Source organism: Kineococcus sp. AC630 (genome assembly GCF_979255925.1).
Map to the genome: position 1 here is coordinate 113,802 of NZ_CEEDMJ010000001.1, position 114,936 is coordinate 228,737.

General features: G+C 72.5%; 110 protein-coding genes, 1 tRNA gene and 1 pseudogene (2 of these 112 running past the window's edge). 53 read left to right on the top strand and 59 right to left on the bottom strand.

All coding sequences use genetic code 11. The features are described 5' to 3' along the window. The 4 genes in view from AC0I8G_RS00530 to AC0I8G_RS00545 are tightly spaced (at most 51 nt apart) and all read left to right on the top strand, a layout consistent with a single transcriptional unit that may run on beyond the window. A protein-coding gene (locus tag AC0I8G_RS00530) for a YtxH domain-containing protein (RefSeq protein ID WP_471728221.1) crosses the window boundary here: on the top strand, positions 1-7 show its end. The gene continues 326 nt to the left of window position 1, outside the view; only the last 7 of its 333 coding nucleotides appear in the window; its start codon lies off the left edge, out of view; the stop codon is at positions 5-7. 51 nt (positions 8-58) lie between these two features. Continuing rightward, positions 59-1,882 carry a thiamine pyrophosphate-requiring protein gene (locus tag AC0I8G_RS00535; protein ID WP_471728222.1) on the top strand — a complete coding sequence of 608 codons (1,824 nt, stop codon included), beginning with the start codon at positions 59-61 and terminating at the stop codon, positions 1,880-1,882. Positions 1,883-1,898: 16 nt separating this feature from the next. Further along, positions 1,899-2,330, top strand: a complete 432-nt coding sequence (locus AC0I8G_RS00540) for a GNAT family N-acetyltransferase (RefSeq protein WP_471728223.1) — start codon at positions 1,899-1,901, stop codon at positions 2,328-2,330. A 20-nt stretch (positions 2,331-2,350) separates the two neighbouring features. Continuing rightward, positions 2,351-3,352 carry an ABC transporter substrate-binding protein gene (locus tag AC0I8G_RS00545; protein WP_471728224.1) on the top strand — a complete coding sequence of 334 codons (1,002 nt, stop codon included), beginning with the start codon at positions 2,351-2,353 and terminating at the stop codon, positions 3,350-3,352. Here the strand turns inward: AC0I8G_RS00545 and AC0I8G_RS00550 are convergent. Both AC0I8G_RS00550 and AC0I8G_RS00555 read right to left on the bottom strand, forming a co-directional pair. Continuing rightward, positions 3,349-3,855 carry a DUF6328 family protein gene (locus AC0I8G_RS00550; RefSeq protein WP_471728225.1) on the bottom strand — a complete coding sequence of 169 codons (507 nt, stop codon included), beginning with the start codon at positions 3,853-3,855 and terminating at the stop codon, positions 3,349-3,351. The two genes, AC0I8G_RS00545 and AC0I8G_RS00550, sit on opposite strands and share 4 nt — an antisense overlap. Next, a complete protein-coding gene (locus tag AC0I8G_RS00555) occupies positions 3,852-4,391 on the bottom strand; it encodes a DUF1697 domain-containing protein (RefSeq protein ID WP_471728226.1) in 540 nt (179 codons plus the stop codon). Before AC0I8G_RS00555 ends, AC0I8G_RS00550 begins: the two co-directional genes overlap by 4 nt. A gap of 122 nt (positions 4,392-4,513) precedes the next feature. Between AC0I8G_RS00555 and AC0I8G_RS00560 the strand changes: the two genes are divergently transcribed. Continuing rightward, positions 4,514-4,894, top strand: coding sequence for a VOC family protein (locus AC0I8G_RS00560; RefSeq protein WP_328292610.1), 381 nt, complete (start codon positions 4,514-4,516; stop codon positions 4,892-4,894). A 1-nt stretch (position 4,895) separates the two neighbouring features. On the opposite strand, the gene AC0I8G_RS00565 is transcribed toward AC0I8G_RS00560, so the two are convergent. Further along, positions 4,896-5,372, bottom strand: coding sequence for a GNAT family N-acetyltransferase (locus AC0I8G_RS00565; RefSeq protein WP_471728227.1), 477 nt, complete (start codon positions 5,370-5,372; stop codon positions 4,896-4,898). Positions 5,373-5,653: 281 nt separating this feature from the next. On the opposite strand from AC0I8G_RS00565, the gene AC0I8G_RS00570 reads away from it, so the two are divergent. The 3 genes from AC0I8G_RS00570 to AC0I8G_RS00580 are packed head-to-tail and all read left to right on the top strand — an operon-like array spanning position 5,654 to position 8,754. Next, the gene (locus tag AC0I8G_RS00570) at positions 5,654-6,955 is read left to right on the top strand and encodes an HNH endonuclease (protein WP_471728228.1); all 1,302 of its coding nucleotides are present in this window, start codon (positions 5,654-5,656) and stop codon (positions 6,953-6,955) included. Between the two features lie 31 nt (positions 6,956-6,986). Beyond that, complete coding sequence (locus tag AC0I8G_RS00575; RefSeq protein ID WP_471728229.1) at positions 6,987-7,892, top strand: aminoglycoside phosphotransferase family protein; 906 nt, start codon at positions 6,987-6,989, stop codon at positions 7,890-7,892. Between the two features lie 16 nt (positions 7,893-7,908). After that, positions 7,909-8,754 (top strand): alpha/beta fold hydrolase, encoded by an 846-nt coding sequence (locus AC0I8G_RS00580; protein WP_471728230.1) that lies wholly within the window; start codon positions 7,909-7,911, stop codon positions 8,752-8,754. On the opposite strand, the gene AC0I8G_RS00585 is transcribed toward AC0I8G_RS00580, so the two are convergent. The 5 genes from AC0I8G_RS00585 to AC0I8G_RS00605 are packed head-to-tail and all read right to left on the bottom strand — an operon-like array spanning position 8,744 to position 13,737. Then, positions 8,744-9,871: a Gfo/Idh/MocA family protein gene (locus AC0I8G_RS00585; RefSeq protein ID WP_471728231.1), complete on the bottom strand. Its 1,128-nt coding sequence runs from the start codon at positions 9,869-9,871 to the stop codon at positions 8,744-8,746. The genes AC0I8G_RS00580 and AC0I8G_RS00585 overlap by 11 nt on opposite strands. Continuing rightward, the gene (locus AC0I8G_RS00590) at positions 9,856-10,581 is read right to left on the bottom strand and encodes a ThuA domain-containing protein (protein WP_471728232.1); all 726 of its coding nucleotides are present in this window, start codon (positions 10,579-10,581) and stop codon (positions 9,856-9,858) included. The genes AC0I8G_RS00585 and AC0I8G_RS00590 overlap by 16 nt, the downstream gene beginning before the upstream one ends. Before the next feature lie 16 nt (positions 10,582-10,597). Then, positions 10,598-11,482, bottom strand: a complete 885-nt coding sequence (locus tag AC0I8G_RS00595; protein WP_471728233.1) for a carbohydrate ABC transporter permease — start codon at positions 11,480-11,482, stop codon at positions 10,598-10,600. 3 nt (positions 11,483-11,485) lie between these two features. Further along, positions 11,486-12,370: a carbohydrate ABC transporter permease gene (locus AC0I8G_RS00600; protein ID WP_380259236.1), complete on the bottom strand. Its 885-nt coding sequence runs from the start codon at positions 12,368-12,370 to the stop codon at positions 11,486-11,488. Between the two features lie 41 nt (positions 12,371-12,411). After that, complete coding sequence (locus AC0I8G_RS00605; protein ID WP_471728234.1) at positions 12,412-13,737, bottom strand: extracellular solute-binding protein; 1,326 nt, start codon at positions 13,735-13,737, stop codon at positions 12,412-12,414. A 295-nt stretch (positions 13,738-14,032) separates the two neighbouring features. Here AC0I8G_RS00605 and AC0I8G_RS00610 point away from each other — a divergent pair, with 295 nt between their 5' ends. Continuing rightward, a complete protein-coding gene (locus AC0I8G_RS00610; protein WP_471728235.1) occupies positions 14,033-15,085 on the top strand; it encodes a LacI family DNA-binding transcriptional regulator in 1,053 nt (350 codons plus the stop codon). Between the two features lie 7 nt (positions 15,086-15,092). On the opposite strand, the gene AC0I8G_RS00615 is transcribed toward AC0I8G_RS00610, so the two are convergent. Together AC0I8G_RS00615 and AC0I8G_RS00620 are read right to left on the bottom strand one after the other, a co-directional pair. Then, complete coding sequence (locus tag AC0I8G_RS00615; protein ID WP_471728236.1) at positions 15,093-15,446, bottom strand: hypothetical protein; 354 nt, start codon at positions 15,444-15,446, stop codon at positions 15,093-15,095. Positions 15,447-15,467: 21 nt separating this feature from the next. Beyond that, on the bottom strand, positions 15,468-16,535 hold the full coding sequence (locus tag AC0I8G_RS00620; protein WP_471728237.1) for a DUF4037 domain-containing protein: 1,068 nt from the start codon (positions 16,533-16,535) through the stop codon (positions 15,468-15,470). Between the two features lie 65 nt (positions 16,536-16,600). On the opposite strand from AC0I8G_RS00620, the gene AC0I8G_RS00625 reads away from it, so the two are divergent. After that, a complete protein-coding gene (locus tag AC0I8G_RS00625; RefSeq protein ID WP_471728238.1) occupies positions 16,601-17,338 on the top strand; it encodes a GAF and ANTAR domain-containing protein in 738 nt (245 codons plus the stop codon). Positions 17,339-17,351: 13 nt separating this feature from the next. Here AC0I8G_RS00625 and AC0I8G_RS00630 read toward each other — a convergent pair whose 3' ends face one another. The 5 genes from AC0I8G_RS00630 to AC0I8G_RS00650 all read right to left on the bottom strand — a co-directional run bounded on the left by AC0I8G_RS00630 (position 17,352) and on the right by AC0I8G_RS00650 (position 21,790). Further along, a complete protein-coding gene (locus AC0I8G_RS00630) occupies positions 17,352-17,678 on the bottom strand; it encodes an ANTAR domain-containing protein (protein ID WP_471728239.1) in 327 nt (108 codons plus the stop codon). Between the two features lie 151 nt (positions 17,679-17,829). Continuing rightward, on the bottom strand, positions 17,830-18,885 hold the full coding sequence (locus AC0I8G_RS00635; RefSeq protein ID WP_471728240.1) for an aldo/keto reductase: 1,056 nt from the start codon (positions 18,883-18,885) through the stop codon (positions 17,830-17,832). 64 nt (positions 18,886-18,949) lie between these two features. Beyond that, the gene (locus tag AC0I8G_RS00640; RefSeq protein ID WP_471728241.1) at positions 18,950-19,426 is read right to left on the bottom strand and encodes a hypothetical protein; all 477 of its coding nucleotides are present in this window, start codon (positions 19,424-19,426) and stop codon (positions 18,950-18,952) included. Positions 19,427-19,754: 328 nt separating this feature from the next. Beyond that, positions 19,755-20,477, bottom strand: a complete 723-nt coding sequence (locus AC0I8G_RS00645; protein ID WP_471728242.1) for an alpha/beta fold hydrolase — start codon at positions 20,475-20,477, stop codon at positions 19,755-19,757. A gap of 365 nt (positions 20,478-20,842) precedes the next feature. Beyond that, positions 20,843-21,790: a LysR family transcriptional regulator gene (locus tag AC0I8G_RS00650; RefSeq protein ID WP_471728243.1), complete on the bottom strand. Its 948-nt coding sequence runs from the start codon at positions 21,788-21,790 to the stop codon at positions 20,843-20,845. Between the two features lie 312 nt (positions 21,791-22,102). On the opposite strand from AC0I8G_RS00650, the gene AC0I8G_RS00655 reads away from it, so the two are divergent. From AC0I8G_RS00655 to AC0I8G_RS00670, 4 genes are all read left to right on the top strand, one after another. Then, the gene (locus AC0I8G_RS00655; RefSeq protein ID WP_471728244.1) at positions 22,103-22,990 is read left to right on the top strand and encodes an SDR family oxidoreductase; all 888 of its coding nucleotides are present in this window, start codon (positions 22,103-22,105) and stop codon (positions 22,988-22,990) included. Positions 22,991-23,297: 307 nt separating this feature from the next. Next, entirely contained in the window at positions 23,298-24,797 is a 1,500-nt protein-coding gene (locus tag AC0I8G_RS00660) for a class II fumarate hydratase (protein ID WP_471728245.1), read from the top strand. 57 nt (positions 24,798-24,854) lie between these two features. After that, entirely contained in the window at positions 24,855-25,550 is a 696-nt protein-coding gene (locus AC0I8G_RS00665) for an NAD(P)H-binding protein (protein WP_471728246.1), read from the top strand. 139 nt (positions 25,551-25,689) lie between these two features. Further along, the gene (locus AC0I8G_RS00670; RefSeq protein ID WP_471728247.1) at positions 25,690-26,679 is read left to right on the top strand and encodes a helix-turn-helix transcriptional regulator; all 990 of its coding nucleotides are present in this window, start codon (positions 25,690-25,692) and stop codon (positions 26,677-26,679) included. A gap of 196 nt (positions 26,680-26,875) precedes the next feature. On the opposite strand, the gene AC0I8G_RS00675 is transcribed toward AC0I8G_RS00670, so the two are convergent. From AC0I8G_RS00675 to AC0I8G_RS00700, 6 genes and pseudogenes are all read right to left on the bottom strand, one after another. Next, the gene (locus AC0I8G_RS00675; RefSeq protein WP_471728248.1) at positions 26,876-28,840 is read right to left on the bottom strand and encodes an FUSC family protein; all 1,965 of its coding nucleotides are present in this window, start codon (positions 28,838-28,840) and stop codon (positions 26,876-26,878) included. 56 nt (positions 28,841-28,896) lie between these two features. Beyond that, complete coding sequence (locus AC0I8G_RS00680) at positions 28,897-30,357, bottom strand: NAD-dependent succinate-semialdehyde dehydrogenase (RefSeq protein WP_471728438.1); 1,461 nt, start codon at positions 30,355-30,357, stop codon at positions 28,897-28,899. A gap of 92 nt (positions 30,358-30,449) precedes the next feature. Further along, on the bottom strand, positions 30,450-31,910 hold the full coding sequence (fumC, locus tag AC0I8G_RS00685) for a class II fumarate hydratase (RefSeq protein ID WP_471728249.1): 1,461 nt from the start codon (positions 31,908-31,910) through the stop codon (positions 30,450-30,452). Next, positions 31,907-33,616: pseudogene (locus tag AC0I8G_RS00690) on the bottom strand (NAD-dependent malic enzyme); the annotation flags it as partial. The gene fumC and the pseudogene AC0I8G_RS00690, both read right to left, overlap by 4 nt. After that, positions 33,609-33,809 (bottom strand): hypothetical protein, encoded by a 201-nt coding sequence (locus AC0I8G_RS00695; RefSeq protein ID WP_471728250.1) that lies wholly within the window; start codon positions 33,807-33,809, stop codon positions 33,609-33,611. The pseudogene AC0I8G_RS00690 and the gene AC0I8G_RS00695, both read right to left, overlap by 8 nt. An 82-nt stretch (positions 33,810-33,891) precedes the next feature. Beyond that, positions 33,892-34,317 carry an SDR family NAD(P)-dependent oxidoreductase gene (locus AC0I8G_RS00700; RefSeq protein ID WP_471728251.1) on the bottom strand — a complete coding sequence of 142 codons (426 nt, stop codon included), beginning with the start codon at positions 34,315-34,317 and terminating at the stop codon, positions 33,892-33,894. Positions 34,318-34,957: 640 nt separating this feature from the next. On the opposite strand from AC0I8G_RS00700, the gene AC0I8G_RS00705 reads away from it, so the two are divergent. Beyond that, a complete protein-coding gene (locus AC0I8G_RS00705; protein WP_471728252.1) occupies positions 34,958-35,410 on the top strand; it encodes a tautomerase family protein in 453 nt (150 codons plus the stop codon). A gap of 359 nt (positions 35,411-35,769) precedes the next feature. On the opposite strand, the gene AC0I8G_RS00710 is transcribed toward AC0I8G_RS00705, so the two are convergent. Then, positions 35,770-37,206 (bottom strand): CAP domain-containing protein, encoded by a 1,437-nt coding sequence (locus AC0I8G_RS00710; RefSeq protein ID WP_471728253.1) that lies wholly within the window; start codon positions 37,204-37,206, stop codon positions 35,770-35,772. A gap of 157 nt (positions 37,207-37,363) precedes the next feature. Continuing rightward, a complete protein-coding gene (locus AC0I8G_RS00715) occupies positions 37,364-39,250 on the bottom strand; it encodes a glycoside hydrolase family 2 protein (RefSeq protein ID WP_471728254.1) in 1,887 nt (628 codons plus the stop codon). A gap of 302 nt (positions 39,251-39,552) precedes the next feature. On the opposite strand from AC0I8G_RS00715, the gene AC0I8G_RS00720 reads away from it, so the two are divergent. Genes AC0I8G_RS00720 through AC0I8G_RS00735 form a run of 4 tightly spaced genes read left to right on the top strand, consistent with a single transcriptional unit; the run spans position 39,553 to position 44,356 of the window. Next, positions 39,553-40,920, top strand: coding sequence for an extracellular solute-binding protein (locus tag AC0I8G_RS00720; protein ID WP_471728255.1), 1,368 nt, complete (start codon positions 39,553-39,555; stop codon positions 40,918-40,920). Positions 40,921-40,957: 37 nt separating this feature from the next. After that, positions 40,958-41,896: a carbohydrate ABC transporter permease gene (locus tag AC0I8G_RS00725; protein ID WP_471728256.1), complete on the top strand. Its 939-nt coding sequence runs from the start codon at positions 40,958-40,960 to the stop codon at positions 41,894-41,896. Continuing rightward, the gene (locus AC0I8G_RS00730; protein ID WP_471728257.1) at positions 41,896-42,816 is read left to right on the top strand and encodes a carbohydrate ABC transporter permease; all 921 of its coding nucleotides are present in this window, start codon (positions 41,896-41,898) and stop codon (positions 42,814-42,816) included. Before AC0I8G_RS00725 ends, AC0I8G_RS00730 begins: the two co-directional genes overlap by 1 nt. Before the next feature lie 7 nt (positions 42,817-42,823). Further along, entirely contained in the window at positions 42,824-44,356 is a 1,533-nt protein-coding gene (locus AC0I8G_RS00735; RefSeq protein ID WP_471728258.1) for an alpha-N-arabinofuranosidase, read from the top strand. 63 nt (positions 44,357-44,419) lie between these two features. Here AC0I8G_RS00735 and AC0I8G_RS00740 read toward each other — a convergent pair whose 3' ends face one another. The 5 genes from AC0I8G_RS00740 to AC0I8G_RS00760 form a co-directional block, all read right to left on the bottom strand. Further along, entirely contained in the window at positions 44,420-45,268 is an 849-nt protein-coding gene (locus AC0I8G_RS00740) for an LLM class flavin-dependent oxidoreductase (protein ID WP_471728259.1), read from the bottom strand. 22 nt (positions 45,269-45,290) lie between these two features. Then, positions 45,291-45,647: a hypothetical protein gene (locus tag AC0I8G_RS00745; RefSeq protein WP_471728260.1), complete on the bottom strand. Its 357-nt coding sequence runs from the start codon at positions 45,645-45,647 to the stop codon at positions 45,291-45,293. Between the two features lie 141 nt (positions 45,648-45,788). After that, positions 45,789-46,265 (bottom strand): DnaJ family domain-containing protein, encoded by a 477-nt coding sequence (locus AC0I8G_RS00750; RefSeq protein ID WP_380259124.1) that lies wholly within the window; start codon positions 46,263-46,265, stop codon positions 45,789-45,791. Between the two features lie 144 nt (positions 46,266-46,409). Continuing rightward, positions 46,410-48,038, bottom strand: coding sequence for a diguanylate cyclase (locus AC0I8G_RS00755; protein WP_471728261.1), 1,629 nt, complete (start codon positions 48,036-48,038; stop codon positions 46,410-46,412). 93 nt (positions 48,039-48,131) lie between these two features. Beyond that, a complete protein-coding gene (locus tag AC0I8G_RS00760; protein ID WP_471728262.1) occupies positions 48,132-48,641 on the bottom strand; it encodes a VOC family protein in 510 nt (169 codons plus the stop codon). An 87-nt stretch (positions 48,642-48,728) separates the two neighbouring features. Here AC0I8G_RS00760 and AC0I8G_RS00765 point away from each other — a divergent pair, with 87 nt between their 5' ends. From AC0I8G_RS00765 to AC0I8G_RS00820, 12 genes are all read left to right on the top strand, one after another. Further along, positions 48,729-49,520: an AraC family transcriptional regulator gene (locus tag AC0I8G_RS00765; RefSeq protein ID WP_471728263.1), complete on the top strand. Its 792-nt coding sequence runs from the start codon at positions 48,729-48,731 to the stop codon at positions 49,518-49,520. Positions 49,521-49,557: 37 nt separating this feature from the next. Continuing rightward, on the top strand, positions 49,558-50,214 hold the full coding sequence (locus AC0I8G_RS00770; protein ID WP_471728264.1) for a 2'-5' RNA ligase family protein: 657 nt from the start codon (positions 49,558-49,560) through the stop codon (positions 50,212-50,214). 127 nt (positions 50,215-50,341) lie between these two features. Beyond that, positions 50,342-51,982 (top strand): alkaline phosphatase D family protein, encoded by a 1,641-nt coding sequence (locus AC0I8G_RS00775; RefSeq protein WP_471728265.1) that lies wholly within the window; start codon positions 50,342-50,344, stop codon positions 51,980-51,982. Positions 51,983-52,140: 158 nt separating this feature from the next. After that, positions 52,141-53,859 (top strand): CYTH and CHAD domain-containing protein, encoded by a 1,719-nt coding sequence (locus tag AC0I8G_RS00780; RefSeq protein WP_471728266.1) that lies wholly within the window; start codon positions 52,141-52,143, stop codon positions 53,857-53,859. A 194-nt stretch (positions 53,860-54,053) separates the two neighbouring features. Continuing rightward, complete coding sequence (locus AC0I8G_RS00785) at positions 54,054-57,281, top strand: GAF domain-containing protein (RefSeq protein WP_471728267.1); 3,228 nt, start codon at positions 54,054-54,056, stop codon at positions 57,279-57,281. 358 nt (positions 57,282-57,639) lie between these two features. Continuing rightward, a complete protein-coding gene (locus tag AC0I8G_RS00790; RefSeq protein WP_471728268.1) occupies positions 57,640-57,822 on the top strand; it encodes a hypothetical protein in 183 nt (60 codons plus the stop codon). A gap of 253 nt (positions 57,823-58,075) precedes the next feature. Then, positions 58,076-58,984: a DUF2382 domain-containing protein gene (locus AC0I8G_RS00795; protein ID WP_471728269.1), complete on the top strand. Its 909-nt coding sequence runs from the start codon at positions 58,076-58,078 to the stop codon at positions 58,982-58,984. Between the two features lie 40 nt (positions 58,985-59,024). Beyond that, a complete protein-coding gene (locus tag AC0I8G_RS00800) occupies positions 59,025-59,450 on the top strand; it encodes a YsnF/AvaK domain-containing protein (RefSeq protein WP_471728270.1) in 426 nt (141 codons plus the stop codon). Between the two features lie 111 nt (positions 59,451-59,561). Continuing rightward, positions 59,562-60,284 (top strand): hypothetical protein, encoded by a 723-nt coding sequence (locus AC0I8G_RS00805; RefSeq protein ID WP_471728271.1) that lies wholly within the window; start codon positions 59,562-59,564, stop codon positions 60,282-60,284. Between the two features lie 94 nt (positions 60,285-60,378). Next, on the top strand, positions 60,379-61,254 hold the full coding sequence (locus tag AC0I8G_RS00810) for a hypothetical protein (protein WP_471728272.1): 876 nt from the start codon (positions 60,379-60,381) through the stop codon (positions 61,252-61,254). Continuing rightward, on the top strand, positions 61,251-61,685 hold the full coding sequence (locus AC0I8G_RS00815) for a phage holin family protein (protein ID WP_380259141.1): 435 nt from the start codon (positions 61,251-61,253) through the stop codon (positions 61,683-61,685). The genes AC0I8G_RS00810 and AC0I8G_RS00815 overlap by 4 nt, the downstream gene beginning before the upstream one ends. Then, positions 61,661-62,314: a DUF3618 domain-containing protein gene (locus tag AC0I8G_RS00820; protein WP_471728273.1), complete on the top strand. Its 654-nt coding sequence runs from the start codon at positions 61,661-61,663 to the stop codon at positions 62,312-62,314. Before AC0I8G_RS00815 ends, AC0I8G_RS00820 begins: the two co-directional genes overlap by 25 nt. An 81-nt stretch (positions 62,315-62,395) precedes the next feature. Here AC0I8G_RS00820 and AC0I8G_RS00825 read toward each other — a convergent pair whose 3' ends face one another. Next, a complete protein-coding gene (locus tag AC0I8G_RS00825; protein ID WP_471728274.1) occupies positions 62,396-63,547 on the bottom strand; it encodes a hypothetical protein in 1,152 nt (383 codons plus the stop codon). Positions 63,548-63,626: 79 nt separating this feature from the next. Then, positions 63,627-64,388 carry a GNAT family N-acetyltransferase gene (locus AC0I8G_RS00830; RefSeq protein WP_471728275.1) on the bottom strand — a complete coding sequence of 254 codons (762 nt, stop codon included), beginning with the start codon at positions 64,386-64,388 and terminating at the stop codon, positions 63,627-63,629. Positions 64,389-64,415: 27 nt separating this feature from the next. Here AC0I8G_RS00830 and AC0I8G_RS00835 point away from each other — a divergent pair, with 27 nt between their 5' ends. Further along, positions 64,416-64,628, top strand: coding sequence for a hypothetical protein (locus tag AC0I8G_RS00835; protein ID WP_471728276.1), 213 nt, complete (start codon positions 64,416-64,418; stop codon positions 64,626-64,628). Positions 64,629-64,663: 35 nt separating this feature from the next. Here the strand turns inward: AC0I8G_RS00835 and AC0I8G_RS00840 are convergent, their stop codons facing one another. Beyond that, complete coding sequence (locus AC0I8G_RS00840) at positions 64,664-65,524, bottom strand: NAD-dependent epimerase/dehydratase family protein (protein ID WP_471728277.1); 861 nt, start codon at positions 65,522-65,524, stop codon at positions 64,664-64,666. A 49-nt stretch (positions 65,525-65,573) separates the two neighbouring features. Next, positions 65,574-65,909 (bottom strand): hypothetical protein, encoded by a 336-nt coding sequence (locus AC0I8G_RS00845; RefSeq protein ID WP_380259147.1) that lies wholly within the window; start codon positions 65,907-65,909, stop codon positions 65,574-65,576. 131 nt (positions 65,910-66,040) lie between these two features. Here AC0I8G_RS00845 and AC0I8G_RS00850 point away from each other — a divergent pair, with 131 nt between their 5' ends. Next, on the top strand, positions 66,041-68,212 hold the full coding sequence (locus tag AC0I8G_RS00850) for a putative bifunctional diguanylate cyclase/phosphodiesterase (protein ID WP_471728278.1): 2,172 nt from the start codon (positions 66,041-66,043) through the stop codon (positions 68,210-68,212). Between the two features lie 3 nt (positions 68,213-68,215). Here the strand turns inward: AC0I8G_RS00850 and AC0I8G_RS00855 are convergent, their stop codons facing one another. Genes AC0I8G_RS00855 through AC0I8G_RS00875 form a run of 5 tightly spaced genes read right to left on the bottom strand, consistent with a single transcriptional unit; the run spans position 68,216 to position 72,867 of the window. Then, positions 68,216-68,872, bottom strand: a complete 657-nt coding sequence (locus AC0I8G_RS00855; RefSeq protein WP_380161184.1) for a response regulator — start codon at positions 68,870-68,872, stop codon at positions 68,216-68,218. Beyond that, complete coding sequence (locus AC0I8G_RS00860) at positions 68,869-70,089, bottom strand: sensor histidine kinase (protein WP_471728279.1); 1,221 nt, start codon at positions 70,087-70,089, stop codon at positions 68,869-68,871. The genes AC0I8G_RS00855 and AC0I8G_RS00860 overlap by 4 nt, the downstream gene beginning before the upstream one ends. A gap of 26 nt (positions 70,090-70,115) precedes the next feature. Continuing rightward, on the bottom strand, positions 70,116-71,093 hold the full coding sequence (locus tag AC0I8G_RS00865; protein WP_471728280.1) for a D-alanine--D-alanine ligase family protein: 978 nt from the start codon (positions 71,091-71,093) through the stop codon (positions 70,116-70,118). 38 nt (positions 71,094-71,131) lie between these two features. Further along, positions 71,132-72,247: an alanine racemase gene (gene alr / locus AC0I8G_RS00870; RefSeq protein WP_471728281.1), complete on the bottom strand. Its 1,116-nt coding sequence runs from the start codon at positions 72,245-72,247 to the stop codon at positions 71,132-71,134. After that, on the bottom strand, positions 72,244-72,867 hold the full coding sequence (locus AC0I8G_RS00875) for a M15 family metallopeptidase (protein WP_471728439.1): 624 nt from the start codon (positions 72,865-72,867) through the stop codon (positions 72,244-72,246). Before AC0I8G_RS00875 ends, alr begins: the two co-directional genes overlap by 4 nt. A 119-nt stretch (positions 72,868-72,986) precedes the next feature. Between AC0I8G_RS00875 and AC0I8G_RS00880 the strand changes: the two genes are divergently transcribed. Further along, entirely contained in the window at positions 72,987-74,276 is a 1,290-nt protein-coding gene (locus AC0I8G_RS00880; protein WP_471728440.1) for a UDP-N-acetylmuramoyl-tripeptide--D-alanyl-D-alanine ligase, read from the top strand. Here the strand turns inward: AC0I8G_RS00880 and AC0I8G_RS00885 are convergent. The 3 genes from AC0I8G_RS00885 to AC0I8G_RS00895 all read right to left on the bottom strand — a co-directional run bounded on the left by AC0I8G_RS00885 (position 74,226) and on the right by AC0I8G_RS00895 (position 76,365). Then, positions 74,226-75,224, bottom strand: a complete 999-nt coding sequence (locus tag AC0I8G_RS00885; protein WP_471728282.1) for an N-acetylmuramic acid 6-phosphate etherase — start codon at positions 75,222-75,224, stop codon at positions 74,226-74,228. The genes AC0I8G_RS00880 and AC0I8G_RS00885 overlap by 51 nt on opposite strands. A 24-nt stretch (positions 75,225-75,248) precedes the next feature. Continuing rightward, positions 75,249-75,321 (bottom strand) — tRNA-Thr (locus AC0I8G_RS00890). Between the two features lie 51 nt (positions 75,322-75,372). Next, on the bottom strand, positions 75,373-76,365 hold the full coding sequence (locus tag AC0I8G_RS00895; RefSeq protein ID WP_471728283.1) for an ATP-binding protein: 993 nt from the start codon (positions 76,363-76,365) through the stop codon (positions 75,373-75,375). Positions 76,366-76,464: 99 nt separating this feature from the next. Between AC0I8G_RS00895 and AC0I8G_RS00900 the strand changes: the two genes are divergently transcribed. Together AC0I8G_RS00900 and AC0I8G_RS00905 are read left to right on the top strand one after the other, a co-directional pair. After that, the gene (locus AC0I8G_RS00900; protein WP_471728284.1) at positions 76,465-77,439 is read left to right on the top strand and encodes an oxygenase MpaB family protein; all 975 of its coding nucleotides are present in this window, start codon (positions 76,465-76,467) and stop codon (positions 77,437-77,439) included. A 55-nt stretch (positions 77,440-77,494) separates the two neighbouring features. After that, positions 77,495-78,517 carry an Atu2307/SP_0267 family LLM class monooxygenase gene (locus AC0I8G_RS00905; protein WP_471728285.1) on the top strand — a complete coding sequence of 341 codons (1,023 nt, stop codon included), beginning with the start codon at positions 77,495-77,497 and terminating at the stop codon, positions 78,515-78,517. Between the two features lie 3 nt (positions 78,518-78,520). Here AC0I8G_RS00905 and AC0I8G_RS00910 read toward each other — a convergent pair whose 3' ends face one another. The 5 genes from AC0I8G_RS00910 to AC0I8G_RS00930 all read right to left on the bottom strand — a co-directional run bounded on the left by AC0I8G_RS00910 (position 78,521) and on the right by AC0I8G_RS00930 (position 84,773). Next, a complete protein-coding gene (locus AC0I8G_RS00910) occupies positions 78,521-79,462 on the bottom strand; it encodes an EamA family transporter (RefSeq protein WP_471728286.1) in 942 nt (313 codons plus the stop codon). A gap of 28 nt (positions 79,463-79,490) precedes the next feature. Continuing rightward, on the bottom strand, positions 79,491-80,480 hold the full coding sequence (locus tag AC0I8G_RS00915) for an aldo/keto reductase (RefSeq protein ID WP_471728287.1): 990 nt from the start codon (positions 80,478-80,480) through the stop codon (positions 79,491-79,493). A gap of 49 nt (positions 80,481-80,529) precedes the next feature. Continuing rightward, on the bottom strand, positions 80,530-81,528 hold the full coding sequence (locus AC0I8G_RS00920) for a GNAT family N-acetyltransferase (protein ID WP_471728288.1): 999 nt from the start codon (positions 81,526-81,528) through the stop codon (positions 80,530-80,532). Beyond that, a complete protein-coding gene (locus tag AC0I8G_RS00925; protein ID WP_471728289.1) occupies positions 81,525-83,849 on the bottom strand; it encodes a putative bifunctional diguanylate cyclase/phosphodiesterase in 2,325 nt (774 codons plus the stop codon). Before AC0I8G_RS00925 ends, AC0I8G_RS00920 begins: the two co-directional genes overlap by 4 nt. An 81-nt stretch (positions 83,850-83,930) precedes the next feature. Then, positions 83,931-84,773, bottom strand: coding sequence for an EamA family transporter (locus AC0I8G_RS00930; RefSeq protein ID WP_471728290.1), 843 nt, complete (start codon positions 84,771-84,773; stop codon positions 83,931-83,933). A 182-nt stretch (positions 84,774-84,955) separates the two neighbouring features. On the opposite strand from AC0I8G_RS00930, the gene AC0I8G_RS00935 reads away from it, so the two are divergent. Both AC0I8G_RS00935 and AC0I8G_RS00940 read left to right on the top strand, forming a co-directional pair. Beyond that, positions 84,956-86,437 carry a DHA2 family efflux MFS transporter permease subunit gene (locus tag AC0I8G_RS00935; protein WP_471728291.1) on the top strand — a complete coding sequence of 494 codons (1,482 nt, stop codon included), beginning with the start codon at positions 84,956-84,958 and terminating at the stop codon, positions 86,435-86,437. Positions 86,438-86,483: 46 nt separating this feature from the next. Continuing rightward, positions 86,484-87,638 carry an MFS transporter gene (locus AC0I8G_RS00940; protein WP_471728292.1) on the top strand — a complete coding sequence of 385 codons (1,155 nt, stop codon included), beginning with the start codon at positions 86,484-86,486 and terminating at the stop codon, positions 87,636-87,638. Positions 87,639-87,655: 17 nt separating this feature from the next. Here the strand turns inward: AC0I8G_RS00940 and AC0I8G_RS00945 are convergent, their stop codons facing one another. After that, positions 87,656-87,964 (bottom strand): hypothetical protein, encoded by a 309-nt coding sequence (locus tag AC0I8G_RS00945; protein ID WP_471728293.1) that lies wholly within the window; start codon positions 87,962-87,964, stop codon positions 87,656-87,658. 43 nt (positions 87,965-88,007) lie between these two features. After that, positions 88,008-88,586: a TetR/AcrR family transcriptional regulator gene (locus tag AC0I8G_RS00950; protein WP_471728294.1), complete on the bottom strand. Its 579-nt coding sequence runs from the start codon at positions 88,584-88,586 to the stop codon at positions 88,008-88,010. 84 nt (positions 88,587-88,670) lie between these two features. Here AC0I8G_RS00950 and AC0I8G_RS00955 point away from each other — a divergent pair, with 84 nt between their 5' ends. After that, the gene (locus AC0I8G_RS00955; RefSeq protein WP_471728295.1) at positions 88,671-89,552 is read left to right on the top strand and encodes an SDR family oxidoreductase; all 882 of its coding nucleotides are present in this window, start codon (positions 88,671-88,673) and stop codon (positions 89,550-89,552) included. A 4-nt stretch (positions 89,553-89,556) separates the two neighbouring features. Here the strand turns inward: AC0I8G_RS00955 and AC0I8G_RS00960 are convergent, their stop codons facing one another. Beyond that, the gene (locus tag AC0I8G_RS00960) at positions 89,557-90,684 is read right to left on the bottom strand and encodes an SDR family oxidoreductase (protein WP_471728296.1); all 1,128 of its coding nucleotides are present in this window, start codon (positions 90,682-90,684) and stop codon (positions 89,557-89,559) included. A gap of 16 nt (positions 90,685-90,700) precedes the next feature. Here AC0I8G_RS00960 and AC0I8G_RS00965 point away from each other — a divergent pair, with 16 nt between their 5' ends. Beyond that, positions 90,701-91,294, top strand: a complete 594-nt coding sequence (locus tag AC0I8G_RS00965; protein ID WP_471728297.1) for a helix-turn-helix domain-containing protein — start codon at positions 90,701-90,703, stop codon at positions 91,292-91,294. A 61-nt stretch (positions 91,295-91,355) separates the two neighbouring features. On the opposite strand, the gene AC0I8G_RS00970 is transcribed toward AC0I8G_RS00965, so the two are convergent. Both AC0I8G_RS00970 and AC0I8G_RS00975 read right to left on the bottom strand, forming a co-directional pair. Then, positions 91,356-91,502 carry an antitoxin gene (locus AC0I8G_RS00970; protein ID WP_328292689.1) on the bottom strand — a complete coding sequence of 49 codons (147 nt, stop codon included), beginning with the start codon at positions 91,500-91,502 and terminating at the stop codon, positions 91,356-91,358. An 81-nt stretch (positions 91,503-91,583) separates the two neighbouring features. Further along, positions 91,584-91,937: a VOC family protein gene (locus tag AC0I8G_RS00975; RefSeq protein WP_380259170.1), complete on the bottom strand. Its 354-nt coding sequence runs from the start codon at positions 91,935-91,937 to the stop codon at positions 91,584-91,586. A gap of 179 nt (positions 91,938-92,116) precedes the next feature. On the opposite strand from AC0I8G_RS00975, the gene AC0I8G_RS00980 reads away from it, so the two are divergent. Beyond that, the gene (locus tag AC0I8G_RS00980; protein ID WP_471728298.1) at positions 92,117-92,998 is read left to right on the top strand and encodes an SDR family oxidoreductase; all 882 of its coding nucleotides are present in this window, start codon (positions 92,117-92,119) and stop codon (positions 92,996-92,998) included. 38 nt (positions 92,999-93,036) lie between these two features. Here AC0I8G_RS00980 and AC0I8G_RS00985 read toward each other — a convergent pair whose 3' ends face one another. Then, positions 93,037-93,786, bottom strand: a complete 750-nt coding sequence (locus AC0I8G_RS00985; protein WP_471728299.1) for a GAF domain-containing protein — start codon at positions 93,784-93,786, stop codon at positions 93,037-93,039. Between the two features lie 196 nt (positions 93,787-93,982). On the opposite strand from AC0I8G_RS00985, the gene AC0I8G_RS00990 reads away from it, so the two are divergent. Together AC0I8G_RS00990 and AC0I8G_RS00995 are read left to right on the top strand one after the other, a co-directional pair. Next, positions 93,983-94,267 carry a hypothetical protein gene (locus AC0I8G_RS00990; protein WP_471728300.1) on the top strand — a complete coding sequence of 95 codons (285 nt, stop codon included), beginning with the start codon at positions 93,983-93,985 and terminating at the stop codon, positions 94,265-94,267. A gap of 61 nt (positions 94,268-94,328) precedes the next feature. Then, positions 94,329-94,532: a hypothetical protein gene (locus AC0I8G_RS00995; protein ID WP_471728301.1), complete on the top strand. Its 204-nt coding sequence runs from the start codon at positions 94,329-94,331 to the stop codon at positions 94,530-94,532. A gap of 24 nt (positions 94,533-94,556) precedes the next feature. Here AC0I8G_RS00995 and AC0I8G_RS01000 read toward each other — a convergent pair whose 3' ends face one another. Both AC0I8G_RS01000 and AC0I8G_RS01005 read right to left on the bottom strand, forming a co-directional pair. Continuing rightward, a complete protein-coding gene (locus AC0I8G_RS01000) occupies positions 94,557-96,101 on the bottom strand; it encodes a glucose-6-phosphate dehydrogenase (RefSeq protein ID WP_471728302.1) in 1,545 nt (514 codons plus the stop codon). A 53-nt stretch (positions 96,102-96,154) separates the two neighbouring features. Next, on the bottom strand, positions 96,155-98,749 hold the full coding sequence (locus AC0I8G_RS01005) for a SpoIIE family protein phosphatase (protein ID WP_471728303.1): 2,595 nt from the start codon (positions 98,747-98,749) through the stop codon (positions 96,155-96,157). A 158-nt stretch (positions 98,750-98,907) separates the two neighbouring features. Between AC0I8G_RS01005 and AC0I8G_RS01010 the strand changes: the two genes are divergently transcribed. Continuing rightward, positions 98,908-99,171 carry a hypothetical protein gene (locus AC0I8G_RS01010; protein WP_471728304.1) on the top strand — a complete coding sequence of 88 codons (264 nt, stop codon included), beginning with the start codon at positions 98,908-98,910 and terminating at the stop codon, positions 99,169-99,171. A 29-nt stretch (positions 99,172-99,200) separates the two neighbouring features. Here the strand turns inward: AC0I8G_RS01010 and AC0I8G_RS01015 are convergent, their stop codons facing one another. Then, a complete protein-coding gene (locus AC0I8G_RS01015; protein ID WP_471728305.1) occupies positions 99,201-99,950 on the bottom strand; it encodes a GAF and ANTAR domain-containing protein in 750 nt (249 codons plus the stop codon). A gap of 274 nt (positions 99,951-100,224) precedes the next feature. On the opposite strand from AC0I8G_RS01015, the gene AC0I8G_RS01020 reads away from it, so the two are divergent. Continuing rightward, a complete protein-coding gene (locus AC0I8G_RS01020) occupies positions 100,225-100,599 on the top strand; it encodes an STAS domain-containing protein (RefSeq protein WP_471728306.1) in 375 nt (124 codons plus the stop codon). Continuing rightward, positions 100,596-102,467 (top strand): putative bifunctional diguanylate cyclase/phosphodiesterase, encoded by a 1,872-nt coding sequence (locus AC0I8G_RS01025; protein WP_471728307.1) that lies wholly within the window; start codon positions 100,596-100,598, stop codon positions 102,465-102,467. Before AC0I8G_RS01020 ends, AC0I8G_RS01025 begins: the two co-directional genes overlap by 4 nt. Here the strand turns inward: AC0I8G_RS01025 and AC0I8G_RS01030 are convergent. Then, positions 102,430-104,667 carry a putative bifunctional diguanylate cyclase/phosphodiesterase gene (locus AC0I8G_RS01030; protein ID WP_471728308.1) on the bottom strand — a complete coding sequence of 746 codons (2,238 nt, stop codon included), beginning with the start codon at positions 104,665-104,667 and terminating at the stop codon, positions 102,430-102,432. The two genes, AC0I8G_RS01025 and AC0I8G_RS01030, sit on opposite strands and share 38 nt — an antisense overlap. A 303-nt stretch (positions 104,668-104,970) precedes the next feature. Here AC0I8G_RS01030 and AC0I8G_RS01035 point away from each other — a divergent pair, with 303 nt between their 5' ends. Further along, on the top strand, positions 104,971-106,059 hold the full coding sequence (locus tag AC0I8G_RS01035) for a fatty acid desaturase family protein (protein WP_471728309.1): 1,089 nt from the start codon (positions 104,971-104,973) through the stop codon (positions 106,057-106,059). Between the two features lie 130 nt (positions 106,060-106,189). Next, on the top strand, positions 106,190-106,600 hold the full coding sequence (locus AC0I8G_RS01040) for an ATP-binding protein (protein WP_380259183.1): 411 nt from the start codon (positions 106,190-106,192) through the stop codon (positions 106,598-106,600). A 25-nt stretch (positions 106,601-106,625) separates the two neighbouring features. On the opposite strand, the gene AC0I8G_RS01045 is transcribed toward AC0I8G_RS01040, so the two are convergent. Continuing rightward, positions 106,626-108,791, bottom strand: a complete 2,166-nt coding sequence (locus tag AC0I8G_RS01045; RefSeq protein WP_471728310.1) for a PP2C family protein-serine/threonine phosphatase — start codon at positions 108,789-108,791, stop codon at positions 106,626-106,628. 222 nt (positions 108,792-109,013) lie between these two features. Between AC0I8G_RS01045 and AC0I8G_RS01050 the strand changes: the two genes are divergently transcribed. After that, positions 109,014-110,060 carry an NAD(P)-dependent alcohol dehydrogenase gene (locus AC0I8G_RS01050; RefSeq protein WP_471728311.1) on the top strand — a complete coding sequence of 349 codons (1,047 nt, stop codon included), beginning with the start codon at positions 109,014-109,016 and terminating at the stop codon, positions 110,058-110,060. 58 nt (positions 110,061-110,118) lie between these two features. Here the strand turns inward: AC0I8G_RS01050 and AC0I8G_RS01055 are convergent, their stop codons facing one another. Beyond that, positions 110,119-110,292, bottom strand: a complete 174-nt coding sequence (locus AC0I8G_RS01055) for a hypothetical protein (RefSeq protein ID WP_471728312.1) — start codon at positions 110,290-110,292, stop codon at positions 110,119-110,121. Between the two features lie 60 nt (positions 110,293-110,352). After that, on the bottom strand, positions 110,353-110,955 hold the full coding sequence (locus AC0I8G_RS01060; RefSeq protein WP_471728313.1) for a DUF308 domain-containing protein: 603 nt from the start codon (positions 110,953-110,955) through the stop codon (positions 110,353-110,355). A 138-nt stretch (positions 110,956-111,093) separates the two neighbouring features. Between AC0I8G_RS01060 and AC0I8G_RS01065 the strand changes: the two genes are divergently transcribed. From AC0I8G_RS01065 to AC0I8G_RS01080, 4 genes are read left to right on the top strand one after another with little or no spacing between them, the layout of a single operon-like run. Next, a complete protein-coding gene (locus AC0I8G_RS01065; protein WP_471728314.1) occupies positions 111,094-112,314 on the top strand; it encodes a sensor histidine kinase in 1,221 nt (406 codons plus the stop codon). After that, entirely contained in the window at positions 112,311-112,970 is a 660-nt protein-coding gene (locus AC0I8G_RS01070; protein WP_471728315.1) for a response regulator transcription factor, read from the top strand. The genes AC0I8G_RS01065 and AC0I8G_RS01070 overlap by 4 nt, the downstream gene beginning before the upstream one ends. Positions 112,971-113,014: 44 nt before the next feature. Further along, positions 113,015-113,413 (top strand): OsmC family protein, encoded by a 399-nt coding sequence (locus AC0I8G_RS01075; protein ID WP_471728316.1) that lies wholly within the window; start codon positions 113,015-113,017, stop codon positions 113,411-113,413. Between the two features lie 24 nt (positions 113,414-113,437). After that, positions 113,438-114,448, top strand: coding sequence for a polysaccharide deacetylase family protein (locus tag AC0I8G_RS01080; protein WP_471728317.1), 1,011 nt, complete (start codon positions 113,438-113,440; stop codon positions 114,446-114,448). Between the two features lie 29 nt (positions 114,449-114,477). On the opposite strand, the gene AC0I8G_RS01085 is transcribed toward AC0I8G_RS01080, so the two are convergent. Continuing rightward, a protein-coding gene (locus AC0I8G_RS01085; protein ID WP_471728318.1) for a carbohydrate ABC transporter permease crosses the window boundary here: on the bottom strand, positions 114,478-114,936 show its 3' portion. It continues 417 nt past the right edge of the window; the window shows 459 of its 876 coding nt (coding positions 418-876); its start codon lies beyond the right edge, outside the window; the stop codon is at positions 114,478-114,480.

Below are 114,936 nucleotides of genomic sequence, written 5' to 3' on the forward strand. Positions count from 1 at the left end.
GGACTAGTTCCGCGGAGTTCCGGGTGCGACGTGACGACGTGGCGCCGACAGTGGGGGCATGAGTTCTCCCACGGTCGGTGACCACGTCGTCTCGCGTCTGGGGCAGTGGGGCGCCCGACGGTTCTACGGCTACCCCGGCGACGGGATCGGCGGGGTGATCTCCGCCGTCGGCCGCGCCGTCGAGGCCGGCGAGGCGGAGTTCGTGCAGGTCCGGCACGAGGAGACGGCGGGGTTCGCGGCCACGGCGGACGTGAAGTTCGGCGGCTCGCCCCTCGGGGTCGCCGCCGTGACGTCCGGACCGGGTGCCGTGCACCTCCTGAACGGGCTCTACGACGCGAAACTCGACCACATCCCCGTGGTGGCTCTGGTGGGTCAGACCTCGACGGCCGCCCTGGGCACCTCCTACTACCAGGAACTCGACCTGGTGCGCCTCTACGGCGACGTCGCCGGGGAGTTCGTCTTCCAGGTGACGAAGCCCGAGCAGGTGCAGCACGCCATCGACCGCGCCGCCCGCACGGCGCTGGAACGGCGCACCGTCACCGCGGTGATCCTCCCGAGCGACGTCCAGGACCTCGACGCCGTCCTGGAGGTTCCCGACGCCCACGGTTTCACGCACACCTCCGCCGTACCGGGGTCGCTGCCCGGCATCCCCCGGCGGGAGGCGCTGGAACAGGCCGCGGAACTGCTGCGCTCGGGCAAGAAGGTCGCGATCCTCGCCGGGGCCGGAGCCCTGGGGGCGACCGCCGAACTCACCGCCGTGGCCGACGCCCTGGGGGCCGGGGTCGCGAAGGCGTTGCTGGGCAAGGCCGTCCTCGACGACACCCTCGACTGGGTCACCGGGTCCATCGGACTGCTCGGCACCCGCCCCAGCTACGACCTGATGCGGCAGTGCGACGTCCTGCTGATGGTCGGGACCACCATGCCGTACACGGAGTACTACCCCGCGCCCGGTCAGGCCCGCGCGGTCCAGATCGACGTCGACGGAACCCGGTGCGGGCTGCGCTACCCCACCGAGGTGAACCTCGTCGGGGACGCGAGGCTCACCCTGCAGGCCCTGCTGCCGATGCTGGCGGGGGCGGAACCCGACCCGGGGTGGCGCCGCGACATCGCCCGGTGGAACACGGCGTGGCGGGAGTGGGGCGAGGAACGCGCCGCGGCGAAGGCGGATCCGGTGAACCCGGAACTCGTCGTCCGCGGCCTCTCGTCCCGCCTCGAGGACGACCACCAGATCGCCGTGGACTGCGGGACGGCGACGAGCTGGTTCGCCCGCGACCTCGACCTGCGCCCGACGATGCAGGCCTCGTTGTCGGGGACGCTGCTGTCGATGGGTGGCGGCCTCCCCTACGCGATCGCCGCGAAGCAGGCCCACCCCGACCGGCCGGTGCTGGCCCTCGTCGGCGACGGCGCGATGCAGATGAACGGGGTCAACGAACTCATCACCGTGGCCCAGCGGTGGCGGACCTGGTCCGACCCGCGGTTCGTCGTGGTGGTCCTCAGCAACCGGCAGTTGTCGTTCGTCGCCTGGGAGGCGCGGGCCATGCAGGGCGAGGTCCCCTTCGACGCCGCGATGGACGTCCCCGACGTCCCCTACGCGGGCTGGTCGCAACTCCTGGGTCTCGGAGGCCGGCGGCTCGAGGACCCCGCCCAGGTCGACGACGTGCTCGACGAGGCGTTCGCGGCGCGCCGGCCCTACGTCCTCGACGCCGTGGTCGACCCGAACGTCCCGATGATCCCGCCGCACGTCAGCCTGGAGCAGATCCTCGGCACGGCGAAGTCGCAGTTGAAGAGCGACCCGGCGGCGAAGGGGATCGTCGTCGAAGGCGTCCGTGAGACGATCGGCGCCGCGGCCCGGGCACTGGGGAAGCACCTGCCCGGCGACTAGTTCCGGAGGTCACCACGTGCACTGGAGAGCGGCGCGGCTCGCCGACGGTCCCGCGATCGCGGACCTCCGGGTGGACGTGCTGCGCGAGTCCCTCGAGCGGGTCGGGCGTTTCGACCCGGCCCGCGCCCGGACCTACTTCCTGGGTTCCTTCGCTCCGGAGTTCACCCGGGTGCTCGACGGCCCGGAGGGGATCGTCGGCTCGATCGCGGTGCGGCCGAGCCCCGAGGGCACCTGGATCGAGCACTTCTACCTCGCGCGGGACCTGCAGGGAACGGGGCAGGGCGGGGCAGTGCTCGCGGACGTGACCGCCGCGGCGGACAGGACGGGAACCACGCTGCTCCTCGACGTCCTCGTGGGCAGCGACGCCCGTCGCCTCTACGAGCGGCACGGCTTCGTCGAGGACCACGTGGACGGCGTCGATGTGATCATGGTGCGACCACTTCGATGAGGGTAGGCTAAGCTCCGCCCGTGCCTCTTCTCCTGAACCGCCGACGCCTGCTCGCCGGCGCCGGCCTGAGCATCGCCGGTGCCACCCTCACCGCGTGCGGGTCGTCGGAGTCCACCGCGGACGGCGCCGAACCCGCCTCCACCGCAGCCGGTTTCCCGTTCCGCTACCGCCACGCCTTCGGCGAGACCGTCGTCGAGGCCCCCGCGACCCGGGTCGCGGTGCTGGGGGTCACCGACGCCGACCCGCTGCTGGCCCTCGGCGGGCAACCGCTCACCACCACGGGGTTCACCTTCTACCCCGCGACGGGTCTCGGCCCCTGGGCCGCGGACCTGCTCACGGGTGACCTCGTGAAGATCGACTCCGACACCGAGTTCAGCGTCGAGCAGATCGCGGCGCTGCGACCCGACCTGGTCCTCGCGCTCGTCTCCGGCATCGACCAGGCGCTGTACGACCAGCTCTCCCGGATCGCCCCCGTCCTGGCCCGGCCCGTCGGGAGCACCGACTACGGCACCGACCGCAGCGCGAACACGCTCACCATCGCCGCCGCCCTGGGCCGGACCGAGGCGGGACAGGCTCTCGTCGACACCGCGGACGCGGCCTTCACCGACGCCGCGGCCGCCCACCCGGAGTTCGCCGGCCGGACGGCCCTCGTCGCCCTGCCCTACCAGGGCAGGTACGGAGTGTTCACCCCCGGTGACGCCCGGGGCGCCTTCATGGCCGACCTCGGTTTCGTCCTGCCCCCGGCGGTCGCCGCCCTCGACACCGGGGACAGCTTCTTCATCGACCTCTCCGCCGAGCGTCTGGACCTGCTCGACGCCGACCTGCTCGTGGTGCTGACCGACGACGCCGACCGCGCGGAGGTGCAGGCCGACCCCGTCCTGCAGCAGTTGCCGGTCGTGCAGCGCGGTGGGCTCGTGCTGCCCAGCGTCGACGAACGCGGAGCCATGACCTACAACAGCGTCCTGTCCGTGCCCTACGGTGTGAACGCCCTCGTCCCGCAGTTCGCGACGGCCCTGGCCTAACCCTCGCGGGCAGCCAGCACCTGACGCAACACCCTGCGCGGCAACACGTACCAGCACACGACGATGAGGGTGGCGACCGCGCCGCCGGCGGCCCAGCCGGCGACGCGGCCGCCGATCACGTCCGCGACCAGCAGCACCCCGCCGGACACGACGACCCCCACCGTGGCCATCCCGGCCTTCGCGAACGCGGTGCCCGCCGCGACGAGACGCTCCTTCGATCGCTGCCGGAACAGCGCCCGGTGGTAGCCGACGGGGGCGATGAACAGGACCACGGCCGTGACGGCCAGCAGCAGGACCACGACGTAGACGGTCACCTGGTAGCGGTCCAGCGACTCGAACCGGGACTGGAACGGCAGCGTCAGCAGGAACCCCGTGAGCAGTTGGACGCCGGTCTGGACGACGCGGAGTTCCTGCAGCAGCTCGACCCAGTTCCGGTCCATCCGTTCCGTCGGGGTCTCGTTGCGCAGTCCCGCGTAGGGGTCGTCGGGGTCGAGGGGGGTCACGACCGGCCGTCCGCCGAGACGGCGACGAGCTTGTCGACCGTGCGCAGGTTCCGCGTGGTGACCACCGGCTTCCACCGCCTCGCCGCCGCGAGCTTCGCGAACGGGGTGTCGGTGCTCGAGCCCTTGGGGCAGCGCCAGTACGCGACGTCGCCGGCCAGCGCCACGGACTCCTCCTCGTTCGCGGTGTGCGACGCCACGAGTTCCGCGAGCTGCGCCCCGTCCGAGGCGAAGACGCAGTACGGGTGGTCGACGTCGTCGTGGCGTGCGAACGGGTACCCCGCAGCGATCTCCGCCAGGCGGTCCGGGGTCAGGACCACGACCCAGGCGTCGTAGCCGAACACGTCCCGCAGCGCCTCCTCGACCTCACCCTTCACCGTCTCCCGGTCCTGCGACGGCGCGACGAGCGTGACGTTCCCGCTGGCCAGCACCGAACGGACCCCGGTGAAACCGGCCCCGCCCAGTGCGGCCGAGAGCGGCGCGCTCTTGATCGTCACGCCGTTGACGTTCACCCCGCGGAGCAGGACGACCCACCTCACGAGGACTCCCCCGCCGAGGTCGCCACGTCCGGATCGTCCATGCCCCCCACCCTGCCGGGGCGGACGTCCGGCGGCAACACGTCCCCTGGACAGGTACGCCCCCGTCGCGTCAGGCTCGGCGCATGACCGACACCACCGGTATCCGCCTCGGCATGGTCGTCCTGGACACCCCCGACCCCCGTGGCCTCGCCACCTTCTACGCGGGCCTGCTCGGTTGGGAGCTCGACCCGGAGGACACCGCCGACGACTGGGTGACGATCCGCGGCGACGGCGGCGCCCCGATGGCGTTCCAGCTGGCCCCCGACCACGTCCCGCCGACCTGGCCCGCCGGCGAGGTTCCCCAGCAGTTCCACCTCGACCTCCTGGTCGCCGACTACGACAGCACCGAACCGCACGCCCTGGCCCTCGGCGCGACCCCCGTCCAGGACGACGGCGACCACCCCGGGTTCCGGGTCTACGCCGATCCCTCCGGCCACCCGTTCTGCCTCTGCCTGGACCACTGACTCAGCGGATCGGGCGGATCAGCACCTCGCGGCGCCCGAACCGGGTCAACGGTTCCTCGGCCACCACGTGACCGAGGAGTTCCGCTCCGGGGTCGGACATGGTCGTGAAGCCTCGGCGACGGTAGAACGGCCCGTTCCAGGCGACGTCGGCGAAGGTCGTCAACGTGACGCCGGCGAAACCCCGGTCGGCGGCCCGGTCGAGGACCGCCGCCAGCAGAGAACTCCCCACCCCGCGACGAGCGGCGTCGGGGTGCACGGACACCTGCTGGAGGTGCGCGAGTCCGTCGACCCGTTCGACCCGCGCGAAACCCACCGGCGGTGTGCCGGCGACGAGTACGAACTCCGCGGCCTGCAGCTCCTCCACCGAGGAGACGTCGTCGGGAAGCTCGACGCCGAGGTCGCGGAACAGTCCGTCCGCGGCCCGCTCCACCGCGGGCAGCAGGTCCCAGTCGCCGGGTCCCGCGAGACGGACGGTCACGGTGCGGCGGACGGTCACAGCGCGGTGGCCCGCAGCGCGGCCTCGCGGAACGGGGTGCCCTCGACGACCTGGAACTCGATGTGCCGCGCGACCTCGTTCACCTGCCCAAGCTACGACGCAAGCGCCGGACCATCCACGCCGTTTCCCCACCTCCCACCAGACCGACAGTCGTGTCGGAGGGGTCTGATAGAACAGTGGTGGGCCCGCTCTGATTTTGAAAGTTGTTGCAGCGCAACGTAAATAGCTTGACCAAGGCTGGATGTTCGGATAGGGTCGAACACGTGGTGAGCACCCTTCAGGTCGCCCTCGACGACCTCTCCGACGCGATCGCGGCCGGCCTACCCTCGGCCGAACTGATCGACACCATCACCGTGCTCCAGAAGTTCACCCGCCGCGCCTCCGCCGTCGGCTACCAAGCCATCGCCGCCTACGCCGACACCCTGCGCGCCGAGGACGAGCACCGCGGTACCTCCCGCGAGAAGACGTCCGCCGCCATCTGCCGCGAGATCGCCCTCGCCCGGGGATGCTCACCCCGCGCCGGGAACACCCACCTCGGCGTCGCCGACGCACTCACCCACGAGATGCCCGAAACCTACTCCGCCCTCCGCGACGGTCACATCGACGAGCTCACCGCCCGTGACGTCGTCGGGGAGACCTCGCACCTCAGCGTCGAGGACCGCGGCACCGTCGACGCCACCCTCGTCACGGAACTCCACCGCCCCGGAGCCAGCGGCTGGCAGATCTCCCGATCAGCCCGTGCCCTCGCCGACCAGATCGACCCGGCTGCCGCCGTCGCGCGTCGCACGAAGGCCGAAGGCACCCGCCGCGCCACCATCCGTCCCGGTCACGACTCCCTCGCCGTGCTGAGTCTCACCGGCCCCATCGCCGACACCGTCTCCTGCCACGCCGCCCTCGACCGCGCCGTGCGAGAACACCGTCTCGACGTCCCCGACGACGAACGCACCGACTCCCAGTTGCGCTACGACATCGCCGTCGAACGCCTCACCGGCCGCCAGATCGCGACCGACCCCGTGCCCGTCTCCCTCACCCTCGTCATGACCGAAGAAGCCATGTTCCGCGACGGCCACCAAGCCGCCTCGATCCTCGGCCACGGCCCCATCGCCGCCGCCCACGCCCGCGAACTCGTCCACTCCGCCGCCGAACGAGACCGCGTCTGGCTCACGCGCCTCTACACCCGCCCCCACGACGACGCCCTCATCGCCATGGACTCCCGTCGACGCCTCTTCCCCCATGGCCTCGCGACCTTCTTCCGCCTGCGCGACCAACGCTGCGCCACCCCCTACTGCGACGCTCCCGTCCAGCACATCGACCACATCCAGCCCTGGTCACAGGGCGGAACCACCACCCTCGACAACGGCCAGGGCCTCTGCGCCCGATGCAACCACACCAAGGACCTCGCCGGGCTGAGAACGGTCCACGACCCCGAGACCCGGGTCACCACGTTCATCACGCGCACCGGCCACAAGTACCCCCGAGAACCACCCCCGGCTCTCGGGCACCCCACCCTGCCCGAACGGCGGAAGGCGGGACGTCGGGCGAGCGACTGGGCGAGGGCGGCGTGAACCCGTCCCGACGTCCGGCAGGATCGCGGACGTGGAACTCCCGGACGTCGTCGTCGCTCGTGCCCTCGAGTCCGGCCCGCAGGGCGGCGACTGGGTCGCCGCGCTCCCGGCGCTCGTCGCGGAGCTCGAGGACCGCTGGCGGATCCGGGTCACCGAGACGCTGGCCGGGGGGACGGGTGCGTTCGTCACCCGCGCGCTGACCGAGGACGGCACGACGGTCGTCCTCAAGGTCCCCGTCCCGGGTCTGTACGACGACCGCGTCGTGCGGGTCCTGACCCGGGCCGACGGGGCGGGGTACGTGCGCCTGCTGCGCCACGACGACCGGGCGCTGCTGCTGGAACACCTGGGGCCGTCGTTGGCCACGACGGGACGACCGGTCCGCGAGCAGCTCGAGCGGCTGGGACGGTTGCTGCCGACGGCGTGGCAGCGCCCCGGAGACCACGACACACCGTTCGACAAGGCGGCCGGTCTGCTGGAGTTCGTGGCGGACCGCATCGACGGGTGGGAGGGTCCGGCGCTCGAGCGGGCCCTCGAGTTCGCCCGGCGCCGCTCGGCGGGCTTCGACCCCGAGCACGCCCTCGTCCTGCACGGGGACCCGGCGCCGGCGAACACGCTGACCGTCCCGGAACCTCGACGCGGCGCCGAGCTCGGGGTCGTCTTCGTCGATCCCGACGGCTTCACGGGCGATCCTGCCTACGACCCCGGGGTGGCGTTGCGCGACTGGTGCCCGCAGCTGCTCGCCGCGCGCGACCCGGCGGACCTGCTCCGCGGCTACTGCCGGACCCTGGCCACGGAGTCCGGTCAGGACCCGCAGGCCGTCTGGGAGTGGGGTTTCCTCGAGCGGGTCTCGACCGGCCTCTACGCACGCTCGCTGGGTGCGGAGGACCTGGCCGCCCCGTTCCTCGAGACCGCTACCCTGCTGGCCCCGGACGTCTGAGTCGTACGGTGGCGCGATGGCTCTCGCACAGGTCGCCGGTCTCGCCGTCCGCAGCTGGGGGACCCCCGCACCCGACAGACCGGTCGTGCTCGCCCTGCACGGGCTGACCAGCACCTCCGCGGTGTGGGCGGACCTCGCCGACCGCCTCGACGTCCCCGTGGTGGCTCCCGACCTGCCCGGACGGGGTTTCTCGGTGGCGGCGGCCGCGAGACCGGGCCTGGCCGGTCTGGCGCGGGAGGTCGTGCGCAGCGTCGACGAGCTCGGCCTGCGCCACGTCGTCGTCGTGGGGCACTCGATGGGTGCGTTCCTCGCCCCGCTGGTCGTCGAGGGACTGGGCGAGCGGGTGCTCGGCACGGTCCTGCTCGACGGCGGGGTCGCCCCCGAACCTTCGATGCTGCTGAAACCGCTCGTCGTCCGGGGCGCGTTCGGCGTGCAGACCCGGCGCCTCGTCCGGGACTTCCCCGACGCCGACGCCTACACGACCGTCGCCGAGGGGAAGGCTGCGGCGAACCGGCCGGACCTGCAGCCGGGTTTCCGGGCCTGGGCGGAGGCGGTGCTGCGCCCCAGCGCTCAGGGGTTCCGGCCGAACCTGGACGCGCGTCGGCTCGTGGCCGACGCCGTCGACAGCCTCACCCGCGCACCGCACCTGGGACTCCTGGTGGCCGCCGGCGCACCGGTCCACCTCGTCGCCGCCGCGCACGGCGCCGACGACACGAGACCCGCGTTCCTCTCCGGGAACGCGATCGCCGCCGGCAACCGGGTCGTCCCCCACCTGACGTGGGAGCGCGTCGAGGCGAACCACGCCACGATGCTCTTCGACCCGGCCGCGGCGGCGGCCGTGCGGGAACTGCTCAGTTCGTGAGGTCGACCGGGGAGCTGATCGCCTCGGGGCGCTCGCACGTCGTGGTCAGGGTCACCGAGGTGTTCCCGTCCGCGGCCTGCTGCACCGATTCCATGATCTCGAGGACGTGCAGGGCGACCTCGTCGTTCGCGCGGTGCTGACGCCCCTCGTCCACGGCCATGGCCAGGTCGGCCAGACCGTAACCGCGACCGGAGTCCAGGTAGCCGGCCTTCACGCCGACGTCCTTCCAGTTCGCGTCGTTGTCGGCGTCGGGACCCGGCGCCGGCGCGGTCGCCGCGGAGAACAGCTCCACCGACCCCTCGAACATGTTCGGGTCGGGCACCGAGATCGTCCCGCCAGTGCCGTACACCTCGATGCGGGGCAGGCGTGCCGCCCAGGTGTCGAAGCTCATGATGAGCGTCGACAGCGCTCCCGAGGCGTGCTCGAGGATCCCGGTGATGTGGGTGTCGATGGTGACGGGGAACGACTCCTCCGCCCGCGGACCGGAACCGATGGTCCGGGTCTGCGAGGGACGGGTCGAGGCGCCGACGACCCGGACGACCGGCCCGAGCAGGTGCACGAGCGAGGTCAGGTAGTACGGACCCATGTCCAGCAGCGGACCGCCACCGGGCTGGTAGTAGAAGTCCGGCTGCGGGTGCCAGCGCTCGTGACCCGGGGTGGTCATGAACGCCGTCGCGGAGTGCGGCGTCCCGATCTCCCCGGCGTCGAGCAGAGCTCGGGCCGTCTGCACGCCCGTGCCGAGCACGGTGTCCGGGGCGCAACCGACCCGGACCCCGGCGGCGGCCGCGGCCTTGACCACGTCGCGCCCCTCGGCGACGGTCGAAGCCAGCGGCTTCTCGCCGTAGACGTGCTTGCCCGCGGCGATGGCCGCCAGTGCGACCTCGGCGTGGGTGCGCGGCAGCGTCAGGTTGAGGACGACGTCCACGTCGGGCGAGGCCAGCAGCTCGTCCAGCGACATCACCTGCGCGCCGTGCTCGTCGGCCAGGGCCTGCGCACGCTCGGGGACGAAGTCGCTGACCGCGGTGATCTGCAGCTGCGGCAGCTTCTTCAGCGACGCGGAGTACTGGGCGGAGATGACACCGGCGCCGACGACGCCGACCTTCAACGGGCTGCCCACAGCAGACCCCTCTCGATGATCGTCTTCACGTTGGGGTTCTTCAGCGTCTCGGGGTCGTGGCCGGGGGTGGCCACGAAGATCCGGCCCTTGCCCCACTGGCGCGTCCAGACCGCCGGGGAGGTCACCGGGCGGTTCCAGGCGTCCCACTCGCGCACGGCCTGCGTCGTGGTGGCCAGGACGTCGATGTAGTCGTCGGACAGCACCCAGTACTGCTCGGTGACGAGGTCGAAGTCCTCGATGCCCTCGGTGATCGGGTGCGAGGCCGCCGCGGCCGCCATGTTGACCCGGTAGGGCATGTAGTTGTCCTGCGGGCCACCCTCGCGCTCGTCGGGGTGCTTGCCGGGGTGGCAACCGAACTGCCCGCCCACCAGCGTCAGGTAGTCGGAGTTGTTGCGGTAGGAGTCGGCGATCCCGCCGTGCCAGCCGGCGAAACCGGTACCGGCCTCGACGGCCTTCTGCAGCCCCTCGAACTCCGCCTTCTCGATGGAGTTCATGGTGTTGCACTGGACGATGAGGTCGACCGTGGCGAGGTAGTCGGCGTCGGTGTAGACCTTCGGGGTGCTGGGGGAACTGCCGCCGAGCTCGGTCCCGAGGTCCTCGACGCGGACGGTGAAACCGTTCGCCTCCAGGTGCGGGATGAAGAGGTCGGTGGCCTCGACGGGCGAGTGCCCGTCCCAGCCGCCGCGGACGACGAGAGCCTGGCGAGTCACGGAAGAGCCTTTCGGATCACTTGGAGAAGCCGGCGGTCAGGCCGGAGAGCAGCTGACGACGCCCGAGGATGTAGAGCACGAGGATCGGCAGGGTGGTCAGGACGACCGAGGCGAGGACGGCCGGGATGTTCACCGAGTACTGGCCCTGGAAGGTCCACAGCGCCAGCGGCAGGACGCGCAGGTCGGCCCGGTCGGTGAAGATCAACGGCAGCAGGAAGCCGTTCCAGATCTGCAGGCCCTGGTAGATCGTCACCGTGACCAGCGCGGGACGGGTCAACGGGAAGGCCAGGCGCCACATGGTGCCCCACTCGCTGGAACCGTCCATGCGCATGGCCTCGAACAGCTCGTTCGGGACGTCGCGGACGAAGTTGCTCAGGATGAGGACCGTCAGCGGGATGGCGAAGGCGATCGAGGGCAGGATGATCGCGCCGAGGGAGTTGTACATCCCGGACTTGATGATGATCAGGTAGATCGGGATGATCGTCGCCTGCAGCGGGATCGCCAGCCCCATGAGGAACAGGGCGTTGACCGCCTTGAGCCACCGGCCGGCACCCCGGACGATCGCGAAGGCCGCCATGAACGAGATGAGGACCGCGGGGATCGTCGCGCCCACCGTGACGATGACGGAGTTCGCGAAGTAGCGGGCGAAGTCGTTCTCGAGCACCAGCTTGTAGTTGTCCAGCGTCGGCGAACCCGACGGGAGCAGCGGGTTGGTGCCGAAGTAGCCGGCGGAGCTCTTGAAGCTCGTGATGACGATCCAGTAGATCGGGATCAGGACGATGAGGAGCCACAGCCAGCCGAAGGCGCCGCCGAACCAGTTCTTGCGGGCGGTGGTGCCGTTGGCCGAGGCCCCCGCGGAGCGGGAGGAACCCGTCCGGCGCGTCGCAGTTTCGGTCGCCATCGGTCAGGCACCTTCCAGCTGGGAGTTGCGTTCCTTGCCACCGAGGCGCTGCAGGACCTGCGCCAGGATGAGGCCGACCACGACGAGGATGACGGCGATGGCCGAGGCCAGACCCATCTGGTTGGCCCGGAAACCGGTCAGGTACATGTCCAGGGCGAGGGCGCGGGTCGCGTCGTTCGGTCCGCCGCCGGTGAGGACGAAGATGAGGTCGAACGTGGTGAGCGAGCCCACGATCATCAGCGTGGAGGACGTGATCATCGTGTTCTTCAGCTGCGGCAGTGTGATGGAGAAGAACTGACGCACCCGGCCCGCACCGTCGATCTGGGCGGCCTCGTACATCGAGGTCGGGATCTGGCGGATCGCACCTTGGTAGATCAGGGAGTGGAACGGGATCCACTGCCAGGCGATGATGAAGATCACGACGCCCATCGCCAGCGTGCCCTTGCCCAGCCAGTCCTGGGTCAGGAATCCGAGCTTCAGACCCGGGCCCAGACCGAAGTTCGGGTCGAGCAGCGCCTTGTAGGCGATCGAGACCGCCGCCGCGGACAGCAGCAGCGGCAGGAAGAACAGCACCGCCAGCACCGCGCGGTACTTCTGGTGCCCGGAGATGAAGACACCGAGCAGGATCGAGAGCGGGGTCTGGGCGATCCAGGACAGCACGATGATCTGCAGGGTGACCCACAGAGCGTGCGGGAGACCCGGGTCCGTGAGCACGGCGGTCCAGCTCTTGAGCCCGGTGAAGGAGATCGCGCCGATGCCGTCCCACGAGGTGAAGCTGAGGACGAACACCCCGATCAGGGGGACCACGGCGAAGACGACGAAGAACAGCAGCGCCGGCAGCACCAGCCACCCCAGTCGACCCGTCGACGTGTGGGCCGACGGCGTGATCTTCGCCGGGGTGGTGCTGGGGGCCGCGCTCACGGACGTGCTCACGAGCCGATCGCCGCGTTCATGTTCGCCGCGAACTCCTGCGGGGTGATGGCCAGGCCGAACAGCTTCTCGATGTTGTCCAGCAGGGTCTCGGCCTCCGTCGGGGACAGCGCCTGGTCCCAGGACTGCGCGAACGACGGCGCGTTGGTGGCGAGGTCGTAGGTGAACTTCAGCCACTCCTCGTCGTCCATGCCGGAGAACTTGGAGTCGATGCCCTTGACGATCGGGACCTCGCCGGCCTCGGTGATGTAGGCCTCGGCCTCCTTGTCCTGCAGCAGGCCGCCCTTGAAGAAGGCCAGCGCGATGTCCTTGGCCTTCTGGGTGGCCTTGGAGGAGATCGACACGTACTGCGCGGGGTTGCCGAAGGTGTTCGTCGGGTCGCCCTTGCCACCGGTGACGGCGGGGAAGTTCATGTAGCCGAGGTTGCCGCTGGAGACGAAGTCGCCGCCGTCGGTCTTCATGCCGCCGTAGGTCCAGGTGCCGTGCAGCATCATGGCGGCCTTGTCGGTGTACAGCAGCGCCTGGTCGGCGTTGGAGTCGGCCGTGATGGACGCGAAGCCCTTGATGAAACCGTCGGCCTTGACGAGGTCCTGCACCTTGGTGAGGGCGTCGATGGCCGCCGGGTCGGTCCAGGCCGGGGTGCCGTTGTAGATGGACTCGAACAGCTCGGGGCCGCCGATGCGGTCGAAGAGCATCTCCAGCCACATCATGTTCGTCCAGCGCGACTGCCCGCCCAGGGAGATCGGGGCGATGTTCGCGGCGTTGAACTTCGGCACCAGCGCCATGAGCTCGTCCCACGTGGTGGGCGGCTCGGCGTTGATCTGCTTGAAGAGCTTCTTGTTGTAGAAGAACACCAGCGGCTGCACGGTCTCGGTGGGGAGGCCGTACACCTTGTCGTCCACGGTGCCGGCGGCGAAGGCGGCGTCGAAGAGGCGGTTCTTGACGTCGGGGTTCTCCGTCAGCCACGGGGTCAGGTCGTCGACCAGCTTGGACTCGGCGTAGTTGCGCAGCGTGCCGCCGCCCCAGCCGAAGATGATGGTCGGGGCCTGACCGGCGCCGATGGCGGTCTTGATCTTGGCCTTGTAGGCGTCGTTCTGGAACGCACTGGTCGTGATCTTCTGGTCCGAGTGCGCCTTGTTCCAGTCGTCCACGGCGCCCTGGCGGATGCCCTCCTTGGGGGCCCCCGTCAGGATCCAGTCGGTCGCTCCGTCGGAGCTCGCCGAGCCCGGGCCGGAGTCGCCGCACGAGGCGAGGACCGTGGCGACGATGGGGGTCGCGGTGGCGAGGGCGATGAAGGACCGACGCGAAGTCCGGTTGTGATCCACTCTGATCTCCGATGTGCCGAGCCGCGTCCCTGCGGCTGCTCAACGCACCAGACCCTGGTGGGCCGGTGCCGAAACATGATCGAAAAGCTTTCGACCACGTCGTCTGACCGGAACGATAAGAGGACGATCGGGGCTCGGTCAAGCGGCTCGGTGAACTCGTGACCAGTTCGTGCTCGATCCGCTGCCGCAGTAGGGGCGCGAGGTTGCGATCGCATCACGAAACTTTTCGAGAAGGACTGGCGCCGGGGGCTCTTGCACTCGTACAGTCACCTCACCACCGAGTCGAGGAGGACCCGTGCTGGACCACCCGCAACGCACCCGGGACAGCCCCAGGGACAAGACCACGCTGGCCACGATCGCCGCGAGCGCCGGCGTGTCGATCGCCACCGTGTCGAAGGTGGTCAACGGCCGCGACGACGTCTCCGCCGAGACCCGGGCCATCGTCGAGGACCTGCTCGTGCGCCACGACTACAACCCCCCTTCGGGACGGCGCGCGAGCGCGACGACCAGGGCGGTCGAGTTCCTCATCGACGGTGACTTCTCCTCCTACTCCACCCAGGTCGTCGACGGGGTCGTGCAGGCGGCGGCGGAACAGGGGGCCTCGATCGTGGTGGGCGTCCTGCGGGACCGGCGCAACGGCCGCTTCACCGTGCCGCCGCGGTCGTGGGCCCGTTCGCTGGCCGCGTCGGGCCGCACCGGCGTCATCGTCGTGACGGGTGAGCTGACCGGGGCCCACGTCGACGCCCTCGCGGCGGTCAGGATCCCGCTGGTCGTCATCGACCCGCTGAACCTGCCCCGGACCGAGGTCGCGAGCGTCGGGTCCACCAACTTCACCGGGGGCATGAGCGCGACGAACCACCTCATCGCCCAGGGTCACCGACGCATCGCCTACGTCGGCGGTCCCCCGGCCGCGTCGTGCAACCAGGCCCGGCTGCACGGCTACCGCGCCGCGATGGAGTACGCGGGCCTGGTCCCGGCCGAGAACCACATCCGCAACGAGGACTTCCAGTACGACGCCGGCCGGCGCCTCGGCGCCGAACTCCTGGCCCTGCCCGACCGGCCGAGCGCCGTCGTCGGGGGGTGCGACTCCATCGCCCTGGGGGTCATGGAGGCGGCGCGCATCCTCGGACTGCGCATCCCGGAGGACCTCTCCGTCACGGGTTTCGACGACACCGAGCTCGCCCCGATGGCCGCTCCCCCGCTGACGACCGTCCGCCAGCCGTTGCGCGAGATGGGCCGGGTCGCCCTGCGCACCGTCCTGCGCATGGCCGACGGGGAGCAGCTCGACTCCCACCACGTGGAACTGGCGACGGAACTCGTCGTCCGCGGTTCCACGGCGAGGTTCTGACTCCGGTTCAGGTGCGCGCGGCCTCGAGGACCCGCAGGAACTCGCTGACCTCGTCCTCGGCGGCGGAGGTGGCCAGCTTCACGGGGCGACCCGCGATCTCCAGCGTGACCCGGAGTCCGCCGAACACCGGGCGGGCCCGGAAGCCCACCCGCCCGACGTCGGAGAGCGGCACGGAGGCGACGGACGGAGCGCCCACGAGTTGCGGCTGGGCCAGCCACACCGACTGCGCGGTGACGGCGAGCGCGCCCGCCCCGCCCAGCGCCCCGCCGGACAACGGGAGTTCCGCCAGCAGGGTCTCGCCGCTCTGGCTCAGGCGGCCGGCGAGGATCGAACGGGCCGCGCCCGGGTCGGAGGAGAACACCCCTCCGTCCTACCACCCGGGTCAGGGGGCGGGGGTCGTGTCCTCGCGCACGGACGACGCGCGGCCCGCGACCGCGGCCTGCGCGGACCTCCGCCGGGTGGTGTCGACCAGGAGGTCGACCGAGCTCACCCACTGGTCCACCGACCCCACCCCGACGGGCAGAGCCCGCACCCGCGGGTCCTCGACGGTCTCCAGGACCACATCGCTCGCCCGTTCCGGGATCCCCTGGAACTCCCGGTCGTGGAACCGTTCGGTGGCGACGTCGGCGACGGGGAGACCGACCTCGCGCTGCCGTTCGCGCAACTCCTCCAGCGCCCGGCACAGGGCGGCCTCCCGCGAACGCCACTCCGGGGCCGCCAGGCAGGCCGTCAACCGCGGACCGGTCCGTCCCGACACCGACCGCGCGAAGACCGTCCCGACCCACTTCGGGTAGGGGACCCAGACCCGGTCGAGCAGCAGACCCAGCCGCACCGCGACGTCGACGAGCCGGGCCGCGACGACCCGCGACCCCAGCTCGTCACCGCGGGAACCCGCCCGTCCCACGAACGGCAGTTCCTGTTCCAGCTGCTTCCACGAACAGGCCACGAGGTGGCGCCACACGTCGTCGGGGTACCAGCGGAGCCGGTCGCGCAACGCCGCCCAGCGGCCCTCGTCGTCGGCGAAGACGGGTCCCGCGACGACCTCCAGCACCGCCTGTCCCGTGAAGGCGAGCCAGTCGGTGACCGACCAGGGGTCCTCCGGCCCGACCCCGAGGCGGCCGGCGACGAACTCCGCGAGCGGGGCGACCTCCACGCGGTGTCGGGCGACCGCGTCCCAGGTCGTCGGGAACCGCACGGGAGCGCCGCGGAACTCCTCGGGCAGGTCCTCCTCGAGGAACCGCACGACGTCGGTGGCGTCGGTCGCCGCGTCGGTGAGGACGGTGAGCCGCAGTCCCCAGTCGTGGTCGGTGGAGACCTCGTCGTCGAGACCGAGGACGTCGGAGCCCCCACCGAAGCGACCCGCGACCCAGGACACCGCCGGGAACTCCCGTCGCAGCAGCGGTGCCACCACCTCGTCGTGCAAGGATCGTGCGAGTTCGGCACCGGACACCCGGCCACCCTGGCAGTCACCGCAGGTGACCGCCAACGGTGCAGGTCGACTCGGAGGAGGTCCACGTGGAGGTTCGTGCCGAGGCGGTCGCGGCCGCGGTCGACGACGTCGCGCAGGTCCTCGCCGAACGGGGTGATCCGCTCGACCTCGCCCACCGCGTGGTGCAGCACTGCGCGACGCTGCTCTCGGCGAGCGCCGTGGGTTTCCTGGTGGAGGACAGCGCGGGTCGGCTGGGCCTGCTGGCGGCGTCCTCGAGCGAGGCGCGGGTGGTGGAGCTCCTCCAACTGGAGACCGACGAGGGTCCCTGCCTGGACTGCCACCGCTCGGGTGCGCCCGTGGTGTCCCCGGACGCGGCCGACCTGGCCCGCCGGTGGCCCGTCTGGTCGCGCGCGGCGAGCGTGCACGGCATCGTGTCCGTCCACGCAGTGCCGGTGCAGCTGCGCGGACGCACCATCGGCGCCCTCAACCTGTTCCGCGACCACGAGGGCCCCTACTCCACGGTGGAGACGGACGTCGCGCACGCCATGGCGTCCTTCGCGGCCATCGGCATCAGCCAGCTCGAGGCCAGCGCGCAGGGAGAACGCCTGCGCGATCAGCTCCAGGCCGCGCTGGAGAGCCGCGTCGTGCTGGAGCAGGCGAAGGGCGTCCTCGCCGAGCGGCACCGGATCCACCCCGACGAGGCGTTCGGCCTCCTGCGCACGCAGGCCCGCAGCGGACGCCGTCGCCTCCTCGACGTGGCGACCGAGGTCGTCGGGGCCACGCCGGGCGGGGTGGGCGCCGACGCGCGGGCCGGTCAGGCCTGACCGGCCGGCACCGTCAGCGGCGGGTCCACGTCCGCTGCACGAGCTGCTGGGTGTCGCCGCTGCCCGACGACTCGCCCCGCAGGTCGGCGAGCAGTGCGCTCGCGAGGTCGAACAGCTTGACGTTGTGGGTCTGCGAGACCTGCGACAGCTGCTTGAACGCCGTGTCGTCGTCGCACCGGGTGAGGGCCATGATGGCGCCCTTCGCCATGTCGATCACCGGTCGTCGGGTGAGCGCGGTCCGCAGCTGCGTCAACTCGTTGCGCAGGGTCTCGGCGTCGTCGTGGGCCTCGTACCGGTCTTCGACCTGCGCCTGTCCGTTGCGGCGCGAAGCGTCGTGCATCCTCGTGCGTCCTCCACTGGAGCCGTCCTCGTCCCGTCGGTCGACGGAGAGGCGGTTCGCGCAGCGAGGTCTGGGCGGTGCGAAGCCGTGACGAATGGTACGGGGACGCGGTCCCCGCGGCACGCCGACGCCGCGGGGACCGCGTCGGGCGTCAGCCCGGGAGGTGCGGGGCGAGCAGGCTGAGGTCGGCGGGCGAGAGCCGGTCGGCGGCCGTCGCCGCCTGGTGCCAGTGCGGGTAGCGCAGCGGGACGGCGCTGACCACGTCGAGGCGGGCCCGCTCCTCGTCGGTGAGGACGAGGTCGGCCGCGGCGAGGTTGTCGACCAGCTGGTCCTCGGTGCGGGCACCGATCACGACCGACGTGACGCCGGCCCTCCCCAGCAACCAGGCCAGCGCGACCTGCGCGGCCGAGACCCCGTGCGCCGCTCCGACCTCGACGAGGACGTCGACCGTGTCGTAGAGCTTCCCCTCGTCGTGGACCGGGGGTTCGCTCCACTCCCCCAGGTGTCGCGAACCGGCGGGCGCGGTGACGTCGCGCCGGTACTTCCCGGACAGCAACCCGCCCGCGAGCGGGCTCCAGACGAGGACCCCGAGGTCCTGGTCGAGGGTCAGCGGGATGAGTTCGTCCTCGGCGTCGCGCGACTGCAAGGTGTAGTGGATCTGCTGGGAGACGTAGCGCTGGTAGCCGTGTGCGTCGGAGACGGCGAGCGCCTTCATGAGCTGCCAGCCCGCGTAGTTGGAGACACCGACGTAGCGGACCTTGCCCGAGCGCACCAGCGTGTCGAGGGCCTCGAGGGTCTCCTCCAGCGGGGTCTGGCCGTCCCACTCGTGGATCTGGTAGAGGTCGATGTGCTCGGTCCGCAGCCGCTTCAGGCTCCGCTCGGCCGAGCGGACGAGGTGGTACCGCGAGGCGCCGCCGTCGTTGGGGCCCGAGCCCACGACCATCCGGGCCTTGGTGGCGAGCAGGACGTCGTCGCGGCGTCCCTCGAGGACCTCACCGGTGATCTCCTCGCTGAGACCGTCGGAGTACACGTCCGCGGTGTCGAAGAGGTTCACGCCGGCGTCCAGGGCCAGGTCGACCTGGCGGCGCGCCTGCGCGACGTCGGTGTTCCCGACGGCGGCGAAACCTCCCTGTCCACCGAACGTCATCGTTCCCATGGTGATCGTCGAGACCCGCAGTCCCGACCTTCCGAGTCGTCGGTACTCCATGGGCCGGACGCTACTCCCCCACCGGCACCCGGCGTCCCCGGCACCCGGTGAGGGCCGCTCCCGCTCAGGTGGAGGCCAACGCCACACCCCACGCGGAGGGAACGCCGTTGGGCCTGCTCGCCCTGAACACCACCGATCCGGTGTCGGGAACGACGAACTCCTCGATCTCGTGGGTCTTCTCGTCGCAGTCCAGGTCCTCCTCCGTGCCGTTGAGGTTCAGCTCGACGCTGCCCCCGCCGGTGCAGGCGTAGAACGCGCGGACGGTGCTGTTCGCGGTGAGCCCCAGGGACACACTGCCGTCGGTCTGCGCGTCACCGGCGGCGCCCCCCATCGACGAGCCACCTGCGGCGAGCGCCGCGGCGTCGACGATCGTGGTGACCTCGTCGAGGTCGGCCGAAGAGGTGCTCGGTGCGTCGTCGTGAGAACAAGAACTCAGCGCACCCAGCAGGGCGAGCAGGGCCACCGGCCCGGCTGCGTGCACCCGGAACACGCCCCGACCGCCCCGGGATGCTCGGGTGGGTGCCAACGCGACACGGTCCATGAACGAACCGTAGCGAGCCCCACCCGTTCCTCGCAGGCGGTCGAGCGTGCGACCTGCAGCGCGCGCGTCCCCCGCCGAACTGGTCGTCAGCAACCTGTACGCCCGACTCCGACCCACCCCGGCCACACGCCGCGAGATCCCCCGTCCTCGCACGGCAACCGGTGAGGATCACTGACGTGGACACTCCCCGCACCGACCCGCCGGGGCGCTGGCCCAGCCGCGAGAACCGCGCCTCGCGATCGTCAGCTCGATCGAAATGAACTACCACCGCCGGCGCCGGCAACGAGCACCCACGAGAGTCGACCGGAGCAGGGGCAGACCCGACATCTCAGACGCTGACCGAGCGCAGGGCTGCACGGATGACGTCGACGACGCTCTTCGGGTCGGCCAGCATGACCAGGTGCGAGGAATCGACTTCGGTGACGGTCATCCCGGCACGGGAGTACCCGAACCGCTCGATCTCGGGGTTGATGGTCTGGTCACTGCTCGCCACGACCCCCCAGGCCGGCTTGGACTTCCACGCAGCGGCAGTAGCCCTCTCTGAAAACAGTTCAGCGGCCAGTGGGCGCTGCCCGACCGCGAGCAGCCGGGTCAGCTGGGTATCCACCCCGGCGGCGAAGAGGGCGTCGAACCGGGCGGGGTCCACGGTGAACTCGGTGCCGGTCGAGCCGTCGGCGCGCGGGTAGCTCCAGCTGATCAGCCCACTACCCAGGTCAGTGGCGGAAGCGTGCGCGTTGAGCTCGTCGAGCGTCTCCCCCTCTTCCAGGGCATAACCCGCGAGGTAGACCAGACCGACGACGTTGGCCTCGCTGCCGGCAACTGTGATCACAGCGCCGCCGTAGGAGTGACCGACCAGCAGCACCGGGCCTTCGATCTGGCGGACCACGGACGCGATGTAGGCGGAGTCGCCGGCCAGGCTGCGCAGCGGGTTCGGCGGCACGACGACGCGGAGGCCGTCGTCGAGCAGGTCGGGGATGACGGCGGCGTAGCTGCTGGCATCGGCGAAAGCGCCGTGCACCAGCACAACGGTCGGGGTGTCGTGGGTCGTCATCGGGTCTGCTCCTCGACGTCGGGAGGGGATCAGGACGTGCGTCAGCCTGCAGACGCAGTTCGGAGCAGGGCAACCAGCGCGCCGACAGCCTGCACACCTGGACCGGCCCCGTGCTCGATCAGACCTGCGGGATCGACACATCGACCTGACTGCTGATCACCGGGTCGCAGACGCCGCCTGCGCTGACCACACCGATCCGGTCGAGAGCGAACCCACTCGTCGTCGACTCTCAGCAAGAGAACGGTCCATCCACCGTGAACGTCGCGGTGCGCCTCCCCGTGCTGTCGGTCGCACCGCAGCGCGGCGCCGGCGAACGCCTCGACAGGCTGGCTCGCCATCCGACACTCCACTCCTCGCCGCTCACGTCACTGCGCCGGGCGGGACACTCCGTCTCTACCGTCTCGAACCCAGATCAGTTCATGCCGTCGCTGGCGAACTTCCTGCTGCAGAGCTTCTCGCATGACCAGCACCTCCCGTCGGCGCATGGCTTCGTGTCTGGCGACGAAGGTCACCGGCACCCGCGCTGGGGGCATGTAAGCCGACACGGGCCTCACACCGGACACCCGGTGGGCCATGAACTTCGACAGGAGTCCGATCCCCATCCCCGAGCGCACCGCTTCGAGTTGAGCGAAGATGTTGGTCGAGCTGAAGCGGATCTTCGGTTCAGACACGTACTCAGTCACATCGAGTTCACGGACACGCTCCAAGGCACCCACGAAGAAGATGAGCGCGTGCTGACCGAGCTCGGCCAGAGTCGTCGGATCACCGTGCTCAGCGAGGTAGTCCTCGCTGGCGAAGAAGGCGTTGTCGTAATCACACAGCCGTTCACTGAAGAGCCGTGTTGCCGGCGCGCCCACGGTCACCGCCATGTCGAAGCTGCTTTCGCGCAGTGTCAGCTCACGAGCCCCGGTGACGAGTTCCACGTTCAACAGGGGATGCTGCTCCCGGACTCGAGCGATGGCCGGTACGACGAACGCGGTGCCGAAGCCGTCGGCGGCGGTCACGCGCACCGTGCCGGACAACGATGTGGACTCGCTCCCGGAGGCGACCTGCGCGACCGTGTCCATGGCCTCGACGACGGTCCGAGCGTGAGCGAGGATCACCTGCCCCTTCTCGGTCAGGCTGGACCCATCGGGTCCCCGGTCGAGCAGTCTGACTCCTAGTGAGCGTTCAAGCGCCTGCAGTCGCCTCGACACGGTCGAGTGGTCGACTCCGAGGATCTCAGCGGCAGAGGTGACGCGGCCGGCGTCGACAACGGCGACCAGGTACCGCAGGTCGTCGGCCCGGAAGTCGAACGACTTCGAACCTTTCACAAGCCACGGTCCCGCGTGTGCAAAGTTGTAGGACCCCCGTGCAACTTTGGGTCTCGACACCGCGCAGCGCCCGCCCCTAGCGTCGCACCCACCGCACGAGATCCATTCTTCGCCCATCTGCTCGTCCGACCACTGGCCCACACGATGCACCTCTGCAGTGTTTTCCCAGGTGAGCATCGTACCGGATTCACAGCTGAGTCGTACCAGCGGACGGATCTGATCCAGCGACTGCGTACACCAACGGCGTTGCTCACCACAGCGCCTCCACGCGTGTCCTGTCATCTCACCGCGCTTCTCCGAGAGGATTCCCCGATGGCAACACCTGCCGCCCTCAAGAAGGTTCTGATCACCGGAGCAGGGACTGGCTTCGGCTTCGAGGTCGCCATGCGTCTGGCTGAACGCGGTTTCGATGTCGTGGCCGCGGTCGAGATCTACGCTCAGATGCAGACGCTGAAGCGCCAGGCGGAGGTGCGAGGCGTCGAGCTGCACGTCGAGAAACTGGACGTCACCGACGCGGGTGACCGACGCAAGGCCCTCGACTGGGGCATCGAGATCCTGGTCAACAACGCTGGGATCGGAGAGGGAGGATCGACGCTCGACATTCCGGCGGCGAACATTCGACGACAGTTCGAAGTCAACGTGACCGGGCCCCTGCTCCTGACGCAGGGCATCGCCAAGCAGATGGTCAAGCGCGGCGAGGGCCGCGTCATCTGGGTCTCGTCGCGGGAAGGTTTGAACGTCAACCCCTTCACGGGTCTGTACTCCGCCTCCAAGCACGCGATCGAAGCCGTCGCTGAGAGCATGAAGGACGAGCTGCAAGAATTCGGCGTCGAAGTCGCCACCATGAATCCCGGACCGTTCCTGACCGGTTTCAACGATCGCATCTTCCAGACGTGGCAGAGCTGGGAGGACGACCCTGCGGACCGCCTCTACGACTACTCGAAGCTGGCCTTCCCGCGGCCCCAGTTCAACCCCGAGCCGGTGTACGCGACCCTCACCGCGCTGGCTGCAGGCGACCTGGACAGCTACCGGAACCTCGAGCCCACCTCGATGATCGAGGAGACCAGACAGCTCATGGAGGCTCCGTGGAGCATGAAGACCACGGATGGGCTCGGTACGCGCAACGACAACGTGCAGCAGGCCTACGACATGACACCCGAACAGCTGCGCGATGACCAGGACCCCATCCCCTCTCCCTGACGCCCCACGGTGCCTGCTGTCGGGGACGACTCCTCCGTGCTGAGGCCGGGCGGTGGCCGAGACGGTGTGTCCGTCGCCCAGCCGCAGGGGCCACGAGGTGACAGCCAGGCCCGCCACCGAACTGCTGGTTCCGTGCCCTGAACACCTGCATCGAAACAGCGCCATCGATCACCGGCAGCGACCTCGGTACGGACTGAGCGGACGACTGTTCGCGGCGGTCCGGACCCACCGACACGAAGACCCCACGCAGGCCATCCAGGTTCCCTGTGGCGGCAGCCCGACGACGCGACCAGGAGTGCTGATCTGAATGCCGACACGTCGCAAGAAGCGGAACGAACTGATCTTGCACGACGTAGCCGTCGGCACGGGTGCCACCGGGTTCCGCACGGAATCGGATTCTTCGGGTGACGTGGAGGTCCCCGCCGAGCACTACTGGGGTGCCCAGACGCAGCGCTCGTTGCTGCACCTCGCCATCGGTGATGACCGCATGCCCGAGGAGCTGTACCACGCCTACGGCTACGTCAAGAAGGCTGCAGCTCTGGTGAACCACGCCGGCGGCCGCCTCGACGCTGCCCGCAAGGACGCCATCGTCCAGGCTGCTGACGAGGCCATCCTCGGTCGACTGGACCAGGAGTTCCCTCTCTCCGTCTGGCAGAACGGCTCCGGCACTCAAACGAACGTGAACGCCAACGAGGTGCTGGCCAACCGCGCGAGTCAGCTCCTGGGCGGGCAGCTGGGCAGCAAGGCACCTGTGCACCCCGACGACCACGTCAACCTGGGCCAGTCGTCCAACGACACCTTCCCCGCAGCCATGCACCTGGCGACCTTGTTGAAGATTCGTGGCGACACCTTGTCGCAGATCAGGGGGTTGGCCGGGGCCATCATGATCAAGGCCGAACAGTGGGTCGACGTGGTCAAGACCGGACGCACGCACCTGCAGGACGCGACCCTTCTGACGGTGGGACAGGAATGGTCCGGATGGGCCGTTCAGGTGCACAGCGCGGCTGACCGCCTCGAGCACGCCCTGCGGGCGATCACCGAACTGGCCGTCGGGGGCACTGCGGTCGGAACGGGCCTGAACGCGCCCGCCGGGTTCGGTGACGAGGTCATCGCAAAGTTGTCGCAGCTCACGGGGGAAGCGTTGCGGCCCGCCCCGTCCAAGTTCGCCGCGCAGGGATCCATGGACGGCATGGTGTGTGTGTCGGCGGGGCTCCGGGGTGTCGCTGTCGCCCTCATCAAGATCGCCAACGACATGCGCTGGCTGGCGTCGGGCCCCAGGGCAGGTTTGCACGAACTCGTACTGCCAGAGAACGGATCAGGCTCATCGAGCACGCCTGGGACGGTGAACCCGACCCAGCAGGAAGCGATGGTGATGGTGTGCCTGCAAGTCATGGGGGAAGACAGCATCGTGGCCGCCGCCGGTTCTCGAGGAAACTTCGAGCTGAACGCGATGCGCCCGCTCATCATCGACAACGTCCTCCACAGCGCCACCATCCTCGGCGACGCCTGTGACCGGATGCGCGAGTTCAGCGTGACCGGAGCTCAGCTGGACCGCGCCCGCATCGATCTGTTCGTCGGGGCCTCCTCGATGCTGGTCGCGGCGCTGTCTCCCGTCATCGGCCACGACAAGGCCTCGGCCATCGCCCACAAGGCGGACGACGAAGGAACTTCTCTTCGAGAGGCAGCCATCGACTCCGGGATCGACCCCGAGGAGTTCGACCGCATCGTCGACCCCGCCGCCATGGTGGGCCACCCGCACCGAGACCTGACCGATGCCCGGAACGTCACGAGCGCACCGAGTCGCTGACTTCTCGCCTGCATCGTTCACAACCCCTCGTTCACCTGACCTGGAGCGCACCCACGCATGACCACGACCACTGGACCCGCCGCAGTTCGGAAGGTGTTCGTCATCGGATCCACGGGCGGTGTCGGCAGACGCCTCGTCCCCGAGTTGATCGCCGCGGGTCACGCGGTGACGGGACTGCACCGGTCTCGGGAGTCGGCGGACGCTCTGCGCGAGGCCGGAGCCACCCCCGTCCTGGCAGACATCGCCGCCGACTCCGCTGAACGTCTTGCCGAACTCCTGGACGGACACGATGCCGTCATCTTCTGCGCCGGCGCCGGCGGCGGCGGCGGCGGCATGGTCGAGCAGATCGATGGCGCAGGCCCAGCCAAGGTGGCGGAGGCAGCACAGCGGGCCGGTGTCTCCCGTCTGCTCCTGGTGTCCGTCTTCATGGACGCGTGGCGCGGGAAGGACTCCCCCGGCGAAGGCTTCGAGAGGTACGTGGCCGCGAAGCGTCACGCGGACGTCGCCGTCTCCGCCACCGAGCTGGACTGGTTGCTGGTGCGACCCGGCACGCTGACCGACGGCGACGGAACTGGTCACATCACCGCTGGAACCGCCATCGCGTACAACAGCATCCCCCGCGATGACGTCGCCGCCTTCCTGGTCGAAACCGTCTTCGCCTCGCACCTGAACCGGGTTGCCGTCGAGATCACCAGCGGTGACACGTCGGTGCAGCGAGCCGTCGACCAGCTCCAGCCTCGCCCGGCCGCCTGAGACAGGCCCCGGCGATCGGCCCGTCGCTTGCGTCTGCAGCTACGGGCCGGCGGGCCGGTGAGAAGACCGTCTTGATCCTGAGGTCAGACGACCATCCGTCGGAGCGCACGCGCCGACGCACAAGACCCGGGAGTGGCCCATGGATGTCCTCTTCGACAGCACTCGGCTGCCGGCTGCTGAACGGGCGGGGGCCTTGCGGAGCGCCTACACCATGGACGGCGCTCTGCAGATGTCCTTCACCGGCGACTGGGCTGCCGACCGCCGCGTGGTGGGGGGCGACCTCGGATCCGGCCTGCGGCTGCTGAGGAGCACTGGTGGCCCCTTCCAGCTGCTGCGCAGCCGTCAGCACGTAGGGGCCAGTCCCACTGAGATCCTCCTGCTCGGGGTGAACCGGCAGGGCGAGTGGTCGATGGACGTCGGCGGGTCCTCGAGGGACTGGCCGGCCGGGCGTCTGGTCGGCGTGGACTCCACGGCGTCCTACGAGATCCGGCGGCGGACCGCGGGAAGCACCGACCTGCTGATGCTCAGCTACGCGGACCTCGGCGTGTCCGTCGACGTCGTCCGGGCCGCGACCCGGTCACTGGCCGGGAGCCCAGTTCACGCACTGGTCCGAAACCACCTCGCCGGTATGGTCGAAGCGATCCCCGCTCTGCCGTACGAACGACGGCTGGAGGCCGGGCGGGCCACGGTCCTGCTGGTCCGCACCCTGCTGCTCACCGCGGCCGGCGACACCAACGGCCGTGAAGCGCTGGCTGACTCGTTGGAGATCCGTGTGCGCGCCTTCATCGAGGCCCACCTCGCGGACACCGACCTGTCCGTGGAGGGGGTCGCGGCGCTGCACCACGTCTCACGCCGCCACCTCTACGACGCCTGGTCCCGCGCCGGTCACGACCGCACCCCGGCCCAGTGGATCCTCCACCGTCGACTGCAGCGGGCGCGCAGGCAACTGGCCGACCCCGGCCGCCGTCGAACGGGCATTGCCGTCATCGCCCGCAATTGCGGCTTCGCCGACGCCAGCCACTTCAGCCGCCGCTTCCGGGAGGCGTACGGAGTGTCACCCGCTACGTGGCGACGGGACCTGCCCGAGCGTCCGGTCACGCCAGACGACTGGAGCGCTCCAACGGGGTGAAGCACGACACGAAGCCGCGCCCACGCGCGGGGCTCACCCCCTTCACCGGTGACGCCGCGGATCACCGTCCACGCCCGCGAAGACCCGGCCGCCCGCGTCGGTGTGCCCCATCACCCGCGCACAGCCGGAACACGTCCTACCCGGCCGGCGCGATCGAACTGTTCCGCGACATCCGCTCCTCGACCTCCAGGGCGTCCTAACCGCGCACGGATCGCCGAAGGAACTCAGACATCGTGGGAGAAACCTCGATCACCTCCGCGTGGAGCGTCCGCAACTGGTGGTCCATCCACAGCTCGAACGATCGAGCTCCCGCGTTGCCGTGCCCTCGAGCAGGCACGACAGCGGTCGGCTCGCTCTCATCCGCAGCGTCGAGGCCTCCGACTCGGGATCGCACCGCTTCGCGGTACCCCGTGGCGAGGGCGACGAGACGACGCGCTTGCTCGTCGTCCGGATGCAGCTGGTGCTCGTTGCGCAGGTGCGTGCCGAGATCGAGGATGGCGTCGGCGGTCTCGCGTGCGGCCGTCGGCCCGGTGATGAGCCGGATCAGTTCCGCACTGGAGGCGCCCTCGCCGCCACGCTCGAGGAGCAGCTCACGGAACGCGTCGTCGAGACGTCTACCTGCGTCCACGGCGACCTTTCGTCGGAGCAGCGTGTCGTCAGGGGTCACCACCGCTGCGGTGGATTCGACTGCTGCTGCGACGTAGTCGGCGGCAGCCACGTACGCGGTGCTGATGCTGCTGCGGAACGCGGTCAGCACTCCGCGCGGCCACAGCAACCAGCCGAGGCACGCACTCACCCCGACGCCGAGCAGCACGTCCTCGAACCGGACCAGACCGATGGTCGGCTCTTGGGGCGCCGCGAGGACGAACAGGTCCAGGACCGCCACCGAGAACGCCGCCTGGCCGAACGTGAAGGGCACGACCTCGGGTGAGAACGCCATCACGGCGAGGGCGACCGGGAGCGCCACCCACGCCAGCCACGATGCGTGCGGGAGCGCCAGCAGGAGCAGCTCGACGACCACGACGCCGATGACCGTCCCGAGGACCGCCTGCCCCGCGGACCGTGCCGTGCTGGCGGCGTTGGACCGCAGGACGGCGAGGGTCCCGAAGGCGACCCAGAACGCGTGCTCCGCTCCGATGAGGTTCGCCAGGGCGATCGAGGCCGCCAACGCGAGACCGGTGCGCGCGCTGTTCCGGAGCCACGCGGAGCGCACGCTCCAGTGGCTGCGCAGAACCTCCAGGAGGTAGCGCCCGCGTGTCGTCCCGGCGGCGGCGTCGAGCAGGCGGAGGACGCGCCGCAGGAGCTGGTGAGCGGGCCAACCCTCGTCGACGGCATCGACGACGGACCGACGTTCGCGGTGCTCTCGAGCGTCTTCGAGACGCACCCGGACGTCCGAGAGCGCTTCGCTGCGGGCCGCTCCACCGACACGCGCCCGGACCAGCTCGACGGCATCGACGACGGCCCCCTCCTCCTCGGCGGAGAGGCGGTCCTCACGCGAGGCGACGACGGCTCCGACGGCCTCGTCGACGGTGAGGACCGCGTCCATGACGAGCAGGAGCCGGCGACGCCCCGGCCGGAACCCGTCCGGCCGTCGTGGATGCGTGAGGTACGCCTGACGGAGCACCTCGACCTCACGTTGCGGGTGTCCCGTCCGGAGTCGCCGGACGATCGCCCCGAGAGCGTCGACCGTCTTCGTCCGGAGCGGATCGTCCGTCGCCGTCGGCAGGATGACGGCCTTCGCGGCGATCACGAGGACGCTGGCGGTTCCCCACGCTGCGACCCTCGGAAGCACGTCGGAGACGTGCGCGGGGACCGTCGCGGAAAGGGTGAGGGCGAGCAGGAGCGGTGAGGCTGCCAAGGCCAGGCTGGTGCTGGCGATGCCGCCGTAGGCGATGACGAACGCGAGCACACCGACGAAGATCGTCGCGACGACGGCCGACCCCGACAGGACGCTGCCGACGGCCACGAGTGCGCTGGTGGCGACCGCGACGCCGACCGCTCGTGCAAGTCGTGCCGGGCCGGCGAAGTCGACGAACACGATCTGCATGATCGAGCCGAAGGCCGCGAACAGCGCGGTGTCCGCCGGGAGGAACCCGCTGGTGACGGCGAACGCGGCCGGCGCGACGACGGCCACCCGGATCGCGCGCCGCCACACGGACATGGGCACCCTGCCGAACGCGCCGGCGCGGTAGCTCGACCGCCACGACCCGCTGCCGCTCACAGGTCGATGGCGACGTACTTGTCCTCGACGTACTCCTCGATGCCCTCGTAGCCTCCCTCACGTCCGAACCCGGACTGCTTGACGCCACCGAACGGCGCCTGCGGGTTCGAGACGAGCCCCTTGTTCAGGCCGACCATGCCCGACTGGATCGCCTCACTGACGCGGAGTCCGCGGCGCAGGTCGTTCGTGTAGACGTAGGAGACCAGCCCGTACTCGGTGTTGTTCGCGTCGGCGATCGCCTGCTCCTCGTCGGAGAACGTGAAGACGGGCGCCACCGGCCCGAAGAGCTCGGCCTGGCGGAGCTTCGCGCGTTCCGGGATACCGGTGAGGATGGTCGGTTCGTAGAAGTACCCGGGGCGATCCGGTGCCCCGCCACCGATCACGGCTTCCGCGCCGACCTCGAGCGCCTCCGCCACGAGGCCGGAGGTGGTGTTGCGTTGCGCTCGGTCGATCAGCGGACCCATCGTCACGTCGGGCTCGGTTCCGCGGCCGAGGGTGAGGGCCCGCATGCGCTCGGTGAGCTTGCCGATGAACTCCTCCGCCACTCGTTCATCGACGTGGAACCGGTTCGCGGCGACGCACGCTTCGCCGTTGTTGCGCATCTTCGCCACCATCGCACCGTCGACCGCTGCGTCGATGTCGGCGTCCTCGAACACCAGGAACGGGGCGTTGCCGCCCAGCTCCATCGACGTCCGCAGCAGCTGGTCCGCGGACTGCTTCACCAGCGCCTTCCCCACCGGCGTCGACCCCGTGAAGGAGAGCTTGCGCAGACGCGGGTCCCCGATGACGTCGGCGAGCGTCTCCTTCGCCGTCGACGTCGTGATGACGTTGAGGACGCCGGCGGGGAGCCCCGCCTCGTGCAGGATCGAGGCCAGGGCCAACGAGGACAACGGGGTCTGCTCAGCCGGCTTCAGGACCATCGTGCAACCCGCAGCGATGGCCGGACCGATCTTCCGCGTCGCCATCGCGAGCGGGAAGTTCCACGGCGTGATCAACAGGCACGGGCCGACCGGCTGCTTCATCGTCAGGACCCGTCCCGTTCCGTCACTGTGCCGGGCGTACCGGCCGTCCGAACGGACCGCTTCCTCCGAGAACCAGCGGAAGAACTCAGCGGCGTAGGCGATCTCGACCTTGGCCTCCTCGAAGGGCTTCCCCATCTCCAGCGTGTTGATCAACGCGAGATCGTCGGTCCGCTCCACGATCAGCTCGAACGCCTTCCGCAGGATCTCGCCCCGACGACGAGGCGCGATGGCTGCGAACGCCGGGCCCGCGTCGACCGCCGCGTCGAGCGCCTGCACGGCATCACGGCTCGTGGCGTCGGCGACCTCGCACAGTGCCTCACCGGTCGCCGGGTCCTCCACCGTGAAGACACCGTTGCCCCCGCCGGTCCACTCCCCCCCGATGAGCAGCTGCTGCTTGACGGACCGGAGCGCTCGCGCCTCGGTGTCGGGTGTGATGACGGTCATGTCTGCCTCTCTTGGCTGTCGATGCGAGCACGTGCCCGCTCTTTCAGATGCCAACTGGCCGATGCCAGTGGGGTTACGCGGGCTCAAGCCCCGCCCACGCCTTCCCCGACCATCGACCGGGGGTCGACCAAGGCGTCGAACTGCTGCTCGTCCACGTGCCCGGAGGCGACGGCCGCCTCCTTGAGGGTCTGCCCGTTCGCCAGTGCGGTCTCGGCGATGTGCGCGGCGTTCTGGTAGCCGATCTTCGGACTGAGCGCGGTGACGAGCATCAAGCTCTCGTCCACGTACTGGTCGATCCGGGCGCGGTTGAGCTCCGTTCCCTCGACCGAGAAGGTGCGGAACTTCTCCATGCCGTCGGCGAGGATCCGCGCCGAGTGCAGGACGGCGTTGATGATGACCGGACGCATGGCGTTGAGCTCGAAGTTTCCCTGGCTGCCGGCGATGGCTACGGCTGAGTCGTTGCCGAGCACTTGGATGGCGATCATCACCACCGCCTCGCACTGGGTGGGGTTCACCTTCCCCGGCATGATCGAGGAGCCCGGCTCGTTCTGCGGCAGCAGCAGCTCACCCAAGCCGGTGCGCGGGCCTGACGCCAGCCACCGCACGTCGTTGGCGATCTTCATGAGGGCGACGGCCAACCCGCGCAGGGCGGCGGAGGCCCGCACCATCGGGTCCAGCGATCCGAGGGCGGCGAACTTGTTCTCCGCGGTGACGAACGGTGTACCCGTCAGTTCGGCGATCCGCTGGGCGACGTCCTGACTGAAGCCCTTCGGAGCGTTGAGCCCGGTGCCGACGGCAGTACCGCCCAGGGCGAGAGGAAGCAGGCCGTGGCGGCTGTGCTCGATCTCGGCGATGCAGGCGCGCAGCTGCGCGGCCCAGCCGGACCACTCCTGACCGACGGTCAGCGGAACGGCGTCCTCGAGGTGGGTGCGGCCGATCTTGACGACGTCGGCCCACGCGGTGGACTTGGCCTCGATCACCGCCGCGAGGTGCCGCGCCTGGGGCAGGAGGTGCTCGTCGAGCTCTCGCACCGACGCGATGTGCATCGCCGTGGGGAAACTGTCGTTGCTCGACTGCCCCATGTTGACGTCGTCGTTGGGGGCGATCGGCTGCTGGGTTCCCAGGGTGCCGCCGAGGAGTTGGGACGCACGGTTGGCGATCACCTCGTTGACGTTCATGTTGCTCTGGGTGCCCGAACCGGTCTGCCAGACGAACAGCGGGTAGTGCTCGTCCAGCTGCCCGGCGATGGTCTCCTCAGCGGCGCGCACGATCGCCTCGGCCTTCCAGCCGGGTAGTCGTCCGGCTGCGGCGTTCACGAGCGCCGCCGCCTTCTTCACGTAGCCGTAGGCGTGGTAGATCTGGGCGGGCATCCGGTCGTCGCCGATGGAGAAGTGCAGCAGTGAGCGCTGGGTCTGGGCCCCCCAGTAGCGGTCGGCGGGCACGTGGACGGTGCCCATGCTGTCGAACTCCTCGCGCTGCCCGGTCGCTGGAACACCGATCGGCACGTCCCGGAGTGCGGGGGGCACCACCCGGTCGGCGCTCACGCCCCGCCCTCCTCGTCGCCCGCCGGATCGGCCGCGGGGTAGAGCGGCTGCCACATGGCGTCCTGGACGGCCTGCACGAGGTCGTCGTACGACCGCGTCGCCACCCCGTCGGCTTCCGCGGCACGGGCGACGGCGACCGCCACCCTCGCCGAGGACGCCCGCAGGTCAGCCACCGGAGGCAACAACGAGGCACCCGGTCGTGACACGTCGACCTGTCCGGCCACCGCCTCGGCAGCGGCCAGGAGCATGCCGTCGGTGACGTGCCGGGCACCGGAGACGATCGTGCCCAGGCCCAGCCCCGGGTAGAGCAGCGCGTTGTTGGCCTGCCCGATCTCGTGGGAGACCCCGCCGTAGTCGACCGGCGCAGCCGGGATGCCGACCGCGACGAGCGCCCGGCCCTCGGACCAGGGCACGGCGTCGGACGGCATCACCTCGATGCGGCTGGTCGGGTTGGACAGCGGCAGCAGGATCGGCCGCTCGACGCCCTCGGCCAGCGTCCGCACGACGTCCTCGGTGAAGGCGCCGTGCGCGGTCGAGGTGCCGATGAGGATGGTGGGGCGGATCTTCTCGACGGTGGTCAGCAGGTCGATCTCACCGTCAGCCCAGGCACTGACCTCCGACCTGGCCCGGGCGTAGACCTGCTGGTAGTCCGGCAGGTCCGACATGTCGTCGACGATCAGGCCGTGGACGTCCACCAGCCAGATGCGACTCGTGGCCTCCTGCGGGCTCGCGCCGTCGCGGACCATCGCTGCGTGGATCTGGTCGGCCATGCCGGTGCCGGCCGTGCCCGCCCCGAAGACGACGAGGCGCTGGTCGGACCAGCGTTCCCCGGTCACCTTCAGCGCGGAGAGCACAGCTGCCATGACGATGGCGCCGGTCCCCTGCATGTCGTCGTTGAAGATGCGGTACCGCTGCGCGTTCTCGACCAGGATCCGTCGGGCGTTGGACGGTCCGAAGTCCTCGAAGTGCAACAGCGCGTGGGGGAAGAGCTTCGCTGCGGTGGCCAGGTACCCGGCGACGAACTCGTCGTAGCGCCGGCCGGTGACCCGGGCGTGTCGGTTGCCCAGGTAGGTCGGGTCGGTGAGCAGTCGATCGTTGTCCGTACCGACGTCGAGGTTGACCGCGATGACCCGGTTCGGGTCGATGCCGGCGGCGGCGGTGTAGACGGCGAGCTTCCCGATCGAGATGTCAGTACCGTTGACGCCCCAGTCCCCGATGCCGAGGATCTGCTGGGCATCAGAGACGACGATCAGATCGACGTCGTCCGGGCCCAGTCCCAGGGACTCGAACGAGGCCTGCACGTCCTCGGGCCGGTCGATGGACAGGTACACCGCCCGCGAGTCGCGGTAGTCGGAGGACCACTGCTCGATCGCGTCGCCCACGGTGGGGTCGTACACGATGGGAAGCAGTTCAGTGAGGTGCTCGGTCAGGAGCTTGAAGTACAGCACCTGGTTCTGGTCGTGAACCTCGTTCAGGTAGACGTACTTCTGCAGGTCCGTCGGTTGCTGCTGCAGCTGGGCGTAGGCGCGGGCGGTCTGCTGGTCGAGGGTTTCGACAGCGGACGGGAGCCGCCCGGTGATCCCCAGCCGGACGCGTTCGGCGAGGGTGAAGGCCGTACCGCGGTTCCGCTGACGGTCCTGCAGCACGTTCGGCGTGAGGGGCACGGTCTGCCTCCTGGTCGTGGTGGTCTGGGGTGCTCTAGCGGTCTTCGACGGGGGTTTCGGGCTGCATGCCGTACGACTTCTGCACCGCCCGGTGGCGGCTCCCCAGGCCGTCTTTCGTGGTGCGGTCCCACGGCGCCTGCTGAAGCTGCTCGGTCTCCTCGACCATCGACTTCGGCTCGAGGTTCTGGAGAGCGGTGACCTCGCCCGCAGCGACGGGGGTCAGCGTGGCGTTCACCGCCTCGGGATCGAACTGAGCCCGGGGAAAGGGCCAGCTCGGCGTAGTCGAAGAGCCGGTCCGCGGGGTCGTCCTCCCAGCTCTACCACGTCTGGAACATCCGGTCGTCGAAGCCGGTCAGGAACAGCTCCGGGTTCACCGTGAAGACCTCCACGCCGAACTCCTGCCGTTCGTGGGCCATCGTCTCGGCGATCGCCTCGACCGCGTGCTTCGAGGCGGAGCAGATGCCGGTGAAGGGGTTGACGTTCAGCCCCTCGCGGGAGGACACCCAGACGATGCGGCCGGAGCCGCGGCGGGCCATCTGCGTGGCGATGCCCTGGGTCAGCGCGAGCGGGCCGATGACGTTCACGTCGGGCTGGTGCCGCACGTTCGACTCCGGGATGTCCACGGTCGAACCGCCCTCACCCACACCGGCGTTGTTCAGGAGGATCTCGACGCCCCAGCCGAGCGCCTTCCGCCGGTCCCCGTCGGGTGACGTCGAGCTTCTCCACCCGCAGCTGAACCCCACGCTCCGCCGCCCGCGCCGGTGATCAGAACCCTCTTCAGCGTGGTGTCACCCACGGCCCATCTCCTCGTCTCATCGGTCCGCGACACGTCATCGCCTCCCGCTGCCGATCTTGTCGAGCACCAGCGCGGCGCGGCACCACTCAGGACGGAACCCTGCACACCGAGCACAGAAGCCTGCACAACCTCGCGGATAGAGCCCGGATCCCGAGCCGAACACGGCCACAAGTGGGTGGTGGGTCTCGTCGAGCTGGCCCCGGAGGCGCCGGAAACCGCAGCGAGGGTCCGCCGCGAGTCGCCGGCTGGACGGGACTGCCCGGACGAACGGTGACTGGCCGACCACCGCTGGGGCGCATCGGGTGGAGGGGACGAGACGGCCGCCCCGGACCGGAGGGACCGCAGACGGCCTGCGCCAGGCCGGTGGAGGGTGCGTGTCCAGCTCACCGGAAGTCGCTCCCTTCGACGGTGGTGGCGCCCCGGGCAGCCGCAGACGATCCTGTCGGCCGGCCGGTCTGTTCGAGCACGGGTCCGGTCCGGGTGTGCACGGCACGACGGCAACACCACCGAGTACCACGGCGAGGTCCAGAATCAGCTCGCCACCGGATCAGGGATCCCCACCGGGATCCCCATCAGAAGGAGACCCCATGCCTCTCGCGCGAATCGACCTCCTCGAGGGAAAGTCGGCCGAGTACAAGCGCACCATCGCAGACGTCGTCTACGAGCAGATGAGCATTCACCTCGGCGTTCCCGAGGACCGTTTCCAGGTGATCTCGGAGCACAAGGCCGAGAACCTGATCGCTGACCCCGACTACCTGGGAATCCAGCGTTCCGAGAACGTCGTCTTCATCCAGCTCATCTTCCTCGACGTCGCTACGCCCGAGCAGAAGGGCAACTTCTACAAGGCCGTCGTGACCGAGCTCAACGAGCGGCTCCACCTGCGCACCGAGGACGTGTTCTTCAACCTGCAGACGGTTCAGCCGGCCGACTGGTCCATGGGCAACGGCATCGTCACGTACGCCGACGGTGTCCCGGCGGACCGCCTCGACCCGAACAGCATCCCGGCCGACTTCGCCTGGCCGCCCTCGATCCGTGCCTGAGGTCTCGATCAGATGCACACGGCCGCGCTGGTGGCGGTCACGGTCATGCACTGTCACCGGCGCTTCCGTCGTCACCTGAAGCACCACGCCCGGCAGGAGTGGTCGCGGCTGCGGGGACGGGTCTGCTGCACCGATCGGTGACGGCCACGTCACGCGGTCAGTGCAGCAGACTCACATCGCCCACTACCCCCACCTCGGCGAGGAACTCGTCTTCCGCGGCGGGATCCGGCTGCGGGTGGAAGTGGAGGTCAACACCCACGAACGCTCCCCGCCGTGCCGCTCGTGCAGCTCCGCGCCGAACTCGACGACCCCGACCTCCGCGACGACCTCACCCTCCTGGTCACCAGGTGGCCACCCGGCTACGAACTCACCAGCGCGCGCGTCCCCCGCGCAACCGCGTGCAGCGCGACCGCGGTCTTCCCGGTGGCGACGGTGATCGTGCCGCCCTGGAAGTCCTGCTGGAGCCCGCCGGACACCGCGCGGGGTTCGGAGACGGGGTAGCCGAGGGCACCGGTCTCCCAGCCGCGGGCGGCCCAGACGGCGCGGACGGGGGTCGGGACGGTGTGCGTACCGGTGGCGGGGCTGGAGTAGATCGAGCCGCCGGTGAAGTGCTGGCCGGAGCCGCCGCCGACGAGGCCGCCGAAGAGGTTCGAACTCGGGTAGCCGAGCGTCCCGCCCTCCCAGCCCTGCGCCCCCCACGCCGAGCGGACCGCACCGGCGACGACGTGGGTGCCGGCCGCGCTGGAGTAGAGCGAACCGTTCTGGAAGGCGGCGTAGGAACCGGCGGGCAGGGCGGCCGCGGTCGACGTCGGGAACCCGAGGGCGCCGTTCTCGTACCCCGTCGCGCCGTAGGCGTCGAGCAGCGCACCACCGAGGGCCTGGGCCCCCGTCGCGGGCGACCAGTAGACGATCCCGCCCTGGAAGCGCTGGGCGAACCCGTTCCGCACGGCGAACTCCGCACCCGCCGGGTAGCCCAGCCAGGAGTTCTCGAAACCGAGGGAGGCCCAGCGGTCGCGCAGCGCGCCGCGGACGACCTGCGCGCCGGTGGCGGGGTTCCAGTAGATCGACCCGCCGGCGAAGCTCTGCGCGTACCCGCCGTCGCGCAGGGGGCCGATCTCGCGCGACATCGGCAGGCCCAGGAAACCGGAGTTCGCGCCGGTGGCCCCGTAGGACTGCAGGATCGCGCCCTTGACGGGGATCCCCACGTAGCTGCGCGAACCGTCGGTGTTCGCGGTCACCAGCGGGGTGCGACGCGGCGAGCCGAAGTCGGCGACCCAGTAGGACCGCCAGACGGTGCGGCCACCGGAGTACAGGGTGGTGTAGACCAGCCCGATGCCGACGGTGTTGTACTGCCCGTCCTGCAGGACGGCGCGGTGCGGGTCGGACTTCATCCAGGTGTCGACGGCGAGGTCGCCGTTCTCGAGGCCGTGGGTGTCGGCGTTGCCCATGTCCGCCGTGGCGACGATCTCGCCCCAGCGCGGGAAGTCCGAGAGCAGCGTGGAGAGGTTCGGGTTGTGCTTCATCCCGTCGCCCTGCCCGAGGACGTCGGCCCAGTTCTGGGCGACGGTCTCCAGCGTCGGGTCGAGGGTCACCGCGGGCGCGCCGACCTTGGCGCGCTCGCGGTTGAGCCCGTCGAGGATCTGCTGCTGCTGCGTGGCGGCGGGCACGAGCGGGGTGAGGACCTGGGCGGCCGCGGACGCCGGGACGGCGGTCACCACCTGCGCGACGCCGGCGCAGGGCAGCGCCACGAGGGCGGCGAGCAGCGGGGCCACGAGGCGAGCACGAGGGTTCTTCACCCCCTAGTGATCGTCCCCGGGCCGGTGTCACGACAGCGACCGGGCGGGTACCCCCGTCCGGCCGCTCCCGGACGACTCCCGGTGACGCAGCGTCCCGTCACCGCACCTCACCGGCGGTCTCCCCCGGGCGTTCGGGGTAGACCGCCGGCGGGAGGGGTCAGAGCTTCTCGATGGCCGCGGGTCGCTGCTGCGCGGCGCGGACGCGGGCGACGTCGAGCTTGTCGCTGCGGTCGAAGGAGTAGACGCCGTTCTGCTCCTGGAAGACGTCGGTCAGCTGCGTGTAGCAGTATCCGAACATCAGCGGGTCGTTGAGCAGGACGCCCGTCAGCCCCTCGAAGCGGTGGTGGAACTCCTCCTCGGTGCGCGGCGGCTCGCCGTAGCCCCAGGACGAGGTCGCGCCCCGGTCGACCTCGGGGTTGCTGGCCGCGACGTCGGGACGCCACCAGATCCCGCCGAACTCGCTGCAGAACCACGGCTGTCCCTGGTACGGCAGCGACCAGGGGATGCCCTCGACGCCGTAGTCGCCCTCGTGGCCGCCGTAGTTGGTGTGCGGACGATCCTGGCGCAGCCCGGACATCTCCTCGGCGAACTTCGCGGGGTCCTGGGTGTAGTTGTGCGAGTCCCACACGTCGGACTCGAGCACGCGGTGGGAGTAGCCGGACGTGTCGAGCACCGGACGCGAGGTGTCCATGGCCTTGGCGGCCAGGAACATCGCCCGGGCCACGTCGTCGAGGACCTGACCGCGGTCGGTGAGCGGCTGACGGGTCTCGTTGAGCCCGCACCAGCCGACGATGGAGGGGTGGGAGTAGTCGCGCTCCAGCTCCTCCAGCCACTGCGACACGAAGTTCGACGTCGGCTGCTGGTGCTCGCCGCGGACGCTGCTGCCCTCCTCGATCGCACCCCAGTCGCCGAACTCCCCCCACACGAGGTAGCCGAGGCGGTCGGCGTGGAAGAGGAACCGCTCCTCGAACACCTTCTGGTGCAGGCGGGCACCGTTGAACCCGGCGTCGAGGGAGAGCTGGATGTCCTTGACCAGCGCCTCGTCGCTGGGCGCGGTCATCAGGCCGTCGGGGTAGTAGCCCTGGTCGAGGACGAGGCGCTGGAAGACCGGCCGGCCGTTGAGCAGGACGGCCTTGCCGTCGATGCTGACCGAGCGCAGCCCGGCGTAGGTCTCGACGGTGTCGACGACCTCGCCCGCGGCGTCGGTGAGGGTGACGGTGAGGTCGTAGAGGTGGGGGTCCTCCGGGGACCAGAGCCGGACGCGGTCGCTCGGCACCACGAGGGTGAGCCGCGGGGAGAGGTCGAGGTCGGCGCGCACGGTGGCGCCGACGACCTCCCCGGAGGCGTCGCGCACCGACGCCGTCAGGGTCCAGCCGGCACGGTCACCGACGGACCCGGTCCCCGTGCGCCGCAACGGCTGCTCGAGGTGGAACGTCGAACCGGCGACGTCGGGGGTGATCCGGGGTCGGCCCAGCGACACGTCGGCGACCGGTTCGGCCCACACGGTCTGCCAGATCCCCGTCGTGCGGGTGTAGAGGCACTCGTAGTTGTCGTAGCGCGTCGACTGCTTGCCGCGGGCCTGCGGGCCGCGGTGGTCGTCGCGGGCGCGGACGACGACGGTGACGGTGCCGCTGCGGTGGCCGAGGTCCGCGGCGAAGGGGGTGAACCCGCCGCGGTGGCGCACGACCTCCTCGCCGTCGACCCACACGGTGGCGTCGTGGTCGACGGCCCCGAAGTGCAGCAACGTGCGACGTCCGGCCCAGGCGGGCGGGATGCTCACCTCACGGCGGTACCAGACCGCCGCCATGAAGTCGGTGTTCCCGATCCCGGAGAGCTCGGACTCCGGGGCGAACGGCACGGTGATCGTCCCGGTCAGGTCGCGTCCGAGCAGTCCGCGCTCGAGGCCGGAGTCGCCGGCGTCGACCTCGAACCCCCACGTCCCGTTCAGGCTGATCCAGTCGGCGCGGACCACGGAGGGCCGCGGGTACTCCGGACGGGGAACCGGTCCTCCGACGACGACGGCGGTGGTCTGGTCTTCGGGCACGAGCTTCTCCTCAGTGGGTTGCTGCCTGGAGGTCGCTGGCCGCGATCGGCGGGCGTCCGGAGCGTTCCCGGGGGCACGACGCGCCAGCGGTGCGCGCCCCACTCTGCCCCGTCGCCAGGCTCTCCGGCAACCGTGCCACGCCGTCCTGTGCATCGTTGCAAATCAAGTCTTCCGAAGGTCTATGCAGCGTTGCAAACGGCGTGCTAAGTTCCGCAGCACTGAACGGGACGGTGCGGTTCCTGGCGCTCAGGCGTCCGGGCCGCACTGCCACGACCGCCAACGACGGCAGGGACGGATCTCGAGTGAACAGTCATCCCCCGACACCCCCGGCACGGGGTGCCCTCAGCCGGCGCAGCCTGGTGCGCGGCGGCCTCGCCGCCGGTGGGCTCGGCCTCGTGGCCGGCACCTCCGGCTGCGGCTCGGCCCTGTCGGCCGGACTCGTCGGCAGCGAGCTCGCGCCGGGAACGACGCAGTTCTGGAACCTCTTCGGCGGCGGCGACGGCGCGCGGATGATCCAGATGGAGGACGAGTACCGCAAGCAGCAGGGCAGCGAGAAGTCCCTCGAGGCGGCGACCTTCGCGTGGGGCAACCCGTACTACTCGAAGGTCACCCTGGCGACGCTGGGCAACAAGCCGCCGGACGTCGCGGTCTCGCACGCCACCCGCGCGGCCAACCTCGCCGAGGCCGGCCTGCTCTCCCCCATCACCGACGAGGTGCTCGCGGCCGGCGGCCTCACAGCCGAGTCCTTCACCGAGAAGGCCTGGGAGTCCGTCAAGGTCGACGGCGTTCCCTACGCGCTCCCGCTCGACACCCACCCCTGGGTCGTGTTCTACAACACCGAGGTCCTCGACAAGGCCGGCCTGGTCGACTCCGACGGGAAGCTCAAGCCGATCGAGGGCACCGACGGCTGGGAGGCCGCGATGACCGCGGCCAAGGAGGCCAGCGGCCAGTGGGGCATGACCACCGGGTCGGTCGGGGACAACTCCAACTGCTGGCGCATGGTCAACACCCTGTACTTCCAGACCACCGGCGCCCCGGAGTTCCTCTCCGACCAGGGCACGAAGATCACTTACGACGAAGGCATCCTGCACGACGTCCTCGTGCTGATCCGCTCGTGGGTCGAGAAGGGCCTCGTGCCCTCCAACGCCGACACCGCCGGGGCGGAGTCGTCGATGTTCACCGGCAAGTCGGGGTTCTTCCTCAACGGCGAGTGGGAGGTCACCACCGCCCAGGGCATCGAAGGACTCACGTTCGGGATGGCGGCCTTCCCGACGTTGTACGACGAACCCGCGGCCCACGCGGACTCGCACACGTTCATCCTCCCCAAGATGGACCGGGACGAGGACCGTCTCAAGCGCGCCATGGGCTTCGTCCGGTCGATGCTCGACCAGAGCATGACGTGGGCCGCGGGTGGGCACATCCCCGCCTACGCCGAGACGTTCAACAGCGCCGAGTACGAGGCGCTGGAGCCCATGCACGACTACGCCGAGGCCGCGAACTACGCCAAGTACGACTCCCCCGCCTGGTACTCCGGCTCCGGGTCGAACTTCGAGAACGTCGTCGGCTCCCAGATCGGCCTGGTCATCAACGGCCTGTCCAGCCCGGACGCCGCCCTGAAGGCCATCCGCTCCCAGTTGAACAGCTACGCGAAGACGGCGAACCCGCTGTGACGGGCCCCCGGAACCTCACGCCTGGAGGCGACCGACTGTGACCACGACGACCCTCTCCGCGGCTACGGCGCCCACCCGCCCGGGCAAGGCCCTCCGCTCGGAGAACCAGAACCGTCCCGCGTGGCTGTTCATCGCACCCTTCGCGGTGTTCTACCTGGCCTTCCTCATCGGCCCGGCCGTCTACATGTTCATCGCGAGCTTCTTCGACACCAGCCTGGTCAAGCCGGGTCTCGGGTCGTTCGCCGGGTTCGCCAACTACGCCGAGATGCTCGGCAACGCGACCTTCTGGTCCGCGATGTGGCACACCCTGCAGTTCACGATCTACACCACCATCCCGCTCGTCGTGCTGTCGTTCGTCTTCGCCGTGCTGGCGAACCGGATGACGCGCGGGGCGTGGTTCTGGCGGCTGTCGTTCTTCGCGCCCTACATCCTGCCCTCGGCCAGCGTGGCGCTCATCTGGATCTTCGTCTTCAGCTCCGGCACCGGCCTGTGGCCGACGATCCAGACGTGGTTCGGGGCCGAGGCCCCCAACCCCGTGCTGGGTTCTCCCTCGCTGGCCATGGTCGGCATCGCGATCACCACGATCTGGTGGACGATCGGCTTCAACTTCATCCTCTACCTGGCCGGCCTCCAGGAGGTCCCCCGCGAGCTCTACGAGGCGGCCGCCCTCGACGGCGCCACCGCCTGGCAGCAGATCCGGTTCCTGACCATCCCGATGCTGCGCCGCACCACGACCCTGGTCATCCTGCTCCAGATCATCGCCAGCCTGAAGATCTTCGACCAGGTGGCGATCATGACCGACGGCGGGCCGGGCACCAGCACCGAGGTCGCGCTCACGTTCATCTCGCACAACGGCTTCAACGACAACCGGATCGGCGCCGCGGCCGCCGCCTCGGTCCTCCTGTTCATCGTCATCGTCGTCATCGCAGTCGCGCGCCAGCTCATCGAGCGCGCGCAGGAGAGGAGGGCCGCCTGATGGCGACACCCGACATCGCGGGCACCCGTCCCGGCCGTTCGCGCGGCGGCATCTCCTCCGCGGCCCCGGCCGCGCGGGTCTCCCACGTCCGCACCGACGGCAGCAAGCGGTTCAACATCGCCATGGCCATCGTGCTGACCGTCTTCGCCGTCCTGTGGCTGGTCCCCAGCCTGTGGGCGATCAAGACGTCGTTGACGCAGAACTCCGTGGCCGCGCTCGGGGCCGAGGCCATCCTCAAGGACCTGCACCCGACGTTCGCCTCCTACACGGCGCTGCTCAAGGGCGGCGACCTGTGGAACTGGTACCTCTCCAGCGCCATCACCTCCGTGGTCAGCGCCGCCCTGGTCGTCCTCTTCGCCTCGATGGCGGGCTACGCGCTCTCGCGGATGACCTTCCGCGGTCGCGGACTGGTGTTCGGCGCGATCCTCGCGGGCATCATGATCCCGGCGAACGTGCTGATCATCCCGCTGGTCCAGCAGCTCGGGTGGCTCAACCTCCTGAACACCTACTGGGCGATCATCTTCCCGCAGGTCCCCAGCGTCGTCGCGCTCTTCGTCTTCAAGCAGTTCTTCGACGGGATCCCCAAAGAGCTCGAGGAGTCCGCCCGCCTCGACGGGGCCTCCAACTGGCGCATCTACCGCTCGATCGTGATGCCGCTGTCGCGGCCGGTCATCTCCGCGATGGCGATCGTGACCTTCGTCGGGGTGTGGAACAACCTCATCCTGCCGCTGTTCACGCTGACCAACCCGAAGCTCATGACGATCCCCGTCGGTCTCGCGACCGTCCAGGGTTCGTTCGGCCAGCGCTACGCCGACATCCAGGCGTCTGCCGTCCTCGGCGCCCTGCCGCTCGTCATCCTGTTCCTCGTCTTCCAGCGCCGCATCGTCGAAGGTGTCGCCGGAACCGGTCTGAAGGGCTGATCCACCTGTGAGCACCGGAAACCTGCACGGCGTCGTCGACCTCGACGTGGCGGGCGCGACCATCAGCCGACACCTCTACGGCCACTTCGCCGAGCACCTGGGCCGGTGCATCTACGAGGGGTTCTGGGTCGGGGAGGACTCCCCGATCCAGAACACCGCGGGGGTGCGCGACGACGTCGTGCAGGCCCTGAAGGAGATCAGCATCCCCAACCTGCGCTGGCCAGGGGGCTGCTTCGCCGACGAGTACCACTGGATGAACGGCGTCGGCCCGCGCGAGGAACGCCCCTCGATGGTCAACACCCACTGGGGCGACGTCGTCGAGGACAACTCCTTCGGCACCCACGAGTTCATGCAGCTCTGCGAGCTCCTGGGGGCGGAGCCCTACGTCTCGGGCAACGTGGGCTCCGGCACCGTCGCCGAGATGAGCGACTGGGTCGAGTACCTCACCCGCTCCGGCGACGCCCCGATGTCCCGGCTGCGCCGCGAGCACGGGCGCACCGAGCCCTGGAAGGTCCCCTTCTGGGGCATCGGGAACGAGTCGTGGGGCTGCGGCGGCAACATGACCGCCGAGCAGTACACCCAGCTCGCCAGCCAGTTCTCGACCTACGCCCGCAACCACGACGGCAACGAGCTGTACCGCATCGCGGCCGGGCCGAACCGGGACGACTACCACTGGACCGAGACGCTGATGAAGTCGATCAGCACCCTCGGCGGGCCGGTCGAGGAGCGCCACCACACGCGCTGGCAGGCCCTGTCGTTCCACTACTACACCCACGCCAGCGACGACTGGCAGCACAAGGGCTCGGCGACGGAGTTCGACGCCGAGGAGTACCACCGCACCATCCTCAACGCCTGGCGCATCGACGAGATCGTCCGGGGGCACGCGCGGGTCATGGACGCCTACGACCCCGAGGCCACCGTCGGTCTCGTCTGCGACGAGTGGGGCACCTGGTGGGACGTGGAACCCGGCACCAACCCGGGGTTCCTGTTCCAGCAGAACACCCTGCGCGACGCGCTCGTCGCCGGTCTGCACTTCGACGTCTTCCACGCCAACGCCCGCCGGCTGGTCATGGCGAACATCGCCCAGACGGTCAACGTGCTGCAGGCGATGGTGCTGACCGACGGCGCGAAGATGGTCCTCACCCCGACGTACCACGTGTTCGCGATGAACGCCGGGCACCAGGACGCCACCAGCCACCCGGTGCAGGTCGTGAGCTCCGACGCCCGCTACCGGGGCGAGGTCGGCGAGTACGCGACGCTGACCACCTCGGTGAGTTCGCGGGAGGGCAGCGCGCTGGTCTCGCTGACCAACCTCGACGCCGAGGACGGCGGCACCGTCCGGCTCGACCTGCGGGGACGTGACTGGCAGGTCGCGACCGCGAAGATCCTCGCGGCTCCCTCGTTGCAGGCGCACAACACGGTGCAGGACCCCTCCGCCGTGGCGCCCGTGGCCTTCGACGGCGCCCGCCGCGAGGGCGACACGCTCGTCGTCGACCTGCCCCCGCACTCCTTCGCGACGGTGGAACTCACCCTCGCCTGAGGATCGCGGGGAACACCCCTCGACGCGCTCGGGTGCGGCCGGACAGGTCGCACCCGAGCGCTCTCACGTCCGGCCCAGCCCGTGCGTCCGCAGCACCGTGTCGAGGACGTCGGCGGGCATCCCCCGGCCGTCCTCGCGGGGCCAGTGCACGACGACCTCGTCGAAGCCCGCCGCCTCCAGGGCGGCCGCGAACCGCGGGTAGTCCCGGTAGGCCGCCTCCTCGTCCAGGCTCAGCAGCGCCATCGCCCGGACGCCCGCCGCACCGGGGACCTGCGCGAAGCGGGCAGCCGGGGCGGTGAACCGCTCGACGGTCTCCTCGGACCCCGGACGGCGGTCGCCGTAGGTCACCCAGGTGTCCCCGACGGAGGCGGCGAAGCGCATCCCCCGCGGACCGGCCGCGGCCACCGTCAGCGGGATCGAGCCGGCCACCGGACCGGGGACGTTGCGGGCGTCGAACGCCGTGTACCGCTCCCCCACCACGTCGGTGGCCCGCTGCGCCAGGACCGTGCTCAGCAGCGTCGTCCACTCCGCGAAGCGCGACTGCCGCTGCGCGGGGGTGAGTTCCGCGACGCCCAGCACCGTGGCGTCGTGCCTCGCCGTCCCCGCCCCCACGCCGAGTTCGAGGCGCCCCCCGCTCAGCTGGTCGAGGGTCATCACCTCGTGCGCGAAGGTCACCGGGTGACGGAAGTTCGGGGAGGCGACGAGCGTGCCCAGCCGCACCGTGGTCGTGACCGTGGCGGCCGCCGCCAGCAACGGCACGGCGTTGTACCAGGGCCCGTCGCGCAGGGACTCCCAGGACAGGTGGTCGTAGCAGAACACCGTGCGCAACCCCACGGCCTCGACGGCGCGCGCGGTCTCGGTGAAGGCGGTGGGGTGCAGGTCGTTCAGGACCACGCAGGAGAGTTCGAGCACCCTCGCACCCTACGGAACCGGATCAGTCCAGGTCGCCGACGGTGCGCGCCCGCGCCACGGCGGAGGCGGTGCTGTCCACGCCGTAGCGCTCGCGCAGCAGCGCCAGTTCGTGCGCGAGGTCCGGGAGCGCCAGCCCCACGGTGTGCGCGACCACCACGGCGGGCAACCCCCCGGCCACCAGGCCCAGCACCCGGGCGCCCCGCTCGCTCAGCACGGGGAGGTCGTCCGTTCGGGGGACCAAGGTGGGCACGGTGGGCACGGCGCGCCGCACGACGACCGCCCCCACCGGACCGAGGTCGAGGAGGACCTCGTCGTCGACCTCGAGCGCCGCCAGGACGGAGGACAACGGGACGGGCCACGCACCGTCCAGAGGCTGCATCCGGTCGTCCACAGGTCCTCCTCCCCGAGCGCCGCGGGTGACGACGCACGTCAGGATGCGCCCGCCGCGACGGGCTTCGCCCACGTTCGGGGGATCCCCCCCGGGTTGGGCGCACTGCGGCTCCGCTGCGCAGCGGATCACTCACCCGCGGTCGCGGCGGAACCACCTCCGGCGACGCGGCGGAGGGGTGACCGGGGCCGCCACGACCGGGGCGGGTCGAGCGGCACGCCACGCCTCGAGCACGACGGACTCCTGGAGCAGCGCCACCACGACGAGGGGCCCGTCACTGGGTCGCCGGTAGAGCTCACGCACCCGGTCGTTGAACCCCTCGACCTCGGCCCGCACCAGCGACTCGGAGTGCAGCCGACCGAGGTCGCGCAGGATGTCCTCCCGCTCGCGGCGCAGGGCCAGCGCGGGCGGGAGCATGGCGCTGACGTCGTAGCCCTCGCGGCGGGCCTTGTCCGCGGCCCACTCCTCGGCCGAGAAGTCGCGGTCCAGGCCGCGCAGCGGCGCTCCGGCCCCCGGGAGGTGGTCGAAGTCGCCGCGTTCCTGCGCCTCGCGCACCTGGCGTTCGACCCAGTCCTCGAAGGACGTGCCGGGAGGTTTGCGTTCGCTCACCGCGCCACCCACCTCGCCCGTCGTCGCGAACCGTCGTCGCGAACCCTGGTCCCGAAAGTAGTCAGCGCTCCGCCGACGGTCAACGCGGAACGCCAGCGGTGATCCGCAGCGCCGGGGAAGACCGGTGGACCGACCCGGCGCGGCTCAGCTCGGGTCGCGGCGCCTGCGCGGGGCGTCGGAACGCAACCGGTCACGACCCGCACGCTTCGCGGCGTAGAGGTTCCGGTCGGCCACGGCCAGCGCGTCGACCAGGGCGGACCCGCCACCGCCGACCGGCACGAGCCCGGCGCTGCAGGTGACGCGCAGACCGGCGGCGAGGACGCCCCAGTCGTGCGAGCGCACGGCCTCCAGCAACCGGAGGACGGTGACGCGCGCGCCCCCGTCGCCCCCGTCGTCGTCGTGGTCGTGGTCGTGGTCGTCGCGCAGCAGCAGCAGGAACTCCTCGCCGCCCAGGCGGGCGGCGATCTCACCCGGCCCGCAGAACTGTTCCAGGTAGCGGGCGAACTGCTGCAGCACCTCGTCACCGACCTGGTGGGAGTGGGTGTCGTTGACGCGTTTGAAGTGGTCGAGGTCGAGCAGGGCGATCGCCCACCCCCGTCCACCGGACGCCGCCACCCGCGCCGGGACGACGTCCTCGACGTAGCGGCGGTTGAACAGCCCGGTGAGGTGGTCGCGTTCGGCCAGCCGCTGGTAGTGCTCGCCGGCGCGACGGGCCTCGGTCGTCTCGTAGATCGCGGCGAGGACCCGGGCCCGGTGGTGCTTCGCCGCGGAGACGCGCTCCATCGTGAGGTCGTAGAACCTGCGGTGCAGCCGGTAGGCGCCCTCGAAGTCGCCGGTGGCCGCGGCCAGTTCGCACTGCTCGAGCACGAGGTCGGCCCCCACCTCGCCGAAGGAGAGGTCCGCGCACTGCGCGGCCGCGGTCGCCAGGCTCTGCGCCGCCTCGGCGAAGCGCTCGAGGTGGCGCAGGCACCGGGCGAGGTTGACGTGCAGGGTCGCAACGTCCCGGGCCTCGGTGATCAGGCGCGCGTCGCCGAGGGCGTCGCGCAGCACGGCCTCCGCGGCGGCCCACCGGCCCGCCCCCATGCGGACGTGCGCGACCGTGTCCCAGGCCGCGGCGCTCAGCGCCAGGCCCGTCCGCCGGGAGTGCTCCAGCAGCTCCGCGGCGAGGGCTGCGGCATCGGCCGCCCGCCCCGCGCGGAGTTCCAGGTAGGCGAGGTTGTTCAGCGTCCGCAGCCGCAGGTTCTGGTCGCCCTGGGCCTCCGCCGCCCGCAGCAGCCCGGTGAACCGGGTGCGGGCCTCGTCGAAGTCGCCGAGGACCTCGTGGGTGATGCCGAGGCGGGACCGGTGGTCACCGTGCACCCACGCGGGAGCGTCGGCCGGGAGGCGCTCCACGCCCTGCACGGCGTGCTCGAGGGCGAGTCCGCCGTCGCCGAGGATCTCGTGCAGGGTCGAGAGCAACTGGTGGGCGCGGGCGGCGACGAACTCGTCTCCCGCCCCGTCGGCCCACGCGAGCGCGGCCTGCGCGACGACCCCGAGGCGCTCCGCGTCGCCGCGGCGGCCGGCGGCGTCGGCGATGACGAGCTCCGCCTGCCACCCGAGCCCCGTCCGCTCCGGACCGGGGACGTGGTGGCGGACCTGGTGCAGGAGGAACCCCGCACGGCTCGCGGCGGCCTCGACGTCGTGGCCGACGAGGAACGCGACGTCGTGCAGGGCGGCCTGCAGCACCTCCGGGGACGGGGAGTCGACGATCACCGTGGTCGCTGGTCCGTCCACCGCCTGCCCCCTCCGCGCTCGACACCCTCCTCCTGGGTGTCGACCGACCCGGGGGCGGACTGAAGTGCGCGGCGGACGGGCGGGGACGTCACGTCACCCGGCGACGGCGGCGGCAGCCCACTCCGCGACCCGGCGGGCGCTCTCCTCCTCGGACAGGTCCTCGACGCGCGTCATGACCGACCACCGCACCCCGAACGGGTCGCGGACGCTCGCGAAGCGGTCGCCGGAGACGAAGTCGGTCGGGGGTTCGCGGACCGTCGCCCCGGCCGCCTCGGCGCGCGCCACCACGGCGTCGACGTCGGCGCAGTGGAACCCGAGGGAGTAGCAGTCGTCGTCGCCGTCCGGGGCCGGGACGAGGTGGTAGTCGGGGTTCGGTTCCCCCAGCTGCAGGTGACCGCCGCCCAGGGCGAGCTCGGCGTGGACGACGACGCCACCCATCTCGGTCACGTCGACGACCCGCGCGCCGAAGACGTCGCGGTAGAACTCGACGGCCTCCCGGGCGCGCGCGATCGTCAGGAACGGGGTGATGCCGCTGGAACCGTGCGGGACCCCGTGGGTGGTGTGCTCGCCGTGCGCGGCCCGGCGACCGGTCGTTTCGCTCATGGTCGCGACGCTAGGCGCCGCCGCCCGGGTCCGGCTTGGAGATTCGCGCCAACCCCGGCGCCACGACCCCGGCGCTACCGTACGGACGTGACCGGAGCGGACCGCGGGATCCTCTACCCCGCGCGCCTGCCCCGGTTCACCCGGGTGCCGGCCCCCGAGGCGGTGCGCCGGCTGGTGCGCTGGTTCTGGGTCCCGCAGTGGGACGTCGACGCCGGCCGGGTCTCCCGCCAGCACGTCGTGGCCTTCCCGGCCTGCAACCTCGTCGTGGACAGCCGTGAGGGTGGTTTCGTCGGCCTCGCCGGACCGACGACGCGGCGTTCGCACCAGGACCTCAGCGGGAGCGGCTGGGCCGTCGGTGCGCAGCTGCTGCCGGCGGCGGTGCCCGCCTTCACCGACGACCCCACGGCGTTGCGCGACGCCTACCGGCGCCTCGACCTGCCCGACCTGCTGACGGCCGTCCGGGACGCGACGCCGGGCCCGGCCGACGGTCTCCCCGCCCGGGGGGCCGCCGCGTTCGCCGACTGGCTCGCCGCCCACGTCGGGGAGCCGTCCGCGGAGGCGGCGCTGGCCAACGCGATGGCCGAGCTCATCGACTCCGACCCCGAGGTCCTCCGGGTGGAGGACGTCGCCCTCCGCCTGGCGACGTCACCGCGCACCCTGCAACGCCTCGCCCGCCGCTACGTCGGTCTCCCGCCCGCGGCGATGATCCGTCGCCGCCGGTTGCAAGAGGCCGCCGAGCGCGTCCGGAACGATCCCGGCGCCGACCTGGCCCGCATCGCCGCCGACCTCGGCTACGCCGACCACGCGCACCTGACCCACGACTTCCGCGCGGTCCTCGGCATGGCCCCCAGCGCGTACCGCCGCTCCGGGGCGACCTGACGTCCCGGGTCCGGCGCGAGGCGGGTACGTTCGCCGCATGCACGGCGAGGCGTCGCGCCCCGGGGAACGGGCCCGCGACGTGGGCGATCCCTACCGCTACGGCGTCTACCTGCGGCCCGACCCGCGGACGTGCCTGGCCGTCACGACCATCACCGCCCAGCTCCGGGCGCAGTACGGGTTCGTCTCGGCCTGGGCGTTCCCGCCGCACGCCACCCTGGTGGGCAGCCAGCACCTGGGCCGCGACGAGGACGCGATCGTCACCGCCCTCGACGCCGCCCTGGCGGGCCGCCGCGGCTTCGACGTCCACAACCGCGGGGTGCGGGCCAGCGGGGTGGGTTTCGTCTACGACGTGCACCACCGCGCCGACGGGACCCCGAACGCCGAGTTCGTGGACCTCGCCGCCGCGGTCGACGCCGCCGTGTCGCCGTTGCGGCTGCCGATGAACTCCCCGCAGGTCCACGGCTTCGACCGCGCCGGTTTCCTGGCCCACCTGTCCCTGGCCTCGCACGACCTCTACGAACGTCCCGACCTGCACGACGAGGTGGGCGAGTTCGTCACCGGCCTCGACGTCGCGGTACCGCAGGGTTTCCGGGGTCGCACCGTGACCCTGTACCGCACCGCCAGTTCCGACTGGAGCGGGCGGTGGTGGCGCAGCCTGGTGTGCGAACACGTCGCGACGTGGACCCTGGACTGACACGACGCACAGGATCTGCGCAGCGTTCACCGAGGAGCCGTTCGGCGTCAGCTGTGGATTGGCCGAGCACGGGAAGGGTTCGGGGCATCCGGAGTGCACCGCAGCCACCCGCCTCGTGAGGATCCCCGTGACCACGTTCCCCCTCGTCAGCACCTCCGCCGGCGGCCTGGGCCGCCGCAGCGTCCTCGCCGGCGCAGCCGCCGGCACCGGCCTGCTCGTGGCCGGTCAGCACAGCGCGTCCGCGACCCAGAGCCCCGGCCGGGCGACGAAGTCCTTCGCCTCACGCCTGGGCAACCCCTTCACCCTCGGCGTCGCCTCCGGGGAACCCACGCCCGACGGCATCGTCCTGTGGACGCGACTGGCGCCCTACCCCTACGCCGAGGACGGACGGGGCGGCATGCCGGACCGCGACGTCCCCGTCGAGTGGGAACTCGCGGAGGACGACGCGTTCCGCCGCATCGTGCGCAGCGGCCGGACGGTCGCCCCGTCCCAGCTCGGCCACAGCGTCCACGTCGAGGTCGACCGCCTGCCCTCCGGACGGGAGTTCTTCTACCGCTTCCGCCTGGCCGGTCTCGGCGGGGAGGTCTCCCCGGTCGGCCTGACCCGCACCGCGCCCGCCCGGACCTCCTGGGGCACACCGCTGACCATGGCGTTCGCGTCCTGCGCGCAGTACGAACACGGCTGGTTCACCGCCTACCGCCGCCTGGCCGAGGAACAGCCGGACGTGGTCGTCTTCCTCGGGGACTACATCTACGAGTACCAGGCGGACACCTACGTCTCGCCGTCGGGCAGCAACGTGCGCGACCACATGGGCCCGGAGACCGTGTCGCTGGCCAACTACCGCCAGCGCCACGCCCAGTACAAGGCGGACCCGGACCTGCAGGCCGCGCACGCGGTGGCGCCGTGGATCGTCACCTGGGACGACCACGAGGTCGAGAACAACTACGCCGCACTCGTCGCCGAGGAACAGGTCCCCGTGCCGACCCTCGAGGAGTTCACCGCCCGCCGGGCCGCGGCCTACCAGGCCTACTACGAGAACATGCCGTTGCGCGCCGACGCCCGCCCCACCGGGGCCGACATGCAGTTGTACCGCCGCCTCAGCTGGGGACGACTGGCGAACTTCCACGTGCTCGACACCCGCCAGTTCCGCGACGACCAGCCCGGTGGGGACACGTTCCCCAGCTCCGGCCCGGAACGCGACGAACCCCAGCGCACGATCATGGGCGAGGAGCAGGAGGCGTGGCTGCTCGACGGCCTCGAACGCTCCGGGGCGACGTGGGACGTCATCGCCCAGCAGGTCGTGTTCCACGAGCACGACTACGTCCCGGGCGTCGACCGCGGTTTCAACCCCGACTCGTGGGACGGGTACACCGCCAACCGCCAGCGACTGCTGGACGAGTTCGCCGAACGCGGGGTGGAGAACCCCGTCGTCCTCTCCGGCGACGTGCACAAGCACTACGCGGCGGACCTCTCCCGGGTCGCCACCGACCCGGGCTCCGCCCCCGTGGGCGTCGAACTGGTCGCCACCTCGATCACGTCCGGGGGTGACGGGGGTGACGACTACGCGACCCGCGACAGCGAACTGGCCGACAACCCCGACCTGAAGCTCGCCAACAACCAGCGCGGCTACGTCGTCGCGCGCCTGGACCGGCACGAACTGCGCGCCGAGTTCCGGGTGCTCGACCGAGTGTCGCAGCCGGGGGCCGCGGCGGGCACCCGGGCGACCTTCGTCGTCGAGGCCGGACACCCCGGGCTGCAGGAGGCCTGAGCGCCGCCGGCGGGGCGGTGTCCCCGTGACACCGCCCCGTTGCCGCGCCCCGTGCTTCGATGGGCCGGGGACTCACTCCCGGTAGTCGATCGACAGCGCGGAGTGCGCCCGCCGAGCATGATCGTGCGCCGACGTCCGCGGGCGGGTAGACAAGCGGGATGGTCGACGCCCACGAAGAGATCGAAGTGAAGTACGAGTTCGCCCCCGACGCCGAGCTGCCGCCGCTGGCCGCCGTGCTGCCCGAGGTCGACGCGACCGGACTGCGCGTCGGTGACCGCGGCGAGTTCGTCCTCGACGCCGTCTACTTCGACACCCCCGACCTGCGCCTCTCCGGGGCGAGGACGACGCTGCGCCGGCGCACCGGCGGCGTCGACGCCGGGTGGCACCTGAAGACCCCCGGTGACGACGGCGCCCGCCTCGAACGCCGGGTACCGCTGGGACGCGCGGTCCGCACCGTCCCGGTCGCGCTGCGCCGCCTCGTCGAGGCCCTCACCGAGGGGCAGGCGCTCGTACCGGTGGTCCGGCTGTCCACGCACCGGAGCGTGCAGACGGTCCTCGACGCGAGTGGTCGACGGTTGCTGGAACTCGCCGACGACCGGGTCGAGGCCCACCGGCTGCTGCCGGCCGGGGGTTCCGGGGAGCCGGGTGCGGGGCAGACGTGGCGCGAGGTGGAACTGGAACTCCTCGACGGCGACCGTGCGGTCTTCGACGCCGTCGACGCCGCGCTGCGTGCGGCCGGCCTGGTCGTCTCGACGAGTCCCTCGAAGGTCGGGCGCGTCCTGGCGGGAGGGCCGCCGGAACCCGCGGCCGACGACCACACCACCGACGCCGGTACCGACACCGATCCTGGCATCGACACCGCGGAGGTCGTCCCTGTCGAGGTGACCACGCCGTCCGCCGCGACCCCGGCGGAACCCCGGACGTTGTCCCGCGGCACCACCCCTCGGCGCAAGGAGCTGTCGACGGCGTCGAGCGCGGGCGACGTGCTCTTCCTGCACCTGCGCGAACAGGTCCAGCAGGTCTTCGACCAGGACGCCCGCGTCCGGGCCGACGAGCCCGACAGCGTGCACAAGATGCGGGTCGCCACCCGCCGCCTGCGCAGCGCGCTCCGCACGTTCCAGCCCTTGCTGGGCGCACCGACGAAACCGTTGCGGGACGAGTTGCGCTGGCTGGCCGCCGAGTTGGGGCGGGCGCGCGACGCGGAGGTCCTGCGCGACCGCCTGGTGCAGGCGGTCGCGGCGTTGGACGTCTCCCCGGACGTCGCCCCCGAGGACCAGCCGGACGACCCCGCGGCGACGGGGGCCGTGCCGCAGCGGGTGGCCGAGCAGCTGGGGTCGGACTACCGCCGGGCCCACGACCAGGTGCTCCTGGAACTGGACTCCGAGCGCTACCAACGCCTGCTGGACACCCTCCAGGAGTTCGTCGAGAGCCCGGTGACGAGCCCGAAGGCCCGTCGCCCCGCCGGGCGGGAACTCCCGAAGCGCGTCGCCCGGACGTACCGCACGCTGGCGGGGCTGGTGGCCGCCGCGCAGGACGCCCCCGCCGGTCACGAACGGGACGAGCTGTTCCACGAGGCCCGCAAGGCCGCGAAGCAGGTGCGCTACGCCGCCGAGGCGGTCGCCGTCGTATTCGGGAAGGACGCCAAGCGGTTCGCCGCGGCGACGACCGCGGTGCAGGAGGTCCTCGGTGAGCACCAGGACTCCGTCGTCACCCGTGAGCGGTTGGCCGACCTGGCCGCTCGGGCGGAGCCCGAGGTGGCCTTCGCCTACGGACGGCTGTTCGCGCAGGAGGAGACCCACGCCCGGCTCAGCGAATCCGACGTCGACGACGCCTGGGACGCGCTGCGGGCCAAGCGCCTCCACCGCTGGCTGCGGTGATCGGACGCGCGCCGGGTCGGGTCGGCACCGGAAGGCGCTGACCCGACCCCCGGTTCCCGCGCCGTGTCGGCGACCTCGTTCGCGGTCGCGGTCGCGCACTGCCTCCACCAGCGGCAGGAACCGACTGGAGGCCGGAGCCGCGGCGACCCGAACGATCGCGGTGGGCGTTGCTGCGGTACTGGCATGATCGGGCAGTGACCGCAGGGGATGGGGACCGGCCGCAGACCGACCCGGCCGTCCGACGGGTGAACGACGCGCTCCCCGCCCACCTGCCCTCCCGGCTGCCGCTCGAGGTCCCCTCGCCGGACCAGCCCGACGAGGTCTTCGACCGCTACGCCCGTCTGGTCCGCGCCACGCTGGGTGTCCCCGTGGGCCTGGTCAGCCTGGTCAGCACCGAAGGGCAGGTCTTCCCCGGGGCCGAAGGGCTGCCCGCCCCCTGGCAGCAGGCACGCTGCGCAGGGCTGTCGCACTCCTTCTGCCAGTACGTCGTGGCCCACGACGCCCCCCTGGTGGTCCGGGACGCCCGCCAGGACCCGGTCCTGGCCGACAACCCCGCCATCGACGACCTCGGGGTCATCGCTTACGCCGGCTTCCCCCTCCACGACCCCGACGGTGTGCCCGTCGGGTCGCTGTGCGCCATCGACACCCAGCCCCGCGACTGGACCCGGCACGAGCTGGACGTCCTGGCCGACCTCGCCGCCACCGCCACCCGGGAGCTGACCCTGCGCCGGGCGGCCGTGCAGGTCACCACGTCCCAGCACGCCGAACGCGCCGCCACCGACCTCGCGACGCAGATCAGCGAATCCATGGCCATCGGCTACCTGCTGGTGGATCAGGAGTGGCGGATCGACTACGTCAACGCCCAAGCACGACGGGTCCTGGGCGCTGCCGGGGACGACCTGAGCGGTCAGGTGCTGTGGGAGCTGTTCCCCGCCGCGGTCGGCACCGTCTTCGAGACCAACTACCGCCTGGCGATGCATAGCGGGCAGGTGATCTCCTTCGACGCCTACTACCCCGCCCCGCTGAACACCTGGTTCGAGGTCCGCGCCACCCCCACCACCAGGCCCGGAGGCGCGGGGCTCGCGCTGTACTTCCTGGACATCACCGCCCGCCACGAGGCCGAGGCCGCCGCCCGCCGCTCCGGCGCCCAGCTGGCCGCGCTCGGGCGGATCGCCCTGGCTCTGGCCCAGACCGAGGCCATCGACGACCTGGTCACCACCATGGCCGAACAGGGTCTGAGCGCGTTGGGTGCCGACGGAGGTGCCGTCGCGGTCGCCGACCCCGACAACCCCTCGAGCCTGCTGTCCTACATCACCGTCAGCTACGGGCCTGGTGTCCAAGCCGACTACGGACGCCTGGGCCTGCACGAGGCACTACCGGTGTGCGAAGCCTTCAGCACCGGACAACGCATCCTGCTGAGCGATCAGGACGCCACTGACGCCTACTCCCCGATGATGATCGATGTCGCCGTGTCCACCGGCTGCCAGGCGTGGGCCTCCATCCCGCTGCACGCCGACGGGCAGGTCATCGGCGTGCTCACCGCCGGCTGGGCCCAGGCCCAGCCCTTCCCCACCGAGCAGCTGGACCTGCTGGACACCTTCGCCGCCCAGTGCGCCCAAGCCCTGCAACGGTTGCGCTCCCGCGACGCCGAACGGGCCTCCGCCGAAGACGCCCGCGTCTCCGCCGATCGCCAACAGGCGTTGGTGGTCATCGCTCACGCCCTGGCCGGCGCCCAGGACCAGGAGGCCGTACTGGCCGTCCTGGGCGAGCAGGGCCGTGAGCTCCTGCAGGCCAACGGATGCGGGCTGTGCCTGCGCGAGGACGACGGTGCCCACGTCGCCACCCTCATCACCGACAGCTACGCCGAGGTCCGCACCACCGTCCAGCGGGTCCCGGCCGACTTCCCCCTCCCGGCGATCCGCAGCGCGGCCACCGGGGTCAGCTACTTCCTGTCCGACCGGGGCGAGACGGAGGCCGCCTTCCCCGGTTCGGCGCAGATCTACGCCGATGCCGGGGTGCAGGCCTCCGCGGCGGTGCCGCTGGTCGCCCGGGGGCACCTGCTGGGATGCCTGTCGGTGGGTTTCGCCACCGAACGCACCTGGACCGAGCCGGAGCAGGGCCTGCTGGAGGCGTTCGCGGCTCTGACCGCGCAGGCGCTCGAACGCATCAGCGCCCACGAGGCCGAGAGCGCCGCCAGCACCGAGGTCGCCCGCTTCTCCGAGACGCTGCAGCGGTCCCTGCTGACCAGCCCGCCCGAGCCGGACCACCTGCACATCGCGGTGCGCTACTCCCCCGCCGCCGAGGAAGCCCAGGTCGGGGGGGACTGGTACGACGCGTTCATCACCGCCGACGGCACCACCAGCCTGGTCATCGGCGACGTCACCGGCCACGACCGCGTCGCCGCCGCGGCCATGGGGCAGCTGCGCAACCTGCTGCGCGGCATCGGCTACGCCGTCGGCGACCCGCCTGCGGCGATCCTCACCATCCTCGACCACGCCGCCCACGACCTCGGGGTGGACACCACCGCGACGCTGGTCCTGGCCCGCATCGAGCAGACCCCGCAGCAGCGACGCACCGGGGCGCGGCTGCTGCGCTGGTCGAACGCCGGCCACCTGCCCCCGCTGCTGATCGACCCCGAGGGTGCGGTGAGCTTCCTGGAGACCCCGGCGGACCTGATGCTCGGGGTGGCGCCGGAGACCGCCCGCCACGACCACCAGGTTCTGCTGGCGCCGGGTTCGACGGTGCTGCTCTGCACCGACGGCCTCGTCGAGCGGCGCGGCGCCACCCTGCAGGCCGGGCTGGACTGGCTGGCCGCCACCGTCGCCGAGCTGGCCCACCTCACCGTCGATGAGCTGTGCGACGAACTGCTGGCTCGGGTCGGCGACCAGGTCGAGGACGACGTGGCCCTGCTCGCGGTGCGCGTCCACCCCGAGGACCGGCCGCGGCCGGTGGAGGCCGGGCCGAGGTGCGACCCGCGCGAAACCCCCACCGTGGACAGCGCCGACCCCGAGGAGACGGGGCCGTCCTCGGAGGACTCGGGTGAGCACCGCCGCCGAGCTGTGCTGGTGCTGGATCCTGAACCGGCCGCCGTCGGGCAGGCGCGGACCTTCGTCCACGACCACTGCTGCCGCCTGGCGGAGTGCGGAGACCTGTGCGACACCCTGACCCTGCTGGTCAGCGAGGTGGTGACCAACGCCTTCCTGCACGGGCGCAGTCAGGTCCGGCTGCTGGTCGAGGCCACTTCGCGAAAGGTGCGGGTCGAGGTCAGTGACGACAACTCTCGCCACCCGGTGCTGACCGTCAGCGATCCCGATGCACTGGACGGCCGCGGGTTGGCGATGATCGACGTGCTGGCCACCGCGTGGGGTGTGCGCGACGAGGAGGTCGGCAAGACGGTGTGGGTCGAGCTGCACGCCGACTGACGACCAGCCTCGGCCGCACTCGTCTCGTCACCCGCGGCGACGGAGGAACCACGCTCGTCGGTGGCCGGCGACTTCGCCGCCGAGACGGCCTGCTGCATCGGCCGTGATCCGGGCTGCGCGAGCTGCCGAGACAGGGTTCACGGCGCAACCGTCTCGAATCCCCCACCCGGCTCTTCGGTGACCCTCTGTCCGTCCTTCGCACGGTTCGTCACACCCGATGGGCCGGAAGGGTGATTCTGGAACCGTGTCCCGGGAACGGGAACCGGCCGGGGTGCGGAGCCGCCGCACCGGCGACAGCGTGTCGGGCACCGGGCCGCACCTCGCACGCCCGACCGCGCCGAACTGAGGAAGAACACCTGTGCTGACCGTCCTCTGCTGCGTCGCCCTGGTCGTCTCGGCGGTCTTCGCAGCGATCCGAATGGAGGCGGCCTGGCTGACCCCGCCGACGCCACCGGCCCGCGGGTCCAGAACTCCGACCGCGTCGGCGAGCGCAGCGCGTCAGGTGGAGGCGGTCTTCCTCCCCGGCAGCGGGACGGTCTGAACCGGAAGACTCACCGCCGGGGAAGAAGCGCGCCTTTCCGGACCGTTCCGAGTTGCGCATGCGCCGGGGAACGTCACGATGACCATCAGCAAGACCGGCGAGGAGATCGACGCCGCACAGCACCGATCACGTTTCGACGATGAAGAAGACGCTGAGGTGGATCACCTCGACGCCGGGTCCAGACCGAGGGCTCACGCACTGCTCCACGACCCGGGGCGGACGTCTCGGGAAAACGGCCCGGAAGGAAACACCCATGAACCGCGACTACACCCCCGACACCCTGTTCAACGCCACCGTCACCGGCAGCGACGGGGACAAGATCGGCAAGGTCGACGAGGTCTACCTCGACAACCGCAGCGGCGACCCGGAGTGGATCTCCGTGAAGACCGGGCTCTTCGGCTCGAACGTCTCCCTGCTGCCGCTGGCCCAGGCCACCGTGTCCGGTGACACCGTCACCGTTCCCTTCGACAAGGACATGGTGAAGAACGCCCCCCACCACGACCCGGGCGCGGAACTCAGCGAGACCGACGAGGCCGACCTCTACCGCTACTACGGGATGAACGACACCTACGGGTCCGTCGGCGACACCTCGGACGCGAACACCCGCACGGGTGAGCACGCGACGGGTGAGCACGCCTCGACCGACCGCGAGAGCACCCTCGGAACCACCGGGCAGACGACGGGCGGCACCGCGGGGACGACGCAGGAGTTCACCGAGGGTTCGGGCCGCGGGCACGACACGTCCGGCCCCGACACCGACAACGCGATGACGCGCTCCAAGGAAGAACTCCGCGTCGGCACCGAGACCCGCGAGGCGGGCCGGGCACGCCTGCGCAAGTACATCACCACCGAGAACGTCTCCCGCACCGTGCCGGTCTCGCACGAAGAGGTCGTCGTCACCCGGGAACCCATCACCGAGGCGAACCGCGGCGCGGCCCTCTCCGGTGGCGACCTCACCGAGGAGGAGCACGAAGTCGTCCTCACCGAGGAGCGCGCCGTCGCCGAGAAGGACGTCGTCCCCGTCGAGCGCGTCCAGGTCGGCACCAAGACCGTCGAGAGCACCGAGACCGTCCAGGCGGAGCTGCGCGAGGAGCGGATCGACCTCGACGCCGACAGCGCCGTCAAGACCGGCACCACGGGGAAGCACGACCCCCGCGACTGACCCGGACCGCCTCGCACCGACCTCGACGTCAGGACACACGATGGAGAACCCGAACTCGGCCCAGGAGGGTTTCCTCACCGGAAACCCCTCTGTCGCAGCTGATGTCGGCGCCGAGGTCGGTGCGGAAGTGGTGCTGCACCAGGAACGGCTGGGCATCACCACTCGACGGGTCCCGGTCGAGAAGGTGCGCTTCACGAAGCGGATCGTCACGACCACGCGAACCATCGAGGTCCCCGTCCGGGTGGAACAACTCGTGGTCACCCACGAGCCCCTGTCGGACGAGTTCCCAGTCACGGACGGCGAGGTCTCCCCGGAACTCGTCATCGTCCTGCACGAAGAGGTTCCCGAGGTCACCCTCAGGGTCGTCCCCGTCGAACGGGTCTCGGTTGCGGTCAGGACCGTGACCCGGGACCAGACGGTCGTGGCGGAACTCGCCACCGAGGTGGTCGACGTCACCCGTACGTGACACGCTCGCTGGCACAGCACGCTGGAGAACACCGGCGCCCCGGACGACACCGTCCGGGGCGCCGTTCGCATTCCGGACACCTCTCCGGGAAACCCTGACGAGGAGCCACAGATGAGCACACCGAGCAGCGACGGCGCTCACGCCGCCACGGGTGGTCACGACGACCACCACGGGCGGCCCCGGGTCCACGACGACGCACCGCAGGTGGTCCACCGCAAGGACGACAGGTCGGGCACCGACACGTCGCGCACCCCCATGGACCGCACCTCGGTGCTCAACCGGGAGAAGAACGCCCACGGCGGCATCAAGGTCGGTTCCGCGTTCTTCGGCTGGCTGACCGCGACCGGGACGGCTGTCCTGCTGACCGCCCTGATCGCGGCGACCGGAACGGCCGTCGGGCTGCCCGGTTCCGGTGACCTGGGGCGCGCGGTGTCGCAGGCGGCGGACGCCGCCACCACGAACGCCGCGACCATCGGCATCGCCGGTGCCGTGGCCGTCCTGGTCGTCCTGCTGGTCGCGTACTTCTGCGGCGGGTACGTCGCAGGACGCATGGCCCGCTTCGACGGGATCAAGCAGGGCTTCGCGGTCTGGGCCTGGGCCGTGGTCATCGCCGTGGTGGTCGCCGTCCTGGCTGCCGTCGCGGGCGACGAGTACGACGTCCTGGGGCGGCTGAACAGCTTCCCCCGCATCCCCGTCGACTCCGGGTCGCTCACCGCCGGGGCCGTCATCACCGTCGTCGCCGCAGCGGTCGTCGCGCTGGTCGGGGCGGTCCTGGGCGGACTGGCCGGCATGAGGTTCCACCGACGGGTGGACCGGGCCGGACTCGGCCGCTGACCTCGCGCTCCCTGCGCACCCCGGCGGGCCGGACCCACCGACACGTCAACCCACCACTGCGGAGAGAACTCCGCCATCGCACGAGGAGGAACGCATGTCCCAAGGAACGGGACCAGAGTTCGGCACCGACCAGCAGCCGTCGGAGATCGCCTACGACGCACTGACCGGGCACACGACCCCCGCTGACACCCAGACGGGCGCCCACGCCGCCGCACCGTCCTCCACCGGGTACGAGGTGAACGACGGCGGTGCCCACGAGGGCACCGGTGGCCGCGCCGAGCAGGCCGCGGCGGTCAAGGACCAGGCGCAGCAGCGGGCCGGCGAGGTCGCCGGGACCGCCAAGGAACAGGCCGCCAACGTGGCCGGGACCGCCAAGGAGCAGGCCGCCAACGTGGCCGGCACGGCCAAGGAACAGGCCGGGAACGTCCTGGGCGAGGCGAAGAACCAGGCCGCCGACCTCTTCGGGGACCTCCGTCGCCAGCTGAGCGAGCAGTCCGACGGCGTCCGGGACCGCCTCGCCGAGTTCCTCACCGGTGCGGGTTCGGAGCTCAGCGACATGGCCGGCGCCGGTGGTGGTTCCGGCTACGCGACCCAGGTCGTCCGCCAGGTCGGGGACCGGGCCTCCAGCTGGGGTTCCCACCTGACCAACCACGACGCGGCGGACCTGCTGGAGCAGTCGCGCACCTTCGCCCGCCGCAAGCCCGGGACCTTCCTGCTGGGTGCCGTGCTGGCCGGGGTCGTCGCAGGACGGCTGACGCGCGGTGCGAAGTCCCACCACGACGCGACGACCGCCACCGAGACCACGCCGGTCGCCGCGCCGGTCACCACTCCGCAGGTGCAGGCCACCCCGACCACCGTGCCCACCTCGGCGCCGTACTCCGAGACGGACGCCATCGTGACCCGCACCCGGCCCACCACGCCGCTCTTCGACGAGGACGCGCCGTTCGTCACCCCGGACACCCGGCCGTGAGCGGCGGCGCGACGGCCGCCACGCCGCCGGGAGGAACGGACCGGCAGGAGGGCGACGAGAGGTCCCTCGGCGACATCGTCGGCAGCATCACCGGCGAGTTCTCCACGCTGGTGCGTCAGGAGATCGCCCTGGCCAAGGCCGAGGCGACCCAGGACGCCAAGACCGCCGGCAAGGGCGTCGGCATGCTCGCCGGCGCAGGCGTCGCCGGGCACCTGTTCCTCATCGCCCTCTCCGCCCTGGTCGTCATCGCCCTCGGCGGGCTCATCGGTTACGGCTGGTCGGCGCTGATCGTGACCGTCGTGTGGGCCGTGATCGCCGCCGTCCTCGCCGTCACCGGCCGCAAGGAACTCCGCAAGATCCCCCCGCCCCTGGACAACACCCAGCAGAGCCTCAAGGAGGACGTGCAATGGCTGAAGAACCGCAACAGCTGAAGCAGGACATCGAAGGCACCCGGAGCCAGCTCTCCAACGACCTGGACGCGCTGACCGACCGCCTCAACCCCTCCAACGTGGCCCAGCGCCAGGTGGACAAGGCCAAGGCCAACGTCGCCACCGGCATCGCCGGGGTGAAGGACCGCGTCATGGGCAGCGCTCACGACGTGGCCGACACGGCGCGCGACGCCGCCGACTCCGGCCGCGGCGGGGCCTCCGACGGCAAGGCCGCGGTCAAGCAGCGCACCCGGGGCAACCCCATGGCGGCCGGGCTCATCGCCTTCGGCGCCGGGTGGCTGCTCTCCGCGCTGATCCCGGCCTCGGAGCAGGAGACCGAGGCCGCCGGCGCGGTGCTCGAGAAGGCGAAGACCCAGGGTCAGCCGTTGCTCGACGAGGCGAAGGCCACCGCGTCCGACATCGGCTCCTCGCTGGGCGCCAAGGCCAAGGACGCGGCCGCCTCCGTGAAGGAGACCGCGCAGGACGCGGCGAGCACCGTGCAGAGCGACGCCCGGGACGCGGCGGGCACCGTGCAGGGCGACGCCCGGGACGCGGCCGGGACCGTGAAGGACCACGGGACCAGCGCGGCGCAGGACGTCACCCAGAACGCGAAGGACACCGCCCGCTCCTGACGGCGGCGGGACGGACGACGAGAGGGCACCGGTGGACCGTTCGCGGTCGCCGGTGCCCTCTCGTGCGTCCGGAGGCGGCGGTCAGGCGTCGGTCACGCCGCCCGCGTCCTCCGTACCGTCCGCGTCGTCCGCTTCGTCTTCGTCGGGCCCGAAGAACCCGTCGACGACGTCCAGCACCGCACCGGCCAGACCGGGGCGGGCCGTCCACGGCTCCACCGACGACAGCACCCCGAGGTCGACGATCCGCGCGAGCAGCGCCGACGTCGTCTCGAACTCGTCCTCGTCGCCGCTCTCGGTGAGCAGCTCCCGCAGCCGGCCCGAGGTCATCGGGTCCAGCACGGAGGCGGTCACGGCGGAGAGCGCACCGACGATCGCCGCCGGCGACTCCGACGCGGCCAGGGTGCCGCTGACGGCCGAGGCCAGGATCGTCGTCGCCACGTCGCAGCGGTGGTCGACGTCGTCCAGCGCCGGCACGGTGGTCTTGCCGTCCACCACGACGACGACCTCGTTCGTCAGCAGCTCGGCCCACTCCACCAGGGGGTCGAGGGCGGGCGCGAAGGGTTCGAGGTGGCGGCGGAGGACGTCGATCGCCGGACTCGCCTCGGGCTCACCCGCCTCGACGCCGAGCGCCAGTTCGCCGAGGGCGGCGAGTCCGGCCGCCACGACCGGGAGCGAGGAGAGGTCCTCCAGCCGGGTCGCCGTGGGGACGGCGAGCTCCGCGGCCTGCAGGGCGTCGAGGACGGTGCCCCGCCCGGAGGTGGTGCCCGCGACCCCTCCGGAGGCGACGTCGAGGCAGTCGGCGAGCTCCTCGGGCTCCCCGGCCCACTCCTCCGTCTCCCCGAGGAACATCAGGTAGGACGTCCACGCGACGCGGCTCTCGTCCACGAGTTCCTGGGCGTCGAGCTCGTTGTGCTCGGCCACCGCGGGGACGATCTCGGTGAAGAGTTCCTGCAGCTCCTCGGGGTGGAACCGGCGCGCGGCGGCCGGGGTCAGGTCGAGCTCCAGGGACAGGACCAGCCAGCCCAGGGACTCCATGAGCCTCGCCTCGAGGTCACCGACCTCCAGGGGTGCTTCGCCGGCCTCGGCGTCGTCGAGGAGTTCGGCCTCCAGGAAGCGCCGGAACGGCACCTGCAGGTCGCCGAGGACCTTGCCGCCGGCCCGCAACGGGGACATCTGGGTGCCGGTGGCGGCCCGCTGCGCGGGGTGGCCGTGGGACTTCTTCTTCTTCGGCACGGGTACCTCTGGGCCGGGGACGGTCGGAGGCCCCAGCGTAGTGGTGGCCCGCGGCGCGCCCCCGCGACGACGTGGCGCTTCAGCCGGCGGTACGGACGTCGAGCGCCTCGACCTCGGTGAACCCCAGCCGCGCGTACACGCGGGCGGCGCGCTCGTCGTCGGGTTGCAGGTGGGCCAGTGCGGCGCCTCGGGCGAAGGCGCGCCCGAGCAGCCAGGACGACAACCCCGCCGCGATCCCCCGCCGACGGGCCGCGGGGAGGACGGCCACCCCCGCCAGCAGCACCGCCGGCCCGGCCCGGCCGTCGGAGCGCACGGTGTGGGCGCTCGCCACGGGGACCCCGTCGACGTGGGCGATCGCGACCTCGACGCGCCCGTTCGCGAGCAGCCCGCCGAGCCACTCCCGGGCCGCCCCGGGCGGTCCGCCGAAGGCCGCGACGTCGATCGCCACGACGGCGTCCAGGTCCCCCGGCTGCCCCGCGGACGCGGTCCGCACCGAGGTCCCGGCCGGGACGTCGACCGGCCGGAAGCTCGCGGGCCACAGGCCCGCGAGGCGTTGGCGGACGATCGGTTCCCCGCCCGGCCAACCGTCCGGCCAGGGCGTCGACGCCGGCAGCCGCCAGGCCCACGGGGTGGCGCGGGCCGCGAACCAGGCCGCGACGGCGAGGGGGTCGGTCCGGGCGGGGTCGTCCAGGTCGGCCGCGTTGTACTGGGCGAAGTCCGTTCCGCTGCAGGCGGTCCGGGCCCCGCCGAACTCGGCGTGGGCGCCACCGGGTCGACCGCCCGAGCTCACGGCCCAGGCGTCGGCGTGGGCGGTGTGCACGAGCGGTCCGGGGATCTCCACGGCCACAGCCTGTGCGACGCTGGCGCCGTGGACCAGCGCGTTTCGCAGTGGTGGGCCGAGGCCGATGGACGAACCCGGCGCACGGTCGCCGGGATCGCCGACGGCCAGCCCCTCCCCCCGCACCTGGCGTGGTCGTTGCAGGCGGCCGGGTTGCACGCCCCCTCGATCGGGCAGGGGGCCTACGCCCAGCCCCCGGAGTTCGCCGCGGCTCTCGGGGAACTGCGGGCGGAACCCGGCTGATCGCCCCCCACCTGCCCGTGGTGGTGGCGGCGCGGTCACGCGGTCCGTGGTCGTTCGGCGGCGGTGATCACCGGGTCGTCGTCGGCGGCGTCCCAGCCGAGCTCGTGCGCCGCGACCTCGGTGGCGTAGAAGGAGGAGTTCCCCGTCGGGGCGGACCGCCAGGGAACCCCCGGGTGGAACCGCGCCGCGAGTTCGGCGGTCGGGACCGGGCTGACGGTGCGGGCGCCGACGACGTTGGCCACGACGTGTCCGGGCCGGCTGCGCCCCAGCGCGCGCAGGCACGCCGCGGAGGCCGCGGCGAAGGACACCCAGCCCCAGAGGTCCTTGCGCCGCTCGGCCTCGTGTCCCGGGTCGTCCTGCCCGTACCGCTCGCGCAGGCCGTGGAAGCGGAGGCTGGTGAGGACCGCCGCGGGACGGCGACGGGCGAAGGCGTCGGCCGCCTGCTCGCCGAGGAACTTGGAGATCGCGTAGGGGTCCTCGCTGTAGCTGGGGTGGGTCTCCTCGACCGGGAACCAGTCGTAGCGGGGGGCGGCGCTGAACGCGGCGCCGGTGGCGTTGATGCTGGAGGCCAGGCAGACGCGCTCCACCCCGGCGGTCTCGGCGGCCAGCAGCACCGCCAACGTGCCGCCGACGTTCAGGGAGAGGACGTCGTGCGGACCGTGCCCGAGCGGGCTCGGCCGGGCGGCGAGGTGGACGACGCCACCCGCCCCCGCGAAGGCCTCGGCCAGGGCGACCGGGTCGGTGACGTCCACGGAGCGGGGCTCGACGCCCTCGGACTCCGGCACGGCTCGTCCGGTGTCCAGGGCGAGGACCTCCCACCCGGCCCGGACCGCGCGCGGGACCAGCCGCGCCCCCAGCGCCCCACCGGCGCCCGTCACCACCAACCGTCTGCTCACCGGCCCATCCCACCGCCTCGGCGGGGGGACCGCACCCGGTGCGGCGGGGTCAGACGAGGCGACGCTCGGAGTGGTTCAGGCGCACCCGCAGCACGGTCGCGATGACGTCGCGGGAGGCGATGCGACGTCGCACCCGGCGTCCGTCCTCGACGACGACGACCTCGGGGCAGACGAGTCCGGTCGCGGCCAGCGCCGCCGCCGCCTCCCGGGAGAGCACCTCACCGGGACGCACCGCGGCCAGCGCCGTGCGGGTCGGGATCGGCAACGCCTGCCACCAGGCCGCGAGCGCCGGGTCCAGCTCCTGTCGGACGTAGCCCGTGCCACCCCAGGTACCCGAACCGGGGCCGCGGTCGTGGTTCCCGGTCGCCTGCACGTTCTCACTCACGTCAGCAGTCTGGTCGATGTTCGAACATCGCGCCTCCGGGGGTGGCTGCGGACCCGTTCGGACCCTCAACTCCGGCGACCGCGCTGCCGAGGACGTGGGGACGGACGACGCACCACCGGGAGGACATCGACGTGTTGGCGGCTCTCATCGTGCTGCGCACCCTCGTCGTCGTCGCCTCGTTCCTCGTCGTCGCCCGGCGGGCGGCCCGTGAGCGCCGGACGCGGACCCCGGCGCGGGACACGTGGGCGTCCTACCGCCTCGGTCTGGGCCTGCTGGCCGCCAGCAGCGTGCTCGAGACGGTCCTGGTGCTGCTGGGCGCGTCCGTGGGCCGCGTCGGTCCCGGTGCCGTCCTCGTCCTGCGGGTGAGCAGCACCGCCGGCTGCTTCTTCCTCTACCACGGCATCTCGCAGTGGTACCGGGCCCACGACAAGGGCCGTCCCTCGGGGCGCGTCGACTGGCTGGCCGGGGTGAGCTGCGTCCTGGGTCTGGCCGGGCTGGCCAACGTCGTCCTGGCCCTCCCCGACGGAACGGCCGGTCCGGCCCAGCAGCTGCGGGTCGTCCACGTCGCCGCGCTCGCCGTCCTGCTCACCGCCGTGGCGTTCTTCTCCCTCACCCTGCCCCGGCGCCTGCGCGGCCGGGCCACGATGGTCGCCGGCGCGGTCGGGTCCGTCCTGGTGACCCAGGTCGTCTACCTGCTGCACGGCCCGGAGCTCGGCGTCGTCCTCGCCTGCTGGGTGGCGTGGGCGTGCCTTGCCCTCTCCTACGCCGTCGCCGCCTGCCTGCCCCCGATCCCGCTGGGCCACCAGCGGCACCGCATCCTGTCGGTCCCCCTGGTCAGCTCCACCGGTCTGGTGCTCGGTCTCGTCGCGCTGGTCGGCGCCGGGCTGGGCCTGGGGCCCGCGCACTGGGCCCTGTGGTTCGGGGCCGCGGCCATCGCCGGGTCGGGAGCACGGCTGGTCCGGTTGGTCCGCGACCTCGCCGATCACGACCGGGCCCGCCGGCAGGCCCGCACCGACGACCTCACCGGTCTCGCCAACCGCCGCGAGTTCCTCGACCGCCTGCGCCGCAGCGCCGGGGCGGGCTCGCCGTTCGCGGTGCTGCTGCTGGACCTCGACCGGTTCAAGGAGGTCAACGACCAGCACGGCCACGCCGCGGGTGACGAGCTGCTCACCGCGACGGCCATGCGGCTGGGGGCGGTGCTCCCCCACCCGGCGCTGCTGGCCCGCCTCGGCGGCGACGAGTTCGCCGTCCTGCTGCCCGGGGCCGACGCGGCCGAGGCCGTCACGACGGCCGGCTCGATGCTCGCCGCCGTGTCCCGGGTCGACGTCGTGCTCGGTTCCGTCGTCGCCCACACCGTCGGGGCCAGCGTCGGGGTCGCCACCAGCACCAGCGCCGACGGCCTCAGCGGAGAGGAGCTGCTGCGCCGCGCCGACGGAGCGATGTACACGGCGAAGGTCGGTGGGCTCGGCGTCGCGCTGCACGACGAGGTCACCGACCGCGCCTGGCGCAGCCGGGTGCTGCTGTCGGAGGAACTGCACGAGGCGCTGGGCGCGGACGCCGGCCCCGGCGCCGCGGACGCGTTCGAGGTGCACTACCAACCGCAGGTGTCCCTGGTCGACGACGAGGTCGTCGGCGTCGAGGCCCTCGTGCGGTGGAACCACCCCCGCCTCGGTCTGCTGGCCCCCGGCGCGTTCCTCGACGTCCTCGAGGAACGCGGCCTGATGCCGGCCCTGACGGTCCACGTCGCCCGCCGTGCGGTGGCCGACCTGGCGGGGTGGCGCGCGGCCGGACACGACCTGCGGCTCTCCATCAACACGTCGAGCACGTACCTGTCCAACCCGCAGCTGCTGGAACTCCTCGACGAACTGGCCGAGGGGACCGACCCCTCGCGCATCGTCGTCGAGGTCACCGAGACCTCGTTGATGAACGAACCCGAACGGGCCCTCGCGACGTGCCGCGACATCACCGCCCGCGGGTTCTCGCTGAGCATCGACGACTTCGGCACCGGCTACTCCTCGCTGGCGTACCTGGCCAACCTGCCCGCCACCGAGCTGAAGATCGACCGGGCGTTCACCTCCCGGGCCCTCGTCGACGACCGGATCACGGCGATCGTCGCCGGCACCGTGGACCTCGCCCACCACCTTGGTCTGCGGGTGGTCGCCGAGGGCGTCGAGGACACCGGCACCCTGGAGCTGCTGCGCGGGCTCGGCATCGAGGAGTCGCAGGGCTACCTGCACAGCCGCCCCGTCCCGGCGGGCGAGTTCCTGCGGTGGCTGCGCGGGCGCACTCCCGCGGTCGTGTGACGCTCACCCCGTCAACCCGTTCTCGTAGGCGAAGACCACGATCTGCACCCGGTCCCGCAACCCGAGCTTGCGCAGGATCGCCCCGACGTGCGTCTTCACCGTCGACTCCGAGACGAACACCAGCCGGCCGGTCTCGGCGTTCGACAACCCGCGGGCGACGGCGTCGAACACCTCGCGCTCCTTCGCCGTCAGGGCGAGGAACTGCGGCGGCGGGGGTCTCGTCGCGGTGAGGTCGCGTTCCAGCAGGCGCGTCAGGTCCCCCGGGGCCAGGACGGCGTTGCCGGCGTGGACGGTGCGGATGGCGTCGGCGAGCTGCGCGGGCGTGGTGTCCTTCAGCAGGAAACCGCTGGCCCCGTACCGGATGGCCGTGGCCGCCCGGTCGTCGAGGTCGAACGTCGTCAGCACGATCACCCGCACCGGCGCGGCCCGCCGCGCCACCCGTTCGGGCAGGAAGATCTGCCGGGTCGCCTCGACCCCGTCCATCTCCGGCATCCGCAGGTCCATCAGCACGACGTCGGGCGAGAGCTCCTCGGTGAGGCGCACCGCCTCCAGCCCGTCGCCCGCGGCACCGACGACGTGCAACCCCTCCTGCGCGTCGACGATGACCCGGACCCCGGCCCGGAACAGGTCCTGGTCGTCGACCAGCAGCACCGAGATCACGCGCGCACCGGAACCCGCGCCGTCACCGAGAACCGCCCCGCCGGGCCGGGCGCGACCTCCAGTGCGCCACCGACGCCTTCGAGGCGCCGCCGCATCCCCTCGACGCCCCGCCCACCCGCCGACGTCGTGCCCCCCGCAGTCGGGATCCCGTTGCTCACGTGCAGCTCCAACCACTGGTTCCCGGGGCCGGAGGACTCCCCCGGCCACCGCTGGACGACGGTCACGGGGGCGTCGCGGTCCCCGTGCCGGAGGGCGTTCGTCAGCATCTCCTGCAGCACCCGGTAGGCGACGGCCGCGAGTTCCGGCGGCAACGGACGCTCGGCCCCCGAGGTCGAGGAGACGATCCGGAAACCCGTCCCCCGCGCACCCTCGACCAGGCTCTGCAACCGCCCCGGCGCCGGCGGCTCCGCCGAGGCCGAGAGGACCTGCTGGACGTCGCGCAACGACGCCCGGGCCGTCCCGGCGATGGTGCCGAGCGTCGCCTTCAACGCCGCCGGGTCGTGGTCGGGGAAGAACTGACCCGACTCCGCCTGAGCCAGGATCACGGCCAGGGAGTGCCCGACGACGTCGTGGACGTCGCGGGCCAGGCGGGTCTGCTCCTCGCGCAACCGCGCGATCTCGTACGCCTGCGCGGTCTCCAGGTGCGCCTGGGCCGATTCCCGTTCGGCGGCGACGCGTTCACGACGCGACGTGGCGGCACTGCCCTGGAAACGCAGCGCGAGCCCCGCCAGCCAGGCGGCGGCCAGCACGAGCAGCAGGACGACCAGCGTCGCCGCCGTCCCGAACAGGTTGAAGGCGAACTCCACCTGACGCCGGACGAGGATCCCCGGGTAGTAGTACCCGCTGAACAACGCCCCCGCGGCCACGAGGGTGCCCGTGACGATCGAGACGCCGGACAACCCCAGGACGAGGGGACCACCCCACCGCGCCGCCGAGAACGCGACGAAGAGCATGAAGGCCTGCGACAGCAGCATCGGGACGGAGTGGGTCAGCTGCAGCAGACCCGTCAGCCAGGTCAGGCCCAACGCGATCCCCGGCAACGGCCGGGCGATCCCCACGGTCAGCGCGACGAGGAGGACGAAGAACGGGCTCGCGCTCTCGTAGCCCGAGTCGGTCCGGACCCAGGTCTCCGCCAGACCCGCACCGGCGGTGAGGAGGCCGAGCAGCACGTCGGGACCGAACCGGCGCGCCGGGGTCGTCTCGTCGAGGTCGTCCATCGGGACCACCGTAGTCTCCCGGGCGCTCACACCAGGGCGTCGCGGACGAGCACGTCGAGGAGGTCCCCGTACCCGAGACCGCCCGCCGCGAACATCAACGGCGCCGCCGAGTGCGCCGTGAACCCCGGTGTCGTGTTCACCTCGTTCAGCACCACCCCGTCGGCGGTGAGGAAGAAGTCCACCCGGGCCAGTCCCCGGCAGCCGAGGGCGTCGAAGACGGCGACCGCCGCCGCCTCCAGCGCGCCCGCCTCGGACGGGTCGAGGTCGGCCGGCAGCCGGATGTCGGGGTGGCCGCCGTACTTCGCCGCGTGGTCGAAGATGCCGTCCCGCACGACCTCCTCGATCGGCGCGGTCCGCCGCGTCCCGTCCGGCCGGGCCAGGACCGCGACGCAGAACTCCCGGCCCACGACGAACTCCTCCACGAGCACCCGGTCGTCCAGCGCGACGGCGCTCGCGAGCGCCGCGGGCAGTTCGCCGGGTTCCCGGACCAACGACACCCCGAGGCTGGAACCCGCTGTGACGGGTTTGACCACCACGGGTCCGCCCCAGGGTGCGGCGAGGAGTTCCTCCCGGTCCGCGGAACCGGCCAGCAGCCGGCCGGGGGCGGTAGCGACGCCGACGGCCCCGGCGACCAGTTTCGTCGCCCACTTGTCCAGGGCCAGCGCGCCCGCGCCGACGCCGGAACCGACGTAGCGGACCCCGGCGAGTTCGCAGAGCGCGGCGAGGGTCCCGTCCTCCCCGTGGACACCGTGCAGGACGGGGAACACGACGTCGCAGGTCTGCAGGACGCGCACGGCCCCGGCGAGGCCGAGCGGGCGCAGTTCGTCGTCGCGCCAGAGACCGTCGCGGTCGACGGTCAACCGGACGGCCCGGTGGTGGCCGGTCTCCTCGAGTCCGGCGGCGACGGCGGCGGCCGAGGCGAGGGAGACGTCGTGCTCGCCGTTGCGGCCGCCGCCGACGACCGCGACCCGGATCTGCCCCTGGTCCAGGGTGGAACTGTTCACGTCGGAGACTCCGTTTCTCTCCCCCGCGGTGCGGGGGGTCAGGTGGTGCTGCGGTGGACCCGGCGACCGAGGCCGACGAGGAGTTCGGCGTCGAGGCGGCCGCTCCAGCGCGCCCAGTCCGACAGTCGCGGTTCGCCGTCGTCCCCGGGGCCGAAGACGGTCACGTCGGCGCCGAGGAGGAGTTCGGGGGCGGGCAGGTCCGCCAGCTGCCCGAGGTCCACGACCGTCTGGTCCATCGACACCCGCCCGACGACGCGGCAGCGGCGGCCGGCGACGCTGACCTCGGCCTCGGCGGCGAGGTCGCGCGGAACGCCGTCGGCGTAGCCGAGGGGGACGAGCCCGAGGGTCGTGTCCCGCGGCGCGTACCAGGTGTGGCCGTAGCCGACGGGGGTTCCCGCCCGCACCCGGCGCACCGCGGTCAGCGGCGCCCGGAACGTGACGGCCCCGCGCAGCGGAACCGTCCCGGTGGGGTCGATGCCCAGCAACCCGGCACCGATCCGCACGAGGTCGTGGTGCGACGAGGGGTCGGTGAAGGTGGCGGCGGTGGCGGCCAGGTGCGCGTCGGGTTCCAGTCCCGCGCGTCGGGCGACGCGGAGGCCTTCCTCGAACCGGCTGCGCTGCAGCGCGTTCTCCCGCGGGTCCTCGGCGCAGGCGAAGTGCGACATGACCCCGACGACGTGGAGGCGGCCGGAGCGTTGCGCGGCGGCGGCCTGTTCGCACAACCGTGCCCACTCCCCCACAGCGGCACCGTCGCGGGTCATCCCGGTGTCCAGGTGCAGGTGCACGCGGGCCCCGCGCGGCATGCCGAGCAGGTGGGCGAGACCGGGGACGGCGAGGTCGACGCCGGCGGCCACGGCGGGGCGGAAGTCGGTGCCCGAGGGGTTCAGCCAGCTCAGCACGGGCGCGGTCACCCCCTGCGCGCGCAACGCCAGGGCCTCCGCCACGCCGGTCACCCCGAGCGACGTGGCCCCGCCGGCCAGGGCGGCGCGGGCGACGGCGAGGGCCCCGACGCCGTACCCGTCGGCCTTCACGACCGCCATCACGGCCGCCGACGTGCGACCCCGGACGAGGCGGGTGTTGCGGGTCACGGCCGCGAGGTCGAGCCCCACGGTCGCCGACCCCGTGCGGGGCGCCGCGGCGAGGGCGGAGTTCACGACCGCACCACCTCGAGGGGACCGTGCAGCGCGTGCTCCGCTCCGGTGACGGCGGCCCAGTAGCGGTCCCCGAAGCTCCAGTGCCACCACTCGGTGGGGTAGTTCACGAACCCCGCGGCGAGCAGCACGTCCCCCAGGACCTCGCGGTTGCGGCGGGCGGTCGCACCGACGGGCGCGGCGGTGGCGCACGCGCCGCGGGAGTCCTCGGGCGTCGCGTCGATCGGGGTGCCCAGGTCGAGTTCCCGGCCCCGCTCGTCGACGAGGGTGAGGTCGACGGCGGAACCGGCGACGTGCGGGGCGACCGCGACGGGGGCGACGAACCGGCTGGTGAGGCGGTGCACGAGGTCGTCGTCGGCGTCGGGGTGGGCGGCACGGACCTGCGCGGAGTAGGTGGCGATGATCGCCCGCTGGGCGGAGAGTTCCCGCAGACCCTCGACCACCCGCAAGGAGGTGCCCCGGGGCAGGCCGTCCTGGGCGAGGGCGAGCCGGGCCGCGACGGCGCGGCGCACCCGGGCGCCGGCGGGCCCGAACCCGGGGCCCAGGACGACGAGCGGGTCGCCGTTCTCCCGCACGGGGACCGCGGCCACCACCGGGTCGCTCATCAGCAGTTCGACGTTCATCACGTCCTCAGCCTGCGGTGACGACGGGTACCGCGGGATCACCCGCAGGTACCGACGTCCGGTCCTCGAGGTGGAGGCGTCCCCGCCCGCCGGTGGGGCAGCGTCGGGGTGTGCTCGAGATGACGCTGCAGCAGATCGCCACCGCCGTGGACGGCCTCGTCGTGGGTGACCCCGACCTCCTGGTCCGCGGGTCCGCCTACCTCGACACGCGTCGTGCCGTCGGGGACGGGCTCTTCGTCGCGGTGGCGGGGACGCGGGTCGACGGCCACGACCACGCGGGCGGGGCCCACGCCGTCCTCGGCTCCCGGCCGACGTCCGCGCCGACGGTGGTCGTCGCGGACACGACCGTGGCGCTCGGCCGGCTGGCTCGCGCGGTCGTCGCTCACCGGGCGCCCCGGGTCCTCGCCGTGACGGGCTCGCACGGCAAGACGGCGGTGAAGGAGTTCCTGGCCGCGATCCTGCCGGGCGCGACGGCGACGCACGGCAACCAGAACAACGAACTCGGGGTCGCCCTCACCGCGTTGCGGCTGCCCGCCCACGGCGGCGACCTGGTGGTGGAGATGGGAGCCCGCGCCGTCGGGCACCTGACCTACCTGGCCGGGATCACCCCGCCGGACCTCAGCGCCGTCACGGCGCTCGGACACTCCCACCTCGAGCGGTTCGGTGGCCCGCACCTGCTGGAGGCGGCGAAGCGCGAACTGCCGCAGGCGACCTCGGGGGTCTGCGTGCTGAACGCCGACGACCCGCGGGTGCTGGCGATGGCCGCCCACACCTGGGCGCGGGTCGTGACGTTCGGAACCCGCGGGGACGTCGGCTGGAGCGCGGTGACGCTGGACGAGGTCGGCCGGGCGAGTTTCCTGCTGCATCCCGGGGGCACGCCGGTGGGGGTGCGCCTGGGGGTGGTCGGCGCGCACCAGGTCGCCAACGCGGCCTGCGCCGCCGCCCTCGCCCTGGCCGCGGGAACCCCGGTGGAGACCGTCGTGGCCGGTCTGGAACGCACGGGCGCGGGCGAACGCCGGTTGCAACCCCGGCGCCGTGACGACGGCGGGCTGCTGCTCGACGACTGCTACAACGCGGCGCCCGCCTCGATGGCCGCCGCACTGCGGACCCTCGCGGCCGTCGGAGATCGCGGGCACCGGGTGGCCGTCCTGGGCGCCATGCGGGAACTGGGTGAGGCGAGTGACCGGGGGCACCGGATGGTGGCCGCGCTGGCCCGCCGTCTCGGGGTCGACGTCGTCGGGGTCGGTCCCGGCGCGCAGGGACTCGCGGCGGCCGGCACGTGGGTCGCGGACCCCGGGGCCGCGCTGGAAGTGTTGCGGGAGAGGCTGTCCCCCGACGACGTCGTGCTGGTCAAGGCGTCACGGACGGAACGACTGGAACGCGTCGCCGACGCCCTGCTCCCCCGGTAGCGCGACGGCGGCGCGCACGGAACCGTCCGTCCGCGCCAGCGCCTCCCGGGCCGCGGCGGGGTCGCGGCCGGTGAGCGCCACGACCAGCGCGGTGGGCAGTTCTCCGTCCGCCCGGGCGAGGGTCTCGGCAGCGGCGGGCGCGGTCAGTCCCGTGATCTCCTGCAGGACGCGGACGCTGCGCGCCTCCAGCTTGGCGTTGGTGGCGACCAGGGACACCATCAGGTTGGAGTAGGTGCGGCCCAGCCCGACCATGACGGCGGTCGAGAACCCGTTGAGCACCATCTTCGTCGCCGTCCCGGCCTTCAACCGGGTCGAGCCGGTGAGGACCTCGGGACCCGTGTCGACGGCGAGGACGTGGTCGGCGAGCCCCGCGAGGCGCGGTGCGGGGACGTTCGCGACCAGCGCCGTGGTGGCTCCGCGGGCGCGGGCCGCGCGCAACGCCCCGGCCACGAACGGGGTCCGTCCCGACGCGGCGATCCCGACCACCACGTCGTCGGGACCGAGCGACGCCACCGCCGCGGCTCCGGCGTCCTCGTCGTCCTCCGCGTTCTCGACCGCGTCGGTCAGGGCGCGCTCGCCCCCCGCGAGGTGGGCGACGAACCGGCCGGGTTCGAGGGTGAAGGTGGGGCGCAGCTCCGCGGCGTCGAGCACCGCGAGCCGCCCGGAGGTGCCCGCGCCGACGTAGTGGACGCCGCCCCCGCGCCGCAGGGCCGCGACGGTCGCGTCGACGAGGGCCGCGAGCTGCGGGAGCACGGCCGTCACGGCGTCGGCGACCCCGTGGTCGGCGTCGTTGAGCATCCTCAGCACCTCGAGGCTGTCGACCTCGTCGAGGTGGGCGGTGCCGGGGTGGCGCTGCTCGGTCGGCAGGCCTGCGGTCTCCGAGGCTGCGGTGTCGGAGGCTGTGGTCTCGGAGGCGGTGGTCCCGGACGCCGGGGTCGGGCTGGTCACCCGCTCAGGCTCGCACACGCGGGGAGCCCCAGGCCGGAGTCGAACCGGCGACCATCCGCTTACAAGGCGGGCGCTCTGGCCTCTGAGCTACTGGGGCGTGGGTCGTGCCCCGCAAGTCTGGCACACGGGGATCACCGTCCGTGGCCCCTCAGAGCAGGGTGTCGAGGTCCCACTCGGCCAGGTCGAGCACCGGCTCGGCGTCGAGCAGTCGCGGTTCGAACCAGACGACCTTGCCCGGGCCCGGGGACAGCTGCTCCACGCCCCAGTTCGTCGAGAGCGAGGCGACCAGTTGCAGACCTCGGCCGGTGGTCGCGGTCGTGGCGAAGTGCCGCGGTTGCAGGGGGGCCGGCGAGGAGTCCCGGACCTCGATCCGGACCCGGCCCGAGGGCAGCACCCGGACCGCGAGGGAGAAGTCGGTGCGAGCGTGCAGGACGGCGTTGGTGACCAGTTCGGAGACCGCGAGCTCCGCGGCCTCCTCCAGGTCCTCGGCGTCGAGACCGCGCAGCACCCCGCGCACGTAGCGGCGGGCCGAGGCGACGCTGCTGGCCATCGACTCCATGACCATCGGTTCCCCCACCAGGTCCCCCGCGCTCTCGCCCGCACCGTCGGGCCGGGGGCCGGGGCGCGGGGCGAGCGAGTGCGCGGACGGCCGCGGGCCGGGAACGAACGAGGTCCCGGCCGGGGGACGCCAGGCGCGCGGTTCCTCGCCGGCCAGCTGACGCACCGACTCCTCGACGAACCACCGCCGGTAGGCGACCACCTCCTGGGAGGCGGGCAGGCTGAGGAGCTGCTCGGACCGGCAGAAGGCGTCGGCCTCCTCGAGGACCCGGCCCAGCCCCTGGACGAAGACGCCCGCGCTGAGCGGCACGGTGTAGGTGACGTCGCAGAAGTCGTCCCCCGCGGCGAGCGCGGCGGCGATCACGGCGTCCGGTGCCGCCCGGAAGGCGACGTAGGTGGTGTCGAGCTCCGCGGCGATCTGCAGCAACCGCAGCGGCAGGCTCGGATCCTCGCCGTCCTGGGCCGCGATGCGGATGAGGGAGAGCTCGCGCGTGAGTTCCTGCAGGTGCTGGCCGAACCGCACGCGGGCCTGGACGGGGAGTCCGAGCAGGTGCACCTGGACGAAGCGCTCCGATCCCTCCACCCTCCGAGTGTTGCACGGGGGCACGCTCGACGGTCCGTCGACGTTTCGCCGCGTCGGTCGCGGGGTGCGCGACCCCCGTCACGGGGTGACGCTGTCGGGGTGCCCGCCCTGCGAGACCCCTCGCGCCCCACCTCCGACCTCGCCCGGCGCGTTCGTCAGGCCTTCCGCAGCCGGGTCTCCGGCGACCCCACCGGGGCACCGGACTGGGTGCGCGACATCGCCCTCGTCGGGACCGGTCCCGGGTGGTTCGACCCCGAGGGCGTGGTCTGGCGGGTCCACGGCGACCTCTCGACCCTCGTCGGCGGGATCGCGGCCCTGCTCGGGCAGGGCGCGCACCCGCTGGCCTCGGCGGGGGTGCAGCGTCACTCCTCCTACCGCAGCGACCCGTGGGCCCGGCTCGCCGGGACGGCCCGGTGGCTGGTCCTGACGACGTTCGGCTCGGCGGAGCTCGCCGAACGCGAGGCCGGGCGGGTGCGGGGGATGCACGAACGGGTCCGCGGCACGACGGCCGCGGGCCGGGCCTACTCGGCGTCCGACCCGGAACTGCTGCGCTGGGTCCACCTGGCCTTCACCGACGCCTTCCTCGCCGCGCAGACCGCCGTCGGGCAGGACCTCGCACCGCGGTTCGGCCGGACCTGGGGCGACGACTACGTCGCGGACTGGGCGCGCAGCGCCCGGGCGCTCGGGGCGGAGGACCTCCCGTCCTCGCGGGCCGGGCTGGCGGAGGCCCTGCGGGAGCTGGAGCCGCACCTGGAACCGGTGCCGGCGGACCTGCTGGGTTTCATCGCCGACCCGAGCGGCCTGAACCGCGTCGAACGGGGTTTCTACGCCGAGCTGGGGCGGGCGGCGCAACTGGTGGTCTCCCCGTCGGTGGCGCGCTTCGCCGGAGTCCCCGGCCGGGGTGACCGCTCGCCCGCGGCCCGGGCCCGTCTCCTCCGCGCCCGGTGGGAGCTGCGGGCGCTGCACCTGACCCTCGGCCGGTTCAGCCCCTCGGAGGAGGCGGCCCGGTTCCGCACCGGGTCGGCGCCCCGGCCGGACTGGCTCGACGCGCACCCCGCCCGGCACCCCGCCTGACGGTGCGCGGGGGCGTCGTACGGTGGGGGCCGGCCCACCCCGAGGAGAACCGCCCATGCACGTCGGAGTCGACAATTTCGTCTCGGCCATCACCGACCCGGCGACCGGTCAGGTGGTCGGGCCGGAGGAGCGGATGCAGGACCTCCTCGACGAGATCGTCCTCGCCGACCAGTCCGGGGTCCACGCCTTCGGGATCGGCGAGCACCACCGACCCGAGTTCTACGACTCCGCCCCCGTCGTGGTGCTGGCCGCGGCCGCCGCGCGCACCACCCGCATCCGCCTCGCCAGCGCCGTCCTGGTCCTCAGCGCCGCGGACCCGGTCCGGGTGTTCCAGGAGTTCTCCACCCTCGACCTCATCGCCCACGGCCGCACCGACCTCGTCGTCGGCCGGGGTTCGTTCACCGAGGCCTACCCGTTGTTCGGTCTCGACCTGCGCGACTACGCCTCCCTCTTCGAGGAGAAGCTCGACCTGCTGCTGCGGCTGCGCGCCTCCGAGAAGGTGACCTGGTCCGGCCGCCACCGCCCGGAACTGGTCGACCAGGGCGTCTACCCGCGTCCGGTGCAGCACCCGCTGCCGGTGTGGGTGGGGGTCGGGGGGACCCCGGAGTCCTTCGTCCGCGCGGGGCTGCTCGGGCTGCCCCTGGTGGTCGCCATCATCGGCGGTGAACCGGCCCGGTTCCGCCCGCTCGTCGACCTCTACCGCCGCGCCGGCGCCGAGGCCGGGCACGCCCCCGAGACCCTGCGGGTGGCCCTGCACCTGCCGGGGTTCGTCGACCACACCTCCGCGGCGGCCCGGGACGCGTTCTTCCCCGGCTGGTTCGAGATGATGGGCCGCATCGGGCGGGAACGGGGTTTCGCCCCGCCGAACCGGGCCCAGTTCGAGCAGCAGGCCGGACCCGACGGGGCCTTCGTCATCGGCGACCCCGGCACGGTGGCCGGGAAGCTCACCCGGATCGCGGCGTCGCTCGGCGGGGTGGAACGCATCTCGTTGCAGATGACCAACCCGCAGACCTCGCACGCGAGTCTGATGCGCAGCATCGAACTGCTCGGCAGTGCGGTGGTTCCCGCGGTCGCCTGACCCTCAGGCGATCGCCGACGGGGCCGACGGGGCCGCCCGTTCCCCCGCGCGGACCACGACGACGCCGGCGAGGACCAGCGCCCCGCCGGCGAGCTGGATCCCCCGGGGCAGTTCGTCGAGGAGGAGCCAGGCGAGCACGACGGCCGAGACCACCTCGAGCAGGGCGACGAACGAGGCGAGGCGGGACCCGAGGCGACGGCTCGCGGCGATCCCCGTGACGTAGGCGAAGGCCGCGGTGACGAGTCCCAGGCCCAGGACGGACACGACCCACGGCACGGGGCTCCCGCCGTACACGGCGTCGTCGGTGCCGGCGTCCAGCGGCAACGCGCCGACCGCCCCGAGCGCTCCCAGCAGCACCGCGGCCACGAGCAGCCCGCCGCCGGCCAGGGCCAGCGGCGGCAACCCGTTGTCCTCGTCGGCGGAGAGGACGAAGTACGACGCGGCACCGACCATGGCCCCGAGGGCCCACAGGACCCCGATCCCGTCGAGTTCGACCCCGGAGAAGAGGTCCAGCACGGCGACCAGGCCGAGTCCGGCGATCGCCGTCCCGACGACGGTCAGGGGCCGTGGGCGCTGCCCCTGACGCAGCCACGACCACAGGACGACGGCCGCGGGGGCGGTGTACTCGATGAGCAGCGCGGGTCCCACCTGCAGCCGCTGCACGGCGGAGAAGTAGCAGAACTGGGCACCCGCGACGGCGAGGACCCCGTACGCGAGGACGACGAGGACGTTGCGGCGCAGCAGGTCCCACCGTCCGCGCAGCGAGCGCGCGCCGAAGGGCGCCACGATCACCGCGGCCAGGGCGATGCGGGCGCTGACCACGGCGCCGGGGCTCCAGCCGGTGTCGAGGAGGCCGCGCGCCAACGGGCCGGAGAGGGAGAAGCTGACCGCGGAGAGCACCGCGAGGGCGAGCCCGCCCGCGGCACGGGAGTCCGGTCCGGTCACCGCTGCACGACGGGGACGTGCGGCGCCGTCAGCGCGTTCCGCGCGCGGCCGCGCCCGCCAGCCGGGCGATCCCCGCGTCGCGCAGCAGACGCACCGGCGACGCCGGGTTGAACGAGCGCGCCGCCTCGGTCAGGGCCGCCAGCGCCGCGGGTTCCAGCCGGACCTGCGCGGCCTCGACGTTGAACTCCAGCTGCTCGACGCTGGAGGCCCCCGGGATGACGACCACCCGGGGCTGGGCCACCAGCCAGGCCAGCGCCGCCTGGGCCGGGCGGACCCCGTGCCCGGCCGCGACCTCGCGCAGGGTGTCGAGCAGCGGCTGGGCCCGCCGCAGGTTGTCGACCGCGAACAGCGGGTTCGCCGCCCGGACCCCACCGGGGCGGTTCGCCTCGGAGTACCTCCCACCCAGCAGTCCCTGCGCCAGCGGGCTGTAGGCGATGACGATCCGGTCGTTCGCCGCGGCGAAGGGCACCAGGTCCTCCAGCGGCCCGGGGTGGGCCAGGGAGAACTGCACCTGGTTGCTGACCACCGGGACGCCGAGCGCCCGGTCCGCCTGCCGCCAGCGCGCGAGGGAGTAGTTCGAGACCCCCACGGCGCCGATGCGTCCTTCGCCCAGCAAGCGCTGCAGGCCGGGCATGACGACGGTGTCCGGGAAGACCGGGTTCGCCTGGTGCACCTGGTAGAGCGGGATCCGGTCGAGACCGAGACGGCGGGCGCTCGCCACCGCCCGCTGGTGGACGACGGCGGGCAGCGGCAGGACCGGGAAGACCTTGCTCGCGACGACGACGTCGCGCCGGCGCCCCCCGAGCGCCTCACCCAGGATCCGTTCGCTGCGCCCGAAGGCGTAGACCTCGGCCGTGTCGAAGAGGGTCACCCCGAGTTCCAGGGCACGGCGCACGATCTCACCCGCGGGGCCGTCGGCGTACTGCGCGCCGTAGCCCCACTCCCGCGAACCGAACTGCCACGTGCCCAGCCCGACGCGCGAGACCGGGCCGAGCCCGGCGACCTCGAGGGTTTCCATGTCCGTCAGTCTCCGCCGCCGGGTGGCCCGCGCACCACCGGGGTGGCGGTCACCAGCCGCGGAGCACCAACCGCCGCTCGGAACCCGTGACGGCCAGCAGCGTCTCCGGGGCGACCCCGGTCATCCAGTCCACCAGCTCGGCCCCGTGCTCGGCGAACGCCCGGAGCAGGACCTCGTGCTCCAGCAACCGACCCGGCGAGTAGCGCGCCCAGCGGGTCACGAACCGTCCCTCGAACACGCCGTAGCGCGCCCCGTCCCGGACGCCCACGACGTAGGCCGCGAGTTCGCCGTCGAGGCGCAGGACCGCGAGTTCACGCCGGCCGAGGTCGCCCAGCGCGGCCAGCCGGTGCCGCCAGGTGTCGCGCCCGGACGGGGTGTCCAGCGCGCACACGAGACCGTGCGCCGCGTCGCGGTCGCGGTAGGCCGCCTCGAGGTCGGGCAGCGTCGCCTCGAACGTCGCCGCGTCGTCGGAGAACTCGAACTCGAGGTGCACCCCGTCGTGGACGATGCGGTTGTGCGTCTTGCGCAGGTTCTTGCGCATCCCCCCGCTCACCAGCGGGGCGTCGTCCTGCGGGCGCAGCACGAAGGGCACCGGGTCCAGGTCGAGCAGCCGGGCCCCGGCCCCGGCGGCCAGGGCGTGCACGCGCGGGTCGTCGGGCAGTTCGGCCAGGTGCAGTTCGCTCCCCCGCAGTCGCGCGTGCTCCGCCAGGACCACCCCGAGCCGGTCGGCGACCTCCGGGCTGCTCGCCGGGAAGGACGCGGCGTAGCCGCCGCCCCCCGCGAGGAGTTCGCTGACCCGGCCGCTGTCGTGCACGCGGTCGACGACGACGACGGCCGCCTCGTCCTGCCCCTGCTGGACGTGCACGGCCCAGACCGCGGCGGGCGGCGCGACGTCGAGGACCCTGCGCAACCAGGCCGTGGTGGCCGTGGCGGGAGTTCCCGGACGGCCGTGCAGGTCGCGGGAACGCACCAGGTGCGCGGCCACCTCGGCACGGCCTTCCAGCACGGTGTGGTCGGGTGCGAGCCGGCGCACCGACGACGTGGTCACGAGGAACCTCCAGGAGAAGCGGTCAGGACGGGCGTGGTGAGCGGGTGGCTGGGAACGGTGGCCGGGTCGTGCTCGGTCAGCCAGCGTTCGAGTTCGTGCGCGGGGAGGGCCTTGGCGTAGAGCCAGCCCTGCAGGACGTCGCACCCGGCGGCGGCGAGTTCCCGGCTCGTCGCCTCGTCCTCGACGCCCTCGGCCACCAGCCGCAGGCCGAGGGAGTGCGCGAGCATGATCGTCGACTGGACGATCGCGAGCGCCCGGGTGTCCCCCATGAGGTCGGTGAGGAAGGACTTGTCGAGCTTGAGGTCGTCGATGGGCAGTTCCCGCAGGTAGGCCAGCGAGGAGTACCCGGTGCCGTAGTCGTCGACGGCGACCCGGATGCCCTTGGCGCGCAACCCTTCGAGGATCCCCTGGGCCCGTTCCCGGTCCACCATGAGGAAGTCCTCGGTGATCTCGATCTCCAGCAGTCTCGCCGGTAGCTGTCGTTCGGTCAGCATCTTCGAGACCCGGTCGGGCAGGTCCTGGTCCCCCAGCGACGACGCGGAGAGGTTCACCGCGATCGCGAGGGGTCTCCCGGCCCGCCACCACACGGCGGCCTGGTCGAGGGCCTGCTCGAGCACGGCGCGGGTCAGGTCCTCCATCAGTCCCGCGGTCTCCACGACCGGGAGGAACGCGTCCGGCATCAGCAGGCCGCGCCGCGGGTGCTGCCAGCGGACGAGCGCCTCGACGCTGTCCACGCCGCCCGTGGCGACGTCGATCTTCGGCTGGTAGTGCAGGAGGAGGCGGCGCGCGGCGATGTCGGCGCGGAGGAGTTCCGCGGTCTCCAACCGCTCCCCCGACGCGAACTCGTCGACGTCGACGGAGTAGGCGAACGTGCCGAGGTGGCGGGTCTTCGCGTGGTACATCGCGACGTCGGCCTGGCGCAGCAGGGTGGGGAGTTCCGCGGAACCCACCGGCAGGACGGAGATCCCGATGCTCGTGCGGGCCCGGACCTGCACCCCTTCGAGGGTGTACGCCTGCATCAGCGACTCGTGGATGGCGTCGGCCAGTTCCTGGGCGGGCGCGAACCCGGCCCCGATCCGGGCGATGGCGAACTCGTCACCGCCCAGGCGGGTCACGACGGTGTCCGGGGCGTCGGCGACCTCGCGCAGGCGCCGGGCGACGTCGCGCAGCAGGGAGTCGCCGGCCTGGTGACCCAGGCTGTCGTTGACCTCCTTGAAACCGTCGAGGTCGAGCAGCAGCAGGGCCACGGGCGTGTCGGGTCCGGCCGCGGCCAGGAGTTCCGGCGTGCGCCGGTACAGGGCCCGGCGGTTGCCGAGGCCGGTGAGTTCGTCCGTCATCGCGAGTTCGCGGTGCTCGGCGAGGCGGGTGACCTCGCGGAAGGTGAAGAGCAGCCGGCCCAGCGCGCTGAGGACGACGGCGGCGGCGAGGGCGACCGCGACCGGGTGCAGGGGGTGCAGGTGGTCGACGACGAACACGGCGAGGGCGACGAGCGTCGAGAGGACCGGGATCGAGAGCAGCGCCCACCCGGGCAGTCGCGGACCGCTGGGCGCGGAGGGCCAGCCGGGGGTGAAACCCATGAGGACGACGCCGAGGACCCAGACCCCGTCGGTGGGACCGCCGGAGGTGTAGGTGCCCTGGGCGGTCGCGAACAGGTAGGCGAGGTCGGCGACGACGAACACGACGAGCCCCGCCGCCAGCAACCACAACCCCTTGGGCGGGCGCCAGCCGTGGAGGGAGAGGACCGCGGCGAGGACGAGGAGCAGGACCAGGTCGAGCGCGGGGTAGGCCGACGTCGTCGCGACCGCCGCCCACGAACCGGAGGCGGAGACGATGGGACCGATCACCGCGGCCGCGGCGACGGCGCCGACCGCGAGGCCGCCGACGACCCCGTCCAGCCACAGGCTGCGCGCGTGCCGCGCGTCGCGGCGCTGGGCGAGCAGGATGAGCAGGACGAAGATCGAGGGGTAGAACAGGAGGAACCCCACGTCGGCCCCGGAGGGGTAGGGCTGGTCGGCCAGGGGACGGACGAAGATCGTCCAGTACACGTTGCCGGAACCGTAGACCGCCAGGGCCGCGCTCAGCAGGTACCCGCCCCGACGCGGCCCGTCGATCTGCAGGGTGCGCAGGAGGCAGAGCGCCGCCGCCGACTCGTAGGCGAGGTTGTTCAGCAGCCCGTCGAGCAGGAACGAGTACCCCTCGTGGGGGCGGACCCCCGGGATCGTCGAGAGGGCGAAGGCGAGGGGTGGGCTGAGCAGCACGGCGTGCAACGGCAGCGACCAACGCGTCAGCGTGGGCCGGGTCTGCCCGCGTCGAACGAACACGAGGTCCTCCTGGGGTCACAGGAGTTGTCGGTGCCCCGGGCCCCCAGCTCGACCCGCCGAACGGGTGCCTCGCTGCACAGGTCAGCCCAGGGCGCAGAACGCGGCACCCACGAGGACCACCACGACCCCACCCGCCTGGACGCCGCTCAGTCGCTCGCCGTGGAACCGGCGCGCCAGCAGCAGGGTCACGGCCGGGTAGAGCGAGGCCAGGACCGCGACGACGCTGACCAGTCCGCTGCTGGAGGCCACCGCGTAGGCGGCCGTCGCGGCGAGGTCGAGGACCCCGAGGCCCAGCAACGGCGGCAGGTCGCCCCGGACGACCGGGGGCGACTGCCGTCGCTTCGCCAGCGCCACCGCGAGGACCACGACGACCGAGGAGAGCCGCATGCCGAGCAGGGACCCCGGCACGGAGACCTCGCTCCCCCGGGCCAGGGCGTAGATCTCGACGCCGAAGAGCACCGCGGCGACCAGGGCGAGGGTGATCGCCCGGCCCTGCCCCTTCTTCGCGGCCGTGACGTCCGGTCCGGCGGTGGCGACGACGCCGAGGACCGCGAGCACTGCCCCCAGCACCTGCAGCGTCGCGGGGCGTTCACCGCCGGCCACCGAGATGACGAAGGGGACGAGCATGCCGCAGGAGGCGATCGGGGCGACGACGCCCATGGTCCCGATGGCGAGCGCCGTGTAGAGCGCGCCCATCGCCGCGGCCCACGTCACACCGGCCAGGACCGACCAGCCGATCCAGTTCCCGTCCGGGACGTGGGAGAGGTGACCGCTCGCGGCGAGGACGACCAGCAGCACGAGCGCCGACAGGACCTGGGAGACGGCGAGGACCTGGACGGCCCGCAGCCGTCGGCTGACGCTGCCCCCCAGGAAGTCCGACGTGCCCCACAGCACGCTGGCGAGGAGGGCGAGGACGGCGCTCACAGGAGGTCCCGCGGGGAGTTCGGCGAGGGGGTCGGCGGGAGGAGGTGCACGAGGGTGCTTCGTCAGGGCGGTGCCCGTCCTTGAGGTCCTCCGGGCCGGCCTCCGTCGCCGGGACCACCCTGACATGCTGACGGCCCGTGCTGACGATCGCGCCCCGTCGGGGCCCGGGCAGGAGGTGGGTCGTGACCGAGTCCTCCCCGACCGGGGCCGGCGTCGCGTACGCGAGCGGTCCCGGGCGCTGGATCCTGCTCACCACGATCCTCGGGTCGGGCCTGGCCTCGCTGGACGCCAGCGTCGTCGGGGTCGCCCTGCCCACCATCGGGCGGGAGCTGCACGTCGACCTCGCCGCGCTGCAGGGGGTCGTCAACGGCTACACCCTCACCCTCGCCGGTCTGCTGCTGCTCGGCGGTGGCCTCGGTGACCGCTTCGGGCGACGACGGGTGTTCCAGGTCGGTGTCGTGTGGTTCGCGCTGGCCTCGCTGCTGTGCGGGCTGGCCCCGGACGCGCCGGTCCTCGTCGCCGCCCGGGCGTTGCAGGGGGTGGGGGCCGCGTTGCTGACCCCGGGGAGCCTGGCCGTCCTGCACGCGGCGTTCCGCGCGGAGGACCGCTCCCGGGCCGTCGGGGCGTGGTCGGGTCTGGGGGGTGTCGCCGTCGCCGTCGGCCCCTTCCTGGGCGGCTGGATCCTCGGGGTGGGGTCGTGGCGCTGGCTGTTCCTCATCAACCTCCCCGTCGCGGTCGTCGTCGTGCTGGTGTCCTCCCGCCACGTGCCGGAGTCCCGGGCGCCGCACGTCGACGGGCGTCTCGACGTGCTCGGCGCGCTGACGATCACCGCCACCCTGGCCGCCCTCACCTACGGACTCGTCGAGGGTCCCGGCCGGGGGTGGTCCTCCGCCGCCGTCCTCGGGAGCCTGCTGGCCGCGGTGCTGCTGTTCGGGGCGTTCCTGCTCCGCGAGGCCCGGACGCGGAACCCGTTGCTGCCGCTGGGGTTGTTCCGCCGACGGCAGTTCTCCGCGGTGAACGCGGTGACGTTCGTCGTCTACGCCGCGCTGGGCGGGACGTTCTTCCTGCTGCCCGTCGTGCTGCAGACCGCCGTCGGCTACAGCCCGCTGGCCGCCGGGACGTCCCTGCTGCCGGTGACCGTCGTCATGCTGCTGCTGTCGTCGCGGTCGGGGGCGCTCGCCGCGCGTCGTGGGCCCCGGCTGCAGTTGAGCGTGGGGCCGCTGATCGCCGGGGCCGGGTTGCTGCTGCTCACCCGCCTCGACGCCTCGGGTTCCTACCCGACGCAGGTGCTCCCCGCGGTCCTGGTCTTCGGGCTGGGGCTGGCCGTCACCGTCGCCCCGTTGACCTCGACCGCGCTGGACGCCGCGCCGGACGCGCAGGCGGGGATCGCCTCCGCCACCAACACCGTCGTCGCCCGGACCGCGGGTCTCGTCGCCGTGGCGGTGCTCCCCGCCGCCGCCGGCATCAGCGGCGACGACTACCTGCGTCCGGCGGCTCTGCTCGGAGGTTTCCACGCGGCCGTCGTGATCGCCGCGATCGTCTGCGCCGCAGGGGGAGTGCTGGCCGCCCTGACGCTGCGCACCGGCCCCGACCGGAGCGAGGCACCCGCCCCGCACGAGATGAGCTGCGCGCTCGACGCGCCGCCGCTGCGCCGAGGGGGGTAGCGAGAGGCACTCCCGGCGCGGACGGGGGGTCTCCTACGGTCGACCGGTGAACCGCCTGCTCATCCCCTCCGCCGCCCTGTTCTGGGGTCTGCAGTTCGCCTTCCTCAACCCCGCCCTGGCCCTGCTGCTCGTCGCGCTCTACGACGCGGACGCCCGGCAGGTGGGGCTGGTGCTGGCCCTCTACAACGTCGGCGGTTTCGTGGCCTCCCTGCTGGTGCCCGCCTACGCCGACCGCCGGGGTGACTACCTGCGGCCGATGCTCGGCTGCGGGGTGATGACCGTCGCGCTGGCGGTGGTGCTCGGACTCAGCCGCAGCCTCCCCCTCGCCGTCGTCGCGCTCGTGCTGCTCGGCGGCCCCGCCGGGGTCGGCAACTCCCTGCTCTTCGCCCACCTGCGCCACTCCGGGGCGAGCTCCTCCGACGTCATCGGCACCCGCGCCATCGCGTCGTTCGCCTGGGTGGCGGGTCCCCCGGTCGCCACCCTGGTCATCGGCGCGTTCGGCGACCGGGCCGTGCTGGTCCCGCTGGCCGTCGTCGCCGCGCTGACCGTCGGGACGGCGACGCTGATGCTGCGGGCCGACCGCTCGCACACCCCCGGGACGAGGTCCGGCGCCGCCGACGACCACGAGCCGACGACGCGCGCGGCCGTGGCCGGCATCGTCGTGGCCTTCGTCCTGCTGCAGGCGACGAACAGCGCCGCCGTCTCGATCATGAGCCTGTTCACCACCCGGGACCTGGGTCTGCCGGTGGCGTGGGCCGGCGCCGCCCTCGGGCTGGCCGCGGGTCTGGAGATCCCGGCGCTGCTGCTGGTCGCGCGGCTGACGAAGCGCTTCGCGAACTTCACGTTGCTGGTCGCGGGCTGCCTGGCCGGGATCGCGTACTACGCGGCGATGACGTTCGTGGATGGTCCCGTCACGCTCCTCTGCGCCCAGGTCCTCAACGCCTGCTTCTTCGCCGTCGTCGCCGGGGTCGGGCTCACCCTCTTCCAGCAGGTGATCCCGCGCCCGGGGCTGGCCTCGGGCCTCTACGTGAACGCCCGCCGGGTCGGCGCCGTGATCTCCGGCCCGCTCATCGCCTTCGGCGCGGGCACCTCGCGCGGGTACGGCGGGATCTACGCCGTCTGCGCGGGGCTCACGGCGCTCAGCCTGGTGACCGTCCTGGTGCTGCGTCGGGGACGTCGTCCGACCGTCACCGCGGGCTGAGAGGAGGACCTCCGGGGTCAGCCGAGGTGCTCGACGTGGGCGAGCAGGCGGCTCGCCTCGTCCACCCAACCGTGGGACCGGGCGTGGCCGAGCATCCCCTCGAAACCCCGCTGCCAGTCGTCGGAGGCCGACGTCCCCGCGGCGAGGCGCAGGAACCCGGGTTCCACGGCGACCTGCTTGGCCGAGTGCCCGGTGCCGGCTCCGGCCGACTCCAGGGCCGCGACGACGGCCGCCATCGTCAGCCCCGACGCCTCGACGTGGAACCGGTCGAGCACGTCGACGTCCTCGACCGCGACGGACCCGTCGTCCCCGACCCGGACGATCATCTCGAACCTCCTCCTCGACGGGGCTCTCACCCCGGTGGGCACGTCAACCGAGTGCGGCGCCGGCGGCGCGCAGTTCCTCCAGGGCGGCGGACGCGTGGGGCCACAACCCCCCGGCCTCGTCGGGCGCGGCGTCGGCCCACCGGGCGTACCCGAGCTTGAAGGCCATGACGCCCATCTCGGCGGCCAGGTGGGCGGCGGTCGGGGGAACTCCCCGCCCGACGAGGGCGTCCGTCATCGCCGCGGCCATCCCGACGCTCTTGAGCGCGTCCCGTTCCCGCAGTTCCGCGTTGGCGGCCACGGCGGCCTTCAGACGGGGTCCGAGTTCCCGGTTCGCGGGACCCATCTCGGCGCAGGCGCGTTCGAGACCCGCGGCGACGGCCGCCAGCGGGGCGGCCCCGGCGGGCGCCGCGGTGATGCCCTCGGCCAGCAGGGCGCTCAGGGTCTCCTGCCCCGCGACGAGCAGTTCCCGCTTGTCCGGGAAGTGGCGGAAGAAGGTGCTCTTGGTGACCCCGGCCCGGTCGGCGATCTGCGCGACCGTCGTGGCGTCGTAGCCCTGCTCGACGAACAGGTCCACGGCCGCGACGACGAGGCGTTCGCGAGCGCCGGGTTCCCATCGAGCCATGACGACATCATAGGTGACGGGACTTTTGTCCCATCAGGCTGTACGGTGATGAGACAAGAGTCCCATCACTCGAAAGGCCCTCCCGTGCGCGTCTTCCTCACCGGCGGAACCGGAACGATCGGATCGGCCGTCACGGCCGAGCTGCTGGCCCACGGTCACACCGTCCTCGCCCTCGCCCGTTCCGAGGACTCCGCCCGCGCTCTCACGACCGCGGGCGCCGAACCCCTGCGCGGCTCGCTGAGCGACCTCGACGTCCTGCGCGCCGGGGCGGCGGCGAGCGACGGAGTGATCCAGCTCGCCTTCAGCCGCGACTACTCCACCGCCGACTCCGTGATCGCCGGGGTCGCCGAGGAGACCGCCGCGCTGACCACGCTCGGCGAGGCGCTCGTCGGCAGCGGCCGTCCCCTCGTCACGGTCTCGGGAACCCCGTGGATCCCGGGACGGGCGTCCACGGAGGCCGACCCGCTCCCCACCGAGGGCCCGGTCGGCGGTCGTGGCGCGACCGTCACGGCGATCCTGCGCCTCGCCGAGCGCGGGGTGCGCGCCAGCGCCGTGCGGATGCCGCGCACGGTCCACGACCAGGGCCGGGGCGGCTTCGCCGGGATGCTCACCGACGCCGCCCGCCGCACCGGGGTCGCCGGCTACCCCGGCGACGGGACCCAGCGCTGGCCGGCCGTCCACGCGGGCGACGCCGCGTCGCTGTTCCGGCTGGCCCTGGAGGACGCACCGGGCGGAACCGCCTGGCACGCCGTCGCCGACGAGGGTGACGCGGTGCGCGACATCGCGGCGGTGATCGGTCGTCGCCTGGGCCTGCCCGTCGCCGCGGTGCCGGAGGAGACGTTCGGTCCGTTCGGCCCGATCTTCGCGATGGACCAGCCCGCCTCGAGTGCCGCCACCCGGGCGGGGCTCGGCTGGGAACCGGTGCACCCGAGCCTGCTCGCGGACCTGGAGAACCTCGAACCCTGACGGGTCAGGCCGGCGGCAGGACGCCCGCCGCGCGGTAGCGGTCGACCAGGCGCAGCAGCGCCCGCTCGGTGCTGACGTAGCCGGTGAACCCGGCGAGCCGGCTGCGGGTCATGTCGGCCAGCACCTCGACGTCACGGCCGAGGTCGCTGTCGCTGTGCCACCAGGACGCCACCTTGGACAGGTCGGGTTCGACCAGGCCGTGCTCGGCGACGAGCCTGTCCCACACCGGTTCCGCGTCGGCCATCTGCTGCTCCAACGGCAGCGGCGTCTCCTCCGGCCCGGCCGGTTCGACCCCCAGGTGGGCGGCGAGGCGGGGCCAGAGGCGACGCCACCGGATGACGTCGCCGTTGACGACGTTGAACGCGGTGTCCGCCACCTCGGGGGTGGTGGCGGCCCAGAGCTGGTGGTCGGCCAGCTGGTCGGCGTCGGTGATGTCCACGACGCCGTTCCACTGGGTGAGCGAGCCGGGGAAGGTGAACTTCCGCCCGCTCGCCCGCACGATCGCGCCGTACGCCCCGAGGGTGGGCACCAGGTTCATGGCGTTGCCGACGGCGAACCCCACGACGGTGTGCGCGCGGTGGACGGACCAGCCGAAACCGTGACGCGCCGCGGCGGCGAAGAGCTCGTCCTCCTGCGCGTAGTAGAAGTTCTCCACGGGCAGGCGTTCGGCGTCCTCGAGGAAGGGGGTGTCGGGCAGGTCGCCCTGCCCGTAGGCCTCGAACGGGCCGAGGTAGTGCTTGAGCCCGGTCACGAGGGCGACGTGGCGCACCGAACCCTGCGGGCCGAGCACCGCGAGCAGGTCGCGGACCATGGCCCCGTTGACCCGGACGTTCTCGGCCTCGGTGTCCTGGCGCGCCCACGCCGTGATGAACACGTGGGTCGGGGCCAGCCCGGCGAGCTTCTCCTCCAGATCGCCGCGGGAGAACAGGTCCGCGGCGACGTGCTCGACCCCGTCGACGGTGGGCGGGCGGCGGGACAGCCCCGAGGTCCGCCAGCCGGAGGCGACGAGGCGTTCGGCCAGCGCTCCGCCGGTGATCCCGGTTGCCCCGACGACGAGGGCGTGGGCATCGGGTGGCGGCGTGCGGACCGGGACGGGCGCCCGGTCGGGCAGGGTTTCGGGGGTCGACGACATGAGCACCACAGTACGCATGCCTGTCGCTATGCTGCCCGTCGTGGCCGACGACGAACTCACCCCGCGACTCGCCGAGGTGCTCCGTTCGTCCCGGCTGAGCCGCGGGTTGAGCACCGCCGCGCTGGCCGAGGCCTCCGGCGTCTCCCGCGCCTCGATCGTGAAGCTCGAACGGGCCGAGTCACAGCCGTCGGCGGCGCTGCTGGGACGCCTCTGCCCCCCGCTCGGGTTGACCCTGTCGGAGTTGTTCGCGCGCGTCGAACGTCCGCGCGAGGACAGCGGCCGGTTGCTGCGCGCCGGCCAGGCACCCGTCTGGACCGATCCCGCGTCGGGCTACCGCCGGGTCTCCCGGTCCCCGCTGGCGGGCGGACCGTTGCAGCTGACCGAGATCGAACTCCCCCCGGGCGCTTCGATCACCTACCCCGCCGACGCCTACCGCGACATCCACCAGCAGGTCTGGGTCCTGGCCGGGGACCTGGAACTCGTGGAGGACGGGCGGCGCCACGAACTCGGCGCCGGCGACTGCCTCGAACTGGGGCCGGCCGCCGACTGCACGTTCACCAACCACCGCGACCGCGCGACCCGGTACCTGGTGGCCGTGGCCCGCCGCTGACGCCACGCACGAGAGCCCCGGCCGGACGGCCGGGGCTCTCACGTTCAGCTGAGCGGAGTTCTCACTCGCCGATCTTGCCGTCGGCGGCTTCCTGGGCCTTGTCGACCTGCTCGGCGTGCTTGCCGCCGGTCTTCTCGTCGGCCGCGTCCCCCGCCTTGTCGATCGCGGCGTCGCTGGCCTTCTCGGTGATGTCGCCGAAGTCGGGCATGGTCACTCCTCTGGTCGTCGGGTGGAACTCAGGTCGAACTCTGCGCCCGCACCGCGGGCCCCGCCACTCGAAACGGAACCCTCAGGCGGGCGGGGCGTAGAACTGCAGGTCGTTGCCCTCGGTGTCCTTGAACGGCGCGATGCGACCCCAGTCGTGCTCGCTGATCCCCCCGGTGAAGCGGACGCCCTCGCCCATCAGGCGCGACACCTCCTCGTCGAGGGTTCCGTCCGGCTGGAACGTGATGACCGCCCCGCCGTCCGCGGTCGCGGAGGTGCCCTCCCGGGCGTTGAGACCGACCATGACGCCGTTGGCGTCGACCTCGCTCCAGTCCGGTCCGGTCGAGGTCACCGTCAGGCCGAGCACCTCGCCGTAGAAGTGCACCGCCCGATCCATGTCGTCGACGGGAACCCACACGCTCGCCACACCAGTCGCCATCTCTGCTCCTCCGCAGTGGTCCCGTTCCTGAGAACGTCCCCAGGGACGCCCCGGCGGGCTGCTCCACCGGCGGCCGCCGGACGCGGCCAGGGCCACCTTGACCCCGCCCTCGCGACCCTGCACCCGGAAACGGCTGCGGAGCCCGTGTGCGAACCCCGCGGTGCGGGTAGAGGAACACCATGGCTCCTGACCAGCACACCCCGACCGACCCGACCACGCAGCACACCGACAGCACCCCCGGGCAGAGCATCGCCCACCCCGGCGCCACGTCGCAGATGACGCCCGCCCCGGACCACGGCGAGGACAGCTACGTCGGCACCGGCAAGCTCACCGGACGCCGGGCCGTCATCACCGGCGGGGACTCCGGCATCGGCCGCGCCGTCGCGATCGCCTACGCCCGGGAGGGTGCCGACGTCCTCATCGTCCACCTCCCCGAGGAACAGGAGGACGCCGACGCCACGGTGGCCCTCGTCGAGGCCGCCGGCCGCCGCGGGATCAGCGTGCCCGGCGACCTGCGCCAGGAGGAGTTCTGCCGCAGCGTGATCGACCGCGCCGTCCAGGAGTTCGGCGGCCTCGACCTCCTCGTCAACAACGCCGCCTACCAGATGAGCGTCGAGGGCATCGAGGACCTCACGACGGAACAACTGCTGCGCACGTTCACGACGAACGTCTTCGCCACGTTCTGGCTGTGCAAGGCGGCGGTCCCGCACCTCGCCCCGGGATCCGCCATCGTCAACACCGTCTCCGTCCAGGCCGACACGCCCTCCCCCGCGCTGCTCGACTACGCGATGACGAAGGCCGCCCTGGTGAACTTCACCCTGAACCTCGCGCAGGAACTCGGGGAGAAGGGCATCCGCGTCAACGCCGTCGCCCCCGGCCCGGTGTGGACCCCGCTCATCCCCGCGACCATGCCCGAGGACCAGGTCGAGGACTTCGGCACCCAGACCCCGCTGGGCCGGGCCGGGCAGCCCGCGGAACTCGCCCCCGCCTACGTGTTCCTCGCCTCGCAGGAGTCCAGCTACAGCACGGGAGCCGTGATCCGCGTCGCCGGCGGGAACTGACGCGTCGTGCGGTGACCGCGTCCTGGTGGTCCTGATCGTCAGGACGCGGTGCCGCTGCCCAGTTCCGCGACGTCGAAACGTCGTTGGACGATGTCGTCGGCGAGGTCGTCCAGCGTCGTCGACGTGGCGAAGGCGTGCGCCCGCAGGATCGAGAGGGCCTGCTCGCTGGTCACGGCGAGGCTGAGCCCCACCATCCCGGTGGCCACCCACACCTGTCGCCGGCGGATCGTCTCGGGGCTGTCGGACCAGTCCGCGTGGATCCCGGCCGCCTCCGGTTCGAAACCGGTCGGGTCCTCACCGTGCAGGTGCTGCAGCAGCACCGAGGTGACCAACGCCGCCACCACCTGCGCGTCGATCACGGTGGAACCGTCGAGCGTCCGCGACAGCCGGGTGTAGAGGTCGAGGACCCCGAAGCGGGAGGACCCCACCCGCAGCGGCACCGACAGGCCGCCGTGGAAGGACGTCCTCGCGAAGTGGTCCGCAGCCAGCACCGGCCAGAGTTCACGCCAGCGGTCCTCGGTGGCCACGACGGGCCGCCCGTCCCGCATCGCGAGGAAGCAGGGGCCGTCGCCGTGGGTGAACTGCAACCTCTCCGCCGTCGCGGCGGCGTCGTCGCTGGCCCCCAGCGGAACCCGGGTGTCGGGTTCCCCGTGCAGGCTGAGTCCCGCGGCGTCGAACGGCAGCAGCCGCGCGCTGATCCGGGCCAGGGCCGACGGCAGCAGGTCCGCGTCCAGGGTTTCCTGGGCGTCTCCCCACGCACCCCAGAAACGCTCGGCCAACGAGTTCACGCCCTGGTTCCCCGGTGCCGTCCGACCGCTGTCGGACCCGGTGTTCTCCGTTCGTGCACGGCGCAGCTCTCCTCGTCCTCGACCGTCCTGCCCTTGCAGGGCACGGTAGGAGACGGATCGCAGGCCTGCAGCCGGAAACCGGGACACGGTGCTGGAGCTCTGTGCAGGACCCGCGCGGGCGCGGTACAACTCTCGGGTGTCGGACGAGCACCCTCTGCGTCATCGCGCCCTGGCCGTGCGGGGTCTCCTGGGCGACGTGTGGGGCAACGGGATGCCCGACACCCCGGACCCGTGGCTCACGATGACGACCGACGGGATCGCCTGCGACGACCTGGTGGGACGCGAGCACGGCTACGTCGTGCTCGGCGACGGCCTGCCCCTGGCGACGCTGGCGGCCCTGCTGCGGGCCCACCCCGATCCGGTGGCCGCCCGCGCCGCTCTCCCCCCGGCGCTGCGGGACCGACTGGAGGTCACTGGTTGACGGGGACCACCGGTGCCAGACTGGCCCCCCGAAGGGGGCCAGCGACCGGGTGAGGTGGGAGATGAGCGGAGAACGCCAGGATCTCGACGAGGACCAGGTGCGCCTGCTGAGCCGGTTCGACGGCGCGAGCGCCGCCGAGGTCGCCGAGCGCCTCGGGTGCAGCCTCTCCGCACTCGCCGAGCGGCTGGTGGCCATCCGCAGCGCCCTGGGCGTGGACAGCACGGCGGCGGCCGTGCAGGCCGTGCGGGCCCGCGGCCTCATCTGAGCCTGGTCCGGGCTGGTTCGGACGTCAGACCGCGGGGAAGTCCGCGGTCGCCTCGGGGCCGTCGCTCCCGGCGGGGTAGGTCTCCAGCGGCACCTCGTCGGCCTTCCACGCCGCGATGACCGGGGCCAGGATGCGCCAGCAGTCCTCCGCGGTGTCACCGCGCACCGAGAGCAACGGGTCGCCGTCGAGCACGCCGGCCAGCACCTCCCCGTAGGCGGGGAGGTCGGAGTCCCCCAGGCGGGCGGTCAGCGTCGCCTCGTCGAGGTCGAACGGGTCGCCCGGGGCGTTCACGTTCAGGTCCAGGCTCACGGTGTCGGGTTTGAAACCGAGCCGGAGCCGGGTGGGGACCGGTGTGCCCAGCAGTCCGGCCATGAGGTGCGGGACGGGCTTGTAGGTGATGACCGCCTCCTTGCGGGCCCGGCCGAGGGCCTTGCCGGACCGCAGGCGGAACGGGACCCCGGCCCAGCGCCAGGTGTCGACGAGCAGGACGACCTCGGCCAGCGTCTCGGTCTGGCGGGCGGGGTCCACGCCCTGCTCGGCGGTGTAGTCGGGCAGGTCGCGGTCCCCGAGGCGACCCGCGGTGTACCGGGCCCGTCGACTGGCCTGCGCGGGAGGACCGGCCAGGCGGGTCGCCCGCAGCAACTGCGCCTTCCGGTCGCGGAACTCCCGCTCGTCCAGCGCCGAGGGGGCGTCCATCGCCAGCATCGCGAGCACCTGCAGCAGGTGGCTCTGGATCATGTCGATGAGGGCACCCGCGTGGTCGTAGTACCCGGCGCGGCCCTCGAGCGCGAGGTCCTCGTCGTAGAACACGTCGACGCGTTCCACGTGGCCCGCGTTCCAGGTGGGTTCGAAGATGCGGTTCGCGAAACGCACCCCGACGGTGCCGAGCACCGTGGAGGTGCCGAGGAAGTGGTCGACCCGGTGCACGTGCTCCTCCGGGACCAGCTGCGCGACGACCTGGTTGAGCTCGTGGGCCGAGGCCTCGTCGGAGCCGAAGGGCTTCTCCATCACCAGCCGGGTGCTGGCCGGCAGGTCTCGGCCGACCAGACCCGCGCACGCTTTCGCCGTGATCGCGGGCGGGAGGGCGAAGTACACCGCGACCGGGGCGGTGCAGGAGCTCATCAGAGCCAGGAGGGCGTCGGGGTCGGTGACGTCGACCTGCGCGTAGCGACTGGTGTCGCGCACCGTCCGGGCGGCGTCCGCCGACTCCTCGCCCGCGTCCAGGGCGTCGCCGAAGGCCTTCGTCACCACCTCGCGCCACCGGTCGTCGTCCCAGTCCTCCGCACCGGCGCCCACCAGTTCGAGCGAGGAGCCGTGACCGTGCGCGGGGTCCTCGTTGCGTCCGGAGACCAGGAGCCGGGCCAGACCGGGCATCAGCAGCCGGGAGGCGAGGTCGCCGCTGGCCCCCAGGATGAGCAGCGTCGCGACGGGGTCCTGCCCGGAGCGTCCGTCCTGAGCGGCTCCGGCCGCGCCGTGGCCGCCGCCGGCCCCCACCGGGTCCTCGCTGCGGCTCTCGCTGCCGCCGGTGGCCGGGTGGTCGTCGTGCTGCTGGTCGCTGTGGTTGCTCACGCGCACACCCTGCCGAGGTTCCACGTCCCGCGCGCGACGACCCGCCCGGGGGCTCAGCGCGGAACGGGTGGCGTGGCGGGAGGGGTTCGTCGTGGGCCGGCCTCGACCGGGCGTGGACTCCCCAGCGGGTGCAACCGGACGGCGACGAGGGCGACGTCGTCCTCGTGCTCGCCCGGCAGCATCCGCTCCAGCACCCCGTCGACGAGCTCGTCCAGCGTGGCGGCGGCCAGGTCCGCGACGGCCTCGCGCAGCAGCAGCAGCCCCTCGTCGAGGGAACGGTCGCGGCGTTCGACGAGGCCGTCGGTGAACATCAGGATCGTCGACCCGCGGTCCACCGCGATGGCCGCGTCCGCCCGCGGGGTCGAGGGGTCGATGCCGAGCAGCAGTTGCGGCGGCACCGAAGCCAGGGGGCTCACCGTGCCGTCCGGGGTGAGCAGCACGGGCGCCGGGTGCCCGGCGTTCGACCAGCGGAACCGGGTGACGTCGCGGTGCCGCTCGTCCTCGCTCTGCTCCAGCCGGCCCACGACCACGGTGGCGGTCGTGTCGACCGCGAGGCCCGCCATGGCCGCGTCGAGCCCGGACAGGACCCCGGCGGGGCTCGCGCCCGTCGTGTACGCGATGCCCCGCAGCAGGGAGCGGACCTGGCTCATCCCCGCCGCGGCGGTGATGTCGTGGCCCATCACGTCGCCGATCACCAGCACGGTGGAGCCGTCGGGCGTGAGGAAGGCGTCGTACCAGTCCCCGCCGACCTTGGCTGCGTGCGCGGCGGGCTGGTACCGCACCACGATCTGCAGGTGGTCCGGTTCGACCGGGGACGTCAAGAGGCTGCGCTGCAGCCCTTCCGCCATCCGGTGCTGCGCCTCGTAGAGCCGCGCGTTGTCCAGCGCCAACCCGGCCCGGTCCGCGATCTCGGTCGCCAGCAGCAGGTCCTCACCACCGAGTTCGCCCCGCTCGACGCCGTGGAACAACGTGATCAGCCCGACGGTGCGCCCGCGCGCCCGCAGCGGCACGCACTGGAACGACTCCGGCGCCAGGCGCCGGATCAGCTCCCGCGCCGGACTGTCCGCGGCCAGGACGCGCAGGATCTCGGCCGTCGCACCGGCGCTGACCCCGGCGGGTCTCGCCGTCCGCCAGACCCGGTAGAGGTAGGAGTCGAGGGCCAGCGCGGAGAGCCGGGTGTCGCGGTAGGCGAGGACGACGTCGCGCAGCGCCGGGTCCACGTGGTGGCAGCCGACGTCACGCAGCCCGCCCTGCTCGTCGACGAGGGTCACCAGGCACCAGTCGGCGACCGCCGGGACGAGGTGCTGGGCCAGGCGGGCCACCGCCTCCTGGACGTCGAGGGTCGCCGTGAGGTCCTCGCTGACGGTCACGATCAGGCGCAGCCGCTCGGCCGCCGCGGCCGCCGCCGCGTGCGCGGTCTCGAGCTCCTTGCGGGCCCGCCGACCGGCGGTGACGTCGAGGAAGTAGACCGAGACGCCGTCCGGGTCCGGCCACGCGCGCACCTCGAACCAGGCGTCCAGCGGCGGCGGGTAGTACGCCTCGAAGGTCACCGGCTCACCGGTCGCCGCGACCCCGCGGTAGTGCGTCTCGAACGGCGACCCCACCGCGTCGGGGAAGAGCTCCCACACGCTGGCGCCGAGCATCTCCTGCCGCGGACGGCCCAGGACGCGCTCGGCCTCGGCGTTGACGTAGCTGAAGCGGAAGTCCCGGTCCAGGGAGAAGAACGCCGACGCCATCGACTCCAGCACGCGCGCGACCCGCGCGTCGTCGGTGCGGGCGGCGGTGGTGTCGTAGGCCGCCCCCAGGACCCGGACGCTGCGCCCGGCCTCGTCGGCCAGCGCCTGCCCCCGGGCGCGCACCCACCGGGTGGCGCCGTCCGGTCGCACGACCCGGTACTCGGCCTCGAAGGGCCCGCACTCCTCGACCGCCCGCTGCAGCGCCGCCCCGACCCGCGGCAGGTCGTCGGGGTGCAGCCGCGCGTTGAACGCCTCGATGTCGCGGCCGAAGTCGTCGGCGGCGTACCCGAACATCTCCAGCAGCCGCTCGTCCCAACGCAGCTCCCCGGTGGCGAGGTCCCAGTCGAACGTGCCGATCCCCCCGGCGGCGACGGCGAGCTCCGAGCGCACCCGGGCGGCCTCGAAGTCGACCGCGAGCGCCGTGAGCTCGAGCTCGGTGACCGCGGCGGCCGCCAGGTCGCCCAGCACGGCGACGTCGGTCTCGCTCCAGTCCCGGGCCTGCGGGCCGAAGACGCACAGCGCGCCGACGACGAAGCCGTCCTGCCCGCGCATGGGGACCCCGAGGTAGGCGCGCACGGCGCCGGAGGTGACCGACGGCAGCAGCGCGACGCGGTCGTCGGCGCTCGCGTCGGTCACGACGAGCGGCTCTCCCGCCGTGGCCGTGACGGAGCACAACGAGTCCGCCAGCGCCGTCACGCCGCGGTCCTCCAGGCCGAGACCCGCTGCGGCGGAGATCGTCTGGACGTCGGAGAGGAGCGACACCTGGGCGGCCGGGGCGCCCAGCAGGCGCGCCGCGAGTTCGGCGAGACGGTCCAGGGCCGGGTTCGCCGTCGTGGTCACCAGCCGTTGCGCCGACCGCAGGCGGGCGGTGTCGTCCTCGGGAGCGGCCAGCGCCCGTCCGTCATCGTTCACCGACGTCGACCCCTCCACCTGACGGGCAGCGGACGCGCACCCTCCGCCCGATCGTCGCACGCGTCCTGCCCACCGCGGACGGGTGGAGTGTGGAACGCTGGGGTGGCGGACGTCGGTCGAGCAGCGGCCGGGGCTGCGTCGCAGGACGAGGTCGCACCGTGTCCCAGCACCCCCCGCACCGCCACCCCACGCACCCCCGGTCCACCACCGACGACCCGCCGGGCGACCTGAGCTCGTTGCAGGTCGCCGTCGGGCGGATGCTCGCCCTCGGGTACTCGGGCACGGAGGTCGCCACCCGGTTGCGCTGCGACCTCGACGAGGTGGTCGCGGTGGCGCGGTCGCTGCGGGCCCGCTACGACGTTCCCAGCACGGCGGAGGCGGTGCGGCGGGCGGTGGCCGGCCAGGACCTCTACCGGCCCTGACCGCGCCGGTTCCGACTACTCCGGTCCGACTAGCGCCCGGACCGTCCCACGGCGCTCTCGACGACCTCCTTCGCGATGTCGCGCAGCTTGCGGTTCTGGTGCTGGGACTGGGTCGCCAGGTGGGTGAAGGCCTCCTCGGGCGTGCAGCCGAGGCGGCCGACGAGCACCCCCTTCGCCTGCTCGATGACCGCGCGGCTGTTCATGGCGATCTGCAGGTTGACCGCCAGGTCGGCCGTCGAGGCGTAGAGCGCCGCGTTGGCCAGCGCGACGGCCGCGTAGCCGGCGAAGGTGGCCGCCAGCTCCTCCGCCTCGGCGTCGAGGGGTTCGCCACCGAAGCGGTAGACGTTGATGGCTCCCAGCACCCGCTGCGGCATGGGGAGGCCGATGCTGAGGACGCTGCGGACCCCCTGGCGCGCGGCCGTCGCGGCGAAGTCGGCGTAGAGCGTCTCGTGGGCGGTGTCGTCGATGCGCAGGTGCTGACCGGTCTGCGCGGCGTCCAGGCAGGGCCCGAACCCGGCCTCGTACTGCCGCTCGTCGAGGACGGCGGCCAGCTGCCCGGTGAAGGCCGCCGACGTCGTCTTGTCCCCGTCCAGGAGCGTCACCGAGACCTCGTCGGCCCCCGCGATGCAGGCGACGGCGAGGTCGGCGATCCGCCGCAGGACCTCACCCAGCGACTGGCCCAGGACGATGGCGCCGAGCTCGGCGAAGGCCTCCTGGGGCTCCATCCGCGGTCGGGTGGCGGACTGCACGTCCTCACCCCGGTCGTCGTCCGTGGTCACGGTGCACCTCCTGCTGCTCGCCCGCCGGCTGCAGACGGCGGGGTGGGACCACCACCCGGGGGCGGCGGCCGTGCGCCGGGGCTGCTGGTTGAACCCCTGTGACCGGGAGCCTCACCGGGAACGGCTCCGCTCACGCAGTGCGCCGAGCCTAGCCCTGCGGGGCCCGCGGCAGCGCTCGCCACCGACGGCCGTCCGCGCTAGCGTGGCGCCCGGTCGAACAGTGGCTCAGGTGTCCAGGGTGGGGCGCCGCCCGCACCGACCCCGGGAGCCTCTCGTGGAGTTCTCCGTCCGTCGCCGCACGAGCGGCGCAGTGGGTGTCGTCGAGGTGTGCGGCGAGCTCGACGCCGAGACCGCCGACGTCTTCGAAGCGTGCACCCTCGCCCTCCTCGCCGAGGCCCGTCACGTCGTGGTCGACCTGCGGGACACGGCCTTCGTCGACTGCCGCGGCCTGTCCAGCCTGCTCTACCTGTCCCGCCTGGCGCGCACGGTCGGGGGTGGGTTCCGGACGACGGGGGCCCGGCCCGTCGTCCGTCTCCTCTTCGACACCCTCGGGGTGACGGGTCGGCTCGGGGCCGACGCGGTCGACACGGTCGACACGGTCGACACGGAGATCGATCTGCGGGCCCCGCTGCACGCGGTCGGCCGGTGAGCGCCCGCGACGGGTCGGGCGAGCCGTCCCTCGTGGCCGCCCTCGCCGCGCTGGCCGGGATCGCGGCCGGCGACGTCGGCACCGAGGAGCTGCTGGCCCGCCTCGTCGACATCACCGCGCAGCACCTGGGCGTCGACGGGGCCGGGGTCGTGATCACCGAGGGCGAGAACGTCCGGTTCGTGCAGGCCAGCGACCACGACCTCGAAGGTCCCGAGGTGCTGCAGCAGCTCCGGCAGGAGGGGCCCTGCCGCGACGCCACCGACTTCGTGGTCGAGGTGGTCGTCGACGACCTGCGCGACCCCGTCCAGACGGCGTGGCCGGAGTACGTGGAGCGGACGGTGTCCGCGGGTTTCCTCTCCGTGGTGGCCGTCCCGCTGGTGAGCGACGGGCGGGTCTGGGGGGCTCTGGACCTCTACCGCCGCCGGCCCGGGACCTGGCAGGTCGAGGAGCTGCAGTGGGTCCGGCTGCTGGCCCACCTGGCGGCGTCCTACGTGGAGATCGCCGCCGACCGCGACGCCGCGCGCAGCGCCCAGCGGGAGCTGGCGCACACCAGCACCCACGACGCGCTGACCGGGCTGCCGAACCGGGCCCTGCTCTTCGACCGTCTCGAGCACGCCCTGCACAGCGCGCAGCGCCACGGCCGCGTCGTCGCGGTGATGTTCGTCGACCTCGACCGCTTCAAGGGCGTCAACGACACCTTCGGCCACGCGGCCGGCGACCTGGTGCTCGCGACCGTCGCGGCCCGGATGGGCGCCACCCTGCGCCAGGGCGACACGCTGGCCCGGCTCGCCGGTGACGAGTTCGTGCTGGTGTGCGAGGACCTGCCGCAGTCCGACGCCGTCGAGCTGCAGCAGAGCGTCGAGGCGGTCGTGGCACGGCTGCGTCAGGCCCTGGGGCGCTCCATCCCCGTCGGCGAGGTCGACCTCGTCGTCTCCGCCAGCATCGGCGTCGCCCTCAGCGACCAGCGCACCGACGCCGACGGCCTGCTGGCCGACGCCGACGGCGCCATGTACGTCGCCAAGCAGCACACCCCCGGACGGCTGGGCGAGTTCGCCCGCGAGACGGGGCCGAACGGGCAGCCGCTGCGCCCCCCGCTGCGTCTGCTGGAGCACCAGCTCGCCGAGGCCGAGGGGCTGCGGCAGCTGCGGATCCACTACCAACCGATCGTGGACGCCGCCGGCGCGCTGCACGCCGTGGAGGCGCTCGTGCGCTGGCAGCACCCCGTCCACGGTCTGCTGCCGGCGGCGGAGTTCATCGACCTGGCCACCCACAACGGGTCCATCGTGGGGATCGGGCGCTGGGTGATCGCCCAGACCTGCACGCAGATGGCGCTCTGGCGGGAGCAGCTGGGTTCCGCGGCACCGGCCACGGCCTACGTCAACGTCACCGCCCGTGAACTGGTCGACCCCCTGCTGGGCCCCACCATCGTCTCGGCCCTGGCCCGCAACGGTCTGGACCCCGGGCACCTGGGTCTGGAACTCCTCGAGAGCAGCTTCATCGACCCCCAGGTCCTCGTCGGTCTGCAGGAGCAGCAGCGCCTCGGTCACCCGTTGTCCGTCGACGACTTCGGCACCGGGTACTCCTCGCTGTCCCGGCTCGTGGAACTCCCCGTGCGGCTCGCCAAGATCGACAAGTCGTTCGTCGCCGGCATCGCCACCGACCCGCGCCGCCGTGCCCTGGTGGCGGCCGTGGTCACGGTCGCCGCCAGCCTCGACCTGCGGGTGATCGCCGAAGGGGTGGAGACCGAGGCCCAGGCGCTGGAGGTCGCCGCCGCCGGCTGCGACTACCTGCAGGGGTACTGGTGCGGGAAGCCACAACCGGCCGAGGCCCTCACGGCGCAGTGGCTGAGCTCGACCGCCCGCCGCTGAGCGCGGGCGCGGACCGGTCGCGCACCCAGGCGGGCACGTCGGCCGGCGCCAGCGGTCGGCTGTGCAGGTACCCCTGCGTCTCGTCGACCCCGAGCGAGCGCAGGACCTCCAGCGTCGCCTCGTCCTCGACCCCCTCGGCGACGACCCGCAGGCCGAGGCGGTGCGCGAGTTCCACGGTGCCGGCCACGATCTGCCGCACTCGATCGTCACCGGACAGCCGCACCGTGAAGGACCGGTCGAGCTTGACCTCCGTCGCGGGCAGGTCGACGAGGTAGGACAGCGACGAGTACCCCGTCCCGTAGTCGTCGATGCTCAGCCCGAAACCGCGGTGACGGATCTCCCGGGTCATCTCCACCGCCTGCTCGGGGTTGCTCATGAGCAACGTCTCGGTGACCTCGAGGACGACGACGGTCGGATCCAGGCCCTCGGCGAGCAGCTCGTCGAGCAGGACGAGCAGACCCGGGTCGGCCAGCGAGCTCGCGGACAGGTTCACGGCCACCCGGACCTCGTCCGTCCATGGCGCCGCCCTCGCCCACACCGTCGCCTCCCGCAGCACGAACTCCGTGAGGTCGGCCATGTGGCCTCCGCGTTCGACCAGGTCGAGGAAGGCGGCGGGCGCGAGCAGACCGAGGCGGGGGTGCTGCCAGCGCACGAGGGCCTCGACCCCGGCCAGGGCACCGGAGCGCAGGTCCAGCTGCGGCTGGTAGTGCACCCGGAACTGCCGACCCACCTCACCGGTGGCGAAGAGGCAGGACAGCTCGTCGGACGTCAGCGCCTCCTCGCGGCCGGCGCGGTCGATGGCGTCGTCGTAGAGGCGCACGACCTCCCCCGTCGACTTCGCCTGGTACATGGCGGCGTCGGCGCGGCGCAGCAGCTCGCCCCCGTCCAGCGTCCCCGCCGGGTCCTCGGCGCGGGTCGGGAGGGCGATCCCGACGCTCGCGGACACCTGACCGGTGCCCTCGACTCCACCGGCACCCTGCACGGCGGCCGCCAGCTCGTGCGCGAAGCGCACGGCACCCACCGCGTCCGCACCGGGCAGGAGCAGGGCGAACTCGTCCCCGCCGAGACGCGCCAGCACCGCGCCCGCAGGGACGGCGGCCGCCAACCGGCCCGCCGTGCGCTGCAGCAGCCGGTCGCCGACGGCGTGGCCGAACCGGTCGTTGACCTCCTTGAACCGGTCGAGGTCCAGGAGGTAGACGGCGACGTCGTCGCCGCCCTCCGCGGCGAGGTCCAGCTGCTGGCCGAAGGCGCGCCGGTTCGCCAGACCGGTGAGGTCGTCGGTGAGCGCGTCCTGCCGCGTCTGGGCCAACGTCGAGAGGTCCGAGACGAGCCGCACCACACGGGTGCTGACCCCGACCACGGCCAGCCCCCCGCAGATCACGGCGACGCCCGTGGACTGCGGGGGCAGCCGGGTGGCGAGCAGGATGATCGCCACGCTGGCCAGCAGCACGACGAACGTGCCGATGGTGAGCGACTGCGTCGTGGCCTCCTGGGGCCGCACCGGCCGCGCCCGCACCGTCGAGGCCCAGGCCACGACGACGCAGAACAGCCCCCACCCCGACGACGACCACGCGCCGTGCAGGAGGTCGAACGTCGTCGCCACCTCCACCGCCATGAGGAACACCACGCCGAGGGCGATCACCCAGATCCGCGGGTCCCGGACCAGGCCGGCCATGACCGCGACGGTCAGGGTCGTCCCCAGCACGATGAAGAGGGCGGAGGAACGGGCCACCGACAGGTCGAGGACCCACCAGGGCAGCAACTGCTCGCGACCTCCGGCGCGCCAGGCGATCACGAGGTGGAGCAGCGCCGAGACGGCCAGACCGGCGCTGATCCCGTTCAACCAGTCACCCGGATCGGCGAGCCTCGTGCTGGTCCGGTTCCAGACGATGAGTCCCTGGTACACCAGCACGCACGCGAGCAGGCAGGACGCGCTCAGCACGACGTCCCCGGGTAGCTCGAGGCCCGCCCGGCCGCTCGCCCCGGCCAGGGCGCTCAGTCCGAACTGCGCGAGCGCTCCCGCGCACACCACCGCGGTGGCCCGCGCGAGCCACCGCCACACCGCGCGCTCGTCGTCGGTCGTCCCCGCCTTGTGACGCAGCACCACGACGGCGAGGCCCACCCCGACCAGGCGCAGACCGGCGGAGACGATCTCCCCGGCGACAGCCGTCGCGGGGAGCAGGACGAGGACAGCGCTCACGAGCAGCACGGAACGGAGCAGCGCCGGGCGGCGCGCACCAGTGGGTCGCGGCGACGCGGACGGGCTGCTGGGGTGGCGCACGGGAACCTCACCGACTCGATCGTGATGATCCCCGGCCTGTTGGAGGAACCCTGGTGTCATCGGCGAACCATCTCCGCAGGTGGAGCGCCCGAACCGGTGACGTGGTGCGGAATCCACCCCGCTTGCCCTGCTCGCCCGCAGGTGGTGTTGTGACCTCTACAGCGATGTGTTGCCCCGAACCCTGGTGGCGCGTCGGTCACGACGCGGACGACAGGAACGGCCATGGCACTCGAGCAGTCCCCGACGGCGGGCGCGACGCGCACCGCGCGAGCGGCCCACCGCAGCACCAGCACGTACACGGCGCTCGCGCAGCGCGTGCGCGAGGCCGGGCTCATGCGACGCCGCCTCGGCTACTACTGGCGCCGCATCACCACCCTCGTCGTCGTGCTGGCCGTCCTGGCGACGTCCCTGCAGTTCATCGGCGACACCTGGTGGGTGCTGCTGCTCGCCCCGGTCGTGTCGCTGACGTTGAGCCAGGTCGCGTTCCTGGGCCACGACGCCGCGCACCAGCAGATCTTCAGCACCCCGAAGTGGAACGCCCTCGCCTCCCGGTGCCTGGCGAGCCTGCTCGGCGGGCTCAGCCACGGTTGGTGGCTGGGCAAGCACAACCTCCACCACGCGGCGCCGAACCAGGTCGGGCGCGACACCGACATCAACTCCAAGGTCCTCGCGTTCCACCCGGAGGCGCTGGAGGGGATGGGCCGCACCCACCGGTGGCTGCTGACGCACCAGGGCTTCTGGTTCTTCCCGCTGCTGATGCTCGAAGGCTTCAACCTGCACGTCGACAGCGCCTCGGCCCTGTTGCGACGGGGCGCGATGAAGCGCACCCACGTCGACGTCCTCATGGTCGTGGGCCGCTGGGCGGTCTACGCCACGATCCTGCTGCTGGCGGTGTCCCCGGGGAAGGCCGCCGCCTTCGTCGCGATCGAGGTGTCCGTCTTCGGGGTCCTGCTGGGCGGGGCCTTCGCCCCCAACCACACGGGGATGCCGCTGCTGGCCCGGGGCGCGAAGCTCGACTTCCTCAACCGCCAGGTCCTGTCCTCGCGCAACGTGGGGGGCGGCCGCCTCGTCGACTTCTTCATGGGCGGACTGAACCGCCAGGTCGAGCACCACCTCTTCCCGAGCATGCCGCGGCCGAACCTGCGCCTCGTGCAGCCCCTGGTGCGCGCGCACTGCGCCGAGGTCGGCATCCCCTACACCCAGACCAGCGTCACCGGCGCCTTCGCAGCCGTCGTCACGCACCTCAACACCGTGGGCCTCGCCGGGCGGCGGCAGAACTCCTGCCCGCTGGCGGCACAGCTGCGCAGCTGAGGCCGCCGGGCGACCCGACGCGTGCGGTGGCGCCGGGGTGCGAGCGGCCCCACAGTGGGCACGGACCCGGTCGGGTCCGAGGTGATCGCGCTCCCCCGGGCCGGCGCTCCGACGAGGGACGGATCAGCAGGTGCTTCAGCTCGAACTCCCCACCGAGACCCGGTCGGTGTCGCTGGCCCGTCACCGCGTGCACGAGTACTGCGTCGGTGACGACTGCGCCGCCGCCTCCACCCGCGGTGGGACCGCGGCGCCCGGTGTCGACCTGTTGCAGGTCGTGGCCCTGCTGACCACCGAACTCGTCGCCAACGCCGTCCGGCACGGCGGTGGGGACCGGGTGCGGGTGACGGTGGACTGCTCGGTGGGCGGGGTGCGGGTCACGTGCTCCGACGACAACCCGGCCGAGCCGGTCGTGCGCCAGGTCGACGCCGACGCGACGAGCGGTCGGGGCATGGCCCTGGTCGACGTCCTCGCCGACAGCTGGGGCAGCGTCCGGGCGGTCACCGGGAAGCAGGTGTGGTTCCAGGTCGGCGGCGACGCCTGAACCTGCGACGCCGGCCTGCGACGCCTCAGGAGATCCGACCGGGACCCGCCTCGGGCGGACGCGGTCGGTCCTCCGGGTGGGCCCGGACGGCGAGGATCGCGCAGTCGTCCTCGGGCGAATCGCCGACGAGTTCCACCACGAGCCGGTCCAGCAGTTCCTCCAGGGTGAGCCCGCCGCAGCTGCTCAGGACCCGGCGGAGGTCGGCGAGGCCGTCGTCCAGGCTCCGGCCGCGGTGTTCGATGAGCCCGTCGGTGTAGAGGAGCACCGTGCTGCCCGGCGGCAGCAGGTGCACCTGGTCGGTCCGGACGGTCTCCGGGATCAGCCCGATGAGCAGTTCCGGCTCGGACTCCATGACCTCCGTGCCACCGTCGGCGGTCAGGACGACCGGCGGGGGGTGGCCGGCGTTCGTCCAGCGGAGCCTGCGCAGCCCCTCCGCGGCGTCCTCCTCGGTCTGCTCGATGCGCGCCAGGACGAGGGTCGCGAGGCCCTCGACGTGCAGACCCGCGAGCGCCCGGTCGAGGCGGGACACGACCTGCGACGGAGGTTCCAGGCGGTCGAAGGCGAACGCGCGCAACAGACCTCGCAGCTGACCCATGTGCCCCGCGGCGGTCATGTCGTGGCCGGTGACGTCGCCGATGACGACGGTGGTGGCCCCGTCGGGGAGGACGACGGCGTCGTACCAGTCCCCGCCCACGTACTCCCCCACCGCGGCGGGGACGTAGCGGGCGCGGATCTCGAGGTGGTCCGGTTCGGGCAACCGGGTCAGCATCGACTGCTGGAGGATCTCCGCGGCGCTCCGGCGTTCGCGGATGAGGGTCGCGCGCTGCACGGCCTGGGCGGTGTAGCCGGCCAGCGCCTGCAGCGCCGCCCGCTGCTCCGTGGAGAAGTCCTGGGCCTGGTCCCAGTAGAGGAAGACGGCGCCCACGACGTCGCGTCCGACGACGAGCGGGAGGTTCACCGTCGCCCCCAGGGGCGGCAGGACGGCGCGGGCCGGGAGGTCCGGGTGCACCGCGAGCAACTGCTCGCGGTCCCGGTGGAAGATCGCTCGCCGGGTGCGGACCGCGGCGGCCACCGGTGAGTCCTCGTCCCAGGAGATCCGGGCCCAGGAGGGGTTCATGCCGGCCGGCATGTGCTCCAGCGAGCTGAACCGGAGGTGCGTGCGGGCCGCGTCCGCCAGCAGCAGCCCGCCGCCCGCGGCTCCCAGTTCCGCGGCCACGACGTCGGTGATCGTGGCGGCCACCTGGTCCACGGTGATCGTCGCGGTCAGGGCCTCGCTCAGCGTGAGCAGCAGCCGCCCGAAGCGGCCCGCGTCCTCGGCGGCGGTCTGGGCCGCGCGCGCGGCGGCGGCGTCGGCGAGGGCCGCGTCGCGCTGCTTGGCGGCCACCACCTGGCCGGTCACGTCGCTCTGGACGCTGACCCGGTGGATGAGGCGGCCTTCGGCGTCGAAGACCGGGGACACGACGACGTGGTTGTAGAACGCCGACCCGTCCTGGCGGTAGTTCAGCAGGACCTGGCTCACCGTCCTGCCGGCGGCGATGCCGTCGCGCAGGTTCGCGACGGCCTCGGGGTCGGTGTCCGGCCCCTGCAGGAAGCGGCAGTTGCGCCCCAGCACCTCCGCGGCGTCCCAGCCGGTGAGCTGCTCGAAGTTCCGGCTGACCCAGATGAGCGGTTCGTCCGCCGCGGCCGGGTCGCTGATGGCCATCGCGAGACCGCTGGAGAGCACCGAGCGGTGGGCCCGGTCGACCACGGCGGCGGCCCGGACCCCGGCCACGGCGTCGGGGAAGCGCACCGGCAGCAGGACCAGCAGCGAGCGCGCCCGCAACGGCAGCGGCGCGTCGTGCAGCGGCATCCCGATGGCCCACAACGCCTCCCGGGCCTCGGTCGCCTCCGACCGCAACGCCGCGCTGACCTGGCGGCCGGTGTCGGGATCACCCGCGGCGACCCGGGTGAGCGGGGTGCTGCTCGCGCTCAGCGGGCTTCCCGGGTCGACCTCGAGTCCCGCCGCGCGCGACCAGTCCTCGACGTCGAGGGGCAGCCGCACGTCGGGGGCCAGCTGGCGGGCCAGGTCGTTGACGTAGACGACCTTGGTCGACTCGGTGTCGACGAGCAGGACCGCCGCCGGGTAGTCGTGCACCACGGCGGGGAGTTGCCCGACACCGCCCGGCAACGCACCCGCAGGCTGATGACTCACGGTGCGAGCTTACGAGCGTCGCGCCCCGGCGCGCGCCGCCGCAGGCCGCCAGGACCGGTCCCCCCGCTCGACCGGTGCCGGCGAAGGAGGGTGTGACAGGGCCCCCCGGGAGGGCCGTTCCGGCGGGCCTCGACCGCCCGCGGCGTGTTCGACTGGCGTCGGTCCCGGAGTCGATCCCCGGACCCCACCACCCTTTCGCCGTCCGCGAGGAGAACGCACCGCATGACCACGACCGTGAAGGCCTACGCGGCCACCGCCGCCGACCAGCCGCTGACCCCGACCACCATCGAGCGTCGCGACGTCGGGCCGCACGACGTCCTGATCGACATCAAGTTCGCCGGCATCTGCCACTCCGACATCCACACCGCCCGCAGCGAGTGGGGCGCCACGAACTACCCGGTCGTCGTCGGCCACGAGATCGCCGGCATCGTCGCCGAGGTCGGCTCCGAGGTCACCAAGCACTCCGTCGGCGACCGCGTCGGCGTCGGCTGCATGGTCGACTCCTGCGGGGAGTGCGAGTACTGCACGGGCGGCGAGGAGCAGTTCTGCGTCAAGGGCAACGTCGGCACCTACGCCGGTGTCGGCAAGGACGGCCAGCCCACCCAGGGCGGCTACTCCCAGGCCATCGTCGTGACCGAGGCCTTCGTCCTGAACATCCCCGACGGCATCGAGCTCGACGAGGCCGCACCGCTGCTGTGCGCGGGGATCACCACGTACTCCCCGCTGCGCCACTGGGGCGCCGGCCCCGGCAAGAAGGTCGCCGTCGTCGGCCTCGGTGGGCTCGGCCACATGGCCGTCAAGATCGCCGCCGCCATGGGCGCCGAGGTCACCGTCCTGTCGCAGTCGCTGAAGAAGCAGGAGGACGGGCTGCGCCTGGGCGCCGCGCACTACTACGCGACCTCCGATCAGTCGACGTTCCAGGACCTCGCGAGTTCCTTCGACCTCATCGTGAACACGGTCAGCGCCGTCGTCGACCTCGACGCCTACCTCTCGCTGCTGCGCGTGGGCGGCACGATGGTGAACGTCGGGGCGCCGGAGAAGCCGTTGTCGCTCGCGGTGTTCTCGCTCATCATGGCGCGGCGGTCGCTCGCCGGTTCCCCCATCGGTGGGATCCGCGAGACCCAGGAGATGCTCGACTTCTGCGCGGAGCACCACCTCGGCGCCGAGATCGAGGTCATCGGCGCGGAGCAGGTGAACGAGGCCTACGAACGCGTCCTGGCCTCCGACGTCCGCTACCGGTTCGTCATCGACGTCAGCACGCTGGACTGACGCACCGACGTGCAGACGGCCGGTCCTCCCGCGGGAGGGCCGGCCGTCGTCGTGTCGATCAGCCCTGATCGTCCCGCGGGTTGAGGGACGCCGGATCGCCGTCCTGGTCCTGCGACCCCTCGTCGTCCCGCGCTCCGTCGCCGGACTCCTCGTCCCGCAGATCACGGGGGTTCAGCATCTCGGGGTCCGCGTCGGTGTCCGGCACGGCCGGGTTCTCTCCTGGTTCCTGCATGCGCCCCACTGTGCGCCGCCCGCGCTGCGCCCGCGCGCGGAACACGACGCCGGCCCCGGGTCAGCGCGCGGCCCGCCGGACGCGCACGGACAGCACGACCACCGAGACGAGGAACCAGAGCGCACCGACCGCCGAGTACCCGGCGAGCGAGGACAACCCGCTGCTCGCCGAGGCGGAGCTCAGCGCGGTGAACGCGCCCGCGACGACGGACAACCCGCCGCTCGCCACCATCGGCCACTGCGCCCCCACCGTGCGGCGACGGCGGAGCGCCACGGCGAGCTGGACGGCTCCGGACACGAGCGCCCAGACCCCGAAGACGAGCAGGGCCGAGCCGACGCTGTCCCGCACGGCGACGACCATCGCGACGGCGGCGGCGACCCCGAGGACCACGTTGAGGGTCCGGACCCCGCCCGTCGCGTCGGTCCCGGCCACGCGGCGTTCCAGCAACGTCGCGACGGCGTCCCACACCGGGTAGGCGACGAGCAGGACGCCCGAGACCGTGGTGGGGACGTCGGTGGCCACGAGCGAGGCGGACGTCGTGAGGACGAGCACCACCCAGACGGTCGACACCACCGCCCGGACCAGGTGCAGGGTCCGGAGGCCGTCCGGGGTCACGGTCACGGTGGTCGGGTTCTGCGAGGGGCTGGTCGTCCGCTGGGTCATGGCGTCCAGCCTCTGCGTCGCCGAGGAGGAGCGCGTACTCCCACTGGACCGTTTCCCGCGGGGCGTCCGCCCGCACCGGAGGGGCGTGTACTTCGTCCGTAGTACGCCGCCGGGTGGCCCCGGGCGGAGGATCGGAGCGTGGTCACCCCGACGAACGCCGCCGAACGACCGGCGACACCGCCCTGGATCCGGCGCCCGCTGCTGCCCCACGCCCTCGCCTACGGCGTTGCGGCACTGGTGTTCGCGGCGCAACTGGTGGCGGTGGTGGTGACGGGTGCGGGGTGGCCGACGGCGTTCGCGGTCCTGCTGGCCGGGGGCGGGGTCGCGCTCTCGTGGTGGTGGCCGTGGTGCGGCCTGGTCGTGGCGAGCGTTGCCCCCTTCGCCGTCACGGTCGTGGGCCGCGACCCGTTGTCGGTGTGGATGACGGCGGTGCTCGTGCTGTTCTCCGTCACCCTGCGCGGCCGCAACGCGCTCGCGGGCACCGTCGTCACGGCGGTCTGCTTCCTGGCCGCGTTGATGACCGTGGGTGCCTTCCGCGGTGGCGCGTTCGCCGGGTCGGCGGCCCTGTTCTCGGCCGTGGCCGGCGGCGTGGGTGGCGCCGCTCTGCGCCTGCACCGCGAGCACTGGTGGACCCTGGAGGAACAGGCGGCGGCGGCGCTCGCGGCGCGCGAGGTCGACGTGACCCGACGGGTCACCGAAGAACGCCTGCGCATCGCCCGGGACCTGCACGACGTCGTCGGCCACCAGGTCGCGATGCTCAACGTCCACCTCGGCGTCGCGGAGATCGGACTGCCCCCCGACGCCGAGCGCTCCCGGCAGGCCCTCGTCTCCGCGCGCTCGAGCGCCGCGACGGTAGTGGTCGAGACCCAGCGGATCCTCGCGCTGCTGCGACGCGGCGACGAGGTCACGACCGAGGAGGCGCTGCGACCGACGCCCGGGCTCAGCAGCCTGAGCGGCCTGGTCGAGTCCTTCGAGGCGATCGGCCTCGACGTCGAGCCCTCCCTCCAGCTCGCCGACGGGGTCGCGGAACCGAGCCTCGGGGTGACGGTCTACCGGGTCGTCCAGGAGGCCCTCACCAACGCCCACCGCCACGGCACCGGGCCCACCACGGTCGACGTGCGCGCCACCACGGGGCGGATCTCCGTCACCGTCGAGAACGGCCTCGAGCAACGCCCCGGGAACGACCGTGAGCACGACGCCGCGGGCGGGCCGCCCACCGCGGTCCCCGGGTCCGGGATGGGACTCGTCGGGATGCGCGAACGCGTCGAGTCGGCCGGCGGACGACTCCGCGTCGGCCCCGTCGGGGAGCGGTTCCGGGTGCACGCGGAGTTCGGTCCCGTCGGGACGGGGCCCCGGTGACCACCGTCCTCGTCGTCGACGACCAGGACGACATGCGCGCGGGGATCCGGGCCATGCTCGCCCACGATCCCGGTCTGCAGGTGGTCGCGGACCTCTCCGACGGCCTGCAGGCCGTCACGTTCCTGCGCGAGCACCCCGTCGACGTCGTCCTGATGGACCTCCGGATGCCGGGCGTCGACGGGGTCGAGGCGACCCGCCGGATCCGGCTGCACCACCCGCCCGAGGAGGTCCGGGTCGTCGTGCTCACCACGTTCGACCAGGACGACGTCGTCCTCGCCGCCCTGCGTGCGGGAGCCAACGGCTTCCTCAGCAAGATGGTCGGTCCCGAGGAACTCGTCGCCGGCATCGCCGAGGTCGTCGGGGGTGGGGGGACGTTGTCGGCGGCCGCGACGTCGGCGCTGATCCACCACGTGGCGCACCGTCCCCAGCAGGAACCCGACCGCCACCTCCTCGACCGCTTCGCGGTCCTGACCCCCCGCGAACGGGACATCACCCTCCTCGTCGCGGACGGGCTCAGCAACCAGGAGATCGCCGCCCGGTTGTCGCTGTCCCCCTTCACCGTGAAGACGCACGCGGTGCGGGCGATGACGAAGGTCGGTGCGCGGGACCGGGCGCAACTCGTCTCGTTCGCCTTCCGCGCCGGACTGCGCCCTTGAGGCTCCAGCGCGCGACTCCTCTCCTCGGCTCGTAGCGTCGGAACATGCCCACCGACCTGTACACGGCCGACGTCACGGCGTCCGCCGGAACCGCCCGCTCCGACGACGGTCAGCTGGAACTCGACGTGCGCGAGGCGACGTCGAGCGACGACTCCGGCGCCACGAACCCCGAACAGCTGATGGCCGCGGCGCTGAGCACGTGCCTGCTGGAATCCCTGAAGATCGCCACCAGCACCGCCGGGGGCAGCACCGAGGGTGCTCAGGTGCGTTCCCGGGTCACGCTGGCCCAGGACGACGGCCCCGGGTACTCGGCCCGCTACGAACTCCTGGTCACCCTCCCCGACGCGGGCGCCGAGCCCGGCGACGTCCTGCAGCAGGCCCTCTCGATCTGCCCGTTCACGAAGACGATCGACGCGGCGAGCCTCGACGTGCACCTCGTCTGACGTGCTCGACGCCTGACGCGCTCGATGTCTGACGCGCTCGATCCCGGGGAGGTCCGCCGGGTCGCCGCCGCGATCGCGGCCGAGGACGAAGAACGGGCCGGGGTGGCGATGTTCCTCGGGTTGCAGCCCGCCCCGCCCCGTCGTGACGACCCGGCGCACGCCGACGTCGACCTCGGCCGTCGCCTCGGCGTCGTCTGGGACGTCCTGGCCGCGGCGGATCCCGACGTCACCGTGCAGGACGCCCTCGCGGTGCTCGCCGACCTGGAGTTCCGGCCCGTCCGGGCCCGGGCGGGGAACGAGGTCCCGGACCGGTTGGCCGCGTGGCGTCCGGAGGGGTGGCGGACACCTCCCCGGGCCGAACGCGACGCCGAGGCGGTCCGGGTCCGGGACGCCCTCGTCGGGGGGCGCCTCCTGCGCGTCGTGAACTACCACGACACCCCGCTCTCGCGGCGGGAGGAGTTCCGGGTGGAGCTCCAGGGCTACGCCGCCCGCTTCGACCCCGTGTCCGCCACCGACGTCCTCGACTTCTTCGCCACCGGACGGTGGCGCACCGGCCGACCGGGGATCGTCGCGGCGTTCTTCGACGGTTTCGCCAGCGCGGTGCGCTGCGCCGCCCCGCTGCTGGCCGAGACGGGACTGATCGGCTGGTTCTACCCGCCCACGGAGTTCCTGGACGTGCGTCCGGGCGACCAGCAGGAGTTCGCCCGGGCCCACGACTACGGCGTGCTCGAGCACCCCGGGGACCGGCTCGCCATGACCTGGGACGAACTCGCCCGTCTCGCCGAGGACCACGAGGTGTGCGGGCACACCGCCACCCACGCGGCGTCGCCCGACGTGGTGAGCGACGACGACGTCGAGCGACAGGTGCGTGAACCCGTCCGTCGGCTCACCGAGGTCTGCGGGCGGACGCCCGCGGCGTGGGCCTGGCTGGGCGGTACCCCCCACGACCCCGGTGCGCCCGGGGACCGCGCCGTGCTGGCCGCGGGGATCCCGTTGCTGACCTCGAACGCGACGCTGGAACGCCTACCGTCCTGACGTGCAGACCGCCGGGACGGAGGGTCGGTTCACTTCAGCCCGCTGCGGGAGATGCCGGCCACGAACTGCCGCTGGGCGACGCCGAAGAGGACGAGCACGGGCAGGATCGAGACCAGCGCGCCGGCCATCAGCGCCGGGTAGTCCGTCGTGTACTGCCCCTGCAGGAACGACAACCCCACCGGCAACGTGTACAGGTCGGGGTCGCGCAACGCGACCAGCGGCCAGGCGAACTCGTTCCACCGGTACATGAACGTCATGACCAGCAGCACCGCGATGAGCGGCCGCGACAACGGCAGCACGATCGACCACAACGTGCGGAACTGCCCCGCCCCGTCCAGCTGCGCCGCCTCGAGCAGTTCGTCCGGCAGCGACAAGAAGTACTGCCGGGCCAGGAACACCCCGAAGGCCTCCGCGGACCGCGGGACGATGACGGCCCAGTAGGAGTTGATCCAGCCCAGGTCGTTGACCAGGTCGAACTGCGGGATCAG

Coding starts and splice junctions, on each gene's coding strand:
- AC0I8G_RS00880 (WP_471728440.1), top strand. CDS start 72,987: ATGACGCTGCAGCAGATCGCCACCGCCGTGGACGGCCTCGTCGTGGGT.
- AC0I8G_RS00560 (WP_328292610.1), top strand. CDS start 4,514: ATGACCGACACCACCGGTATCCGCCTCGGCATGGTCGTCCTGGACACC.
- AC0I8G_RS00800 (WP_471728270.1), top strand. CDS start 59,025: ATGGAGAACCCGAACTCGGCCCAGGAGGGTTTCCTCACCGGAAACCCC.
- AC0I8G_RS00580 (WP_471728230.1), top strand. CDS start 7,909: ATGGCTCTCGCACAGGTCGCCGGTCTCGCCGTCCGCAGCTGGGGGACC.
- AC0I8G_RS00960 (WP_471728296.1), bottom strand. CDS start 90,684: ATGTCGTCGACCCCCGAAACCCTGCCCGACCGGGCGCCCGTCCCGGTC.
- AC0I8G_RS00780 (WP_471728266.1), top strand. CDS start 52,141: ATGGTCGACGCCCACGAAGAGATCGAAGTGAAGTACGAGTTCGCCCCC.
- AC0I8G_RS00655 (WP_471728244.1), top strand. CDS start 22,103: ATGGCAACACCTGCCGCCCTCAAGAAGGTTCTGATCACCGGAGCAGGG.
- AC0I8G_RS00660 (WP_471728245.1), top strand. CDS start 23,298: ATGCCGACACGTCGCAAGAAGCGGAACGAACTGATCTTGCACGACGTA.
- AC0I8G_RS00630 (WP_471728239.1), bottom strand. CDS start 17,678: ATGCACGACGCTTCGCGCCGCAACGGACAGGCGCAGGTCGAAGACCGG.
- AC0I8G_RS00670 (WP_471728247.1), top strand. CDS start 25,690: ATGGATGTCCTCTTCGACAGCACTCGGCTGCCGGCTGCTGAACGGGCG.
- AC0I8G_RS00760 (WP_471728262.1), bottom strand. CDS start 48,641: ATGAGCGAAACGACCGGTCGCCGGGCCGCGCACGGCGAGCACACCACC.
- AC0I8G_RS00770 (WP_471728264.1), top strand. CDS start 49,558: ATGCACGGCGAGGCGTCGCGCCCCGGGGAACGGGCCCGCGACGTGGGC.
- AC0I8G_RS00665 (WP_471728246.1), top strand. CDS start 24,855: ATGACCACGACCACTGGACCCGCCGCAGTTCGGAAGGTGTTCGTCATC.
- AC0I8G_RS00965 (WP_471728297.1), top strand. CDS start 90,701: ATGCCTGTCGCTATGCTGCCCGTCGTGGCCGACGACGAACTCACCCCG.
- AC0I8G_RS00635 (WP_471728240.1), bottom strand. CDS start 18,885: ATGGAGTACCGACGACTCGGAAGGTCGGGACTGCGGGTCTCGACGATC.
- AC0I8G_RS00805 (WP_471728271.1), top strand. CDS start 59,562: ATGAGCACACCGAGCAGCGACGGCGCTCACGCCGCCACGGGTGGTCAC.
- AC0I8G_RS00705 (WP_471728252.1), top strand. CDS start 34,958: ATGCCTCTCGCGCGAATCGACCTCCTCGAGGGAAAGTCGGCCGAGTAC.
- AC0I8G_RS01055 (WP_471728312.1), bottom strand. CDS start 110,292: ATGCAGGAACCAGGAGAGAACCCGGCCGTGCCGGACACCGACGCGGAC.
- AC0I8G_RS00905 (WP_471728285.1), top strand. CDS start 77,495: ATGCACGTCGGAGTCGACAATTTCGTCTCGGCCATCACCGACCCGGCG.
- AC0I8G_RS00675 (WP_471728248.1), bottom strand. CDS start 28,840: ATGTCCGTGTGGCGGCGCGCGATCCGGGTGGCCGTCGTCGCGCCGGCC.
- AC0I8G_RS00860 (WP_471728279.1), bottom strand. CDS start 70,089: ATGGACGACCTCGACGAGACGACCCCGGCGCGCCGGTTCGGTCCCGAC.
- AC0I8G_RS00980 (WP_471728298.1), top strand. CDS start 92,117: ATGGCTCCTGACCAGCACACCCCGACCGACCCGACCACGCAGCACACC.
- AC0I8G_RS00820 (WP_471728273.1), top strand. CDS start 61,661: ATGGCTGAAGAACCGCAACAGCTGAAGCAGGACATCGAAGGCACCCGG.
- AC0I8G_RS00875 (WP_471728439.1), bottom strand. CDS start 72,867: ATGAACGTCGAACTGCTGATGAGCGACCCGGTGGTGGCCGCGGTCCCC.
- AC0I8G_RS00645 (WP_471728242.1), bottom strand. CDS start 20,477: ATGACGACCCACGACACCCCGACCGTTGTGCTGGTGCACGGCGCTTTC.
- AC0I8G_RS00730 (WP_471728257.1), top strand. CDS start 41,896: ATGGCGACACCCGACATCGCGGGCACCCGTCCCGGCCGTTCGCGCGGC.
- AC0I8G_RS01080 (WP_471728317.1), top strand. CDS start 113,438: ATGTCTGACGCGCTCGATCCCGGGGAGGTCCGCCGGGTCGCCGCCGCG.
- AC0I8G_RS01075 (WP_471728316.1), top strand. CDS start 113,015: ATGCCCACCGACCTGTACACGGCCGACGTCACGGCGTCCGCCGGAACC.
- AC0I8G_RS00795 (WP_471728269.1), top strand. CDS start 58,076: ATGAACCGCGACTACACCCCCGACACCCTGTTCAACGCCACCGTCACC.
- AC0I8G_RS01035 (WP_471728309.1), top strand. CDS start 104,971: ATGGCACTCGAGCAGTCCCCGACGGCGGGCGCGACGCGCACCGCGCGA.
- AC0I8G_RS00975 (WP_380259170.1), bottom strand. CDS start 91,937: ATGGCGACTGGTGTGGCGAGCGTGTGGGTTCCCGTCGACGACATGGAT.
- AC0I8G_RS00945 (WP_471728293.1), bottom strand. CDS start 87,964: ATGATCGTCCGGGTCGGGGACGACGGGTCCGTCGCGGTCGAGGACGTC.
- AC0I8G_RS01050 (WP_471728311.1), top strand. CDS start 109,014: ATGACCACGACCGTGAAGGCCTACGCGGCCACCGCCGCCGACCAGCCG.
- AC0I8G_RS00535 (WP_471728222.1), top strand. CDS start 59: ATGAGTTCTCCCACGGTCGGTGACCACGTCGTCTCGCGTCTGGGGCAG.
- AC0I8G_RS00995 (WP_471728301.1), top strand. CDS start 94,329: ATGAGCGGAGAACGCCAGGATCTCGACGAGGACCAGGTGCGCCTGCTG.
- AC0I8G_RS00950 (WP_471728294.1), bottom strand. CDS start 88,586: ATGGCTCGATGGGAACCCGGCGCTCGCGAACGCCTCGTCGTCGCGGCC.
- AC0I8G_RS00745 (WP_471728260.1), bottom strand. CDS start 45,647: ATGCAGCCTCTGGACGGTGCGTGGCCCGTCCCGTTGTCCTCCGTCCTG.
- AC0I8G_RS00915 (WP_471728287.1), bottom strand. CDS start 80,480: ATGGAAACCCTCGAGGTCGCCGGGCTCGGCCCGGTCTCGCGCGTCGGG.
- AC0I8G_RS00810 (WP_471728272.1), top strand. CDS start 60,379: ATGTCCCAAGGAACGGGACCAGAGTTCGGCACCGACCAGCAGCCGTCG.
- AC0I8G_RS01060 (WP_471728313.1), bottom strand. CDS start 110,955: ATGACCCAGCGGACGACCAGCCCCTCGCAGAACCCGACCACCGTGACC.
- AC0I8G_RS00640 (WP_471728241.1), bottom strand. CDS start 19,426: ATGGACCGTGTCGCGTTGGCACCCACCCGAGCATCCCGGGGCGGTCGG.
- AC0I8G_RS00970 (WP_328292689.1), bottom strand. CDS start 91,502: ATGCCCGACTTCGGCGACATCACCGAGAAGGCCAGCGACGCCGCGATC.
- AC0I8G_RS00595 (WP_471728233.1), bottom strand. CDS start 11,482: ATGGCGACCGAAACTGCGACGCGCCGGACGGGTTCCTCCCGCTCCGCG.